At 37.9% G+C, this 115,343-nt stretch carries 121 protein-coding genes, 1 tRNA gene, 2 pseudogenes and 2 riboswitches (2 of these 126 cut by a window edge); of the genes and pseudogenes, 92 read left to right on the forward strand and 32 right to left on the reverse strand.

The genetic code is table 11. The features are described 5' to 3' along the window. Nucleotides 1-14, forward strand: the 3' portion of a protein-coding gene (locus tag BMZ31_RS09610) for a hypothetical protein (RefSeq protein ID WP_090831531.1). It extends 178 nt beyond the left edge of the window; only the last 14 of its 192 coding nucleotides appear in the window; the start codon falls outside the window, past its left edge; its stop codon occupies nucleotides 12-14. A 63-nt stretch (nucleotides 15-77) separates the two neighbouring features. Here the strand turns inward: BMZ31_RS09610 and BMZ31_RS09615 are convergent, their stop codons facing one another. Next, nucleotides 78-278 carry a DUF378 domain-containing protein gene (locus BMZ31_RS09615; protein ID WP_090831532.1) on the reverse strand — a complete coding sequence of 67 codons (201 nt, stop codon included), beginning with the start codon at nucleotides 276-278 and terminating at the stop codon, nucleotides 78-80. A 167-nt stretch (nucleotides 279-445) separates the two neighbouring features. Further along, a complete protein-coding gene (locus BMZ31_RS09620; RefSeq protein ID WP_090831533.1) occupies nucleotides 446-736 on the reverse strand; it encodes a hypothetical protein in 291 nt (96 codons plus the stop codon). A 182-nt stretch (nucleotides 737-918) separates the two neighbouring features. Between BMZ31_RS09620 and BMZ31_RS09625 the strand changes: the two genes are divergently transcribed. After that, entirely contained in the window at nucleotides 919-2,838 is a 1,920-nt protein-coding gene (locus BMZ31_RS09625) for a 3'-5' exonuclease (RefSeq protein WP_090831534.1), read from the forward strand. A gap of 318 nt (nucleotides 2,839-3,156) precedes the next feature. On the opposite strand, the gene BMZ31_RS09630 is transcribed toward BMZ31_RS09625, so the two are convergent. Next, a complete protein-coding gene (locus tag BMZ31_RS09630) occupies nucleotides 3,157-3,471 on the reverse strand; it encodes a hypothetical protein (protein ID WP_090831535.1) in 315 nt (104 codons plus the stop codon). Then, nucleotides 3,461-3,913, reverse strand: a complete 453-nt coding sequence (locus BMZ31_RS09635) for a MarR family winged helix-turn-helix transcriptional regulator (RefSeq protein WP_090831536.1) — start codon at nucleotides 3,911-3,913, stop codon at nucleotides 3,461-3,463. Before BMZ31_RS09635 ends, BMZ31_RS09630 begins: the two co-directional genes overlap by 11 nt. A gap of 398 nt (nucleotides 3,914-4,311) precedes the next feature. On the opposite strand from BMZ31_RS09635, the gene BMZ31_RS21030 reads away from it, so the two are divergent. The 5 genes and pseudogenes from BMZ31_RS21030 (at nucleotide 4,312) to BMZ31_RS09650 (ending at nucleotide 6,983) form a co-directional block, all read left to right on the forward strand. After that, nucleotides 4,312-4,395 (forward strand): putative holin-like toxin, encoded by an 84-nt coding sequence (locus BMZ31_RS21030; protein ID WP_368086643.1) that lies wholly within the window; start codon nucleotides 4,312-4,314, stop codon nucleotides 4,393-4,395. A gap of 308 nt (nucleotides 4,396-4,703) precedes the next feature. After that, complete coding sequence (locus BMZ31_RS21035; protein ID WP_368086644.1) at nucleotides 4,704-4,784, forward strand: putative holin-like toxin; 81 nt, start codon at nucleotides 4,704-4,706, stop codon at nucleotides 4,782-4,784. Between the two features lie 315 nt (nucleotides 4,785-5,099). Then, a complete protein-coding gene (locus BMZ31_RS09640; protein ID WP_139205933.1) occupies nucleotides 5,100-5,684 on the forward strand; it encodes an AAA family ATPase in 585 nt (194 codons plus the stop codon). Between the two features lie 231 nt (nucleotides 5,685-5,915). Further along, nucleotides 5,916-6,308, forward strand: a pseudogene (locus tag BMZ31_RS09645) (HIT family protein); the annotation flags it as partial. 126 nt (nucleotides 6,309-6,434) lie between these two features. Further along, nucleotides 6,435-6,983 (forward strand): GNAT family N-acetyltransferase, encoded by a 549-nt coding sequence (locus tag BMZ31_RS09650; protein WP_090831538.1) that lies wholly within the window; start codon nucleotides 6,435-6,437, stop codon nucleotides 6,981-6,983. 230 nt (nucleotides 6,984-7,213) lie between these two features. On the opposite strand, the gene BMZ31_RS09655 is transcribed toward BMZ31_RS09650, so the two are convergent. Further along, nucleotides 7,214-7,489: a hypothetical protein gene (locus BMZ31_RS09655; protein ID WP_090831539.1), complete on the reverse strand. Its 276-nt coding sequence runs from the start codon at nucleotides 7,487-7,489 to the stop codon at nucleotides 7,214-7,216. A gap of 422 nt (nucleotides 7,490-7,911) precedes the next feature. Here BMZ31_RS09655 and BMZ31_RS09660 point away from each other — a divergent pair, with 422 nt between their 5' ends. The 3 genes from BMZ31_RS09660 (at nucleotide 7,912) to BMZ31_RS09670 (ending at nucleotide 10,930) form a co-directional block, all read left to right on the forward strand. Next, complete coding sequence (locus BMZ31_RS09660) at nucleotides 7,912-8,943, forward strand: Delta(5) desaturase DesA (RefSeq protein ID WP_090831540.1); 1,032 nt, start codon at nucleotides 7,912-7,914, stop codon at nucleotides 8,941-8,943. Nucleotides 8,944-9,193: 250 nt separating this feature from the next. After that, nucleotides 9,194-10,330 (forward strand): sensor histidine kinase, encoded by a 1,137-nt coding sequence (locus BMZ31_RS09665; protein WP_090831541.1) that lies wholly within the window; start codon nucleotides 9,194-9,196, stop codon nucleotides 10,328-10,330. Then, on the forward strand, nucleotides 10,331-10,930 hold the full coding sequence (locus BMZ31_RS09670; protein WP_090831542.1) for a response regulator transcription factor: 600 nt from the start codon (nucleotides 10,331-10,333) through the stop codon (nucleotides 10,928-10,930). Nucleotides 10,931-11,036: 106 nt separating this feature from the next. Here the strand turns inward: BMZ31_RS09670 and BMZ31_RS20300 are convergent, their stop codons facing one another. Next, nucleotides 11,037-11,174, reverse strand: a complete 138-nt coding sequence (locus tag BMZ31_RS20300) for a hypothetical protein (RefSeq protein WP_175478061.1) — start codon at nucleotides 11,172-11,174, stop codon at nucleotides 11,037-11,039. Between the two features lie 230 nt (nucleotides 11,175-11,404). Between BMZ31_RS20300 and BMZ31_RS09675 the strand changes: the two genes are divergently transcribed. Next, nucleotides 11,405-11,878 carry a hypothetical protein gene (locus BMZ31_RS09675; RefSeq protein ID WP_090831543.1) on the forward strand — a complete coding sequence of 158 codons (474 nt, stop codon included), beginning with the start codon at nucleotides 11,405-11,407 and terminating at the stop codon, nucleotides 11,876-11,878. Between the two features lie 72 nt (nucleotides 11,879-11,950). Here the strand turns inward: BMZ31_RS09675 and BMZ31_RS09680 are convergent, their stop codons facing one another. Beyond that, nucleotides 11,951-12,781, reverse strand: coding sequence for an SDR family oxidoreductase (locus tag BMZ31_RS09680; protein ID WP_090831544.1), 831 nt, complete (start codon nucleotides 12,779-12,781; stop codon nucleotides 11,951-11,953). 117 nt (nucleotides 12,782-12,898) lie between these two features. On the opposite strand from BMZ31_RS09680, the gene BMZ31_RS09685 reads away from it, so the two are divergent. Beyond that, on the forward strand, nucleotides 12,899-14,248 hold the full coding sequence (locus BMZ31_RS09685) for a replicative DNA helicase (protein WP_254778718.1): 1,350 nt from the start codon (nucleotides 12,899-12,901) through the stop codon (nucleotides 14,246-14,248). Between the two features lie 17 nt (nucleotides 14,249-14,265). Here the strand turns inward: BMZ31_RS09685 and BMZ31_RS09690 are convergent, their stop codons facing one another. Next, on the reverse strand, nucleotides 14,266-14,520 hold the full coding sequence (locus BMZ31_RS09690; RefSeq protein ID WP_090831545.1) for a hypothetical protein: 255 nt from the start codon (nucleotides 14,518-14,520) through the stop codon (nucleotides 14,266-14,268). A 175-nt stretch (nucleotides 14,521-14,695) separates the two neighbouring features. Then, a riboswitch (purine riboswitch) is annotated at nucleotides 14,696-14,795 on the forward strand. 138 nt (nucleotides 14,796-14,933) lie between these two features. On the opposite strand from BMZ31_RS09690, the gene BMZ31_RS09695 reads away from it, so the two are divergent. From BMZ31_RS09695 to BMZ31_RS09720, 6 genes are all read left to right on the forward strand, one after another. Beyond that, the gene (locus tag BMZ31_RS09695; RefSeq protein ID WP_090831546.1) at nucleotides 14,934-16,127 is read left to right on the forward strand and encodes a nucleoside transporter C-terminal domain-containing protein; all 1,194 of its coding nucleotides are present in this window, start codon (nucleotides 14,934-14,936) and stop codon (nucleotides 16,125-16,127) included. 208 nt (nucleotides 16,128-16,335) lie between these two features. After that, entirely contained in the window at nucleotides 16,336-17,088 is a 753-nt protein-coding gene (locus BMZ31_RS09700; RefSeq protein WP_090831547.1) for an MBL fold metallo-hydrolase, read from the forward strand. A 70-nt stretch (nucleotides 17,089-17,158) separates the two neighbouring features. Next, on the forward strand, nucleotides 17,159-18,064 hold the full coding sequence (locus tag BMZ31_RS09705; protein ID WP_090831548.1) for a DMT family transporter: 906 nt from the start codon (nucleotides 17,159-17,161) through the stop codon (nucleotides 18,062-18,064). A gap of 154 nt (nucleotides 18,065-18,218) precedes the next feature. Continuing rightward, nucleotides 18,219-19,082: a LysR family transcriptional regulator gene (locus BMZ31_RS09710; protein WP_175478062.1), complete on the forward strand. Its 864-nt coding sequence runs from the start codon at nucleotides 18,219-18,221 to the stop codon at nucleotides 19,080-19,082. Nucleotides 19,083-19,490: 408 nt separating this feature from the next. After that, nucleotides 19,491-19,928 (forward strand): VOC family protein, encoded by a 438-nt coding sequence (locus BMZ31_RS09715; RefSeq protein WP_090831550.1) that lies wholly within the window; start codon nucleotides 19,491-19,493, stop codon nucleotides 19,926-19,928. 454 nt (nucleotides 19,929-20,382) lie between these two features. Further along, the gene (locus BMZ31_RS09720; RefSeq protein ID WP_090831551.1) at nucleotides 20,383-21,201 is read left to right on the forward strand and encodes an STAS domain-containing protein; all 819 of its coding nucleotides are present in this window, start codon (nucleotides 20,383-20,385) and stop codon (nucleotides 21,199-21,201) included. A gap of 103 nt (nucleotides 21,202-21,304) precedes the next feature. On the opposite strand, the gene BMZ31_RS09725 is transcribed toward BMZ31_RS09720, so the two are convergent. Then, nucleotides 21,305-22,372 carry a DUF2515 family protein gene (locus BMZ31_RS09725; protein WP_254778720.1) on the reverse strand — a complete coding sequence of 356 codons (1,068 nt, stop codon included), beginning with the start codon at nucleotides 22,370-22,372 and terminating at the stop codon, nucleotides 21,305-21,307. Nucleotides 22,373-22,492: 120 nt separating this feature from the next. Here BMZ31_RS09725 and shc point away from each other — a divergent pair, with 120 nt between their 5' ends. The 4 genes from shc to BMZ31_RS09740 all read left to right on the forward strand — a co-directional run bounded on the left by shc (nucleotide 22,493) and on the right by BMZ31_RS09740 (nucleotide 26,246). After that, nucleotides 22,493-24,358, forward strand: a complete 1,866-nt coding sequence (shc, locus tag BMZ31_RS09730; protein ID WP_090831553.1) for a squalene--hopene cyclase — start codon at nucleotides 22,493-22,495, stop codon at nucleotides 24,356-24,358. A 38-nt stretch (nucleotides 24,359-24,396) separates the two neighbouring features. Continuing rightward, on the forward strand, nucleotides 24,397-25,041 hold the full coding sequence (locus BMZ31_RS09735) for a hypothetical protein (protein WP_090831554.1): 645 nt from the start codon (nucleotides 24,397-24,399) through the stop codon (nucleotides 25,039-25,041). Between the two features lie 100 nt (nucleotides 25,042-25,141). Then, nucleotides 25,142-25,225 carry a putative holin-like toxin gene (locus tag BMZ31_RS21040; protein WP_368086645.1) on the forward strand — a complete coding sequence of 28 codons (84 nt, stop codon included), beginning with the start codon at nucleotides 25,142-25,144 and terminating at the stop codon, nucleotides 25,223-25,225. Nucleotides 25,226-25,448: 223 nt separating this feature from the next. Continuing rightward, nucleotides 25,449-26,246, forward strand: coding sequence for a hypothetical protein (locus BMZ31_RS09740; protein WP_090831555.1), 798 nt, complete (start codon nucleotides 25,449-25,451; stop codon nucleotides 26,244-26,246). 178 nt (nucleotides 26,247-26,424) lie between these two features. Here BMZ31_RS09740 and BMZ31_RS09745 read toward each other — a convergent pair whose 3' ends face one another. Together BMZ31_RS09745 and BMZ31_RS09750 are read right to left on the reverse strand one after the other, a co-directional pair. Further along, the gene (locus BMZ31_RS09745; protein WP_090831556.1) at nucleotides 26,425-27,696 is read right to left on the reverse strand and encodes an MFS transporter; all 1,272 of its coding nucleotides are present in this window, start codon (nucleotides 27,694-27,696) and stop codon (nucleotides 26,425-26,427) included. Next, nucleotides 27,683-28,327 (reverse strand): TetR/AcrR family transcriptional regulator, encoded by a 645-nt coding sequence (locus BMZ31_RS09750; RefSeq protein WP_090831557.1) that lies wholly within the window; start codon nucleotides 28,325-28,327, stop codon nucleotides 27,683-27,685. Before BMZ31_RS09750 ends, BMZ31_RS09745 begins: the two co-directional genes overlap by 14 nt. Before the next feature lie 499 nt (nucleotides 28,328-28,826). Here BMZ31_RS09750 and BMZ31_RS09755 point away from each other — a divergent pair, with 499 nt between their 5' ends. Genes BMZ31_RS09755 through BMZ31_RS09770 form a run of 4 tightly spaced genes read left to right on the forward strand, consistent with a single transcriptional unit; the run spans nucleotide 28,827 to nucleotide 32,567 of the window. Next, a complete protein-coding gene (locus tag BMZ31_RS09755) occupies nucleotides 28,827-30,203 on the forward strand; it encodes an acyclic terpene utilization AtuA family protein (protein WP_254778722.1) in 1,377 nt (458 codons plus the stop codon). Further along, nucleotides 30,187-30,498, forward strand: coding sequence for a DUF4387 domain-containing protein (locus BMZ31_RS09760; RefSeq protein ID WP_090831558.1), 312 nt, complete (start codon nucleotides 30,187-30,189; stop codon nucleotides 30,496-30,498). The genes BMZ31_RS09755 and BMZ31_RS09760 overlap by 17 nt, the downstream gene beginning before the upstream one ends. Before the next feature lie 12 nt (nucleotides 30,499-30,510). Beyond that, nucleotides 30,511-31,401: a ribokinase gene (gene rbsK / locus BMZ31_RS09765; protein WP_090831995.1), complete on the forward strand. Its 891-nt coding sequence runs from the start codon at nucleotides 30,511-30,513 to the stop codon at nucleotides 31,399-31,401. Nucleotides 31,402-31,418: 17 nt separating this feature from the next. Continuing rightward, nucleotides 31,419-32,567, forward strand: coding sequence for an ADP-ribosylglycohydrolase family protein (locus BMZ31_RS09770; protein WP_090831559.1), 1,149 nt, complete (start codon nucleotides 31,419-31,421; stop codon nucleotides 32,565-32,567). Here BMZ31_RS09770 and BMZ31_RS09775 read toward each other — a convergent pair. Further along, nucleotides 32,564-32,794, reverse strand: a complete 231-nt coding sequence (locus BMZ31_RS09775; RefSeq protein WP_090831560.1) for a hypothetical protein — start codon at nucleotides 32,792-32,794, stop codon at nucleotides 32,564-32,566. The genes BMZ31_RS09770 and BMZ31_RS09775 overlap by 4 nt on opposite strands. Before the next feature lie 13 nt (nucleotides 32,795-32,807). On the opposite strand from BMZ31_RS09775, the gene BMZ31_RS09780 reads away from it, so the two are divergent. Further along, nucleotides 32,808-34,982, forward strand: coding sequence for an ADP-ribosylglycohydrolase family protein (locus BMZ31_RS09780; protein WP_368086639.1), 2,175 nt, complete (start codon nucleotides 32,808-32,810; stop codon nucleotides 34,980-34,982). A gap of 66 nt (nucleotides 34,983-35,048) precedes the next feature. Here BMZ31_RS09780 and BMZ31_RS09785 read toward each other — a convergent pair whose 3' ends face one another. Further along, on the reverse strand, nucleotides 35,049-35,555 hold the full coding sequence (locus BMZ31_RS09785) for a GNAT family N-acetyltransferase (RefSeq protein ID WP_090831562.1): 507 nt from the start codon (nucleotides 35,553-35,555) through the stop codon (nucleotides 35,049-35,051). Nucleotides 35,556-35,964: 409 nt separating this feature from the next. On the opposite strand from BMZ31_RS09785, the gene BMZ31_RS09790 reads away from it, so the two are divergent. The 11 genes from BMZ31_RS09790 to BMZ31_RS09835 all read left to right on the forward strand — a co-directional run bounded on the left by BMZ31_RS09790 (nucleotide 35,965) and on the right by BMZ31_RS09835 (nucleotide 43,289). Further along, nucleotides 35,965-36,168, forward strand: a complete 204-nt coding sequence (locus BMZ31_RS09790; RefSeq protein WP_090831563.1) for a hypothetical protein — start codon at nucleotides 35,965-35,967, stop codon at nucleotides 36,166-36,168. 364 nt (nucleotides 36,169-36,532) lie between these two features. Further along, nucleotides 36,533-36,940 carry an SdpI family protein gene (locus BMZ31_RS09795; RefSeq protein WP_090831564.1) on the forward strand — a complete coding sequence of 136 codons (408 nt, stop codon included), beginning with the start codon at nucleotides 36,533-36,535 and terminating at the stop codon, nucleotides 36,938-36,940. A 276-nt stretch (nucleotides 36,941-37,216) separates the two neighbouring features. Then, nucleotides 37,217-37,807, forward strand: a complete 591-nt coding sequence (locus BMZ31_RS09800) for a molybdopterin-dependent oxidoreductase (RefSeq protein ID WP_090831565.1) — start codon at nucleotides 37,217-37,219, stop codon at nucleotides 37,805-37,807. Between the two features lie 237 nt (nucleotides 37,808-38,044). Next, nucleotides 38,045-38,476: a VOC family protein gene (locus BMZ31_RS09805; RefSeq protein WP_090831566.1), complete on the forward strand. Its 432-nt coding sequence runs from the start codon at nucleotides 38,045-38,047 to the stop codon at nucleotides 38,474-38,476. A gap of 129 nt (nucleotides 38,477-38,605) precedes the next feature. Further along, entirely contained in the window at nucleotides 38,606-38,995 is a 390-nt protein-coding gene (locus BMZ31_RS09810; RefSeq protein ID WP_090831567.1) for a cytochrome-c oxidase, read from the forward strand. A 697-nt stretch (nucleotides 38,996-39,692) separates the two neighbouring features. Beyond that, nucleotides 39,693-39,992: a CPBP family intramembrane glutamic endopeptidase gene (locus BMZ31_RS20725; RefSeq protein ID WP_254778724.1), complete on the forward strand. Its 300-nt coding sequence runs from the start codon at nucleotides 39,693-39,695 to the stop codon at nucleotides 39,990-39,992. Nucleotides 39,993-40,035: 43 nt separating this feature from the next. After that, nucleotides 40,036-40,206: a hypothetical protein gene (locus tag BMZ31_RS20305; RefSeq protein WP_175478063.1), complete on the forward strand. Its 171-nt coding sequence runs from the start codon at nucleotides 40,036-40,038 to the stop codon at nucleotides 40,204-40,206. Nucleotides 40,207-40,300: 94 nt separating this feature from the next. Further along, nucleotides 40,301-41,422: an IS200/IS605 family element RNA-guided endonuclease TnpB gene (gene tnpB / locus BMZ31_RS09820; protein WP_090831568.1), complete on the forward strand. Its 1,122-nt coding sequence runs from the start codon at nucleotides 40,301-40,303 to the stop codon at nucleotides 41,420-41,422. Nucleotides 41,423-41,487: 65 nt separating this feature from the next. Beyond that, a complete protein-coding gene (locus tag BMZ31_RS09825) occupies nucleotides 41,488-41,877 on the forward strand; it encodes an NUDIX hydrolase (RefSeq protein ID WP_090831569.1) in 390 nt (129 codons plus the stop codon). 129 nt (nucleotides 41,878-42,006) lie between these two features. Continuing rightward, nucleotides 42,007-42,663 carry a M50 family metallopeptidase gene (locus BMZ31_RS09830; protein ID WP_175478064.1) on the forward strand — a complete coding sequence of 219 codons (657 nt, stop codon included), beginning with the start codon at nucleotides 42,007-42,009 and terminating at the stop codon, nucleotides 42,661-42,663. A gap of 20 nt (nucleotides 42,664-42,683) precedes the next feature. Continuing rightward, complete coding sequence (locus tag BMZ31_RS09835) at nucleotides 42,684-43,289, forward strand: hypothetical protein (RefSeq protein WP_090831571.1); 606 nt, start codon at nucleotides 42,684-42,686, stop codon at nucleotides 43,287-43,289. A gap of 56 nt (nucleotides 43,290-43,345) precedes the next feature. Here BMZ31_RS09835 and BMZ31_RS09840 read toward each other — a convergent pair whose 3' ends face one another. Then, nucleotides 43,346-44,167, reverse strand: a complete 822-nt coding sequence (locus tag BMZ31_RS09840) for an STAS domain-containing protein (protein WP_090831572.1) — start codon at nucleotides 44,165-44,167, stop codon at nucleotides 43,346-43,348. Between the two features lie 250 nt (nucleotides 44,168-44,417). On the opposite strand from BMZ31_RS09840, the gene BMZ31_RS09845 reads away from it, so the two are divergent. Continuing rightward, entirely contained in the window at nucleotides 44,418-44,741 is a 324-nt protein-coding gene (locus tag BMZ31_RS09845) for an SCP2 sterol-binding domain-containing protein (RefSeq protein WP_090831573.1), read from the forward strand. A 57-nt stretch (nucleotides 44,742-44,798) separates the two neighbouring features. Here BMZ31_RS09845 and BMZ31_RS09850 read toward each other — a convergent pair whose 3' ends face one another. Beyond that, complete coding sequence (locus BMZ31_RS09850) at nucleotides 44,799-45,761, reverse strand: S8 family peptidase (RefSeq protein ID WP_090831574.1); 963 nt, start codon at nucleotides 45,759-45,761, stop codon at nucleotides 44,799-44,801. Between the two features lie 234 nt (nucleotides 45,762-45,995). Here BMZ31_RS09850 and BMZ31_RS09855 point away from each other — a divergent pair, with 234 nt between their 5' ends. The 4 genes from BMZ31_RS09855 (at nucleotide 45,996) to BMZ31_RS09870 (ending at nucleotide 47,888) form a co-directional block, all read left to right on the forward strand. Then, on the forward strand, nucleotides 45,996-46,460 hold the full coding sequence (locus tag BMZ31_RS09855) for an SAM-dependent methyltransferase (protein WP_139205935.1): 465 nt from the start codon (nucleotides 45,996-45,998) through the stop codon (nucleotides 46,458-46,460). Nucleotides 46,461-46,684: 224 nt separating this feature from the next. Continuing rightward, nucleotides 46,685-46,933 carry an ArsR/SmtB family transcription factor gene (locus BMZ31_RS21045; RefSeq protein ID WP_175478065.1) on the forward strand — a complete coding sequence of 83 codons (249 nt, stop codon included), beginning with the start codon at nucleotides 46,685-46,687 and terminating at the stop codon, nucleotides 46,931-46,933. Between the two features lie 59 nt (nucleotides 46,934-46,992). Further along, a complete protein-coding gene (locus tag BMZ31_RS09865) occupies nucleotides 46,993-47,445 on the forward strand; it encodes an SRPBCC family protein (protein ID WP_139205937.1) in 453 nt (150 codons plus the stop codon). A gap of 2 nt (nucleotides 47,446-47,447) precedes the next feature. Next, nucleotides 47,448-47,888 carry an SRPBCC family protein gene (locus BMZ31_RS09870; RefSeq protein ID WP_090831578.1) on the forward strand — a complete coding sequence of 147 codons (441 nt, stop codon included), beginning with the start codon at nucleotides 47,448-47,450 and terminating at the stop codon, nucleotides 47,886-47,888. 241 nt (nucleotides 47,889-48,129) lie between these two features. Here the strand turns inward: BMZ31_RS09870 and BMZ31_RS09875 are convergent, their stop codons facing one another. Continuing rightward, complete coding sequence (locus BMZ31_RS09875) at nucleotides 48,130-49,134, reverse strand: LLM class flavin-dependent oxidoreductase (RefSeq protein WP_090831579.1); 1,005 nt, start codon at nucleotides 49,132-49,134, stop codon at nucleotides 48,130-48,132. 263 nt (nucleotides 49,135-49,397) lie between these two features. On the opposite strand from BMZ31_RS09875, the gene BMZ31_RS09880 reads away from it, so the two are divergent. The 4 genes from BMZ31_RS09880 to BMZ31_RS09895 all read left to right on the forward strand — a co-directional run bounded on the left by BMZ31_RS09880 (nucleotide 49,398) and on the right by BMZ31_RS09895 (nucleotide 52,377). Beyond that, nucleotides 49,398-50,144 (forward strand): SDR family NAD(P)-dependent oxidoreductase, encoded by a 747-nt coding sequence (locus tag BMZ31_RS09880; RefSeq protein WP_090831580.1) that lies wholly within the window; start codon nucleotides 49,398-49,400, stop codon nucleotides 50,142-50,144. 148 nt (nucleotides 50,145-50,292) lie between these two features. Then, on the forward strand, nucleotides 50,293-50,760 hold the full coding sequence (locus BMZ31_RS09885; RefSeq protein WP_090831581.1) for an SRPBCC family protein: 468 nt from the start codon (nucleotides 50,293-50,295) through the stop codon (nucleotides 50,758-50,760). Between the two features lie 14 nt (nucleotides 50,761-50,774). Continuing rightward, nucleotides 50,775-51,776 (forward strand): S66 family peptidase, encoded by a 1,002-nt coding sequence (locus BMZ31_RS09890; RefSeq protein WP_090831582.1) that lies wholly within the window; start codon nucleotides 50,775-50,777, stop codon nucleotides 51,774-51,776. After that, nucleotides 51,769-52,377 (forward strand): cysteine hydrolase family protein, encoded by a 609-nt coding sequence (locus BMZ31_RS09895; RefSeq protein WP_175478066.1) that lies wholly within the window; start codon nucleotides 51,769-51,771, stop codon nucleotides 52,375-52,377. The genes BMZ31_RS09890 and BMZ31_RS09895 overlap by 8 nt, the downstream gene beginning before the upstream one ends. A 36-nt stretch (nucleotides 52,378-52,413) precedes the next feature. Here BMZ31_RS09895 and BMZ31_RS09900 read toward each other — a convergent pair whose 3' ends face one another. After that, nucleotides 52,414-54,180 carry a SulP family inorganic anion transporter gene (locus BMZ31_RS09900; RefSeq protein ID WP_090831997.1) on the reverse strand — a complete coding sequence of 589 codons (1,767 nt, stop codon included), beginning with the start codon at nucleotides 54,178-54,180 and terminating at the stop codon, nucleotides 52,414-52,416. Between the two features lie 156 nt (nucleotides 54,181-54,336). On the opposite strand from BMZ31_RS09900, the gene BMZ31_RS09905 reads away from it, so the two are divergent. Continuing rightward, on the forward strand, nucleotides 54,337-54,918 hold the full coding sequence (locus tag BMZ31_RS09905) for a bacterial transcriptional activator domain-containing protein (RefSeq protein ID WP_090831584.1): 582 nt from the start codon (nucleotides 54,337-54,339) through the stop codon (nucleotides 54,916-54,918). Here BMZ31_RS09905 and BMZ31_RS09910 read toward each other — a convergent pair whose 3' ends face one another. Together BMZ31_RS09910 and BMZ31_RS09915 are read right to left on the reverse strand one after the other, a co-directional pair. Further along, a complete protein-coding gene (locus BMZ31_RS09910; RefSeq protein ID WP_090831585.1) occupies nucleotides 54,919-55,464 on the reverse strand; it encodes a CBO0543 family protein in 546 nt (181 codons plus the stop codon). Between the two features lie 35 nt (nucleotides 55,465-55,499). Then, nucleotides 55,500-56,009, reverse strand: a complete 510-nt coding sequence (locus BMZ31_RS09915) for a hypothetical protein (RefSeq protein ID WP_090831586.1) — start codon at nucleotides 56,007-56,009, stop codon at nucleotides 55,500-55,502. A 121-nt stretch (nucleotides 56,010-56,130) separates the two neighbouring features. On the opposite strand from BMZ31_RS09915, the gene BMZ31_RS09920 reads away from it, so the two are divergent. Beyond that, complete coding sequence (locus BMZ31_RS09920; RefSeq protein ID WP_090831587.1) at nucleotides 56,131-56,598, forward strand: GNAT family N-acetyltransferase; 468 nt, start codon at nucleotides 56,131-56,133, stop codon at nucleotides 56,596-56,598. 410 nt (nucleotides 56,599-57,008) lie between these two features. Here BMZ31_RS09920 and BMZ31_RS09925 read toward each other — a convergent pair whose 3' ends face one another. Next, nucleotides 57,009-58,115, reverse strand: a complete 1,107-nt coding sequence (locus BMZ31_RS09925) for a GerAB/ArcD/ProY family transporter (RefSeq protein ID WP_175478067.1) — start codon at nucleotides 58,113-58,115, stop codon at nucleotides 57,009-57,011. 215 nt (nucleotides 58,116-58,330) lie between these two features. After that, the gene (locus tag BMZ31_RS09930; protein ID WP_090831589.1) at nucleotides 58,331-59,047 is read right to left on the reverse strand and encodes a 3-ketoacyl-ACP reductase; all 717 of its coding nucleotides are present in this window, start codon (nucleotides 59,045-59,047) and stop codon (nucleotides 58,331-58,333) included. 451 nt (nucleotides 59,048-59,498) lie between these two features. On the opposite strand from BMZ31_RS09930, the gene BMZ31_RS09935 reads away from it, so the two are divergent. After that, nucleotides 59,499-60,191 carry a hypothetical protein gene (locus BMZ31_RS09935; protein WP_090831590.1) on the forward strand — a complete coding sequence of 231 codons (693 nt, stop codon included), beginning with the start codon at nucleotides 59,499-59,501 and terminating at the stop codon, nucleotides 60,189-60,191. 29 nt (nucleotides 60,192-60,220) lie between these two features. Further along, a complete protein-coding gene (locus BMZ31_RS09940; RefSeq protein ID WP_090831591.1) occupies nucleotides 60,221-60,781 on the forward strand; it encodes a GNAT family N-acetyltransferase in 561 nt (186 codons plus the stop codon). 84 nt (nucleotides 60,782-60,865) lie between these two features. Here the strand turns inward: BMZ31_RS09940 and BMZ31_RS09945 are convergent, their stop codons facing one another. The 4 genes from BMZ31_RS09945 to BMZ31_RS09960 form a co-directional block, all read right to left on the reverse strand. After that, the gene (locus tag BMZ31_RS09945) at nucleotides 60,866-62,245 is read right to left on the reverse strand and encodes a sensor histidine kinase (protein ID WP_090831592.1); all 1,380 of its coding nucleotides are present in this window, start codon (nucleotides 62,243-62,245) and stop codon (nucleotides 60,866-60,868) included. Then, nucleotides 62,242-62,922 carry a response regulator transcription factor gene (locus BMZ31_RS09950; RefSeq protein ID WP_090831593.1) on the reverse strand — a complete coding sequence of 227 codons (681 nt, stop codon included), beginning with the start codon at nucleotides 62,920-62,922 and terminating at the stop codon, nucleotides 62,242-62,244. Before BMZ31_RS09950 ends, BMZ31_RS09945 begins: the two co-directional genes overlap by 4 nt. Nucleotides 62,923-63,079: 157 nt before the next feature. After that, nucleotides 63,080-63,754, reverse strand: coding sequence for an ABC transporter ATP-binding protein (locus tag BMZ31_RS09955; RefSeq protein WP_090831594.1), 675 nt, complete (start codon nucleotides 63,752-63,754; stop codon nucleotides 63,080-63,082). Nucleotide 63,755: 1 nt separating this feature from the next. Further along, on the reverse strand, nucleotides 63,756-64,790 hold the full coding sequence (locus tag BMZ31_RS09960; RefSeq protein ID WP_090831595.1) for an ABC transporter permease: 1,035 nt from the start codon (nucleotides 64,788-64,790) through the stop codon (nucleotides 63,756-63,758). A gap of 173 nt (nucleotides 64,791-64,963) precedes the next feature. Here BMZ31_RS09960 and BMZ31_RS09965 point away from each other — a divergent pair, with 173 nt between their 5' ends. Continuing rightward, complete coding sequence (locus tag BMZ31_RS09965) at nucleotides 64,964-65,230, forward strand: hypothetical protein (RefSeq protein WP_090831596.1); 267 nt, start codon at nucleotides 64,964-64,966, stop codon at nucleotides 65,228-65,230. A 240-nt stretch (nucleotides 65,231-65,470) separates the two neighbouring features. Here the strand turns inward: BMZ31_RS09965 and BMZ31_RS09970 are convergent, their stop codons facing one another. Further along, nucleotides 65,471-66,244 carry an alpha/beta hydrolase gene (locus BMZ31_RS09970; RefSeq protein ID WP_254778726.1) on the reverse strand — a complete coding sequence of 258 codons (774 nt, stop codon included), beginning with the start codon at nucleotides 66,242-66,244 and terminating at the stop codon, nucleotides 65,471-65,473. A 127-nt stretch (nucleotides 66,245-66,371) separates the two neighbouring features. Here BMZ31_RS09970 and BMZ31_RS09975 point away from each other — a divergent pair, with 127 nt between their 5' ends. The 6 genes from BMZ31_RS09975 to BMZ31_RS20315 all read left to right on the forward strand — a co-directional run bounded on the left by BMZ31_RS09975 (nucleotide 66,372) and on the right by BMZ31_RS20315 (nucleotide 69,126). Continuing rightward, nucleotides 66,372-67,148 (forward strand): alpha/beta hydrolase, encoded by a 777-nt coding sequence (locus BMZ31_RS09975; protein ID WP_090831597.1) that lies wholly within the window; start codon nucleotides 66,372-66,374, stop codon nucleotides 67,146-67,148. A gap of 1 nt (nucleotide 67,149) precedes the next feature. Then, nucleotides 67,150-67,491 (forward strand): GNAT family N-acetyltransferase, encoded by a 342-nt coding sequence (locus BMZ31_RS09980; RefSeq protein ID WP_090831598.1) that lies wholly within the window; start codon nucleotides 67,150-67,152, stop codon nucleotides 67,489-67,491. 27 nt (nucleotides 67,492-67,518) lie between these two features. Beyond that, complete coding sequence (locus BMZ31_RS09985) at nucleotides 67,519-67,956, forward strand: GNAT family N-acetyltransferase (RefSeq protein WP_090831599.1); 438 nt, start codon at nucleotides 67,519-67,521, stop codon at nucleotides 67,954-67,956. A gap of 272 nt (nucleotides 67,957-68,228) precedes the next feature. Then, nucleotides 68,229-68,414, forward strand: coding sequence for a hypothetical protein (locus BMZ31_RS20310; RefSeq protein ID WP_139206604.1), 186 nt, complete (start codon nucleotides 68,229-68,231; stop codon nucleotides 68,412-68,414). Nucleotides 68,415-68,487: 73 nt separating this feature from the next. Continuing rightward, nucleotides 68,488-68,715, forward strand: a complete 228-nt coding sequence (locus BMZ31_RS09990) for a hypothetical protein (protein WP_090831600.1) — start codon at nucleotides 68,488-68,490, stop codon at nucleotides 68,713-68,715. Between the two features lie 267 nt (nucleotides 68,716-68,982). Beyond that, on the forward strand, nucleotides 68,983-69,126 hold the full coding sequence (locus tag BMZ31_RS20315; protein ID WP_175478068.1) for a hypothetical protein: 144 nt from the start codon (nucleotides 68,983-68,985) through the stop codon (nucleotides 69,124-69,126). 36 nt (nucleotides 69,127-69,162) lie between these two features. On the opposite strand, the gene BMZ31_RS09995 is transcribed toward BMZ31_RS20315, so the two are convergent. The 3 genes from BMZ31_RS09995 to BMZ31_RS10005 form a co-directional block, all read right to left on the reverse strand. Continuing rightward, nucleotides 69,163-69,687, reverse strand: coding sequence for a MerR family transcriptional regulator (locus BMZ31_RS09995; RefSeq protein ID WP_090831601.1), 525 nt, complete (start codon nucleotides 69,685-69,687; stop codon nucleotides 69,163-69,165). Nucleotides 69,688-69,788: 101 nt separating this feature from the next. After that, nucleotides 69,789-70,712, reverse strand: coding sequence for a MerR family transcriptional regulator (locus BMZ31_RS10000; protein ID WP_090831602.1), 924 nt, complete (start codon nucleotides 70,710-70,712; stop codon nucleotides 69,789-69,791). 273 nt (nucleotides 70,713-70,985) lie between these two features. Next, on the reverse strand, nucleotides 70,986-71,588 hold the full coding sequence (locus BMZ31_RS10005; RefSeq protein WP_175478069.1) for a biotin transporter BioY: 603 nt from the start codon (nucleotides 71,586-71,588) through the stop codon (nucleotides 70,986-70,988). 210 nt (nucleotides 71,589-71,798) lie between these two features. On the opposite strand from BMZ31_RS10005, the gene BMZ31_RS10015 reads away from it, so the two are divergent. The 4 genes from BMZ31_RS10015 (at nucleotide 71,799) to aspA (ending at nucleotide 77,220) form a co-directional block, all read left to right on the forward strand. Further along, nucleotides 71,799-73,319, forward strand: a complete 1,521-nt coding sequence (locus tag BMZ31_RS10015; RefSeq protein ID WP_090831605.1) for a carboxypeptidase M32 — start codon at nucleotides 71,799-71,801, stop codon at nucleotides 73,317-73,319. A 26-nt stretch (nucleotides 73,320-73,345) separates the two neighbouring features. Then, nucleotides 73,346-73,963 carry a TetR/AcrR family transcriptional regulator gene (locus BMZ31_RS10020; RefSeq protein ID WP_090831606.1) on the forward strand — a complete coding sequence of 206 codons (618 nt, stop codon included), beginning with the start codon at nucleotides 73,346-73,348 and terminating at the stop codon, nucleotides 73,961-73,963. Between the two features lie 347 nt (nucleotides 73,964-74,310). Beyond that, the gene (locus BMZ31_RS10025) at nucleotides 74,311-75,594 is read left to right on the forward strand and encodes a nuclease-related domain-containing protein (RefSeq protein ID WP_090831607.1); all 1,284 of its coding nucleotides are present in this window, start codon (nucleotides 74,311-74,313) and stop codon (nucleotides 75,592-75,594) included. Nucleotides 75,595-75,795: 201 nt separating this feature from the next. Continuing rightward, on the forward strand, nucleotides 75,796-77,220 hold the full coding sequence (gene aspA / locus BMZ31_RS10030) for an aspartate ammonia-lyase (RefSeq protein WP_090831608.1): 1,425 nt from the start codon (nucleotides 75,796-75,798) through the stop codon (nucleotides 77,218-77,220). 212 nt (nucleotides 77,221-77,432) lie between these two features. Here the strand turns inward: aspA and BMZ31_RS10035 are convergent, their stop codons facing one another. Further along, nucleotides 77,433-79,724, reverse strand: a complete 2,292-nt coding sequence (locus BMZ31_RS10035) for a bifunctional diguanylate cyclase/phosphodiesterase (RefSeq protein WP_090831609.1) — start codon at nucleotides 79,722-79,724, stop codon at nucleotides 77,433-77,435. A 177-nt stretch (nucleotides 79,725-79,901) separates the two neighbouring features. Further along, nucleotides 79,902-80,008: riboswitch (SAM riboswitch) on the forward strand. Between the two features lie 188 nt (nucleotides 80,009-80,196). On the opposite strand from BMZ31_RS10035, the gene BMZ31_RS10040 reads away from it, so the two are divergent. The 20 genes and pseudogenes from BMZ31_RS10040 (at nucleotide 80,197) to BMZ31_RS10130 (ending at nucleotide 101,915) form a co-directional block, all read left to right on the forward strand. Then, nucleotides 80,197-81,213 (forward strand): BMP family protein, encoded by a 1,017-nt coding sequence (locus BMZ31_RS10040; RefSeq protein ID WP_090831610.1) that lies wholly within the window; start codon nucleotides 80,197-80,199, stop codon nucleotides 81,211-81,213. A 61-nt stretch (nucleotides 81,214-81,274) separates the two neighbouring features. Beyond that, on the forward strand, nucleotides 81,275-82,813 hold the full coding sequence (locus BMZ31_RS10045) for an ABC transporter ATP-binding protein (RefSeq protein ID WP_090831611.1): 1,539 nt from the start codon (nucleotides 81,275-81,277) through the stop codon (nucleotides 82,811-82,813). Beyond that, nucleotides 82,779-83,855, forward strand: coding sequence for an ABC transporter permease (locus BMZ31_RS10050; protein ID WP_090831612.1), 1,077 nt, complete (start codon nucleotides 82,779-82,781; stop codon nucleotides 83,853-83,855). The genes BMZ31_RS10045 and BMZ31_RS10050 overlap by 35 nt, the downstream gene beginning before the upstream one ends. After that, the gene (locus BMZ31_RS10055) at nucleotides 83,842-84,759 is read left to right on the forward strand and encodes an ABC transporter permease (protein ID WP_090831613.1); all 918 of its coding nucleotides are present in this window, start codon (nucleotides 83,842-83,844) and stop codon (nucleotides 84,757-84,759) included. The genes BMZ31_RS10050 and BMZ31_RS10055 overlap by 14 nt, the downstream gene beginning before the upstream one ends. 87 nt (nucleotides 84,760-84,846) lie before the next feature. Continuing rightward, nucleotides 84,847-85,518 (forward strand): sulfite oxidase-like oxidoreductase, encoded by a 672-nt coding sequence (locus tag BMZ31_RS10060; protein WP_090831614.1) that lies wholly within the window; start codon nucleotides 84,847-84,849, stop codon nucleotides 85,516-85,518. Then, the gene (locus tag BMZ31_RS10065) at nucleotides 85,511-86,260 is read left to right on the forward strand and encodes a nucleoside phosphorylase (protein WP_090831615.1); all 750 of its coding nucleotides are present in this window, start codon (nucleotides 85,511-85,513) and stop codon (nucleotides 86,258-86,260) included. Before BMZ31_RS10060 ends, BMZ31_RS10065 begins: the two co-directional genes overlap by 8 nt. Before the next feature lie 462 nt (nucleotides 86,261-86,722). Beyond that, nucleotides 86,723-87,547 carry a M55 family metallopeptidase gene (locus tag BMZ31_RS10070; protein WP_090831616.1) on the forward strand — a complete coding sequence of 275 codons (825 nt, stop codon included), beginning with the start codon at nucleotides 86,723-86,725 and terminating at the stop codon, nucleotides 87,545-87,547. Nucleotides 87,548-87,578: 31 nt separating this feature from the next. Further along, on the forward strand, nucleotides 87,579-88,511 hold the full coding sequence (locus tag BMZ31_RS10075; protein ID WP_090831617.1) for an ABC transporter permease: 933 nt from the start codon (nucleotides 87,579-87,581) through the stop codon (nucleotides 88,509-88,511). Beyond that, entirely contained in the window at nucleotides 88,511-89,464 is a 954-nt protein-coding gene (locus BMZ31_RS10080) for an ABC transporter permease (RefSeq protein WP_090831618.1), read from the forward strand. The genes BMZ31_RS10075 and BMZ31_RS10080 overlap by 1 nt, the downstream gene beginning before the upstream one ends. 5 nt (nucleotides 89,465-89,469) lie before the next feature. Next, nucleotides 89,470-90,468, forward strand: a complete 999-nt coding sequence (locus BMZ31_RS10085) for an ABC transporter ATP-binding protein (protein ID WP_090831619.1) — start codon at nucleotides 89,470-89,472, stop codon at nucleotides 90,466-90,468. Between the two features lie 31 nt (nucleotides 90,469-90,499). Continuing rightward, on the forward strand, nucleotides 90,500-92,128 hold the full coding sequence (locus BMZ31_RS10090; protein ID WP_090831620.1) for a peptide ABC transporter substrate-binding protein: 1,629 nt from the start codon (nucleotides 90,500-90,502) through the stop codon (nucleotides 92,126-92,128). 87 nt (nucleotides 92,129-92,215) lie between these two features. Further along, nucleotides 92,216-93,139 (forward strand): S66 peptidase family protein, encoded by a 924-nt coding sequence (locus BMZ31_RS10095; RefSeq protein WP_090831621.1) that lies wholly within the window; start codon nucleotides 92,216-92,218, stop codon nucleotides 93,137-93,139. A 10-nt stretch (nucleotides 93,140-93,149) separates the two neighbouring features. After that, complete coding sequence (locus BMZ31_RS10100; protein ID WP_090831622.1) at nucleotides 93,150-94,253, forward strand: dipeptide epimerase; 1,104 nt, start codon at nucleotides 93,150-93,152, stop codon at nucleotides 94,251-94,253. Then, nucleotides 94,243-95,169, forward strand: a complete 927-nt coding sequence (locus tag BMZ31_RS10105; RefSeq protein WP_090831623.1) for a C40 family peptidase — start codon at nucleotides 94,243-94,245, stop codon at nucleotides 95,167-95,169. Before BMZ31_RS10100 ends, BMZ31_RS10105 begins: the two co-directional genes overlap by 11 nt. A 2-nt stretch (nucleotides 95,170-95,171) precedes the next feature. Continuing rightward, nucleotides 95,172-96,182 (forward strand): ABC transporter ATP-binding protein, encoded by a 1,011-nt coding sequence (locus BMZ31_RS10110; RefSeq protein WP_090831624.1) that lies wholly within the window; start codon nucleotides 95,172-95,174, stop codon nucleotides 96,180-96,182. Further along, nucleotides 96,182-96,964: a serine hydrolase gene (locus BMZ31_RS10115; RefSeq protein WP_090831625.1), complete on the forward strand. Its 783-nt coding sequence runs from the start codon at nucleotides 96,182-96,184 to the stop codon at nucleotides 96,962-96,964. The genes BMZ31_RS10110 and BMZ31_RS10115 overlap by 1 nt, the downstream gene beginning before the upstream one ends. 366 nt (nucleotides 96,965-97,330) lie before the next feature. Then, nucleotides 97,331-97,453: pseudogene (locus tag BMZ31_RS20040) on the forward strand (aldehyde dehydrogenase family protein); the annotation flags it as partial. Nucleotides 97,454-97,731: 278 nt separating this feature from the next. Then, entirely contained in the window at nucleotides 97,732-97,959 is a 228-nt protein-coding gene (locus tag BMZ31_RS10120; RefSeq protein WP_090831626.1) for a hypothetical protein, read from the forward strand. Between the two features lie 62 nt (nucleotides 97,960-98,021). Continuing rightward, nucleotides 98,022-100,640, forward strand: coding sequence for a bifunctional acetaldehyde-CoA/alcohol dehydrogenase (gene adhE / locus BMZ31_RS10125; protein WP_090831627.1), 2,619 nt, complete (start codon nucleotides 98,022-98,024; stop codon nucleotides 100,638-100,640). Between the two features lie 363 nt (nucleotides 100,641-101,003). Beyond that, nucleotides 101,004-101,915 carry a nuclease-related domain-containing protein gene (locus BMZ31_RS10130; protein ID WP_175478070.1) on the forward strand — a complete coding sequence of 304 codons (912 nt, stop codon included), beginning with the start codon at nucleotides 101,004-101,006 and terminating at the stop codon, nucleotides 101,913-101,915. A gap of 19 nt (nucleotides 101,916-101,934) precedes the next feature. Here the strand turns inward: BMZ31_RS10130 and BMZ31_RS10135 are convergent, their stop codons facing one another. Then, entirely contained in the window at nucleotides 101,935-103,179 is a 1,245-nt protein-coding gene (locus BMZ31_RS10135) for an MFS transporter (RefSeq protein WP_175478071.1), read from the reverse strand. Between the two features lie 154 nt (nucleotides 103,180-103,333). On the opposite strand from BMZ31_RS10135, the gene BMZ31_RS10140 reads away from it, so the two are divergent. From BMZ31_RS10140 to BMZ31_RS10155, 4 genes are all read left to right on the forward strand, one after another. After that, the gene (locus tag BMZ31_RS10140; protein WP_175478091.1) at nucleotides 103,334-103,834 is read left to right on the forward strand and encodes a L,D-transpeptidase family protein; all 501 of its coding nucleotides are present in this window, start codon (nucleotides 103,334-103,336) and stop codon (nucleotides 103,832-103,834) included. 69 nt (nucleotides 103,835-103,903) lie between these two features. After that, nucleotides 103,904-104,224 carry a DUF2834 domain-containing protein gene (locus BMZ31_RS10145; RefSeq protein WP_090831631.1) on the forward strand — a complete coding sequence of 107 codons (321 nt, stop codon included), beginning with the start codon at nucleotides 103,904-103,906 and terminating at the stop codon, nucleotides 104,222-104,224. A gap of 38 nt (nucleotides 104,225-104,262) precedes the next feature. After that, nucleotides 104,263-106,401 (forward strand): DNA helicase RecQ, encoded by a 2,139-nt coding sequence (gene recQ, locus BMZ31_RS10150; protein ID WP_090831632.1) that lies wholly within the window; start codon nucleotides 104,263-104,265, stop codon nucleotides 106,399-106,401. A 521-nt stretch (nucleotides 106,402-106,922) separates the two neighbouring features. Continuing rightward, nucleotides 106,923-107,426: a hypothetical protein gene (locus BMZ31_RS10155; RefSeq protein ID WP_090831633.1), complete on the forward strand. Its 504-nt coding sequence runs from the start codon at nucleotides 106,923-106,925 to the stop codon at nucleotides 107,424-107,426. A 193-nt stretch (nucleotides 107,427-107,619) separates the two neighbouring features. Here the strand turns inward: BMZ31_RS10155 and cls are convergent, their stop codons facing one another. Next, nucleotides 107,620-109,128 carry a cardiolipin synthase gene (gene cls, locus BMZ31_RS10160; RefSeq protein ID WP_090831634.1) on the reverse strand — a complete coding sequence of 503 codons (1,509 nt, stop codon included), beginning with the start codon at nucleotides 109,126-109,128 and terminating at the stop codon, nucleotides 107,620-107,622. A 115-nt stretch (nucleotides 109,129-109,243) separates the two neighbouring features. On the opposite strand from cls, the gene BMZ31_RS10165 reads away from it, so the two are divergent. The 6 genes from BMZ31_RS10165 to BMZ31_RS10185 form a co-directional block, all read left to right on the forward strand. Then, nucleotides 109,244-109,329 (forward strand) — tRNA-Ser (locus BMZ31_RS10165). Nucleotides 109,330-109,357: 28 nt separating this feature from the next. Next, nucleotides 109,358-109,498 (forward strand): hypothetical protein, encoded by a 141-nt coding sequence (locus BMZ31_RS20320; RefSeq protein WP_175478072.1) that lies wholly within the window; start codon nucleotides 109,358-109,360, stop codon nucleotides 109,496-109,498. A 327-nt stretch (nucleotides 109,499-109,825) separates the two neighbouring features. After that, nucleotides 109,826-110,710 (forward strand): permease, encoded by an 885-nt coding sequence (locus BMZ31_RS10170; protein ID WP_090831999.1) that lies wholly within the window; start codon nucleotides 109,826-109,828, stop codon nucleotides 110,708-110,710. Nucleotides 110,711-110,721: 11 nt separating this feature from the next. Continuing rightward, nucleotides 110,722-111,573 carry a TIGR03943 family putative permease subunit gene (locus BMZ31_RS10175; protein ID WP_090831635.1) on the forward strand — a complete coding sequence of 284 codons (852 nt, stop codon included), beginning with the start codon at nucleotides 110,722-110,724 and terminating at the stop codon, nucleotides 111,571-111,573. 433 nt (nucleotides 111,574-112,006) lie between these two features. Further along, nucleotides 112,007-114,826 carry a response regulator gene (locus BMZ31_RS10180; protein WP_090831636.1) on the forward strand — a complete coding sequence of 940 codons (2,820 nt, stop codon included), beginning with the start codon at nucleotides 112,007-112,009 and terminating at the stop codon, nucleotides 114,824-114,826. A 23-nt stretch (nucleotides 114,827-114,849) separates the two neighbouring features. Further along, on the forward strand, nucleotides 114,850-115,343 hold the 5' portion of the coding sequence (locus tag BMZ31_RS10185; RefSeq protein ID WP_090831637.1) for a CheR family methyltransferase. Its footprint extends 340 nt past the window's final position; only the first 494 of its 834 coding nucleotides appear in the window; the start codon lies at nucleotides 114,850-114,852; its stop codon lies beyond the right edge, outside the window.

A 115,343-nucleotide genomic window follows, 5' to 3' on the forward strand; every position in this document is an offset into this window, starting at 1 on the left:
AGCCAAAAGGGTAGCCCTTCATATAGCATTTAACCCCTCTTCAATTTAAGAAGAGGGGTTTTGAATGTGGGAATAATCTATTCTTGCTTCACTTTTGGAATCAATCTTAGTGCATAGATGGCTGCCAAACCAACTAGGATATAAACGATTTTTGAAATGACACTGTCCATACCTCCAAATAGTCCACCCACTAAATCCTTTTCAAACAGTCCAACCAATAGCCAATTCAAGCCACCAACAATTAATAATACCAAAGAAAGCACGTTTAACGTTTTCAAGATTATCACTCCTTTGTATATACTTTGTATAGGTTATGTTTAACTTTACACATGTATGCAAGTCCTTAAACACCAATTTGTATATTTTTTGTAGAAGTTTTGTTCACTGTATATGCGCAACGCGAAAAAAATCCCTAACTCCTTTCTGGAATTAGGGATTCTTATCATTACTGCGCTTTTCTTAAAACACCTTTTTTAGCTAGGTTAACCAGTGTGCCTTTGTTCTTGAATCGATTGTGGGCAATTAGTCTATTGAGATCTTTCACTTTTAATTCAGAAGGATCGACGGCAAGTTCATATTCACCTTCTAAGCGCTTGATTAATTTGAGTGCGTACTCTGTTTGTTTTTTTGTTAGTGAATATTCATCATCGGAAGCAACAGTTTGTACAGTTTGGCTTATGGAGACATCTTGTACAGGTTTTGAACCAAAAAGAAATTCTAATAATCTCTTAAACAAGTGTTAACACCGCTTTCTCTACTAGTTACATATCCTTTATTATAGCAGAAGAATGGTGAATGTTGGTGGAATCTGTAAAAAGAATAGGTTTTATATCCTAGTGTGAGTTTTCCTGTAACTTTTTGGGATTCCTTAGAAAATTGTAGTATAATGGAGAAAATGAAAGAATTTGGAGCGTTTTTATGGCAATCACAATTCCAGATAGTATTAGGTCTTCCGCAACAGCTGGTGAACGATTGTTGTTCAGAACACTTAAAAACTATCTTCCAGATGACTATATCGTATATTATGAGCCCGAGATCCAAGGGAGGAGGCCAGACTTTGTCATTATTGGTCCAGACCTTGGAATTGTTATTCTCGAAGTAAAGGACTACACAAAAAATACACTGCTACAACTGAATCATGAAGAATGGCATTTAGTGACATCTACTGGTGAAACAGCGATCGTAAAGAGTCCAATGAAACAGGCACGGGAAAATATGTTTCATGTGGTAGATGTATTGAAGAAAGATAAGTTACTTGTGCAGCTTGATGGTAAATATAAATTTCAACTAAAATTTCCTTATGGACATGGTGTCGTGTTTACAAGGTTATTATCAAGGGACATGGTTCAAGATGGCCTCTATTCTGTCATTGAACCAAGTCTTAGTTTAACAAGGGATGAGATTGATCCGGAAAAAGAGGAATTCTCCGAAGAAGTCCTGATGGAGAAAATTCTAAATATGTTTATCGTTCCTTACCGCCTGAAGGAACCATTAACGCATGAAGATATAAATTCCATCCGTTATCATTTGTTTCCTGAAGTGCGGATCAGTGCTGAGTTTAAGGCACCGGTTCCGTATCAGGACCAACTCCTATTATCACTGCATGATGTAAAAACGATGGACATTCATCAGGAGAATCTCGCCAAGCAAATTGGAGATAAAAATCGGTTAATTCGTGGTGTGGCAGGAAGCGGAAAGACGATCATTTTGGCTAGCCGTGCGAAGATGCTTCTCAAACAAAATCCTGATTGGAAAATTCTTATCCTTTGTTATAATATTTCACTGGCTAATGCGATTCATCAAATGGTGACACATATGTTGAATGAACCAGAGGATTTGTTCGATTTTGATTTTAGCGGTAATACCGCAGATAAAGTTGTTCAGAATCAAAACATTCAAGTGCGTAATTTTCATTCTTGGTTAAAGAATGATTTGAAAATTAGGGAACAACAAATCCCTGACATGATCGGGAAACTTGAAAGCAATGAAGCGATTTTGCCGACATACGATGCCATCCTCATTGATGAAGGGCAGGACTTTGAAGCGGATTGGCTTAAGTTGGTGAGTCTTTTAATAGATGAAAAAACACAATCATTGTTGTTGGTAGAGGACCGCGCACAATCGATCTATAAACGGAAAAGGTCTTATCTTCAAGATACGGGGTTAAGCTTTCAAGGACGCTCAAAAGTTTTGTCAATCAATTACCGAAATACGGCGCAAATCGTCAAGTTTGCATGGGATTTTTACCGGAAACATTCACTGTTTAAGAATAAGGTGGTTAACCGTGAAATTGAAGGGGAGATCATTGCTCCACAAAGTACGAAAAGAAAAGGTCCTGAACCTGCCATTGTAAAAGCCAAAAGTTTTTATGATGAAATGCGTCTAGTCTCAAGACAAATCAAAAATCTTCATGAAGAGAAGAAAGTTCCGCTGCATGAAATGTTAATCTTATATCGCGTCAAACGCACCCATAAGCAACCCATTATTGATGTAATTCAGCGGTCATTAAAGGATCAAAATATCCCTTATTTCTGGATTACTGAAAATGATGGATCTAAACGGACTTTTGAAAAAGAAGATGGTCGCGTGAAGATTAGTACGATTGATAGTAGTAAGGGACTCGATTTCCAAGCTGTTTTTATCGTGAATGTTGATTCCATGCCGTTTCCACTCGAAGAGGACAAAGAAAGGGAAGTGTCATTGCTTTATATTGGCATGACGCGTGCGAAACAATATCTTTGTTTATCGTATTCAGGAGAATCTGAGTATACACGATACCTGGATGGGATTGTAGCTGAAAGGAAAGAAGAGAAACAAGGTGTGAATCAAGTGAATTAAATAGGATTTTCCATTTTATGTAAGGGTATTTGGGTTTTTGCAAGATAGATGGCATTTTTCGCAAGATTTCAGGTTGTTTTTGCAAGAATCCGTTCGAGTTTCGCAAGATTGATTTAACTTTTTGCAAGATAGAAATATTCCGTCCAAAAAATGGAAAAGTAAAACCTGGAAAAAGTAAATTTTGGTAATTGGTGCACAGTAAATAGGGTTTATCACTTCCATTCAGATTAAGAGACAAGTTCGATAGATGAAATAACACTGAAATTGAGTAAACAACATAAGAAAACGACCAGTTTTGTCTGGTCGTTTTCATATGTTTTACCAGCCAAAATTCATCAGCGTATATGAAACAAAAAATAATGATATTGCTACGGATAAAACAGTTAAAGCATTTATCCAAAATTCCTTGCAGCGATGTTTAAACAAGCGATAAATAGAGAAAATCATTGTTGCTAAGGTCATGATAATCATGATTCGACGAACCCAAATGACTCCGGACATTGTAGTCATCGCATTTGTACTTCCACCTAATAATAAGAGAATTCCTATGTGAATCCAGTGATGAGATGACGCAAGAAAAGATAATAGGATTGAGGATATGGAGGTGGTGGCTTGCTTGATATTAGAGTTCATTAGTATTGCTTCCTTTCTTTGATAAGGCATTAGTAAATAAATTAAATCCACACAATATTTGCTGTTGTTCAACTTCCGAAACCTCATTCAATATAGAGCGGTAATATTCAATTGACCTTTCTTTTACTTGTTGTACTGATCTCATTCCTTTTTCAGTCAATGACAATAATACCTCTCGGCGGTTTTCTTCATTCAATGATCTGTTGACAAAACCACCTTTCACCAAAGCATCAACCAAACGGCTTACGGAACTACGTTCTAAAAGCAATTTGTCTGCCAAATCACCAATTGTTAATGTGTTATCTTCTAATTCTTGTAATGCGAATACTTGAGAAGGAGATAATTTAAATCCACAGGGAGTAACGGTTTGCTCTAGCAAGCCAAATAAACGAATAAATTTTTGAACTTTGCTACGTAGCTCTAAAATATCTGTTTGATTCATTTTGTTCACCGTCCTAAAATAAACTAAAATAAATACGTGCACTATACATATGTTGTGTCTTACACATATTATATAATAACTATATTTTTCCAGTCAACTGTCTTTTATTCTAAGACCACATTTATTTTTAAAGCAACAATAAAAAGGGCTTACTCTAAAGTAAAGCCTCTGACTGCTAAATTAGAATTACTGAGTCTAAAAAATAGATTTGAGATATTTTTAATCGATTTGATCACATTAAAAACAAGCCACATGATTTTCATGAAGTTAGCAATAACATTGAAAAGGCTATCACTTTCCGGTGATAACCTTTCATTCTTTAGAAGGATTTTTCTTGAAAATATCTAATAATAATATATAAAAGGGAGAGTTAACATTCAGTAGGGGGATGTTGCTATTTGACGATTTCTGAAGTTCTTACTTCTATGCTTGCATTTGGCAGTCTCGTTGTGGCTATTCTAGCATTTAGGCAAAAAAAATAACCCCTTATAATTGGGAAATTCTTAAAAGGATTTTTGAAGGTGTTGACACTTCTGACTTATTATAAAGAGAAATGTTCAAAATTAATCCAACTTTAGCTTGATTGACATTTTTGATACTAGAATAATATACCTTCATAACCAGTAATCAAGGGTCGTTTTTATCCCAAATGGTTTTCCCAACTTATTTAAGAGATAAATGAAGCGTATGTTCTACTTTTTCTTTCCTAATAATGGTATAATTGTTATACAATAGGACGAGTTTCTCAAGGGTGGTCGGCACATTCCCAATTGAAAGGGCGTGATGCTGGATGACAGTTTTCGAAGCCTTAATGATTATGGTTGCGTTCGCAAGCTTAGTTATTTCTTTGCTGTCATTTCAAAAAAAATAATCCACCCTTGAGTTAGACGCTCAGGTGGATTATTGTTCACCGAATTACCGATCACCCAAAAGGAAACCGACTATTCTTTGGCCTTACATGTTACCAGCATGTTTGGCCCTTTTTATTGTATGCACCGCTTCGGCTATATTATACCCTTTTCACTTTATATTTTAAACTTGGTTCAGAAGTTTTTGTTTGGTTTATTTTTACAATTGTGTGAACTTAAGCAGATAGCACTTATCTTTTTATAGAAGAAAAAGGAAAACTTGTTTACCCTGTAGAAATAGATGGAAAAGTAATTGATTGGTAAGATGGAGGATTTGCTTGAAGAAAAATGTTCCAAACAAAATACATATTATTGGCTCGGTAGGCAGCGGGAAAACAACACTGGCAAGAAAATTATCCACGGAGTTAAATATTCCATTTTTTGAATTAGATAATGTTATGTGGATAAGGAATAAGTCAGGTGATATTAGGAGAACTGAAGAAGAAAGAAAAGAATATTTGAATTCTATTCTACATTCTAATGCTTGGATTATTGAAGGGGTTCATAATGATGAATGGGTACTTGATTGCTTTCATCATGCGGAATTGATTGTTTTCCTTGACAAAGATTACTCAATTCGAATATACCGAATTATAAAGAGATTTATTTTACAGAGACTTAGGATAGAGAAATCAAATTATAGACCAACATTTCAAATTTTTATCAAGATGTTCAAGTGGAATAGATTATTTGAAGAAGTGGAAAAACCAAGTTTTTATAAAAAGTCTCGAATATATAGTGACAAAATCTTACTAGTAAAGAACAGTGATGATATCCGTAACCACCTTATGAGATATTCCTTAATGACCTGCTTTCCACTTTTTGTATTCTTCCTTAATCTCGGTCAGGGTGTAATCTTTTGATGCTTTCCATTGGACAAATGAACCTGATTCTATCAACTGTCTTAAGTAATCATCCCGTTTTTTTTCGACCATTTTCCTTAGTATCGCCATGCTTCATTCAATCCCTTCTGTCGTTTATTAATCAGAGTATATGGGATTTACAAACAAGAATCATTAGGTTTGTTAGGTTTACTAACACAGGTTTAAAGTTATGAGACAGTGTAAATCTGTTGTGTCTTAAACGAAAGGAGCATGGCTTTTGATGTAAATTGCCCTTTTTGTAATCCAAATTCAGACATTTATCAAAATATCGTTTTTGAAAATGAGAATGGCTATTTTCTACAGCATGATAAGCAACAAGATGTATTAGAAGGCTGCGGTGTTATTGTGCCAAAGAAACATCATGTAAATGTGTTTGAACTAACAAAAGAAGAATGGAACGATACGTATGACCTATTACATGATGCTAAAGAATACCTTGATGAGAAGTATTCTCCGGATGGTTATACACTAGGTTGGAATGTCGGAGAAGTTTCTAACCAATCAATTTTTCATTGCCATCTGCATGTCATTCCCCGCTACAACGATGAACCTTTAGCTGGCAAAGGAGTTCGTTATTGGTTGAAACAACCTGAAAATAAAAGACAAAATTTTGCAACTGATAAACAGGGGATTCTAGTTGAGTCCAAACCATCCAATCAGGGAAATTTCTTATTGGAGTGTGTGTCAAGCAAGCACAACTCTTGATAAAGGAGTAAGGGGAGAGCGAATTTGGTATTCCAAATAGGTCCATTAAGAATACGCAAATTAGAAGAAAAAGATAATGTTGTACTAGCACGTTGGCTTTCTGACCCAGCTGTTCTTGAGTATTATGAAGGTAGAGACAATCCTTTTAATCTAGAGAAGGTTAACGAAATATTTTATTCTGCGGACGATGATGAAGTAAGATGCATGGTGGAGTTTGACGGAGTAATGATAGGATATATTCAATTTTACTTAATAGATGACGAAACGAAAAAAGTATATGGTTATGCCGATGACAATATATATGGGACAGACCAGTTCATTGGTGAAGTCGATTATTGGAATAAAGGGATAGGGACCTTACTTGTTACATTAATGGTTAACTATTTGACGGATCATAAGAACGCGGATCGAGTGGTGTTGGATCCCCAGATCAGAAATAAGAGAGCCATAAGGTGTTATGAAAAGTGTGGATTTAAAAAGGTGAAAATTCTTTCTAAACGTGAACTGCATGAAGGAGAATATCAAGATTGTTGGTTGATGGAGTATAAAAATGATTTAGTACTTGGTCACTAAAAAGACTTGAAATAAGAATGAAATATACCCAAGGGCCTTAGTTGGCCCTTTTTTGTGGGAATTTTTCTTCAAGAAACAGAAATTGATTAATTTTTACAACTCTGTCATATACTATTTTTCGGTAAATCCTATTTCATATATGACAATTCCTAACTGCATTTGACATTTTTCGTATGGGAGATAATTGAGTTTATTGTTTGTTTTTGTTTTACGATTTTGTTTTGCTTCATTTATTTCTTATTTCGATAAGTAATAAGAGTCGTTTTTAATGAGGCATAGGAGCCAACGGCTGCATAACCATAAAGCCATCCCATCAAAATACCTGCTGCCAATTTGCCTGGATGACTGATGAATATTGAAATAAGAAGACCAATGATAAGAGCAATTGAAGGGATAAATACTTTCTTCACTTTGAAAAAGACTTTCACCATTTGAGTCAACAACATGACAACAGGGACAGCAATCACAGCATCCCAAATATTCGTATGGATTATTGGTAAGTTCATTTTTGGCATCACCTTTTTAACCAATAGTATTTCTTCCAATTATGGCCCTTAGTCAACATTCCTTTCATCATCGTTATGAAATTCTCTTGTTTTTTTAAATAGAGGATTTGTTAATGTTTAGTATTGTTTTCTTATTAGTAAGCGTGGGGGAATCCACTCCCTTTCCGCGGACGAACTGGCAAGCCTCCTCGCTCGTTCCTCGCTGTGGGGTCTTTCCAGCTCGTTTTTCCGCAGGAGTCTCGCGGATTCCCTCCTATAGAATTATCAACAGTGTGTTTAACAGAGCCCCAATAAAAGTCCCATTTTCCAACACAATATGACATTTGTCATATGAAAGATATGATACCTGCTACTAGGAAGAGGTTTTTGATTAACCTATAATTCAAATTAATAACTCCATGGAAGGGGAATTTAATCTTATTATGATTGAACAAAACACAAAAACATTGAAGAAACAGGTAGCCCCTTATGAACAAGCATCCTTGAAGGCGAGTATTTGGCAAATTGTTAATACATTAGGGCCATTCTTTGTACTTTGGTTCCTTGCTTATAAGAGCTTAGAGGTTTCTTACTTACTGACATTAGCGATTTCTGTTGTTGCAGGTGGATTCTTGATCCGTACTTTCATCATTTTCCATGACTGCTGCCACCATTCTTTCTTTAAAAATCGTAAAGCTAACAAAGTTCTTGGTATGATCACTGGTGTTCTAACCGTATTCCCATATGAGCAATGGGCTCATGATCATTCCGTTCACCATGCAACGAGTGGTAATTTAGACAAGCGTGGTACAGGTGATATTTGGACGCTAACAGTTGATGAGTATTTAGCATTATCGTCAATGCAAAAGCTTGGTTACCGTTTGTACCGCAATCCAATCGTAATGTTTGTTTTAGGTCCAATTTGGGTTTTCTTGATCCTTAATCGCTTTAATCGTAAAGGTGCACGTAAGAGTGAACGCCTTAACACTTATTTAGCAAATGCATTAATCGTTGGTGTCATCGCATTGATGAGTGCACTAATTGGTTGGCAGAATTTCTTGCTTGTACAAGGTCCAATTTTCTGGATTTCTGGTGCAGCTGGTATCTGGATGTTCTATGTACAACATACATTTGAAGATTCTTATTTCGAAGAAGATAAGAATTGGGAATACGTGAAAGCGGCTGTTGAGGGAAGTTCTTTTTACAAGTTGCCGAAACTGCTTCAATGGTTGACAGGAAATATCGGTTTCCACCATGTACACCATTTGAGCCCGCGTGTACCGAACTATATGCTTGAAGCAGCGCATAAGAACACAGCTCCATTGCAAAATGTACCAACCATTACTTTGCTTTCGAGTTTAACTTCTCTTAAATTCCGCCTATGGGATGAAGAGAGCAAAAACTTTGTTGGCTTCAAACACGTAAAGACACTTTCTAGAAATAATGTAACAAGTAGTGTTAACACTGAACATTAATTTGAAACTCCCCTTATTGCCTAGCCATAAGGGGAGTATTTGATTCTTATGTAATATTGTATGAAACATTCAACAGAGATAACTGTCTAGCTCCAGCGCCCAGCCCCTCGGGGTCATAAGCCAAATCGCTCCAGAAATCAGGATTTCCTGCGCGCTTCGTCTTATGCCTGTCGGGGCTATGCAGGGCGCTTGCGCTTTTCTATTCCTTCTTATGGTAAAATAAAGTCAATAACTTGAATGAGGTATTGTGATGTTTAGAAGCTACTGGATTCATTTAAAAAGTACAGGGATTTCTCCTTACATATGGACAATTCTTGTCATGTTGCCGTTTTATTTTATTTTTCAACAGTCGGCTACGACCATTGAAATCTTCGTGGGCATATTCCTGACGCTTATATTCTTCCTCATCTATTGGTTGGCTTTTGTATCTAAAGGGTGGACGGTCTATTTATGGACATGTATTTTAATAGGAATCTCTATTGCGACCACCATTCAGTTTAGCTATGTATATTTTGCATTTTTCCTTGCCTACCTGATTGGAAATGTGAAAGATCGAGTTGCCTTTTTAACTCTCTATTTCATTCATCTTTTCGGTACTTCAGCTGCAATCAATTTGAATATCGTCTGGAAAGAAGAACTTTTTTTGAGACAATTGCCAATGGTCGTTGTCATTTGGATCAGCATCATTTTGCTACCGTTCAGTATCCGTCATAAAACAGAACGTGGTCAGCTCCAAGAAAAGCTCGAGGACGCGAATAAGCGAATCTCTGAACTAGTCAAACTTGAGGAGCGGCAAAGAATCGCTAGAGATCTTCATGATACTTTGGGACAAAAGCTTTCCTTAATTGGCTTAAAAAGTGATTTAGCAAGAAAGCTTATTCATAAAGATCCAGAACGGGCTCGTGATGAACTATATGATGTACAGCAAACGGCAAGAACCGCACTAAATGAAGTGCGAAAAATGGTTGCCCACATGCGCGGGATTCGTCTGGTGGAGGAATTGGTTCATGTTAAGCAAATTTTAAAGGCTGCACAGATCGAATTGGTTACTGAGCCTGATTTTAATCTCACCAATGTTTCACTATTAACGGAAAATATCCTTAGTATGTGTTTAAAAGAAGCGGTGACGAATATCGTCAAACATAGTGGGGCCACAGAGTGTTCTATTTATTATGATCAGTCAGATAGCGAAAGCGTGCTGACTGTAAAAGATAATGGCAATAAGGCTGTTGCAGGGATTGATTTTAACAAGGGAAGCGGTTTGTTAGGAATGAAAGAAAGGCTTGAATTCGTCAATGGCAGTCTAGAGATATTGGTGAAGGATGGCACGATGTTAGTGATAAAAGTACCGAATGTGGTAAGGCTGTCTGATAGGGGAGGAGCTTAGATGATTCGAATCGTAATTGCAGAAGATCAGCGAATGTTGCTTGGAGCATTGGGGTCTCTGCTTAGTCTTGAAGATGATATGGAAGTAGTGGGGCAGGCAAGCGATGGTCAAGAGGCAATTGAACTTGTACACAAGCTACAGCCAGATATTTGCATTATGGATATTGAGATGCCAGGTAAGACGGGACTTGAAGCAGCAGAAGAATTAAAAGACATGGACTGCAAGGTCATCATCTTAACTACCTTTGCCCGATCAGGATACTTTCAGCGAGCATTAAAGGCTGGGGTCCGCGGATATTTATTGAAGGATAGTCCGAGTGAAGAGTTAGCCAGCTCGATTCGAAGCGTCATCGCAGGGAAACGAATTTATGCTCCTGAATTGATGGATGATATGTACAGCGAGGAAAATCCGCTAACTGAACGTGAAATGGATGTGCTCGAGCTCGTGGCAGATGGGCGAAACACGAAGGAAATCGCTAGTCAGCTTAGTTTAACCACAGGTACTGTGCGCAATTATATTTCTACAATCTTAGATAAATTAGAAGTCACCAACCGAATTGAAGCGATCCGCCAATCGAAGGAAAAAGGCTGGTTCAAATAGGATGGTGGCGAACACCATCCATATTGATTTTGGAATCCCAAAGCAAATAGCTTTGGGATTTTTTTCGTCCGCGCTTGCCAGTGTTCAAATAAAATGAATGTCGTGGCTATTTACCTTGCCCATTTTTCTTTTTTGCAGCTAAGTCTTTTTGTGTTATTTCGCTGCGGATGTTGATTTCGCTTGAGTGTTCTGTTTCAGTAGTTTGCTTTTTGATTTCTGGGCGATTGTTTCTTTTGTTTGACATGATTTTCCCTCCTTTCGATTTGCTTCGACCATATTTTGTGCAAGGAAAGATAAATTACTCATAGAAATTTTTTTAGGTTGGATAGACTTTTGGCTGTAAAGAGAATATAATATAAACAAGAACAAATGTTCTTGTTTTTAGGTGAGAATTTGATTTAGGAGGTGATAAAAAGGGAATGATAATTTAATGATGAAGGTAGGTAAGATTAAATTGAAACGGAGGACATTTTCATGGATTCTACAATCAATCAAGTCTTAAGCGAAATGGAAAAAATGAATGAAAAATTTGATCAGCGTTTTGATCAAATGGAAGGCCGCTTTGAAAAGATAGATACGCGCTTTGATCATGTGGACGCTCGCTTTGAAAAGGTAGATGCGCGGTTTGATCAAGTGGATGCTCGCTTTGAAAAAATGGATGAACGGTTTGACCAGATGGATGCTCGATTCGAACATTTAGAAGAAGGAGTGAAGTACTTAAAAATAGGTCAGGACGAAGCAAAAATGATGTTGAAGGCTTCGCTTGAGGCCGTTGAAAAAACAAACGCAGAATTAGTGAACTTGCGAAATGAATCGGACCACAAATTTGAGCAAAACGATAAAGAACATCGTTTTTTCGAGCAAGAACTTAGAGACACCAATTTGAAATTGGCGGATCATAGTCGTGAGTTAAGAAAGTTAAAGTTCGAAAAAAACCACCTAATATAACGCTTATATTTAGGAGCTTTGAAACATGCTTTTATACACTAGCATCGCGCTAAATTCCAAAGCTCCAGACACTTATTTGAACTTCTTGAGTACAGCTTTTTCAATTGTCTCCCATGGGACGAATTTCTTCATCAAGAGAGTTTGAATAACGCCTTTACCGATGGGATATCTCAATTTAGGCCTTTTCTTTTGTGATGCGATTTTTGCCACGAGCTTCGCCACATCAAGCGGATCGCCATGTTTGTTTTTACTACCATTGATTTCATTGAGGATTCCTGACATATATTTGTGATATGGTGAGTTTTCATTGATTTCAGTCGTATCGATACTTGACCAAATATTGGTGCGATATGATCCCGGCTCTATTAGCGTAACATCAATACCAAATGGCTTTACTTCAAGCCTTAGGCTTTCACTAAAACCTTCGATTGCATGTTTTGAAGACGTATAGGCAGATAAACCTGGAAACCCAAACTTTCCGCTGATGCTACTCATGTTAATGATTCGTCCAAAATTGTTTTTACGCATCAATGGTAGTACGCATTGAGTCACACTGATTAGCCCAAACACATTGGTTTCAAACTGTGATCGGTAATCTTGAACTGTAATTTCTTCACAAAACCCACCGTGTGCATAACCAGCATTGTTTACGAGTACATCTACTGAATCTAACTCTTGTAATTTCCTTCTCAAACTGACTATTGAGTCTTCAGATCTAACATCTAATGGAAAGACTTCTATGTTCTTTTCACATCCAAATTCGGAAGCTTTCTGAAGCAACAATGGTGATTTTTCCATATTCCTCATACAGGCGATCACTCGGAAATTTAATTTTGCTAACTCGATTGCAATAAGTAAACCAAACCCACTCGACGCCCCCGTGACGATTGCCGTTTTTCTCATCCTTAGCCCTCATTTTAAGTGTTTTCATTCATTTTAACTCTTTTAATACGAAAATGGATATATGTTGAACTGATTTTTAGTCTAGGCATTCTTTCAAGAAAGGAAGGTGATATAGCTATGAATGGTGGTATGGAAGATATGGAACATGATTTAAACAATTTTACGGTCCTATATCAAGAGGATCCACTATTTGAAGCAGAGTGTATGTTGCTTGGTGCTATCTTTCTTGATCCAAACATCATTCATGAAATGATTCTGGAGCCATTCCATTTTACACAAAAACGTAACCAATTGATTTATAAGAATATGAAGGAACTGCAACTAGCAGGGAAACCCATTGATTTTGTAATGTTAACCAAAAAGCTTGGAAATCATATCGAATCCATTGGTGGGGTGAAATTTCTCACTGATATTGCAGGAGCATGCCCTACTACCCAAAATATTGAACACTATCAAAACATTGTTTTGGAAGATTACAAACTGAGGGTGCTTCGGACGGCAGCAGTAAATTTCCTAAATGACCAGACTATTGAAAAAGCCGAGGATTTTTATCAATCCTATATTTACACACAAGAAATAGGAAAGGTCAAAAGAGAAGGAAAAAGAGATGTTTTGTTCCAAATGTTTGACGAAATGTACGAGGATCATGGCAGTATGTCTGGAATCAATTGTGGGTTTAAGGATCTAAATAGCATGATGAATGGTTGGCAACGAAGTGATCTCATCGTTATTGCAGCAAGACCTTCCGTTGGGAAAACCGCATTAGCTCTAAATTTTGCGATGACTTGTTGTAAAGAACAAGGTGTCGTTGATTTCTTTTCTTTAGAAATGCCTGAAAAACAACTTGCTAAAAGAATGCTCAGTGACCTTACCAATATCGATAGTTTCAAATGGAAGAACCCGTATCGCTTTTTTAGTGAAACAGACCAAAAAAGGGCGACTAACGCTCTTGGTATATACGATAAGTGGAACATGCTCGTTCATGATGAACCTCGACAGACTCTGTCAGATATTCGTGCTCGAATTCAAAAGACTAAACGTGAGTATCCAACAAAAAGTCATTTAGTAATCATTGATTACCTTCAATTATTAACAATCACAAAAAGGTATGAACGACATGACCTCGCCATTGGTAGCGTAACTCGTGAGTTAAAACAGATTGCTCGCCAATATGAAGTGCCTATTGTTTTGCTTTCTCAACTTTCAAGAGGGGTGGAGCAAAGAGCAGATAAGCAACCCAAAATGTCCGACTTGAGGGATTCTGGTAGTATCGAACAAGATGCCGATGTTATTTTGTTGTTAAGCCGCGAAGAGAATGAAATGAAGTCGAACTACAAAAGTGAAGTAATCATTGTTGACATTGCTAAACAACGAAATGGTCCCACTGGTATGGTGAAATTGGTATTTGATAAGAGGTACAGCAGATTTCGAGATTTAGCGGCCACAAACAAAAATACCCCACATTAAGGTGGGGTATATAAACATTAGCGCTTGCAAACCGAATCAATTTCATAGTCTTCGGAATCATCTGTTTCACCAGTCGTACATTTAAAACATAAATGGGAGCCGCTGATGGCAGAACCAATCGCCCAAATCGGCTTCTTACATTGAATGCATTTCACTCCATTTTTCTTATCAGTGACACATGCTTTCAGCTCTTCCATAAACAAATCTTTGTTTTCGCCTTTGTTGCTTTTCATATACATTTGTACAAATTTTTCAATCGTAATCGGGATCATGATGTACTCCTTGCATTTTTTTAAAATTATACCATAGATGAACTTTGATGAGATATTTGCTAAAAATAAACGGACTTCCCAATTTTCAAATATCCCATAAAAATGAAAAGATTAGAACATTTAGCATAGGGATTGTACAGAAGATAATTGTCATATAGAATGTTTTTTATTCCGAAAATTACATCGCTATTATCCTTGTATAATATCAGTGAAAATGGTCTGATTGTTTCTACCTGGCAGCCGGATGCCAGACTACAGGGAAGTATGATTGAAAATATTTGTGTTTATTTTGATTGATTTTTTCATCTCTTTAAATGCCCTTATTCTTCATACTTTCTGTCCTGTGGCCGAAGGTTTGAAAGAATAGGGGCTTTTATTTTAGGAAAGATTACATATCAACAGGAGATGAGACCATGCAATTTTTGTTAAATTTACTTGGCGTTTTCGTTGTTATCGGCGGAGTATTCCTGCTTTCTCCAACGAAAAAGAAAATAAAGTGGAAATCGATTGCCATCTTGCTAATTGTGGAAGTATTAATCACCTGGTTCATGCTTGGAACAAAGTTTGGTTCATGGACAATCAATCAAATCGCCGCATTCTTCACGTGGCTCATTGCGTGTGCTAACGAAGGGATTTCATTCGTTTTTCCATCTGCAATGGCAAATGAACACGTTGATTTCTTCTTTAGTGCGTTGTTGCCAATCATCTTTATCATCACATTCTTCGATATCTTATCGTATTTCGGAATCCTTACTTGGATTATCGATAAGGTTGGATGGGTGATTTCGAAGATTTCTGGTCTGCCGAAACTTGAAAGTTTTTTCTCGATTCAGATGATGTTCCTTGGTAATACAGAAGCACTTGCTGTAATTCGCCAACAGATGGTCGTGTTGCAACAACATCGTTTGCTAACATTTGGTTTAATGAGTATGAGCAGTATCAGTGGATCCATCATTGGAGCCTATCTCACGATGGTTCCTGCTGAATATGTATTTGCAGCCATCCCACTTAACTGTTTGAATGCTTTGCTATTAGCTAGCATGCTTAACCCGATAGACGTAAGCAAAGAGGAAGACATTGTTTACGTTCCTCCTAAAGAAGAACGCAAGGACTTCTTTTCAACCATTTCAAACAGTATGATGGTTGGAATGAATATGGTCATTGTTATCTTAGCAATGGTCATTGGTTATGTAGCTGTTACGGCTTGCTTAAACGGAATCTTAGGGTTCTTTGTGGATGGTCTGACTGTTCAAAAAATCTTCTCTGTCATCTTTAGTCCATTTGCCTTCTTGCTTGGTTTGACAGGATCAGATGCTATGTATGTAGCTCAATTAATGGGTATTAAGCTTGCAACAAACGAATTCGTAGCCATGATGGACTTAAAGGACAAGCTAAATGATTTAGATCCTCATACGATTGCTGTTGCGACAACTTTCTTAACATCATTTGCGAACTTCAGTACAGTAGGTATGATTTACGGTACCTTTAATAGCATCCTCGGTGAAGAGAATTCATCGATCATCGGTAAAAATGTTTGGAAATTGCTTGTCAGCGGTATTGGTGTATCATTACTGAGCGCCATGCTTGTTGGATTATTTGTTTGGTAATCTTAATTAAGATATGTAAAGAGCAGTGCCATTTAACGATGTGCACTGCTCTTTTACGTTCCGAGGTACTATTTGAACTTGGCAGGATTTCTTACCGAAAGATTTCTTCATAACTTTTGGTTATACATATATATCTTAATGGTATTTCCACAATCAATGAAAGGTTGATATGATGAATTTAGATAGGTAGATCAAGGGAGTGAATGAGATGAAGGTACAACTGATTAGACATGCAACTTTAAAAATCAATTACAAAAATAGAACATTCTTGGTAGACCCGATGTTCAGCATAAAAAGCACATTGCCGGCTGTTGCCAATTCTGCAAATGAGTTTAGGAATCCATTGGTTGATCTGCCAGTTTCAGTGGAATCGATCCTTGAGGGAATAGACGCAGTTATAATCTCGCATTTACATCGAGATCATTTTGATGATGCAGCTATTATTCATTTACCAAAGGAAATTCAAATCATTTGTCAGCCTGAAGATGAAGGTAAAATACGCGAGCTTCAATTTACTCAAGTTACACCTATTGAGAAGAGCTTAAAATGGAATGGAATAAGGATAAGCAGGACGAAGGGAGAACATGGCACAGGGAAAATTGGTGAAAAGATGGGGCCAGTTTCAGGCTTTGTTCTAGAAGGTGAAGGTGAGAAGACTCTTTATCTTGCAGGTGATACGATTTGGTGTAATGATGTAAATGAAGCTATTCTTGAATACCATCCATCTGTTATAATTCTTAATGGAGGAGAGGCACAATTCTTACAAGGTGACCCCATAACAATGGGCCCGAAAGATATATCGCTTGTAAGAGAATCTTATTCAGAAGCGTCCATTGTTGTGGTACACATGGAATCGTGGAACCATTGCCTTCTCACAAGGAAACAATTGAATGAATACATTGAAAATAAAGAGTTATCTCACATAGTCGTCCCTATGGATGGAGAAATTCTAGATTACTAGATGAATATTATTTTATTAAAAAAACAGTCTTTGAACACACAAAATTATAGGGTTAAATAAGGTGAGAAAATTGAACAGCCAGATTAAAGGAACATTATTCGTTTTAATATCAGCACTTGGGTTCGGAGCAATGGGAATGATCGCGACCATTGCATCTTCACAAGGAATAAACACTGACACACTCTTGTCATTTCGTTTCCTGATAGCGGCGTTGATATTTGCCGCTTTTTTATTCGTTCGTAAGATTTCTTTTAAAGTAAATGTAAAGCAAACCCTGCTATTTGTACTGCTTGGTATGATTGGATATGCTGCGATGTCAACTCTCTTATATGAGTCATTTAAATTGGTTTCAGTACCAGTAGCTGTCCTAGTTTTATATACATATCCAGCTATTGTCATGCTTTTATCGATCTTGCTCGGTAAAGAAGTATTAACCTTTCAAAAGGGCTTCTCCTTAGTGGCCGCTGGAATAGGGCTCATACTGGTCATGCAAATCAGTGATGGTTTTAACATGAGAGGTACATTGTACGCTTTCTCATCAGCCATCCTGTATGCTTTTTTCGTCTTAATCAGTAATAAATATACAGCAAATGATGATTCATTACTTAAATCGATGTATATCAGTTTGTTCGCATCAGTTGGTCTATTTGCAATGGGTTTTCAATCTTCAGCGATTTCTTTACCGGAAACGGTATCAGGATGGGGAATTATTCTGTCCCTAGCCTTAATATCTACTGTATTACCATTCTTCTTTTTCTTTGAAGGGCTTCAAATGGTAGGTGCAACGAAAGCTTCCATTTTGAGCATGCTCGAACCAGTGTTTGCTGTCGTTCTATCAGCTATTTTCTTAGGTGAACATCTAAGTCTTTTACAATGGTTTGGAATGGTGATCGTTATCTTTTCTTCCTTATTGGTAAGCGTCAATCCTGCAGAGTTATTCCCAAAAAGGTATGCACCAGTTAATAAAAGAGCATAGTTATGAATTCTAACGAGATAAGGCAATTCGCTTTATCTCGTTTTTTCTATTAACTTCTGTCATTTTAGACTTAAACTTATGATTCTCCTTGAAAGTTTGTGGTAGAATTTACTAATAATATGGAAAAGGGATTGAATCCTTTATGCTAAAGCTCATGCATTTAAAGTATTTTGTTAGTGTGATCGATGCAGGCAGCATGACTTCAGCTGCTAAGAAACTGTATATTTCCCAACCCGCCTTGTCAAAACAGCTTGGTCAACTAGAAAAGGACCTGAATTGTGAGTTGTTGCTTAGAAAAACCACTGGCAATGAATTAACAGAAGCAGGCCGACACCTCTATCACAAGGCAACCCAATTATTGAAGTCTGCAGAAGAATTATCAGCTGAAATGGACCGTTTTTCGGAAAAAAATACTCTAAAGCTTGGTGCTTTACCAAGTATAGGCAGTTTTTTTCTGCCAGCCATTGTAAATGAATTGAACAATAAATACAAAGTTGAATTATTCATTAGAGATACGACGGAAGACCTTGTCCAACTTATAGAAAATAATCATGCTGATTTTGTGTTCGTTCAAGATGCATCCCCAAATCGGAATATAATTTTGGAAAATTTGTTTTGGGAACCGTATGATGCGCTTATAGGCGCTTCCGTTGATGGGGAAGAAGGCTCAGAGGTTTGCATGGAGGAATTTATCAAGAAAAACTTGATTCTCCATAAGCACCCATGTGATATCAGGACATTTTTTGAAGATTATTGTAAAACTCATGATTTGAATTATAAGCTTGCGATCGAGTTGGAGACAAATGAATCCATCGTTTCTTTCGTTTCAAGTGGGCTCGGTTCATCGATCCTGCCAAGAATGGTTTCAAAAAATATTCGTAATGAAGCTGTAATGATCAAACCATTTTACCAGGGAAAAATAGGACGAAGCGTGGATATATTGTTCAAACCATCTCTTAAAAAGATTGCAAGAGAACTCATTGGAATTTCGAAAGAGCGATTTGAACAAAATTTCTAAGACTAGATTTCTAATTGAGGATTACATGAATGGGAAATTGGAAGAACAGTATTAAATATGTATTAAATGTTTAGTCATTGGAAGTAGGAGATCATTCAGGTAAAGTATCTCATAAAGAGTTGCTTTCCTAGTCTTCATTTATTACGAAGCTGTATCTTAATTTTTCATGAATACATTCATCTTGTTTCTTTTTTTTTGGCTGTGTTAAAGCTAAATGTTGATAATTGAAACCTCCCGGATTCCTTTATATATTAATATGGGAACGAGGTTGAAATGACAGATACTTACGATAGTTTATGCTTATCAAAATTCGCTGTATAGTGCTTATTTAAAAATCGTGACAGGAATTTGCAATAAGTTTGTTGAATAATTCTGGGATGAGCACTTGATCTCAAGGAGGTATGAGATATGAAGATCAATAGAATAGATCATGTGAGTATAAACGTAAATGATCTTTCAGAGGCTAAAGCGTTTTTTCTTGATTTAGGACTTGAAGTGCAAGCGGAATGGGAATTGGATGGAGAACAGTTGGACCGAATAGTTGGGCTTAATAATGTTAAAACGGCATGTGTAGGATTGGGGATGCCAGATGGTCAGGCATGGATAGAGCTAGTCAAATTTTATACGCCGTCAGATGAAACAGATATTCAGAAACCTTTGGCAAATACGCTGGGTATCCGACATATTTGCTTTGCTGTTGAAAATATTGAAGCTATTGTTGCAAAATTGAAAAAGAAAGGCACGGAAATCTTTAGTGAAATACAGCAATATGAAGAAAGTTATAAGTTATGCTACGTTCGTGGTCCTGAGGGAATTATTTTAGAGTTGGCTGAGAAAATCAAATAAACAAACGATATGCTGACATATATATAGAAACACTTTCGCTTAACTAAACATACTGATATTTCACTGGACGGCTGTCTTTTTAATGGGCTTACGTTCTTTCGCCTTTGGGACAAACGGGGGCATTAGCTAAAAAAAATTATTAATGAAATGGATACTGATTTCATATACATCCTCATATTCAATATGTAACAAGCATTAATCAATCATAAAAAAAACCCCTGTAATCTAACAGGGGTTTTATTATGGAAGGGTGTGCAGCTCCAGCTGGATAATAATAAGAAAAATCAGGATTTATAAAACTTTTTGGCGAAGTAAAATATTTGCGTCTAAAAAGATGGTATAATTTAGAATGAGAGAGTTTACAAACTAGTTTGTTGTCATTCTATTGATATGTTATTCAACTTATATAGCTTCATATATGATTTCATAGATATACGACTTAGGAGCTGAAACAGTGAATCCAATTGAAAGCTATGCCCAATTTTTGGTTCAAAATGCTGAATCAATTAGTAAAGAAATTGTTGATTATAATTTAGGGAAACTAGAGATTGAGTTGCCAATTGAAATTGTAGAAAAATCAATAAACACCAATAAAGAATTTTTAGTGTTCTTAGGGAATTCGTTGTATCTATCTAATGAGACAGTAAGAGAGAAATTTATTGAGTGGCATAAGAAAAATACAGATCAAACGGAATATGATTTTAGTTTCGATGATATCTCGAGGCTCATAAAACCTTATGCAGATACTCGACTTCACTTAACTGAGATGCTTACCAAAATTTCTAAGAATGAAGGTCTTTCTCTCGAGGAAGTTGTTCAAGTGAATAACCGTCTCAGTTATCTGCTTGATTTAAGTATTACGGAAACGATGATTGATCGTGAAAGACTAGCTAATGAAAATAATAAGAAAAATCAAAAGATTATTACTGAGTTGTCTTCACCCATTGTACCTCTTCAAAATGGTCTGGCTATACTTCCTTTAATTGGGGAAATTGACTTGGATAGGTATGAACATATTATGAACAGTGTCATTCCTAAGGTTAACGAATTAAATACGAATTGTCTCATTATCGATTTTTCGGGAATAGCAAAGATTGATAGTGATGTAGCAAGGAGAATATTTACCATTAATGATGTTTTGGGCCTTATTGGAGTAAATACAATGTTTACTGGTATTAGACCTGAATTGGCTGTAAGCATTATAAGTGCAGGTATTGATTTTTCTTCCTTCCAAACCTTTGGAACTGTACAACAAGCTATATTAAATATGTAATAGATAAGTCCTGTTACCGCAAAAAAAGCGTTTGAATCCAAACGCTTTTTTTGTGTGTTATTGTACATACTGACTACTTGTGCAAGGTGGGGAAATTCGGACTTTATGCCAGTAAACCGATCGCTTTCTTAGCGAGGGTAGCCAGCTCGAGTTGATGAAGTGTTTTACAATAATCACTCTGAATGTTGCCATCTATTTTATCCTCACATTTCTTCAAAAGGTGTACAACGCGCCAATCCACGTACCAATCACCACTCTCTGCATCTGAATGCTTTTGATTTTTCCAAGCAAATTCTAGCATAGGACTATAAAATCTAGCTGCACCGGTCCGTATTTGGCATTCGTGTAGTCGAGGCAAATAATAGCTGAAAGGCAGAAGTTCTTTTACCGAATTAAATAGATGTGGCGAGTAATCTTTTCGTGAACCTGTGTGAGGGTGGTCTATCGCCCACTTATAAACTCTATTCAACACCCCAACATTTTCAAATAGCAGAAGATATAATTTTTTTCCGATATTGATTCTTTCGTTCAAATTTTCAAAGTGATGTACCGTCATACCTAATAATTGTTCATAGGTGGGGAATATCACATGATTGAGTGACAGCACATCCTGCATCATAAAAGCAAGTGAATCCGAGATATTGCTAAATGAATCAGAATGAATCAATCGTTTTTCGATATAGTTTTGCTCATTCACAATCAAAGAGGCCGTTAATATTGCAGAATCGGGATAATCCCATGTATAGTTCCAAACGGCCTCCATAAATACCGAAACTCCAAGATGTGGAAGGAGATGAAAGAGATTCTTTTGCTTATTTAAGGAGTGTTCGTAAAGGAGTAGTTGTGGATAGGCGTCTTGAAAAATAAGCCAGTTTGCCCGCTCTAAGAAGGTAAAAAAAGTCACACGCTCTTTTTCACTCATCAACCTTTCTAAAAATTCTCCGCGCAAATCTGTCATGTTCCAGCCACCGTTTCGAGAGACCATATGAGCAAGAAATGCCCAATGGATTTCTGGGTGACTTTTATAATAATCAAGGTAAGCCCTTGTGCGGGTCACATTATTTAGGTTCCATTCAGCTGTCTTTTCGCGGATTTCACAAACTAATTGTTGTTCCTCGTTGGTGAGCTGTAAAGGTACCTTTTTGCCTATTAAAAATTTCTTGATTTCCAAAAGTGGTTTCGGTAACGGATCTTTATTTTTCCAGAAGATTGTGACCCCCTCCTTGATGAATGCTCTGGGTAACCTGAGAATATGAATGTTTAGTAAAGAAATTGGGAGAGGGTGGACGGGGTGAAGGAGAATATAGAAGGTGCTATCAATAGGATTAGAGAAAAATTAAGGCAGGATCAGTCTCCCAATGGTTCCTGGAATTATGCTTTTGAAACGGGAATATCAACGGACGCGTATATGATTATCTTATTGAGGACACTGGAGATAAATGATGAAATTTTGGTGCGCGAGCTTTCTGATCGCATGATCTCCAAGCAAGAGAAAAACGGAGCGTGGAAACTTTTCCACGACGAAGGTGATGGGAATCTGACTGCCACAATTGACGCTTATTACGCACTTCGCTATTCCGGGTATTTTGATAAAAATGATCTTCGGCTTGTGGCTGCAAGAAAGTTCATTTTAGCAAACGGCGGTTTGGACAAAGCGAATATGTTTACTAAAATGCTATTAAGCCTGACTGGTCAATTGTCATGGCCGACTTTGTTTCCTATTCCCATCGAAATGATATTGTTGCCACAGTCATTCCCGCTGAACTTTTACAGTTTTTCTGTGTATGGACGTGTGAACCTTTGTCCCATGATGATTCTTGCAGATCGGAAACCTCGCTTCGTGACGGAAAAAAGTCCTAATCTAGCCGAATTGTCCTTGCATCAAGTAAGGGAAGAGCATTTTGATGAATGGCGCTCCATCACTTCTTTTATAAAAAAAGGAATCCAGAGTTTGGTGGGATTACCCGAACAGCTTAACGAGCTTGCGACCGCACGCGCAAAGCAATATATAATAGAGCGTATTGAGCCTGATGGGACTTTATATAGTTATTTCAGTTCGACATTCTTGATGATCTTCGCGTTGCTTTCGCTAGGGTTTAAAAAGAATGACCCTTTGATCTTACATGCGATAAAAGGGTTAATACCAATGAAAACAACGATTAAAGGGAGAACTCATCTTCAATTTACAACTGCATCCGTGTGGAATACGGGTCTGATAAGCACAGCTCTTCAATCTGCGGGGGTATCCCCGAAAGATCGGATGATTAAGAGCGCGAATCGTTATCTTTTGCAACATCAACACGTGAAGTATGGAGATTGGGTCGAAGATAACCGTGATGGTGTGCCAGGTGGATGGGGTTTTTCGGACGTGAATACAATGAATCCCGATGTGGATGACACGACTGCGGCATTAAGAGCCCTCGCGAAAAGAGTGCATGAAAAGCCAAGTTATAAGATTGCCTGGGACCGCGGGTTAAAATGGTTGTTTTCCATGCAAAATGCGGATGGTGGCTGGCCAGCCTTTGAGAGAAATAAAAATAGTAAACTGCTGCAATTTATTCCCGTAGAAAAGGGAGAATTCCTCCTTTCAGATCCAACATGTGCAGATCTAACGGGAAGGACACTTGAGTTTCTTGGAACTTATACGAATCTTTCAAAAACCCATTCTTCTATTAAGAAGGCAGTTCAATGGTTAATCGATCATCAAGAAGAGGATGGATCCTGGTATGGCCGGTGGGGGATTTGTTATCTTTACGGTACATGGGCGGCTTTGACCGGACTGAGGGCAGTCGGTGTTTCATCTACTAATAGTAGTGTTATGAAGGCGGTTGAATGGATAAAGAAAGTTCAGAATCCGGACGGGGGCTGGGGTGAATCGTGTCATAGCGATATTCAGAAAAAATATGTCCCACTCGGTGCTAGTAATCTAACTCATACTGCATGGGCACTTGATAGCTTAATGGCAGTTTCCGATCATCCCACAAAAGAAATTCAAGCGGGGATGGAGTATTTATTGCTTAATCTTTCTAAGAACGATTGGACGGCAGAATATCCAGTTGGTCAAGGGATGGCTGGCGGATTATATATCCACTATCATAGTTATCGTTACCTTTTCCCGCTCATGACTTTAGGACATTACAAAAGGAAATATTTGTGAGATAATTGTAAAAATGGTAAAAAGAGGGTGTCTGTGCTGTGCGCGTAGAAAAGGGTAGTGTTATAGGTTATCAGGATATGAGTATCTCGTATGTCCTTCTAAAGAAATCAGAGGAATCTAGGAAACTTGGTATCATTATGCCGGGGGCGGGATACACCGTTCAGGCACCATTACTTCACTATACGACAGGCATTTTACTAAATAAATCGTATGATGTCCTTCATATCAATTATCAATATAACTCTCAGGCATATGATACCTTTACTTATGAGGATATCGTGGAAGCCATCCAATTTGATGTTAAGACGGTAATTGATAAGGTATTAAGTGAAACGAATTACGAAGAATATGGTTTGGTGGCAAAATCGATTGGAACGATTGGATTGGGCTCGGAGTTGCAACGACCAGAATTTCGTGAAGCGAAGGCGGTATGGATGACTCCATTATTAAGTAGAGATATTGTGTATGAAAGCATGGTACAAAGCCATCAATCTGCACTCTGTTTAATCGGTGATCAAGATCCTTATTTTATAAAAGAGAGATTTGAGAAGGTGTCTGAAAAAGATAATATTGAAGCGCTGCTTATCGCTGATGTGAATCATAGTATGGAGTATGAAGATGATTCTCTCAAGTCTGTGGAAGTATTAAAAGATGTGATGGCAAAGATGAATCACTACTTTTGATAGAGGAAAGAAATGTATGTTCGTGATATAATGGAAGAACAATAGAATCGGTTTTCTCAAGGGTGGTCGGCTCATCCCGCTTGAAAGGGGGTGATGCCGTATGACAGTTTTCGAATCTTTGATGGCAATGTTTGCGTTTACAAGCCTCATCGTTGCAGTCCTGTCGTTTAACCAAAAAAAATAATCCACCCTTGAGTTAACGGCTCAGGTGGATTATCCCCTAAAAATAGCCGATCCCCTTAGAGGGACCATCTATTGTATGGCCGAACATGCAGCAACATGTTCGGCTTTTTTTAATTTATGCCTTATTATGATTTTATTATACCATTTTTCAACAAAAAGGAAACACATAATCCATTGGCACCCATTTCAGTTTCTCAAATAAACTGAAAAATGGGGTGATGAACGTGGAAACAAGAGAAAAACATTTTCGACCTTCCTGTCTGCCTGCATTGAACACCAGACTAAGAACATCTGAATTTTTCTTGCCATTTTATGAGAAGGTTCCTAATGAAATCGTGCTTCCACTTGAATTGACTGCAACACCTGAAGAAACTGTGTTGAACTATTTTAGCATTTTGCGGGAAGCTGAGAATTTCGATTTGCGTGCTTGTGGTTCCATTGGCGAGGCACGTTTGCCCTTTCCGATTGCGTATAACTTTTTATCAGAGGAGTATAAACAGAGATTAAGCTATAATGAATATTTGGCTTCGTTTTCGGGGATTGGTCACACAAGTCTGATTAAGCTAAAGCGCATTCCAGACGGTAGGCGTGGGATTAAATATTTTTATGAAATCGAAACCATCGAAGGCATGTCAGGTAAGCAAGCTGAGTATTTTGGGTATTACTATGGGTTTATTAAACTTGCAAAGACTCCCTTAGGTTATCGAATTACAAATATAGAGAAGTTTCCAGAAGATTTTCTTTGTGCACCGTATCATGGTTGGGATCATGATGCGGAAGCAGTTGTCGGTGTGAAGTACGGTTGGTGGCGCAAATTAATTAAGAAGAATTATGCTATGGTTCAGAACGGATATGTTAAAAATATTTACTTTCACGGTACAGATGGCGCGGATTATACTTTCATTTTCTTTGAATTGACGAATGGAACCGATGTGGAAATCGCTCAATTTCGAAAGGGAAGTGATGGCAGTTGGAAACAAATAAGAATGACGCCGGAAATACAGTGTTTGGATAAGAAATAACGCGCTGATGGCCAGCGCGTTATTTCTTGTGGGAATGGCAACATAACTTTACTCGTGTGAATGTACGGTTTACTCTTGTAACTGCACGGTTTACTTGTGTAAATTGACATTTTACTCGCGCAAATCTCGAGTCTACTCGCGCCTGACACGCCAATGTCACAAAGCCATGAAACAAAACCTATGCTTCTTCTGCAACAGGCGCATTCACAGGTGAAATTGAAGCCTGTTGATTCACAAACTGCGGAAGTACAAGTAAATAATATGCACCAACACCAACCATGAGTGCTCCAATACCATAATACATGGCGTCAACCGTAAAGAAGGCAGGGAACAAAACAGCAATCAAGCCTAGTGCCAATGACTGAGCGAACATCATGAGTGGGTCGACCCAACCAGAGACGCGGCCCATGAATTTTGGATCGACCAGCTCGGTCATCCACCCTGATAAAGCGACGTTTACGGGAGCAATTACAATACCCATGAACAAAATGATTGCGAAATAGATCCACGGATTGCTAATCATTCCAAGCAGAACGGTGAAACCTCCTGTTAAAATCAGACCCCAAATGATGACGCGATGCTTTTTGATTTTTTGAATAAGTGTATTGGCAATCGCACTACCGGCAATAAATCCAATACCTAAGAAAACTGAAAATAAACTCGCATATTTTTCGTAATCGTTTGGTGCCAATTTATATTTCATTGTAAAGAGTGGCAATACCGCAAAGCCGCCGTTAATGAGTCCAAAAACGAGAAAACCTAAAACGATTGAACGTAATAATTTGAAGTTGAAGATATATTTGAAGCCTTGGGCAAAATCAGAGAGGACAAATTTAACGTTTAATTTTTTCAATCTGGTTTTTCCGTTCGGAAGTCTTACTTCTAGTGGAATGTTACAGCTACGAATGAGGATTCCTGAGATGATAAAGCTGAGAAGATCTACGGTGATGGAGCCAAGAATTCCTACATAATGATAAGATAGTGCGCCTAGCCCGACACCAAAGAGCATGAATATACCCATGACAGCCTGGTTGATACCTGATGCTTGCATGTATTGTTCCTTATCAAGGACTCCCTGGAGGATGCTCATTTCTGCTGGTGCAAAGAATTTCGAAACAGCGCTTCTGATAAACAAGATGAAAAATGTGAGAAACAATAAATCTGCATATATCGCTCCGATTAAACCTAAAGTTAGGCCAGCGCGAATCCAGTCTGAGTTTTCAGCAATTTTCTTGCGGTCAAAACGGTCTGCGGCCACACCTACAAGAAAGAAAACACAAAGTATTGGTAGTGAATACATCATTTCAGCAATCGTAGCGTATGATGGTTGATTGCTAAAACGGTCTAACAAGTAAAAGGCAAATGCCATATTTCCGACGGTGGAACCAAGTTGTGATGCAAAGGCTGCCGCAAATAGCTTCGAAAATATTTCGTTTTTAAAAATCCCCATTATCATTTCCTCCCCGAACTTCTTCAAATACTACACTTGCCAACATCTTTTTCATAAGGGCGAACTGCTCTTTCACATACAAGTTTTCCACTCCAACTCCTGTACTATGAAGAATTAAACCTTCCCAGAAGCTCATAAGCAATTTCTCGAGTACCAAAATCGGTGTGTCCGACCTGAATTCTCCGTTGTTCACGCCTTTTTCTAAAAGCTTCATGAGAATTCGATTCTGACGGTTGTATCTCGCTTTAAGAAAATCACGTCGCTTTGGCTCTCGGTAACCACCTATGAAATACTCATAAATCGCGACGTATAGGGTATTTTCTTCTTCATACAACTGCTTTTCAAGCATTTCAAACAGCGTGCCAATCGATTCCCAGACAGGAATATCCAAAGTAATGAAATGGCCTAGTTCGTCAATGGTTTCATTGTCTATGTCATTGATCATAGCTTCAAAAATTTCTTCTACACTGGAAAAATAAAGGTAGACCCATCCACGGCTGTTTCCAGTTTGATCGACAATATCCTTCATGGTTGCAGCTTCAAAACCTTTGAGTTTAAATACTTCAATAGCTGAGTCGATAATATGCTTCCGACGTTTTTCTTTTTCAGATTGAGAAAGCTTTGGTGACATACGCTGTACCTCCAAAATAAAACTGACATCCTTGTCACTTTTATTATAATGACACCAGTGTCAGTTTTGCAACTATATTTTGGGGAAAATTTATAAAACAAACATGAAAAAAAGCGTAAACCTATAGGTTCACGCTTTTCTTCATTCCTTAAATAGGAATTGGGGGGGAGTGCTTATTGCTTCTGGGGTCTTATCGATCTTGAGTCCATCGGTTGAACACCAGTGTCGCTTTCGCCCTGAGAGCAAAAGTACCTTCCCTTGAACTGCCAAATTCCGAAGTCGCTGCTGTTCGAATCATCGCTTCCCAGTCCCTTCAATTGGTATTGGCGTTACATTCTTTATATACCACCATAAAACAAGGACAAACTCAAATCTTGGTGTTGGATAAAATTACCTTTCCTATTTATTAGAATAAAGTAGGAACTGTAGCTGTCCATTACAAAAAGAATAGCTATGAAACGGTGTATTCATACATAAATTGTAGAAAGGAGGTGAGCGGGTGGGTCAACCAATCAAAATCTTGGCACCATGTGGCATGCTAGGTTATGGATTTCCCGAGAGTTCTTTTTTAGAGGGAATGGCTCATGAACCACATGCGATCGTAGTAGACGCTGGCTCGACTGATGCGGGACCACATAAACTCGGAGCCGGTGTGGGTATTGTAAGTAGGAGGGCAACCAAGAAGGACTTACAGCATATTTTGGTGAACGGACTGAGGAATAAGATCCCTATTATCATAGGTTCGGCAGGTGGAGCTGGAGCTCGCCCACACGTAAAGTGGACTTTAGAAATAATCCAAGAAATACTAAAGGAGCAACATCTTTCTGCAAAAATGGCGGTTATATGGGCAGACATCCCCAATGAAATGGTGTTGAATGCTAATAAGCGAGGAAAAGTAATTCCGCTTAGCCCAAATGTTCCACATCTTAATGAACTGACAATTACTCAAACAAATGGTGTTGTAGCGCAAATGGGACATGAACCAATCGTCAAAGCTTTAGAAAATGGAGCTGAAATTATCATTTGCGGGCGTGCTTATGATCCATCTCCTTTTGCAGCAATTGGAATTTTTCACGGCAAGGATCCTGCACTTGCCTATCACCTTGGTAAAATATTAGAATGTGGAGCCCTCTGTGCGGAACCTGGAACGACCAAGGATTGTATGCTAGGAATCATCGAAGACCAATCATTCATAGTGAGAGCACTCAATCCAGAGCGGAAATGTACAGCTGTTAGTGTGGCTGCACATACTTTTTATGAAAAAGAACATCCGTTTCTGCTTAGAGGACCAGGGTTTACCCTTGATCTCGAAAACTGTGAATTTATTGAAAAAGAAAATGGTGTAGTAGAAGTAACAAAGAGCAGATTCATCAAAAATGAAGTTTATCAGATTAAGTTAGAAGGCGCTCGGCGTGTCGCTTATCGAACGTTTACGATCGCTGGAATTCGTGATCCGATACTTCTAGATTCTCTAACAGTGGTAGAAAATGAAGTAATCGTGCAAGTCCATAAATACTATCCAGAAATTCATAAGGAAGATTACAAGATAAATTTTATTAATTATGGCATGAACGGAGTCCTTGGGGAACGTGAACCGGCTTCCTTTTCAGGTCATGAAGTAGGTGTTGTACTTGAAGTGGTTGCCAAAACTCAGGAGCTTGCTTCGAGCATCTGTGCAACAGCAAGATCGACACTCCTGCATTTTGGATATGAAAATAGAAAATCTACCGCAGGTAATCTAGCCTTTCCGTTTGCGCCGAGTGATATTGATTTTGGACCAGTTTATGAATTTTCGGTTTATCATTTAATGGAGATTCAAGATTCTCCTTTTCAAATTGAGTATTTGACTGGAGGGAAAGATGACCAGATTATTTGAACTGGCAAAAGTATTACGAAGCAAAAATTCAGGTCCTTTTGAGCTGACGATGGATATTCTGTTTGATCACGAAGATAATTATCAGCGGGTGAAGAAATCGGATAAAATAAATTTCGAAACCATTTGTAATCTATATAGAGTTTCACGAGAAGAAGTTCGGCATCTTGTGTTTTTTGACCAGGCGCTTGGAATAAAGATTACTATTCTGAGAAATGTTTCTTCTGGAACTGTAGGAGACCGTGATGTTTATGGAGCGCAACAGCATGCGCCATTAATGAATATTGAAGTGGATTAGGTGATGAATGACATGAAGAAAATCGCGGTTATTGGAAGTATCAATATGGATTATTTCATTGAAACTGACGTGTTCCCGAATGTGGGTGAAACTGTTCTCGCTAAGAAGTCATTTACTGCTCTTGGAGGCAAAGGAGCCAATCAAGCGGTTGCGGCAGGGAGGCTCGGGGCAGACGTCACATTGTTTGGGAGCATTGGAGATGATGATGCAGGCGATATTTTTAAAAAGAAAATGGAAAAAGAGTTTGTCGACATTTCATTTGTACAAAGTGTGAAGAACATCGCGACCGGTTCCGCTTTTATCGAATTGAGTAAGTCTGAAAATCGGATACTTGTAGTCCCAGGCGCAAATCAATGTACTGACAGGGAATATGTTGAAAGAATGTTTAATGAAATGATTAAGCATGATATTTTCGTTTTCCAGCTAGAGACACCCGTCAGTATGCTTGAATATTTGGTTCCGAAGCTTGCTGATCATGGAAAAATAATCGTACTGAATCCGGCACCAGCACAAACCATTCAGGCAGAATTACTTGAGAAAATCACTTATGTGACGCCTAATGAGCACGAATTTAAAGTTGTCATGAATTCGGTTGATAAAATGGAAGATTTGCTTTTTACTCATCCCAATCAGTTGTTGATTACAAAAGGTACGGCAGGTGTTTTCTATTCAGACGGCCAGAAAATTGTTTGTGTTCCAGCTTTAAAAGTTGAAGCGGTAGATACGACAGGTGCAGGTGATACTTTTTCCGGAGCCTTTGCGGCTGCACTTGCCGAGGGAAAAGAATTGCGGGAAAGTATTCAATTTGCAAATATTGCGGCAGGACTTTCGGTAAAGAAGAAAGGTGCACAAGCGGGGATGCCGACAAGAGAAGAGGTTCTTCAGTTCTATGCTAGTTCTTGAAAGAGGGGGCGTTTTGAATCGTTACTTTTTCAGAAAAAGTAAAAGGTGTCTTGATTTCAGTAGCGCTTGGAGATGCACTTGGAGCACCCGTAGAAAAGCTAAGTTATGATGAGATTAAAAAAAGCTATGAGAGAGTTGAATCATTACGAACGGAATGGTATAAAGCAGGATTAGGAGAAGATGTGACCCTTGGGAAAAGACGGGGACATGGAATTGTCACGGACGATACGCTCATGACAAATGCGCTTGTGAATGTTTATTTACGCCTAAGACGTCATTTGGATGCATATGATATGAGTAAAGATTTTGTAAAAGAAATAGCATTTAAGAAAACTTACATTCCCGAATTGGATAAGGAAACATTTCTGATTGACCGGCTTTTTTACCCTGAAAAATATATTTATATTCGTCATGTCCTCGCCAATTGCGAACCAAGGGAAGGCGGTTTAGGCAATATGGTCAACTGTGGAGCCGCCATGTATATGGCTCCCGTGGGTATTGTCAATGCAGGTGATGCGAGATCGGCGTATAACGAGGCCATCCTGTTTGCCTCTGGACATCAGTGCAGCTATGGTTTAGAAGCGGCTGGTGTCTTTGCGGCCTGTGTGGCAAAGGCGTTAGAGCCAGGGGCTACGATTGAAGAAATTGTGAAAACGGCTATTTTACATGCCAAGGATGGAACAAAAGAAGCCATAAAAGACCTGACTAGAGCTGCAATTGAACTTCGCACAAAAAAAGCTGAAATGGATGAAGTGATACATGTTCTCCACTCAGCCATTTCAACCTATTCTCCCATGAAAAATGATGTCCATCGTCATATCCAAAAAGTTGGCGTTGCTTCCAATCACTATACTCCCAACCGATTATTCTCTATAGAAGAACTCCCGCTCGCACTCGCGTTTATCGTGTTCAATGATGGAGATTACTATCAGTCCCTATACGATGGCATCAATTCTGGCCGCGATACCGATTCGATTGGCGTGATGATCGGTGCTATTTTGGGTGCCATGTACGGCGATAAAGTCATTAAAGCTGAAGATATACTTATTCTTGAGAATCACAACCGCATGGATTTTTCAAAAATTGCTACGGATTTTACAAACCTCGCAGAGGAAATGATGATAAAGGATATTCTCCTTCACGAAAAAAGAAGGACGATACTCTAGTTTTTAGCGAGCTTATGTGAATAAAATTTTTCAGCGAAGAAACTTACAATTAGCCCTATGATTAAAGGTAAGAAGGAACCGGCTGTCATATCGAAACCTGCTGTGCTATTACTTGATTCATAGCTAAACATCAAAGCTGGAATAGTAAAGGTGTGTCCTATTAAGTATAAAGTTCCAGTTGTGAGCACGAGGGCACTTAAGGTAACTAATAAACTCTTAAAAGTCATTATCTCCCTCCTTATGGTATTTTTTACCTATATTATACAGTTGATCTTTGGTAAAGAACAGCATTTTCCAAGTCAAATGATTGGAGGTGATCAGTTGATTGTCGAAAACTATTTGGATAAAGTATATGCCGGTTTTCTTGGAATGAATGCGGGCATTAGACTAGGTGCCCCGGTAGAGCCCACGGAATGGACGGCAGATAGAATTCAACGGATTTTTGGAGATGTGAAAGGGTATTTGAAAGAGTATAAAACATTTTCAGCTGATGATGATGTTAACGGACCTGTCTTCTTTATGAGAGCTCTCTATGACGATGCAGTCGATCGTGAGCTCGAGCCAAGTGATGTGGCAAAAGCATGGCTCAATTATTGCCGGGAAGGCATTGGTATGATTTGGTGGGGTGGTGCAGATATCAGCACAGAGCATCGTGCCTATACTAATCTTGTAAAAGGCATCCCTGCTCCGAAATCGGGATCCATTGTAACGAATGGCGAAATCATGGCCGAACAAATTGGTGGGCAAATCTTTATTGACACATGGGGATGGCTGTTCCCAAATCGTATTGATAAAGCGGCGGAATATGCTGGAAAAGCAGCCTCTGTATCCCATGACAGAAACGGGGTATACGGGGCTCGATTTATCGCAGCGTGTATTTCTAAAGCTTTTCAAGCAACATCCATTAGTGAGATTTTACAAACAGGGTTATCTGTGATTCCAAAAGATTCAACTTATGCGCAAGTTGTTCATGCAGTAAGGGGGTTTCATCAGAAGAATCCTCATGAATTTCGGGCATGTCTAACTTTTTTGCACGAGAATTGGGGTTATGACAAATACACTGGCGTTTGTCACATCATTCCCAATGCTGGAGTTTGTGTATTGGCACTTCTATACGGAGAAGGTGATTTTGCGAGAACTATTGAAATCGCAACGATGTGTGGTTGGGATACCGATTGTAACGCAGGAAGTGTAGGTTCCATCGTTGGGGTTTTAAATGGGATTGAAAAGATTCCTGAACATTATAGGAAGCCGATCAATGATTGCGTGATTACCTCAAGTGTGGCTGGCTATTTGAATATCGTCGATCTTCCTACTTTTTCAAAAGAAGTGGTACTTCTTGGGTACCGACTTGCTGGAGAAAAAACTCCAAAAAAGCTGCAGGAGTCAGTGAAGCGTGGAGAAATTTACTTCAATTTCGATTTACCAGGTTCGACCCATGGGTTTCGTACAAATAATGCATTTAAAACGCTGATTCGTCATTGTGACACAATCGGGGAAGGGTCACTTGAAGTGATTTTTGACCGAATGGTAGAAGGGAATAGAAGTAAAATCTTCTATAAGCCGTTTTATCGCTCGTCAGACTTCAGTGATGAGAAGTACAAACCTGTTTTTTCACCGCAAGCGTATAGTGGACAGATTGTCGAGGCGACGATTTATTTGGATAAATGGCAAGGAGCAGATATATTAATCACTCCCTATGTCAGAAATACTTTTACTAAAAAGGACATGATGCTGCATACGATTAAGCTTGCAGATCGAACCTGGAATGATATCACGTTTGTGATTCCGGATACGAAAGGAGCTGTTATCGATGAAATTGGTTATATGGTCGAAAGTCCATCTCGCCTAAACAGTCGAGCCTTAGGAACGCTCTATATAGATAATTTTCACATCTATGGTCAAGCGAAATACACGATTGATTTTTCAAAGCAATTTCAGGAGTTCCTTAGTGTTACGCCCTTTTCACATCATAAGGGAAAGTGGATGTTACAAGGAAACTCTTTAAGGTGTATTTGTGAAGATGAGTGTTATTCGTTTACGGGAAATTACTATACAAAAGATGTGAGGCTTGACGTTCTTATTGAGCCAACATCAGGTCATAGCCATCTTTTAATTGTGCGTGCTCCGGGCATCCAACGCCAATATCTAGTCGGTTTTGATGGCAAAGACAAAGTATCGTTAATAATGAATGACTTTGGATTTCGCAGACTGAAAAGTATTCCTTTTCTGTGGGATCACCATAAGTCATACGAGTTTCAGGTTAATTGCAAAGGTGTAGAGATTGAGTTCTGTATTAATGGGGAAAGGATATTGAATTTTGAAGATAATACGTTTTCTTATGGTATGTATGGTTTCGCTTGTTTGGAAAAAGGTGAAACAGTGATTCATAGTTTTAGAGTTAAGGAGTTGTGAATGTAAAGGTCAATTAAGTCTGTATGAAAAAAATGTGCCTGTCAGCAGACAGACACGATGTAAAATCTATTTCTTCAAAAATAAAACCATTAATTCAAGGTCAAAAAATTGGTCTTCAATTTTCAAAGAGTTTATTTCTCGACCATAAATCGTAAATCCTAATGAGGTATATAGTTTCTTTGCCGTTTCATTGGATGAAGTAACGCCAAGATGAATTTGTTTGATACCAACGAGTGATTGAGCTTTCGAAATCGCGGCTTCCACGAGTCTCCTGCCAAAAGAGAGGCCACGCTTTTCAGGTGATACGTACATGGCCACGAGGTTGACCCGATGTTCTAGTTTTTTCTTCTGTTCAGGCACGAGTGTTACCACACCAAATAGTTCAGTGCCATCAAAAGCTCCAAAAGTATAAACGTTTTCTGAAGACAGTCTACTCTCAAAAACTTCTAAACTGAATTCATTTTCTTCTTCAAAGCTTGCTGCGAAGGCTTCTGGATGATTTTTTAAGGCTTCAAGCCTAAGCTTCTGGTAGGCAGCTGCATCGTCAGCCCTTAATAATCTAATCACGTTCATAACCCCCTCTTATTCTTCTTGTTAATTAATTATGAGAGTTTGTCAGTAATATTACAAGTTCATTTCATTCCATAGAATCCCGTTTAAATCTATTAGGAGCGGAAATAGAAAGAGGTAACATGAGAGTCATTCGATTTTTAAAAATAGCTATGTAAAAATTGTCTGTTGATTTCCGCTCCCGTCGCTTGCTTTCCGGTACGAATTTTTGAAAAACCCTAATGCCGGCTTTTTCAAGAGCAAATTCGTCTTGGGGGCGTTCGCCGAGCCTCCTCGTTGCTATCGCTCCTGCGGGGTCTCGTCTGTAACGCTAATCCCCCAGGAGTCAAGCGCCTTCCACTCCAATCAACGAACTGCAGAAAATCAACAATGTACTTTATCATAGTCTGAAAAATAGAAAGGAGAAGGCAGCATGTATAAACAACCCAATGAACTTACAAAAGTCACTTTTTATCAGGAAGATACAGAAATCAAACTCAGAAGATCAACGCTTAGCGGCTTCCAACAACCTATTTTTCTTGGGGGGCACGGAAGTGTGAAACAATATTGCAGTGCGGAGCCTGAATTGGAATTGCCATCCACCATTGATTATATTGTCGCTACTGCTGGAGGGTGAAAAATCTAGAATTGATCGAAGTGTAATCATTTGAAACCACTGACATATGTCGTAACGGGTTTACTTCAGAGATGCAAACAAGTAAATATCAAATCAAAACGCACTGGATTTCACAGTGCGTTTTTTAGTGTTATATCAACGATAATCTAAATTTTTGTTGCTAAATCTTATATTCATTTACATATATGTTAACAAGGGCAGAAATAATTATTGGAGGGTATGGGAATTATGTGTGATTAGGGAAATGTATTAATCCTGAATATGATGGATTTTTTTAAGGTAATCAGTACTTTTATGATAAGCTAAAAATAAAGATTTTGAAAATTTGTTATTCAACAAAGGTAGTAGGAGTGTTTAATAATATTTGAATTTAAGCTATCCAAACATTGAATATAAAAGATATAGTAACAATTCTAGAGGGAGTGATGGGGTGGAAATTGTTATTTCATATTTCACCATTTATTTAATTCCAATCCTAATGATTATTATTGGAGTATTTATTAAATTGAAAGCTCCAAAACAAATTAATTTTTTTTATGGCTATCGTACTCAACGTTCTATGTCTTCTCAAGAAGCTTGGGATTATGCACAACAATTGTTAGGGAAGTATTCCCTCCGAATAGGTATCAGTTTAATTCCAATCGGGAATCTGTTTCTATTGATTTTGCCTTTTTCTTTGGATGTTATTACGTTGATAAATTTAGGGGTAGGAGTGATTTGTTTGTTAATTCCTATTTTGTTTATCGAAAAAGAATTAAAAAAGAAATTTTGAAATTATTTTCAACAATCGGGTGTATAAATAAAAAAGTAAATGAAGAAGAAATGGGCTTAGAGGAAAATTTCCACTATGCCGGAATCTATGTGAAAGTTGGTTATTGAAAACAGTCCATTGAGAGAATAATTTTCTATTAGCTGATCTCTATCTGGGGGAATTGAGTTTCCTCTTGGCACATTCCATCAATATATTGTTTGTTTTAGAATATTCTGGCTTGCCTCTTCGGCTTTTTATCATTAAGATAATTTTAAAAGTTGAGAGTGGGTGGAGGGAATGACAAAAATATTGCCACCTGGACAATTTGAAACGGAAAAGTGGCCGATTCTTCATAAAGGTGATGTTTATTCATTTAATAGAACATATTGGACCTTTCTCTTATTTGGTGAAGTCGAGGAAGAAGTAACACTCTCATACGACCAATTCATGGAACTTCCTAAAAGTGTTTCGACGATCAATATGCATTGTGTAACGACTTGGTCAAAATTTGGAACCACGTTTGAGGGGATTGCGCTAAGTGAGTTATTGAAGCTTGTGAAGCTCAAAGATGATGTAAAGTATGTGAAGATTTATGGATATTATAATGGTGATCGTTTCGGTTATTCAGCCAATCTTCCGCTTGAGCCACTTATGGGAGACGATTCATTATTTGTTTTTCGTTGGAAAGATGCCAAAAACGATTGGCAAAATATTGATCCAAAGCATGGCTATCCAGTGCGTTACATACCACCGGAAACCTTTTATCTATGGAAAGGGAGCAAGTGGGTTTCAGGTATCAAATTCATGAAGGAAGATGAAGAAGGATTTTGGGAGGAGTTTGGTTATTCAATGGCTGCCAACCCTTTTAAAGAAGAAAGATTTCGTTAATATTACGTGGAAAAGTAGTATGGTCTCGCATTGAAACCATACTACTTTTTTGTTCAATAGACAGGTATGAAGTAATTAGTGACCGTTAATAATTGGAGAAGTGAGGAAATTATGTTCTGGTGTGAAAGTTCAGAAAATTTATTCTTAAGATTCTTGCAAAAATTCGAATGGCATGGTAAAATAAAAACGAACATAAGTTCTCTTTTTGTTCGAAAAATAAAATGAAGAGGTGTTCTCATGGTATTAGCTATTTATCCTTATTTGGTTACAAATGGTAACGGACAGGAAGCAGTAAAGTTTTATGAAAACGCATTAAATGCAGAAGTAATTGGTATTCAAACTTTTGGTGAAATGCCTGAGAGTCCTGAATATCCGATTCCAACAGAGGCAAAAGACCGCATTATGCATGCAAACTTAAAAGTGGGTAGTACATATTTAATGATATCTGATACATTTCCAGGTCAACCACACCAAGTTGGAACAAATGTAACGATTGCTATTATGATTTCAAACGTTGAAAAAGCTAGAGAAGTCTTCGGTAAATTAGAAGATGGCGGACAAGTAACAATGCCACTTCAGGAAACTTTCTGGAGTCCATTATACGGTCAACTAACCGACAAATTTGGGGTATCTTGGCAAATCTCAACTGAAACTAATGAAAATAAATAGGCGATATTAAATAAAGTCTAATCCCTGTTTCCCCTATCCTTCTTCCAACTAAATCAGGTCTTATTTACTAATTTTTCACATATTTATTAGTGAAAGGACTTATTTCCTAAGATGAAGGAGGAGGAAACAATGGGCGTGAAGTTTATTAAGATTTCCGTCGTGTATTTTGTCGTTGGTGTGTGTCTAGGGATGTACATGTCGATGAATGAAGTTTTCACTTTCACTCCGGTCCATGTCCATATCAATTTACTTGGGTGGACGGCTATGACCCTTTTCGGACTTATTTATGTTGTATTTCCTAAAGCAGCTGAAACCACATTAGCGAAAGTGCATTTCTGGATTCACAACATTTGTTTACCAATCATGATGGTCGGGCTAGCACTACTTGTTTCTGGAAATGAAAACGGTCACATTCCAGTAGCAGTTGGATCTACAGTACTAATCATTGGTATTATCCTGTTTGCGATCAATGTCTTGAAGAATGTGAAGGCTGGAGAAGAGAGTAAGCAAGCAGGCTAAACTAATCGTGAATAGATGTATGGATATATGCCATTCCAACCGAGAATACAAAACCTAAGGGTTTATTCTCGGTTTTTTTGTATTTAGAAACCAAACCGCACTAGAGTGGCCCCAAAAATGACAAATAGAAAACTCTTTTAACTTAATCTAATGAAGAGTTATGTTAAAATAAGGAAAAGATATTATGTTCAAAATATCTAATGGGAGGAGAGGATTTCTCATACGCATACAAGAAAAGATTTTTTTATCATTAGTCTCACTGACCTTTCTCATCGGTATTATAGTGACTTCATTAGAAATGTGGATTTTTGCTCTTTTCACTATTTTAATGAACTCCATTTACTATATTTTTCATAAAGAATATCGATTATTGTCTTCATTACTGAACTCTTTTCTCGTGGGTTTCCTATTCTTTCAGATTGCTAGCAACCAATTAGGAGACTTGGAAATCACAAAAGAGTTAATAATCCTGCTTAATCGCTGTCTGCTTATTATCATTATTTTGGCTATGATCTTTTCTCAAATCTTGAACAAGCGGAGAATCACATTTTTCACAAAAATACCAGAATGGTCTAGAAGAATTTCATTGCCTTTCCATTCTATTAGGCTATCGTATTTTTTATTAATTTCTTTTTTATTTTCCTTCACTATTCTAATACCTCCATTTTTCTTAAAAGAGACCGATATAGATTCAGTATTGCTTTTTGCATTATTCTTTTCTTTCATAAATGCTACTCTTGAAGAGTTCATTTGGAGAGGAATCTTACTTTCTGGTCTAAGAGAATATGTTTCTTCTTTTTATGCAATCATCATAACGAGTCTTGGTTTTGGTCTTTACCATATTTCCATCGGAATTCCTCTTATATTTAGTTTGCTTTTTGCTTTTGGGGGACTTTTTTACTCCATAGTAGTGTTAAAATCCAACAGTATTTATCCAGCAATCCTTCTTCATATTGTCATCAATATCGGGATGGTATTGAATGGATGGATTATTTAAGCTCTTTACCAGGTAAGTTCATTTTTTGAGGTGTATAGATAATATGAAAACTATATTTGTAGACTGGGGACAATCAAGGGTGATGTTAACATGGAAAGCTAGTACTCAGCTTCCAGATAGAGTTAAGATTACAAGTGTTCACGGCATTTGTTTTTATCATTTTCCGACAGAAGACTCCCTCTTCAATCGTGTGAAGGGCTATGCCCAACGATAAGGGGGAGATAAATGTCGGTTGGCGTTAGCCAAAATATTCCCCTTATGATATAATGAGAACATACATTCGTATTAAAGCGAGGGGGTGAGTACCAGTGTTAGTGAACAAAGCATATAAATTTCGTATCTATCCAAATAAAGAACAAGAAGTTTTAATTGCGAAAACGATTGGGTGTAGTCGGTTTGTATTCAATCGCTTTTTAGCACGGTGGAATGACACTTACAATGAAACAGGTAAAGGTTTGACTTACAACTCATGTTCAGCAGAATTAACACATCTAAAGAAGGAGTTAACATGGTTGCAAGAAGTAGATAGTATCTCGTTACAATCCACGCTGAAACATCTCGCAGATGCGTTTTCTCGATTTTTCAAAGGGCAGAACGCTGTCCCACGTTACAAGTCAAAGAAGAACAGAGTGCAATCCTACACAACCAAGCAGACAAACGGAAATATTGCCATCAAAGGCAACAAAATCAAATTACCTAAACTCGGTATGGTTCGCTTTGCGAAAAGTCGTGAAGCAGAAGGTCGTATTCTCTCTGCTACGGTAAGACGAAATTCCAGTGGTAAATACTTTGTTTCCCTTCTTGCAGAAGTTGAAATTCAACCATTTGCAAAGACAGGTTCTTCTGTTGGAGTAGATCTTGGGCTGAAAGATTTTGCAATTCTAAGCACAGGTGAAGTATTTTCTAATCCAAAGTGGTTTCGCACTTTAGAAGAAAAGTTAGCAAAAACACAACGTATTCTTTCCAGACGTACAAAAGGTTCATCTAATTGGCATAAACAACGTGTCAAAGTGGCAAGGATCCACGAACGCATTACGAATGCAAGAGCCGACTACTTGCAAAAAATCTCCACCTACATCATCAAAAATCACGATGTTGTAGGAATCGAAGATTTGCAAGTAACGAATTTGTTGAAAAATCACAAACTCGCTAAAGCAATTAGCGAAGTATCATGGTCACAATTCAGAACGATGGTAGAGTACAAGGCAAAATGGTACGGCAAACAAGTGGTGGTCGTATCAAAAACATTTGCCAGCTCCCAACTATGTTCGTGTTGTGGATACCAAAATAAAGACGTTAAGAACCTCAATTTGCGTGAGTGGGAATGTCCTTCTTGTGACTCACATCACCAAAGAGATATTAACGCAGGACAAAATCTAAAGAACGAAGCCATAAGACTTCTAACTGTCGGAACGACAGGGATAGCCTAATGAATTAAGGTACGATAGAACCCTGTACTTAGGAATCCCCCACTTCAAGGAACGTTAGTGAGTAAGTGGGGGTAGTTCAAGAAGATAAGTTGGTATTGGTCGATTTAAAGGATAGAGGTTGGGATTTTCCAGGAGGTCATATTGAATTAGGAGAAGAACCAGAAGCATGCTTCAAACGAGAAACTTTAGAAGAAGCGTATGTAGAGGGTCATTGTGAACTTTTAGGTTATATCATTGTGGACCACAGTGATAATAATGATTGGATAGAAGATGGTAAATATCCTAAGGTGGGATATCAGGTGTTTTATAAAATGTCGGTTGATCAATTACATGGATTTGATGCACAATATGAATCTACACAACGAATTCTAATAGATCCAAATCTAGTCTCTCAGTATCACCACAAATGGAATACTCTTTATCAAGAAATATTTGATGCATGTACTGCATCATAATAAAGATAGAAGAAAATCAGCTTTATATTATTTTGAAACTTCTTAACCTGTAAAACGTATGAAGGGGATAAGTTATTTGTTAGGAAGGAAGAGGGGAAGTACTTGAAACTACTAAGGACCAACACAAGTATGAAATTTTTTCTATTTGTTTCGCTGGCGGTGATACTCGTTAACATTCCGATACTCGGCAATTATGTCGGTGTTATTAATACGTTGATTCATGAGTCAGGACATGCCCTTATTGCCTTAATTGGAGGAGATGTACAAAAGATTGGGTTATTTGTGAATACTGAAGGGGTAACATATACCACGCATACTTCGTGGTTCGGGGGGTTCTTCACAGGAATTGCCGGTTATGTTTTTTCCTCCTTTTTTGCTTTCATTTGTTTCTGGTTGATTGGTAAACGGAAATACAAGCTTCTTATGTTTATTTTACTCGGATTTATTTTTATGAATTTAGTGTTTTGGGTACGGAATTTTTATGGGATATTCTGGTTGATTACATTTGGTGCTGGTTTTTTACTGATGGTATGGAAAGCACCACAGAACTTTAATCAATCCGTTTTACTTTTGATTGCTGCAGTCCTACTTGTTGAGTCCCTTACTTCATCTTTTGAAATTTTACTTCTAAGCTTCATCCAACCTGCTTCTGCGGGGGATGCAACAGGTTTGGCACACTCTACCATTTTCATACCAGCTCAAGTCTGGGGAATTTTTTTCATGCTTCAGTCACTTTGGTTTTGTTGGTTTGGCTTGAAAAAGGGCATATTTAGATTAGAAAGATAAAAGAGAATAGAGGACATGGGATGATTTTTCTTTATTATGTATTATTATTTTTAGTAGCATTTGTTTTAGGGTTTTTTAACATTTCACCCTGGATCACGGGAATCATCTTGTTTTGTGGATTTTATATTCTACTTTTACAAAGAAATCCACTGTTATTTGGAAAAGATACAGAAAAGATGGTCCTTTATCTAAAAAATTCCAAACAAGCTTATCTTCAGTTTTTATATCATATTTTTCACGATGATCTGGAAAGCGCAGAAAGACCGTTGATGAAAGTGAAATCAAAAGTACATCGCCGAATTGGTGAAGTGATGATATTTTCTAAACAAAAGCGCTATGATGAAGCAAAACAAGCCATCTCTGAGATGAAAGACAATTATGTGAAATGGTATTATCGTGCAGCCATTGCCCTTGAAGAAAGAGACTATGATACATATCGAGAGTGCTTACCAAAAATCAATAATGAAACATATCGGATTTTGATAGAAGCTGAAGAAAAACGAACATATGGGCATATAGAGGAAGCTCTAAAGATCGTGAAATTGCAGATACCTAAGCTGAGAGGAATCAAATTACTTTCCGCTGTCCATTATCTGGATGAATTGGAAAAGGAAAAGATTCATTGAGCAATCCTATAATAAATGTAAAACCCCCTCAAAATAAGGGGGTTTTGCTCATTCTTTTAACTTAATAAATTCTTCAATGACTCTTGTAAAGTTCCTTTAACCGCTGCTTTTTCAAAAGCGATACCTGTATGAATCATGGTTCTGACAAGTTCTGGACGTAAGCCGGTGATTATAGGTTTTGCTCCCATCATAGCTACGCCTCTTAATACTTTTTGGAAGTGGTCAATATCGTTCATTTCCATCTCTGCAATACCTGATAAGTCAAAAATCAAAGTTTGCACCTTGAGTTTTGCAATATCCATTAGTACTTTTTCTTCGATGATTCTCATACGGTAAGAGTCCATAATCCCTATCAATGGAAGGACTGCGACAGAAGGGCTTATAGGGATGATTGGAACGGAAAGATGCTCAACCATTTGTCTTTGGGTATTAAGTAATTCATCTTTATAACTCGAAAAACTAATGAAGAAAGTGTTTAAAAATTGATCGATTCTATCATTAATTTTCTTTTCTAATGCGAAGAACTCCTCACGCTTTGTATTGGCGTTATTCAATTTATCAAATTGATAAAGGAAATGCCAAAGCGTTCTTCTAATGGCTTGAACCCACTCCAATTTAAAAGAGAGTGATAATGAATGATGAGCCCATGCAATCCCTTCAATTTCTGCAAAAGCGACAAGTTCTTCTTCTTTTTGATTAATGACGTATTGGGATAATTTCCCTGCGTTCTTCAACAAATCTATATTTCCTTTTAGTAAAATCTCTTGAATTTTTGAGGCCACATTAACGGCTTCTGATAAAAGCTTTTTCTCAAATTGTTCTTTGTTTTCAGTAATGAATGCAGTCACGTCAGCTGCTTTGTAATATTCTGTTTCCATCAATGACACTCTCCTCTTGGGTTTGAAAAAGTAATGATATATGGTATTTCTCCATAAAAGATATGTCTTTTAAAAGGAAAACAATTCCTATAAACATTATCGACATAGTAAAAACAAAAATCAACTAAAATGAATTTTGCTTTATTTGTTCATCATCAGATGATATTGGGAAAATTTCTAGAATGCTTTAAAAGGGTTTTTATGGGAGGGGATGGAATTAACTACTCTAGTACTAACTAGGGGGGAATTTATGTCGGTAACATCAGAACTTCAAAATCTTGCAGAAAAAATGAATGCTTATCCCGTCCATATTGAACATGAAAAGGATCGCGTTTTTCAAGTCGATTTACCAAATTGTTCATTGCAAATTAAGCTTCAAGCTGGGAGAGTTGAAATCGATGAATCGATTTCTGCTGAACCAAATGTAACTTTGAAGCTTACAGAAGAAAACTTTTCAAAGCTTCTCAAAGGTGAACTTAATACAACGATTGCATTCATGACTGGTGGACTGAAAGTGGAGGGGAGCATGGGACTCGCCTTAAAGCTTCAGGAAATCCTTCGAAATTACCAATAAGCAACATGAGGAACCGAAAAAGCATCAGCAAGATGCCGATGCTTTCTCGGTTTAATTTTATGAGTTAACCAATGCTCGCACAACGTCCTGGTCGAATACTTTTTTTACGTGTTCTGGTAGTGTTAAGTAAACGAGGCCATTACCCTCGATTTTAGGCGAATTTCCTAGTGGTACGGTCCTTTTGATTAACTGAGCGTACAATTCAGGCTCAGTTAGTTCACGTTGAAAGTTTGAATTAGACAGTACCTTTAACAAAGCTAAGGATCCGGCCACATGGGGTGTTGCCATAGATGTTCCGCTCAGTGTCGCATACTTCCCATTTAGGTAGGTTGAGGTTACTTTTTCTCCAGGTGCAACAACATCTACTTGGTTGTTGGAGTTCGTAAAGTCTGAAGAATGTCGTTCAAGGTCGATAGCACCAACGCAGATGACTTCATTATAACAACCAGGATAGCCCAACTCATCTGTTGAATCATTGCCGTCGCCTTCATTCCCTGCAGCACATACAACAAGGATTTGTGCATTCACAGCCTCTATGATCACATCATGTAGTTCTTTGACGTCGGAAGGTCCTCCTAACGACATACTGATGATATCTACTTTTTGTTCAATGGCGAAGCGAATGGCTTTGATGATCCAGTCATACTTTCCAGAACCATTCTTACCCAAAACCTTTAAGATTAAGAGACTCGCCTCTGGCGCTACTCCCGCAACACCTGTAAGGTTCATACTTGCAGCAATTGTTCCTGCGACATGAGTTCCATGCCCGTTATAATCCTCAAATTTTTCAGGATCTCCGTCGTCATCCGTTGTAAAATTTCTTCCGGCGATGATGCGATCCTTTAAATCGGGATGGTCCGTGTCGCATCCAGTATCCAGAACCGCTACTGTAATCCCTTTACCTCTTGTTTCGTTCCAGATTTCTGGAGCTTGAATGATTTCAACTCCTTGTGGTATTTCATTCACCATTTCCAGCTGCTCTACCAATTCGTACGGGATCAAATGTACATAGTTTTCCATATTTCTCCCTCCTAGAATAAAAGATAGTTAGCAAGCTCTTGATGTTAATAGGTATGATAGCATTATTCTGAATTTTTAGATATATTAAAAAGATACTATTTTTAATAGAGTGATTGGGAAAAAAATATTGATGTTTGCTTTTCGTCTATAAGAATTTCTTATATTGTTCAATAAAAAGTTGATTATATGAACTTTAGATATATGGTGCTAAAATTTTCTTATAAGATAGGGGGAATGATCATGTTTACTCTTAAACCAATTGCAACCGTGAAAAATGACCGTAAAGAAATTGCTGATGATTTTTGGGGAGAGGTAATCTCAGTTATCGAACTAGATTCGGATATTGATGAGCGTAGTTTGGATGGAATTGAGAGCTTCTCACATGTAGAAGTATTTTATGTTTTTGATCGGGTTTCGGATGATAAAGTTGAATACGGTGCACGACACCCGAGAAATAATCAAGACTGGCCTGAGATAGGGATTTTCGCACAAAGAGGAAAGAACCGTCCAAATAAATTAGGTGCGACAATTGTGAAAGTTTTAAAACATGAAGGAAGACTTCTGACTGTAGTAGGACTTGATGCCATTGATGGGACACCAGTCGTTGATTTAAAGCCAGTCATGAAAGAATTTTTGCCAAGAGAAGAAGTCTTTCAGCCAAATTGGTCATCAGAATTGATGGCGGATTATTGGAAGTAGAGAGCCAAAAGCAAAGATGGTAACTATGAACTAAAGGCTCATGAAACAACAGATAAAGAATGATTTTGGAAGGAGCATATCAAAAGTGATAAGCTTCTTTTTTTTTCATAAAAATAGAAGCAGCATTTATATTAAGTACATGGTTCATACAATGGATTGACCAAACTGTTCACGATTTGTTACCTTTAGGTCACATATTAAAATTATACAAAGAGATGGTGAGAATGAATAGTGTAGTTCTGGCTGACATATTTAAAGCATTGTCTCATCCTTCACGGGTTGAGATATTGGATTTCCTAAAAACAGGGCCTTTGACCACAGGAGACTTAAGTAATAAGTTTAATGTTTCTAGGTATGCCGTCATGAAACATTTACAAATACTCGAGGACTGTGGTCTAGTGATTGTTCGAAGGAAAGGAAGAACGCGTCTAAATTACCTGAATGCTGGGTTTCTAAATATCAGTCAAATTTAGCCGCATCATTACTAAATTTAAGAGATGAGGCTGAGAAATTGGAAAAGGGAGAGAGGGATATGAAAAAAATGAAAATTGATTCATTTCAAATTGAACAAGAAATTACAATTGAGGCTTCAAGAGAAACTGTGTATAAAGCTTTGACCGCAGAAATTGATAAATGGTGGACTTTCCGTTTAGGAGAGAATGAATCGAAACTCAGTATTGATCCAAAAATAAACGGACTTTTCTTTGAAGATTGGGGTAATGGGGAAGGTGCTGTTTGGGGGACAATTACTTATCTAAAGGAAAACGAAGAAATTCGACTAAATGGTATTTTAGGAATGAAAGGTGCTGTAAACAGCTATTACTCTTATAGATTGGAAACAGTCGGGAATGCTACTGTCTTAAAATTGTCGCATGAAGCTATTGGCTTTCTAGAGCCGCATTGGGAGGAAGCACACAAACATGGTTGGAACGAACTGCTACAACAAAATCTAAAAACTTATATTGAAAAAAGTGAGGGACTTTAATTTTGGTAGACGTTCTAACTGAAATCATCATTGATTGTCCAAAATCGAAGGTATCAGATTACGCTGCAAATCCTGATACAGCGCCTGAATGGTATGTCAATATTAAATCCTCAGAATGGAAAACGCCTAAACCGTTAACTGTCGGTTCGAAAATTGCTTTTAAGGCGGAATATCTAGGTAAAGAGCTTGCCTATATTTATGAGATTGTTGATTATTTACCTGGAGTAAGGCTGACTATGCAAACAGCTCAAGGACCTTTTCCGATGGAAACAACATATACCTGGGAATCTGTCGATGTAAATCGTACAAAAATGACTTTACGCAATAAAGGAATTCCTAGTGGTTTCTCAATATTTTTCTCTCCAGTTATGTCTCTAATGATGAAAAAGACAAATCAAAAGGATCTAAAGAAAATTAAAGCGATTCTTGAAAGTGAGAAATAATTAGCGAACTAGGCGAACTTATCTGTTATAAGTTCGATTATTTTTTCTAATGGGAATGTGGTTAATTTTTGGAAAATTCAGTTCCAAGCATATTTAGGCAAAATCCCGTCAAATATCTAAAAAACCCGTCATATATTCAAAAATTCACGTCAAAAATGTAAGAAATCCCGTCAAATCATTTTGAACACATTTTTGAGGTGATACAAAAAGGAGCTCATCCCATTGGATAAGCTCCTTTTATCTAATTTTGAAAGGCATCGGCAACAATCTTAAATGAATTCAATCGTTCTTGGTGGTCAAAAATACTAGAATTGATGATCATTTCATCAGCTTGCGTTTCATCTAAGAAATTTTGCAGCTTTTCCTTAACGGTTTCTGGACTTCCTACGATTGAAGATCCGAGACGACCATCTAGAAGAGACAATTCGTATTCGCTAGCAATTTCTCTTATGTTTTCTACAGGTGGCTGCAACTGTCCAGGCGTATTTCTCAACAGTTGCAGGAATTGTTGCTGCATGGAAGTGGAAAGCCACTTCGCTTTTTCATCTGTATCGGCTGCAATTACATTCACACCGACCATTACATACGGCTCCTCGAGTAATTCAGATGGACGGAAGTTTTGACGGTATAATTTTAAAGCAGGTAACGTATTTTCTGGTGAAAAATGACTTGCAAAAGAGAATGGCAATCCCAGTTGTCCAGCTAACTGTGCACTGAACCCACTTGAACCTAACAACCAAATCGGAACGTTAAGTCCTTCTCCAGGAATAGCACGAACTGGAGAGTTACCAGTTGGATTAAAGTATTCGCGAAGTTCATCTAGTTGTTCAGGGAAATCATGGCCATCACTTCGACGATCCCGTCGCAATGCTTGCGCAGTGATATGATCGGTTCCTGGTGCACGACCTAAACCAAGGTCGATTCGACCAGGGAAAAGAGACTCAAGAGTACCGAATTGCTCGGCGATGACTAATGGTGCATGGTTTGGAAGCATAATGCCACCTGAACCCACACGAATGGTGTTTGTGCCTGCAGCGACATGGCCAATCACAACAGACGTAGCGGAACTTGCAATCCCCGGCATTCCGTGATGCTCAGCCAGCCAGAAGCGATTGTATCCCCATTTTTCTGTATGTTGAGCCACATCTAATGTATTTTTTAAAGCATCAGCTGCCGTAAATCCTTGCTTAATTGGTGAGAGATCAAGGACCGAATACTTTATATCATGTAATTGTTTTTTTGACATATTTGTCTCTTCTTTCTCATTTGAATTCTAAAGGGTAGATATTATCAGGTTCCCCAATGAAATGATTTTAACAAGAATTCTTCGTGTATCAAAATAAAAAGTCTTGAAGTTAAGATAATTTATCAAAGGAAATCTAGAATAAGCTAAATACTTTTATGATTGTTCCTACTTATATACACTATGAGCATCTTCTTGTCTGGTGGATTAAGGATTTATAAACAAAGGTAAAACATAATAAGGCAAAAAAGAAAGGATGAATCTCAGTGTCAGGAAAGTTTAACAATCAAACGGTTATTGTTACTGGAGCGTCACAAGGAATCGGCGAAGGCATTGCTAAATCGTTTGCTAAACAGGGTGCCATCGTTGTTATAGCTGATGTTAATGAAGAAAGAGGCATAAAAGTTCAAATGAACATTGCTCAAGATGGTGGGAAAGCTTACTTTTTTCAGACAGATGTTAAAGAAGAAAAGGAAATCATTTCTCTTATGGATATGGTAATTCAGCAGTTCGGAAAAATTGATATCTTAGTGAATAATGCAGGGAAAGTACTTTTTAAGTCCCTTTTGGAACTGTCTGTTGATGAATGGGATGACGTGATTTCTACGAATCTGCGTAGTGTATTCATTGCTTCGAGGGAAGCGGGTAAGAGGATGACAGAAGGTGGAAGAATCATCAATATGGCTTCAACCAGGGCATTTATGTCCGAACCAAATTCCGAATCCTACTCAGCGTCCAAAGGTGGGATTGTGGCTCTTACTCACTCTTTAGCCGCCTCATTGCATACTAAAGGTATTACCGTGAATTGTGTTAGTCCTGGCTGGATTCAAACTGAAAATTACGATGAATTGACAGAGAAAGACCATTCCCAGCATTGGTCGAACCGAGTTGGCAAACCTGAAGATATCGCTAAGGCTTGCCTCTATCTAGCGGATCCAGAGAATAATTTCATCAATGGGCAAAATATTATCATAGACGGTGGCATGACGAAAAAAATGATTTATGAGGAATAATTCTCGATGTGCTGTATACCGTGGGGCTCTCTAGTTATAGAGGGCCTCCTTTATGTTTTGGGAAATTTCTACCACAAGTATTTATTTCAATTCCATATTCATACTGGTAAAATATGTTTGATAGAAGTCAATAGTAAGGAGAATATCGATGCCAATGATAGAGCACAGACAATACATCAATGCTCCAATAGAGTTGTGCTTCGATTTAGCTAGAGATGTCGATTTACATACACAAACTACTTCTAAAACAAAGGAAAAAGCGGTTGGCGGTGTGACTTCTGGATTGCTTGAAGAAGGGGATTCTGTCACCTGGGAAGCAGTTCATTTAGGAGTTAGAAAAAAATTGACTGCTAAGGTTATTCTGATGGAGAAACCCTATAGATTCGTAGATGTAATGGTAAAAGGTGCATTTCAATCCTTCGATCACACGCGTCTTTTTATAGAAGAAGCTGATGGAACGATTATGATTGATCAATTTAACTATAAGTCCCCATTTGGGCCAATTGGGGTTTTGGTAGACAAATTATTTTTAGAAAAATATATGAAATGCTTCATAGTATCTCGCGCAGAAAAATTGAAAGAGATTGCTGAAAAAATCAATTCTGAGAGTAATTAAAGGAGATTTATAATATGAAACCCAACAAACTGAGGATTGGCGATAAAATAGGTATCATCACGCCTTCAACGCCTGCACCCGTAATGTTTCAAGAAAGATACCAAAGAGGCTTAGTGTATCTTAGAAAACTAGGTTTTGATGTGGTAGAAGGGAAATGCTCAAAACTTAGTGAAGGATACCGTTCAGCTACCATCATGGAGCGGGTGGAAGAAATCAATGATTTCTTTCGGAATGATGAAATAAAGGCCATCATTAGTACGATCGGTGGAAACAATTCTAACTCTCTATTGCCTTATCTGGATTATGAATATTTTAAGAGAAATCCCAAAATCGTTATGGGTTATAGTGATGTCACCGCTTTATTATTAGGATTATATACGAAGACGGGTATGACGACTTTTTATGGTCCTGCGATTGTTCCTTCTTTTGGTGAGTTTCCAGAAATGCTGCCTAAAGGCAGGGAGTACTTTGAGAATATCGTTCTGCTTAAGAAAAGAGCACCATATGCCCTTGAGATTCCCCATGAATGGACAGAAGAAATGATAGATTGGAAGAATCCAACCAGAGCAAAACATATGCAAGAAAATGATGGCTGGAAATGCGTTAGGGAAGGTAAAACAACAGGTAAACTCATTGGTGGGAATATGAATACCATGTCTGGATTTATGAGTTCTGAATTCTTCCCTGATTTGACAGACTGCATCCTGTTCATTGAGGACTCATTTAAAGACATGGCGAATCAGGAGCGTTACCTAAGCATGCTTAAACTTGCGGGAGTTTTCGATAAAATAAAAGGTCTGATTGTTGGTAAACATGAACATTTTAAATGTTTGGATGCGCCGTTTTCGTTTGAGGAGCTACTGCTAGAAGTAATTGGAGAAAAGAACTTTCCTATTTTAACGAATGTGGATATCGGACATACGTTTCCATCTCATGTTTTCCCTATTGGAATAAAAGTTGAGCTGGATGCCACAAAAGGATGTATCACATTCTTAGAGGATGCAGTTGTTGAATAATTCATTGCGAGGAGAGTTGGTCAACATAGAAACCGCATTGCTTGTACTTGATATGCAAAAAGATTTTATAAGTGAAAATGGAAAGTTTCTTGTAGCCAAACACCAAATCGAACCAATGCTAGAAAAGGTTAATAGTTTGATTAAGCATGCTAAAAGTCACCATACACCTGTGGTATATGTAGGAAATGAATTTAGAAAAAGTCAATTCATTTCGAATTTTTTTAGAAGCCATGCGGCTACAAAAGGTGAACAGGGTGCGGAATTAGATCAACGGCTCAACGTCATAAACAATATCTATTTTTCAAAACATAAAGGAGACGCATTAAGTAATAAAAAGCTAGTTTCCTATTTGCATAGTCTACAAATTCGAGAGGTCATTATTGTTGGTGTTTATGCGGAGGGATGTGTACTCGCGACTGCAAAAGGATGCTTAAGGAATGATTTTTCAGTCGTTGTCATCTCGGATGCAGTAGCAGGAGCCAGTGATCAGAAGAAGAAAGCTTCATTGCTAAAGTTGAGCTCGTTGGGGGTTAATGTGAAAGAATCATCACAATGGCTTGAATCAGTGTTTCAAACAAAGGATAATGCTCGTAAAAACTAATAACTAAAAAAGGAGCAAATGTTTGCTCCTTTTCCGTTACACCGTATGAGTGGTAAGAGGTTTCTTACTCATTTCGATTTCATTACAAGTCTCTCCAGATAAAATCGAACATTCCTCAAAAGCAAAATGTTTACAGCCCATGCATTTGTGTTGATCTAGATGGGACAAAGCATAATCTATAGCGTCACCGGTATGGTCAAAGAAATGATTCTGACCAATCGTTTCAAACAAATCTGTCTTTTTCAGAATCCTTTCTGGTTGGTGCTGAAGACCTGAAATCAGAAGTGTTCCTCCTTGCTTCTGGAAATGGTGAACAATCTTTGTTAAATACGATTCCCCCGTTGTATCCATATATGGAACTTTACCCATACGTAATATTAATGTCTTTGGTCGATGATTAATGGTATCCATTATCCTTTGTTCAAACATGTTCGCAACTCCAAAGAAAAGGGGACCTTCAACGGTGAAGATGCTTATTTGCGGACAATCGTGACCTTGATTTACAACATGTGAACGTACTTTATGATGTCTGTCTGAAGGGTCAGGCAAAACCTTTGAAACCGTATGGTTGTCACCCATTCTTTTCACAAATAGAAGGATGGATAATACTAATCCTGCTTCCACAGCCGTTGTCAAATCTGTAAAGACTGTTAACAGAAAGGTAACGCTTAACACGATTGACTCACTTGATTTCATTTTTAAAATATGGGTAAATTCTTGTCTTTCACTCATATTCCAGGCTACTAGCATCAAAACTGGAGCCATACTCGCTAAAGGAATATGGGAAGCTAATGGTGCCAAGAGCAATAAGACAATGAGTACGACGACGCCATGAATAATTCCAGACATTGGAGAAGTTGCACCATTTTTAATATTGGTTGCTGTCCGTGCTATTGCCCCTGTTGCAGGGATTCCTCCAAATAGAGGGGTTATGATATTGGCAATTCCTTGACCTACCAGTTCTCGGTTGCTGTTATGTCTGCTTCCAGTCATGCCATCTGCGACAACTGCCGATAATAAAGATTCAATTCCACCTAGCATCGCAATGACAAAAGCAGGCGCAAGTAATTGCTGTATTTTTTCTAAAGTGATATCAGGAAAAGCGAAATTCGGCAAGCTGCTTGGAATACTCCCGAAAGTGGATTGAATGGTTGCAACTTCGCCTGGGTAAAACAAAGCTGTGATCAGGCTTGATGCAATGAGCCCCATTAATGGACCAGGTATTTTAGGTAGAAACTTAGCTGTTAGGAAGATAAAGGTGAAACAAATAGCTGCTGTCATTATGCTGTAGAGACTTAGGGTATCTATGTGGACAAATAGTTCTTTCATGTTTGATAGAAAATCCTCGTGTTTTTCAATTCCCGTTAAACCTAAAAAGTTGGCGATTTGTCCGCTGAAAATAATGACTGCAATGCCTGACGTAAATCCTATGGTCACTGGACGCGGAATAAATTTAATCAAATTACCGAGTTTAAAAATCCCCATCAGTACGAGCATGAAACCCGCCAACATACCTGCGATCAAAAGGTTCTCATAACCGTATGTCATGACAATACCTAATAAGATTGGCACGAAAGCTCCCGTAGGACCGCCTATCTGATACTTAGAACCTCCCAATAGAGAGGTTAAAATACCTGCAATAATCGTTGTGTAAATGCCGTATTCTGGTTTCACACCCGAGGCAATGGCAAAAGCCATCCCAAGTGGAATTGCGATAATCCCCACTATTAAACCGGAGAGTAAATCTTTACGAAAATTCTGGAAGCTGTATGCTTCAAATCTGCCTAAACTACGCGTATAAATCCCTTCTTTTTCTTCAGTTTTCAATATGATTTTCTATATTATAAGACCGCATTTTTTTAGTGTCTATTCGAATTGGTCCACTTTCAAAAAAATAATTGATTTAGTCAATGCTTGTTCACAATTAAGTAAAATAGATTTAGAAGAAAACCTCTAGTATTGAACGCTTTAAATAGTGTATTGGAGCCTGGAAGAAAAGCAAGATCTCAGTCTTTTTTCATTAAAAGACTGGGCACTGGTTATGGGTTGAATCCTGATTCTGTTTATTTATTAGATACAAAGGATTTTGAGCATTGGGTACAAGCAGGATTAGATGAGTTGAATCCGCAAAACGCAAAAGCATTTCTAGAACGAGGGATGAAGCTCTACTCCGGTGACTATCTACCTGAAAGACGCTTTGAGGATTGGTGTATAAATGAAAGGGAACGACTTCTTGTCATTTATTTAAGAGGAGCTGAAAAGCTGGCACAAGTAAGTATTCGCTCTAGAGATTACAACAATGCTATTTATTGGTGTGAAAGAATTCTAGAGAAAGATAACACATGGGAAGAAGCCTATCGATTACTCATGTATTGCTATTACATGAAAAACAATAGACCACAAAGTGTTAAATGGTACCGAAAATGTTGCCAAGTCCTAATGGACGAAATGGGTGTGAAACCACTTGATGCAACAAAAGAAATGCATCGGATGGTTCTAGAAGCAGGTCCACTTGAAATGTTTGAAGAATTGGAAATGTAGTTATTCTTTTTCAGATGGATCGAGTTTCTTAATTGTCCAATAGATGATGCCTGAAAGAATAGAGAAGCCAATGAACGAGAACATGTGATGCCAATAATGTACCGCGAACATATCCCATTTGATGAAAATCGTTTCAATTAGAAAAGAGAAAATTGCTGAGACTAATAAAGAGCAAATAATGTAGCTTTTCCAATGTTTGGTGTACTGATAAACAAACATGAAAGAAACAGGGATGACAGCTAAATCAGCAGGAATTAAAGGTGGGGCCATCGGGAACAGTTTATCTGGATAGGACCACAATATTAAATTGGATCCAATGATATCACAAAGGGCTGCAATTGAGGCCCATAGTAATCCATAGCTAAGGATTTCATATGTTCTTTTCTTATCCCTAAATAAGACCCATAAAACCCACGGCAATATTGAAAAAGCGAGTAAAAACCACCATTTCCAGGTTAGAAACTCATCCGAAATCCAATGCTGATAAGCAAGATCTCTATGGAGTTCACGAGCTCTTAGCACATCATCAAAAGTGGGAACATTCATATTGGAGCTCCTTCATCAATGTATCGTTTTGCACATTATTCTACAGGGACCTTAAATACCATCATTAGAAAAACAATTGCCAAAAGTGAAATCCCATAAGTAGCAATTGGACGAGTGAAGTGTAGACGAATCATGCAATACATTAATGTATAGAAAAGAAAATCCATCCAATATTCGTAACCGTGATGAAGGTCAAGTCTTCCAAACCAGTAGAAGGGAAAACCCACAATAAAGGAGCCGACAACCCATTTGCTAAAATAGATGAAGCGTTCGGAACGGGCTGCAGAAAAAGGATAAAATGTTAAAAATAATAATGTAATGGCTGGTAGATTAATGAATGTATAAGTTAAATCAATGATGACATGTGATTTTGGGAAAAAGGAATCAGGCCTATATTGCCAAAGATAATAATCATGGCATAAAACGTTATAAAGTAAATTGCTGATGACAACATAATGTATTGTCAGAATGTATTTGTTCCATTCTTTCCAATTTCCTTTTTTGATCACAATAAAAACAAGAATAAAAGTTAGTATTAAATGCATGATGTACTCCTTCGATCAATGAACTTTTATGGAGGAAATAAGTATTAGCTAGTGTTTCTATTTTTCCCAAAGTTTATGAAAAAACTTTCGATAAAAATCTTTATGAAAATGGAGAAAAGTTTTGATCTTAAGAATAGTTATTTCAAATCCCGTTTCGGCTAAAGAAGTCTTAGCCTTGCAAATCCCTTCCTATACTGTCGAAGCGAAGTTAATTGATTGTTATGATATCCCAGCTTTAAAAGATTCTGTTGAAACGTTGCAAAAATGCGGAGAGACATTCTTTGGTTATTATGAGAAGGAAATGTTGGTAGGCGCGCTATCTTTAAAAATCCAAGAAGGTGTAATAGACATACATCGATTGATTGTGCATCCTGATCATTTTAGAAAAGGAATCGCAAAGCAACTAATGAATTTTGTAGAAGCTGAGATAGAAGATGTTCATACCATCATCGTGTCAACAGGAAGTAAAAATGAACCTGCCGTTCGTTTTTATTTAAACAATGGTTTTAGGAACATTGGGGAACTACAAATTACTGAGACTTTATTCATTACAAAATTTATGAAAAATGTTGGTTCCCTTCACCATTAGCTGTTTAACCATATTGGTTTTGCAGCTTTATTATTTGTGTTTAAAAGATGAGGATTCCTTGGTCACCCAACGATTAATGCCTAATTGATATATTGTAACTTCTCTGTAAGTTCCTTTTTTTAAGATAAGGTCAAAGCTGTAAACGATTTAAAAGTGAATGAGGGGGTAACAGAGGTGAAGAAAAAACGCAGGTTTTTGCCATTTATGTTCGTACTTAGTTTCATGATCGTTTTTGCCTCAGCTTGTAGTTTCTACATCATCGACAACTAAAGAAAAAGGTGGAGGGAAGAATAAAGAGCAGAAGAATCCTATTATGATTGGTCTACTGGTTGATTTCCGCTACACTAATTGAGGTTATTGAACATTAAACCGACGCACTTCAAATTTGAAGAACGTCGGTTTTTTGATATTTATTGAGACGGATTACGTTTGAGTTTGTTTTTACACATGTGTACGGCTAATAAGAACACTGGTAATAGGATGCCCATGGTAAATGCGAAGGGTATCCATGTCTCCACATCCCATTTGGCTGCATATACCGTATCCCGATAGATTCCTGGCGATAGGGCTCCCATAATCATACCAAGTGGTATAGAAAGAAATTTATCATTCCGTAATTCTAATATCTTCGAGAGTCCTTTTACAGAAGCATAAAAGTATATGGTGCATTTGTAATATATCGTGATGATCCAAATGATTGCCATGATGATTTCAATCCTCGAAAGGAATTGTCCTACAGTAATTCTCTTTGCTAGAGCATAACTTGGGTAGGATTGCATGGCTGTAAAACCTGCACCAAAAACCAATATGGTCACGATTGTAGTAATTATTAGTAGTATACCCCCAATAGAATGACCAATTAGGAAGGCTTTTTTAGATGATGAAGGGTTAGAGATATTAGGGAAAATCATTAACATCACCACTAATGGCATAGAAGATACACTCATAAAAGATAAAGTGGTACGAGTCAAAGGCTTTATTTCTACTTCGAAAACGGGAAGCAGATTTTTTATGTGAAAATCCTTAAATGAAAATATGATTAGAAATAAAAAGAGAAGGAATATCCACGGTAAATAAATTTCTGCACATCTAGACATTGCTTGAATTCCAATACGCGCTCCATAAATCACGCATATCACAAAGGGAATATTGATAGCTAAAATGGGCGTTTCTGCAAATACTTGTGTAACCATAAAATTTCCTACAACCCAGGATAACGTGGTTGCACCACCGATAAATGTGAAGAACACAAAAGCAAGTGCAATTATTTTTCCTGTCCATTTCCCTAGGATCTGCTCGCACATTTGCACAAAATCCAACTTCGGAAATTGTTTTCCTAAATAATCAAGAAAAAATATCATGAAGAGCCCTATCCCTAATCCAAGACATGCAGGTAGCCATGCGCTTTGTTTCGCACCAGCTGCTAAGCCCGCTGGTGTTATTAAGATCGAAGTTCCAATTGTATAAATGATGACCAATACTCCAAACTGACTAGAGGTTATGGGTTTATCTTGCATTTCTATTTCAACAACTTTCCATGTTGAAGAATTTTTTATGGAATCTCTTTCCATACATCTGTCCTTATATTCCCATAAAAGGTTATGAACTATACTCAAAGAAAGTGAAGATGACTAAATTTACGAGGGGAAATAATTGAGGATAAGGCTAATGAAACAAGAAGTGCCAATACCCACAAATATCTTTTGTGATGACGGGTATTGGCGGAATTATTCTATGGATTTGTGGACCACAATCCAGCAGTCTTCATCACAACTCTTGGATTAAGTTTTAATCCTGCAACGACAAGATCAGCTAAATCCTCTGGTTGCATGACATTTTCAGGATTGCCAGAGATTAAATTGGTTTCAATCGCTAAATCAGTCGCCACGGTGCTCGGAGTTAGTGCCATAACTCGAATATTATGTTTCCTCACCTCAAGCATGAGCGACTCTGAAAGACCAAGAACAGCAAATTTGGATGCGCTATATGCACTGGTGACAGGTGCTCCTTTTTGACCTGCGGAAGAAGAAACATTCACAATATCCCCAGATTTTTGTGCAATCATGTCAGGTAATACAGCTCTCGTTACGTTATATACGCCCATCAAGTTTACGCGAATGATTTTTTCCCATTCTTCAGGTTCCAAATCAAGAAAGCCACCAAATTTGGCGATTCCTGCGTTATTAATAAGAATCTCAATCGAACCTAAATCGGATTTGATATGTTCTACAGCATGTTTAACCGATTCTAAATCGGAAACATCAGCTACTGCAGCCGAAACATTCACATCAAATTCTGCTAGTTCGCTAATCACTTTCTCAAGATTGGACATGTTAAGACCAAGTAATCCAAGGTTTACACCTTCTTTTGCTAAAGCAATCGCAGTAGCACGTCCGATTCCGCGACCAGCTCCCGTTATTACCGCAGTCTTTCCATTAAGTGAAATCACTCTATCACTCCTTTAAATCTTAATAAGTATGAACAGAAAGACCTCAACAACCCTGCGGTCTTTCTGTTCAATTCGGACATTCGTATATTATGGCTGTTAACTTCAAATTTTACTCAAGATTTACATGTTTCTATTTTCAGCATCATTGGTACAGAAATAAGTGTAATTCCTGGAATGAATATCGTGAAGTACGCACTTTAATTTTAGATAGTGTCAAAAAATATACCGTTGGTTCTAATTAGAGTGTGGATGTGTTTCATATGTCACGAAAAGAAGAAAAATCGTTTAAGTTTTCCAAAAAATTTACATATTGACTAAATTAGTAAAATATTCTATTTTTAAGTTCAATATAGCATTATTGAAAGGAGTTTGTGGCTTATGGGCCAGCAAAGAGTGAGATTGTAAACTTTGGACTTATTTAATTATTTAATTAGTTTTTTAGGAGAATTATATGAAAAAAACAAAACTAGGTGGAATTTCTTCGGTTATTGTAGGATTATTGTACTTTTTAACGGTTATTATTGTTCTCCTTTCTCCACCTGGAGCTAATCCAGTCGTTGATCATGTGACATATATGAATCAACTGATCGCGGTCCATTACATACTCGCTATATTGGGTGTACTTGGAATCATGGTTGTACTTGCAGTTTCAAATAGTTTAGAAGCATTCACCTCTAAAAGCGAGTGGTATTCCTATTCAAAGATTATGGCCATCATCGGATTTTCGGTCCTTGCCTTGAACAATTTCCGCCAAATTGGCATCGATCATGAACTTAGTCATGAGGCAATGGCCAAGGGTGGAGAGACGCTTGATACAATTGTCATGTCGTGGGTAGGACTAGTTGAATTAAGCCCACAAGGTTGGTTAGATTTTGGGTTTGTAGGATTATGGGTTCTAACTGTTGGTATCATCACATACAAACACAGTTCTAAAAAAATCTTATCCGGTTTAGGAGTCGTAGCTGGGGCTTGTTTTATTTTGACCGTTATTGGCAATGTAACAGGTATATCTCTGCTTGTCATGATTGGAATGGGATTAGGGGGACTAGTGGTTATGCCTATCTGGTTTATTGCTAATGGAATTGGTCTATTAAAGAGAAATAAACAAGTTGTAAGCCAGCAATCTAGTAATGTTACAGTTTAAATTCTTAACTCAAAAAGGGTGATTTTAAAATGGTGAACTTAGTTCCTCACAGCCTGGATTTTGCAGAAAGAATCTTTCAATTGTCTTCGGATGAGGAAGTTAATCATCACTTAAGCTTTAAGGACGATTCCGTAGAAGAAACGAAATGGTTTATCACTCATATTATAAACGAAGAAAAAGAGGGCAGAGCTGTCAGCAGGGTAATCCTTGACGATAGGCTTGAACCAATAGGTTTAACGACACTCATGAGTATTAATCATGACAAACGTAGCTGTCACTTAGGTAGTTGGTTAGGGAAGGACTACTGGGGTAAGGGGTATAACCAAGAAGCAAAGGAGCAAATTCTCGAGATTGCTTTTGAACAACTTGGTTTAGAAAGGGTGTTTGCAGGTGCCCGCGCCGAAAACATCCGTTCACAGAAAGCCCAAGAAAAACTCCCATACATTACATTAAACGTCCAAGACCTTTATCCACAAGAATTAGAAACGCTCGAGAAAAAGGAAAAGGTTCCTTGTGTGTTGCACGCTTTTTTCAAGGAGGATTTCTTGAAATATAAAGCTAAAGCTAGAATATCTGCACTCAATAAGTGATTATTCAATTGCAAAAAAAAACATTAGAAGCAGTGTTTTCGCTATAGAAATCACTGCTTTTAGTTTCTATGATCCAATATCAAATTATCTAACAGGCAATTCAACAACAAAAGTAGTTCCTTCTTCTGCTTTACTATGAACGATGATGTTTCCATCATGCAATTTGACAATGGTATCTACAATGGAAAGACCGAGTCCTGTCCCCTCGATTGTCCGTGTACGCGCTCTATCAGCCCGATAAAAGCGTTCAAAAATCCTTCCTAATTCTGTTTTATCTAGTCCAATTCCTGTATCCTTAAAAGTCACTTTGATCGATTCTTTGCTTTCTACAATGGAAATGTCTATATTTCCTTGAGGTTTATTATACTTGATGGCATTCGATAATAAGTTATCCCAAATGGTATTTAGTAAAGATGGATCACCCAGGATGCTAGTCTCAGGCAGGGTGTAGGAAATCATTATTTCCTTTTCACTTATTAGCCATTGATAATTTCTGATTAACTCTTTTATTTGCTGATCGACATTGAATCGCTTTTTTACCATCAACTCATTATTTCGATCTAATGAGGCAAGAAGTAATAATTGTTTCGTTAATGTTGAAAGTCTTTTAATTTCACCATTAATGATGGAGACGTACTGAGATCTTTCTTCAAGACTCATTGATTCATTATCCAGTAGGTTCGTGTATCCTTTTATGTTGGAAAGAGGTGACTGTATATCATGTGAAATGTTTGAGATGAATTCCTTCCTCATCTCATCCATCTGTTCCAATTTCTTCGCCATTTGTAAGAAACTATGTGACAGTTCCCCCAATTCGTCACGACGATTTATATCCAGTACTACATTAAAGTTTCCGTTCGCAAGTGATTTGGTTGCGTTGGTTAGTCTTGATATTGGTTTTACTAAGTATTTCGTACTGAATACAACCATCACAATACTCAAAGTAATAGCTAATGTGAGAAGCCACCCGAATAATAGATGCATTTCATTAAATAGAAGCTTAATATCCGGTCTAAGAAATAGTGCGAAATCTTTTCCGTTATGTGTCAATGGGATACCTATCGAATTCTTCAATTCATTTGCAAAGAAACCTGTTACAAATGTGTGTTCCGGAAAATGAAGAATGCCATGATAAATATCACCATTCAAAACATACTGTTTAGTAGAAGAAGGGAGAGAATTGTCCCTGAATGGTGCGCCAAAATAAGATTCTTTCCCTAAAGGGTCTACTAAGTAAATTTGATATCCGATGGCTGAAATGTTTTCTAAATACTCATTTAAGTTGACATCAGGATGATTTTCAACAAAAACGGCAATATCTAATGCAATTTTTGTATTTTTTTGATCATTAAAAGGCTTCAATTTTTGTTGGTAATAGGTGTTGGAGATAAAAAAAGCTAAGATACCACTTAGAAACATAATTCCTATCGTAACTACTACAAATTTTACATAAAGAGATTTCAACGGCGTTTAACCTCCAATAGATATCCCACTCCACGTACTGTCTTGATTTGAAAATCATCTGATAATTTAGAAAAACGTTCTCTTAATCTTTTGATATGAACATCTACTGTTCGGTCATCGCCTTCATAGTCTAACCCCCAAATTTGCCCGATTAATTGATCTCTAGAAAACACTTGCGCAGGATTTGAAAATAACAGATTCAAAAGTTCAAATTCCTTCAAAGGTAAAAGGATGGTTCGGTCGCCAATTTTTACTTCATAGCTTTTTTTGTTTATGATTGTATCTCCTATGCGGATTGTGCTTTCATCAGATTGGCTATCGTATCTCCGGAGCAAAGCTTTGATTCGGAAGATTAATTCTTTCGGTTCAAATGGTTTAATAAGATAATCATCCGTCCCAGATTGAAAACCTTCCTCTTTATCCTCGATTTGATTCTTAGCCGTTAAAAGGATTACTGGTATGTCATATTGCTTCCGAATCTCTCTCGTCAAAGCATACCCATCTATATAAGGCATCATGACATCTACAACCGCTAAATTACATCGTTCCTTTTTTAGGATCTTCAAGGCTTCGATACCGTCTTTTGCACCGAATACTTGATAACCTGCGTCGGTTAATTGAATACCTAGTAATTTAAGAATATTGATATCGTCATCTACAATAAGAATGTTTGTCATCGTATTTACTCCTGTATATTGATCATTTGCCTACAAACCAATTAAACATGTCTATTAAATATTAATACAAAAAAATAGCCCTGCACAATCTATCAGGGCATGTAGTAAAAATGTTTTCATGAGCTTTAAGAAGTTCCTGAAAGGTTAAAATTTCTACTCATGAAACAAGTCCATCATTCATGTTAATAATATGATCTGCATAAGCAAGCATTTCTAGGTCATGGGTAACCATTAAGGTAGTTATGTTCAAAGTTTTAGTAAGGCTACTAATTAGTGACATTACGTCTTTAGATCTTTTTGAATCCAAGCTTGCAGTCGGTTCATCTGCAAAGAGAATTTTTGGTTTATGGATGATTGCGCGAGCAATTGCGACACGCTGTTTTTCCCCGCCTGACAATGAAGCTGGGTAGGCGTTCCTCTTATGTTCCATTTCGACTAATTTTAAAACTCTCTCAATTTCTTTCTTTGGTTCATTTTTCTTTAATTTTATTCCTGAAACATCCAGCATGAGCATCAATTGTTCCTCTACTGTGAGAAAAGGAACGAGATGTGCAAATTGAAATACGAAGCCAAATTTTCGTGCACGTATTTTACGAATTTGCTCTTGACTTAAGATACTCATATTTTCTCCTTCAAATACTATTTGACCTTCTGTTGCAGATTGAAGTCCCGCTGCAATCGTAAGGAGGGTACTTTTGCCAGATCCTGAGGCACCAACCAATGCTGTAATTTCGCCTTCTCTAAGAGTAAGATTTATTCCTTTTAAGATTTCTTCCTTTACTTCACCATTTGTAAATGTTTTTGTTACTTCATTCATTGAAAAAAAGGTCATTTTAAATCTCTCCTTGTTGAATGGCTTGTAAAGGCTCAACTTTTTTAATTTGAACACCCGAAAGGGTAGATCCTATAAAACCGATAATCACAAAGACGATCGACAATTCTATGGTTGTTTCAAGGGTTAGACTGAAGGGCATTCCTTTAGGTGCAAGAATATTAAAAATTTGACTTAATGCAACAGATAAGACAAGTGCGAAGGTTGTAATCAAAAGCATTTGTGTCCACATCATCTTGAACAACGCACTTGTTTTCACACCAATCGCTTTTAAGATGCCGAACAACGCTATCTTTTGAACATTCATCATATAAAAGAAGATGGCGAATAACATTCCGCTAATGACGACTAGAAACCAAACAATCATATTAAGGGATAACTGTTCTGCGCTATAACTAGGAATAGTTTGGAGAAACTCTTTCTTTGTATATGATTGTAATTCGGGGAAAACTTGTGTTTTCTTTCCTCCTGGTATAAAAAGCAGCTGCATTTCATCATCGCGGTAAATTTCTTTGTAATTCTCTATGTTAATATAAGCGACGGGTGAATGACTGTATTTCTTTTGATCAACGAAACCTCTTACTATAAATTGACCACTAAATTGATTGTTGGTTAAGATATCTCCGACTTTTATGCCTGCATCTTCCATTGATCGATCTAGTATGATTTCTCCGTCTTTAACGTTTTCAAACAAATTGGAATCAGTTGAAGTTACAAAAGCGACGCTTCTTTGTTTCTCATTCCTATCATTCAAAAAGCCCAACTGAATTGAAAAAGCTACCGCATCTTTTTGTTCATTTAACATTTCCTCTTGGGTACTGTTATCGATTCTCGATAGATTATGGGTGTCGTCTGCATTTGCATTCATGAAAAATTGACCGTTTGGCAGATCTTTAATTAATGCTGCATTATCTTGAGATAATCCATTCGCTAATCCAGAGATGATAAACGTCAATAAGCTAACCAGAATTATGATTGAAGCTAAAATCAGGAACCTTACTTTATTTTTCTTCATTTCTTTCCAGGCAATGTTCATATTAACTCCTCCAAACATCTTTGTTATACATAGATTAAACGTTATATATGAACAGAAGATGAACAGATAATAGCTTGGATTCGTGATTAGCACTAGAACATGTACTTTTGTAGACGTGCAACGAATTTCCATAAGCCTCATAACATATCGTAATTGTTCTAGGAGGTATATTTATGTTCAACTATCCAAATGGAGGTCATCCTTCACAACCAAATCCATCAATACCCGATCAATGGGTGCAGTATATCCAACCACTATTGGACGAAGCATTGAAAGAAGTCAATGAAGGAATAAATTTGACTCACTTGTTCCAAGAGTACATTTTAGCAGGTGTACTAGTGGGCAAAGGGTTTTCGCCTCAACAAGCCATCGCACAGGTTGAAAAATGGGAAAAGAGTGGGGAATCGAAGCTATTAGTACAAAGCAAAATGAAGAAATAAACATTGGGCAATGAATGGGTTCATTTGAAATGAACTGCAGAAAAAGACCGTTCAGGATTCATACCAGAACGGTTTTTTTTCTGTTTATGATTGGTTCAATTCATACTCGGATTATTTAACAAGATTAGGAACATTGAACAGATATAAGAAGATGAATATTGTATGTTCAAAGACTTTTGATTTTTCAATTCATCTAAAGGAAGTTGAATCTGAATAAAGAGCCTTTTTCATCTGATATCGCTAATTTGATAGGAAATGAAACAGTGCTGGGACTCGCTCTCTAAAAGCGTCATAGTTGTGTTCACCATCTGTGATGATACTAAAGTTTGTCTGAGGGAGTTTCTGATTGATAATTTCATATATAGCTTGATTAGATGCTAAAAATCCATTACTGATTTCCTCATTATTTGCAGATTCTTTCGTCCCGCAGTCCATGTAAAAACTTTCAATGGAAGACAAATCACTTTCCCTCAATAGTACCTCAATTTCTTCTTGATTACGGAAGAATGCCGATGAGAAGACGGAAATGTTTTTAAATAGGTTTGGATATGTGCAAGCCGCGTACGTAGCGATAAGACCACCTAACGATATTCCAGCCATTGCTGAATATGCTTTATTCGTCCGGTATTGTTGTTCTATATATGGTATAAGCTCAGATACAATAAATTCTATATACTGTTTTCCTTTTCCACCAAGTGAACTTGGTTCTCCAGTTAACCTTTCGCTATATTCTCCGATCACCCAAGGGCAATATTCATTCATTCGCTCCTCTAGGTTCAAGTCGATTGCGACGACAATCACCTTTAATGCATTTTGATTCAGATAGTCTTCCAATCTTAATGAGTTCCCCTTGATAGCTTCCTCATCATTAAAGACATTCTGACCATCGTGCATATATAGAACAGGATATTCTTCATTTGCTTGCTCATAGTTATTTGGAAGATAAATGCGAATTATTCTTTCTTGTTTTAATATCGAGGAATAAAAGGATATCTTCTTTAACAGTTGAACCACAACCTTTCAGATTCTATTTGTTTACTTATTTTAACAAATAAAGAATATTATAGCTGAAATTTCTAAGGAAATAGTATAATTAGTTTAATTATTAAAGAGGCTTTGATTGAATTGGAGATGAAAAAACATGCAGGAACTATTTAAGGTAGTGATTACACCATTTAATCGTGAACGTACGATAAGGGTATACTTACCGCTCGATTACAAAACATCTGATAAGAAGTATCCTGTCCTTTATATGCATGACGGACAAAATCTATTTCGAGATGAAGATGCTTCTTTCGGCACCTGTTGGGGTATTCAACACTACCTCGACAAGAGCGGATTAGATTTGATTGTCGTTGGTATCGATTGTGATGGAGAAGTACGTCTGGATGAATATGCTCCATGGCCAAATGTAACGGTTGGCAAAGAAATGTTGAATGTAGACAGGGTTTTTGGCGGAGAAGGGAAGCAATATATCGACTATATCGTTTCAGAGCTTAAGCCCCTCATTGATCGTACTTACAGAACAATTCCAGAAGATACATCAATGGCCGGGAGTTCAATGGGTGGCTTGATTTCAACCTATGCAGCTTGTGAATACCCTCATATATTTAAAAAAATTGCTTCCATTTCATCTGCTTATTGGTTTAATCAAGATGAGATTGAAAAGTTAATTGAAGAGAGTGACTTATCAGCTATCAATAAATTTTATCTTGATATTGGGACGAAAGAAATTGCTGATGAATCACGGAATCAAAGATTTATAGAGTCTAGTAGAACAGTTTATGATTTGTTTAAAGACAAAGTAGGCGATTCCCGTTTCGTCATTGCAGAAGGTGCGGAACATAATGAAAAGGCATGGCGTGAGCGTGTGCCGGAGATTTTTGCATATTTATTTGAGCCATTAAAGGAGAAGTAAGATGGAATTACTTACTGATAGGTTGAGATTAATCCCATTCACAGAAGAAACAGTGAATGAATATTTGCATGGTGAAGAGATTGGTCCGCACATCCAGATGTTTGTAAAAGAACTGAAGTATGATCCTAGCCTTTTAGGTTGGGGTGTATGGCTTGTCCTAGATAAAAAGACTAAAACTGTTCTTGGAGATATTGGATTTAAAGGGAAACCCGATGCAGAAAATCAGGTGGAAGTCGGATATGGAATTAGGTCTTTTGCTCAAAATAATGGCATTACGGATCGTATAGTTTACGTCTATCTAAGTTCAGTGCTAAGAAAAGTCATTAACGCGCAATCGGCTTAAAAATATTGGGAGAGGAGAACTCCATTTATGGAAATAAGGAAACCAAACGATTCGGAATATAAAAAGGTTTTATCACTTTCACCACAAGCATTATTCGATGGTACATTAGGCGAGGTAAAACCGTCAGATGAAAAAGTCAAACAAGTTATTGAACCATTATTGCAGAAAGGAAGCTATTATTTAATAGCAACTGAAGGCGATAATCTAATGGGTTGGATTCTTATAGGAACAAGTAAAGATCAATTTACTGAAAAGATATATGGATTTATTTATGAATTGTTTGTGTTAGCAGAATTTAGAGGGAATGGAATTTCAAAACGATTGATGAAGACTGGTATCGAACATCTTAAACAAGATGGATTTTCAGAGGTTCGTTTAAGCGTATATTGTGGAAATCAAGCTATTAGACTGTATGAAAAATTGGGATTCAAAAATAGAACCATTACAATGAGTATGCCCATTTAAAACGACTATCTTTATTAAATAAATAAAAGGCTGGTTTATTGAGAATTGGGGAACCAAAAAAATGGTTTCCTAACATTTTATCGAAAAATTAACATTAAACATTAACAGAGCCTTCCATTAAGTAATGTTATCTTTTATGAGAAAATTTCCCATTAGATTACCGAGAGCTGAATAGCTGTACATAAATTATTAAAGGATTTCCTGGAAAAAAAGGAAGTCCTTCTTCTTTATAATTAACCACCTTCGAGGGAGACTACAATGGTATCGACTCCGTGAAGGACGGGATCTATTTTGAAAAATCAATGGAGGACAAGAGTCTAATGACCGAAACTAAAGAAGAACTAAAGCAACAGCTAGGTGTACTTACGGCTCGCAGGGATCGGATGCAAAAAAATCTCTATGAGGTCGAGAAGGAAATCACAGTAGTCAACAAGAAGTTAGCGATGCTCAAGAAATAACCAACAGAGCCTATGTAAAAATTAGGAATAAACTTCATCATAAGGTCCACCCTATATAAAAAGGGGTGTAACTGTGAAGCCATTTGAAATTAATAGCATGATTATTGATGACGATTTTCATAATGAAGAATTTGTAACGGCAGACTTTACTCATCAAAATCAAGATTATAGCATTACCTTTAAGAAAGCTGATCTAGAGATGGTGAATAGCTGGGTTTTTAAGGATGGGAAGACTCTTCCGGCAAACTTATCCGAACGGATGATTGAATTGTTAAGGGAAGATGTTAAGAAGAGAATCTAGTCACCTCAACTAGATTCTTTTTTATCTAAGGCTCTTTTCATTAACGTTGTTTTCACAAGCAAAAGTAAAAATCGGCTTCTTGAATTTTTTTACGACTTATTTTGAATTCTTAGTTCAGAAACTTCACGAAAAGAGCCAGAAGCCATAAAGAATGCGAGATGAATGTAGCATCCGAAAAGAACAATCAATGCGAAAACAGCCTTATCTAAAACATACTTAGCAATAGCTTTGAAAAAGATAAAGGTAAAGATGGTAGGAGGGTATTGGATGAAAAGAGAAAAAGACCAAACTAGTGAAGGATTAAATCAAATATTTGAAATCATTAATGCAAAGGGGGACACGGGAGAATTAGAAGAGATAGTAGAAAGAACAAACGCTGATTTTGATAAGGATAAGGAGGACGTTAGGTAAAGTGAGAGGCCCAAGCGATGGGCCTCTTATCAATGGTTAGAATCCAAACAACATACTGAAAATATGTTTTCTTCGTTTTCTTTTAGTAAGTGGAATCACGCTATCCTTAACTAGAAGAGAATCCTCGGAAGCTGCTGCTACATTCATGTGCGCTTCTAAGATTTCAAGTTTTGCTGTTAACATTTCCACTTGTGCCTGTAACTCTTCGATATCGCTTCTGTGTTGGAGAAGCTGATAGGAGGCGACTGAATCGGCCTTTTGGTTGATCCTCGTTTCAAGTTCATTTAGCTTGCCGATTATCGTTGTATCTATCATAGGAACTGAGGAAGATCTTTTTACTACCGCTACTCGTTTCTTCTTTACAGGAATTTCAGTAATTTCTTGAAGAATAGCACCATTCTGTATTTGTTCATGAATTTTCTTTAGTGTTTCTAAATCATCATTCGTAAAAGAATAATGACCCCGCTCGTTTCGCTCCATCTGCAGTCCTAATTGTTTCACCCAGCGTTTGACAGTACTAGAGGAAACACCTAACAACTCAGCAACCTGGTTCGTATTCATTCCAATTCCTCCTTTTCGGAAGTGCCCATTGTCTTTTTACCTTGGCGAGAGTGATTGGCAGTATTGGCTGATTAAACATAAAAACATTCAAGGAAGCCTAATTAGGACCAGAATTTCCATCCTTTAGATTTCTTGGCAGCTGCCGCTTCTCTGAAATTTGCGACAAGGTCCTGGAAAGCTTTTTCTCTTTGTAAAATTTCTTTTCGATGCGCTTCACGTTCCTGATTAATGGTTTCTAAATAGAATTCTCTGTCCTTGTGAAGTGTCTCTGCTAGAACATTTACTTCCTGTCCTTTAACGGATAAATAGTTGGCCATTTCTTTTAACTCTGTGTTGGTGCTTTCAGCAGCAAGATCAACTTGCTGAGATATCAATGAAATCTGTTCGGAACTTATCTTTGAACTGTTCGCTACCCGGTTTGCCAAGGTTACGAGCGTTTCGGAAGTTCGTTCCGAAGCTTTCACAACTGTGTTAGTAAATCCTCGCATTTCTGCTTTAGTCTTTTCTGAGGACTTGTAAAGGGAATCAGAAAGGTACTTCACGGTGTTCAGTGATCCTTTTGAAATTTCCTTTTTCACTTCCTCGGTAATCTCTTTGCGTAAAATCGTACGCATTTCTTGACTCATCGTAGCAACAAGTTTTTGTGTAAATATCTCCATCATTTCTGTTAATTCCTCAGCACTCAACACATTTTTTGCTGGTGTTGCTTCGACGGCTTTTTCTTGTGGAATCACTGAAAGAGAGGTTCCGAAGGATTCAGAAGTAGCTTGCGAACCTTGTTCAAGATGTTTTTGAATCAATTCCCGAATCATTGTCTTACCCAGGTTTTTTTCACGCATTTGTTTAATGGCTTCAAGTAAATGAATTTCCACTTCTGTATAATATCGAGTTCCTTGTTTCGTTCTAGGGATATGAAGGACACCTTTCAAATCTTTTTCCCATTGGCGGATAGTGCCATCAGGTACCTTGATTCTCTTTGAAACCTCTTGAATGGTGTAAGTCAGCATAAATGATTCTGTCTTCATTGTTCCAACCCTTTCTAATTTGGATATAGTTGCGAATCTTTCGGAAGATGGTTACGAATTCTTCGGAAGTCAGCTGCATGATCTGTTCCTATAAATCTATTAATTCAACTTGTGGTTAGGCGATTTCCTGCCTCCTGACAAAAGCTATCAAAACAAGTAGTATTGTCCGAAAAACCGCCAAACTTTACGGGAGGAATCGTCATTTTCAGAGGGTAGGGGAGAAAGGGGAATAAAAAAACACAGTTCCGAATAGGAACTGTGTCAAAGATTCTATTAAGCTGTTTTTCTTAGGTGCTTGAACTGTCCCTTAGATAGGACTGTCTTATCCATTCGGTGTGCAAATACTCCGGCAAGCACTGATAAAATAACGTCTTTTGGTAACGGAACGACCATCCACGCCCATGCCATTTTGTAAGTAAAGCCTTCTGGAGCTGCTGACCAAAATTTATAGGCAAAATACATCCAGTTTGTACCAACAACATAGTTGATCACAAATCCCACTAAAGCTGCAATGATAAAGTTTGTTAAGCTTCTATTTTTTTCTACCATTTTACCACAGATATAAGCCATTAAGATAAATGAAAGAATAAATCCAAAAGTTGGCTTAAGAATAATAGAAAAACCACCACTAAATTGAGCGAATACAGGTACTCCTACTAAACCTACTAGAGCATAAACAATCATAGAAATTGCGCCCAAGCGGCTACCAAGAATAAGCCCTGCAAGGATGGCAAAGAAAGTTTGAAGTGTGATCGGCACACCGCCAACGACTAAAAATGGAACGATGCTCGTGATGTTAGAGCCAATAGCCATCAAGGCGACAAACATTGCAGCAAGAGTTAAATCAAGCGGTTTCAGTTTTCTGTTCAATTTCATTTCCCCCAGTTGTGTATTTATACTTTTTTAGAATAGTATGGAATATTATTGGTGTCAACTTAAATTTTAAAGAGGTTAACAATAGCTTCCCTATTTCCATATTAATATTATGGTAAACTTGATTATAGTTATTTGAAAATTGTTGCATTTTAAAAATCATCCATATAAAATAAACTTACTAGTCGTTTTATAAAAAAGGGGGATTCATTCATGGTAGCGATTTCGTTGCAAAAAGCTTTAGAACAGTTTAAAGCATTGGATGAAAAAATTTCACATTTTGGTTCAATCGGTGGATTGCTTGATTGGGATCAGAAAGTGATGGCACCTAAAAAAGGTCGTGCAGCATTTGCAAAGGCAATGGGAACACTTCGCACTGAAGAATTCAAACTAATGGTGTCGGAAGAAATGGGGCAATTGCTGGCTGAGTTGGGTACTGAGGAAGCATTATCAACTCTTGATGATGTGACAAAAGCTCAAATTCGTGAACGTAAAGAGTTTTATGATAAATCAAAAAGCATTCCGACAGACCTTTATAAGGAATATTCTGTTCTTACTTCGGATGCAAATGAAGCATGGGAATCTGCTCGTGAAAAAAATGATTTCCAAGTTTTTCTGCCCTATCTTGAAAAAATTGTGGCGATTAAGAAACAGTTTGCTGAGTATTATGGTTATGAGAACCATCCATACGATGCGATGCTGGCTGAGTATGAGCCAGGTTTAAGAGTGGCGACTTTGGATCCGTTATTTGCAAATTTACGAGAATCCAGTGTAAATCTTTTAGAAAAGATTAGAAATTCTGGTTATAAGCCTGCAGTGGAAATATTTGAAAACTCATATGCTATTGAAAAACAAAAAGAGTTTAACCGTTACATCCTTCCGATCATTGGTTTTGATATGGAGGCAGGACGCTTGGATGAAACGGTACATCCATTTGCACAAACGGTAAATCCTGGAGATGTTCGAATCACTACTAGATACTTGGAGCATAATGTCCGTTCTGCTTTATTCGGTACCATTCATGAGGCAGGACATGGGATCTATGAGCAAAATATTTCTGCTGATTATGAAGGAACGGTGCTTCAAACAGGTACATCATTTGGGATTCATGAATCGCAATCAAGATTCTTGGAAAATATGGTCGGACGCAGTCTTGAATTTTGGAAGTACTTTTACCCGCCGTTGCAAAAAACTTTCCCTGAGCATTTAGAGGCTGTAACTGTGGAAGAATTCTATCGGGCAGTAAACGCGGTTCAACCTTCTTACATTCGTGTGGAAGCAGATGAACTTACTTACAATTTGCATATTATGCTTCGTTATGAAATTGAAAAAGCGTTAATGGCTGGAGAAATAGAACCTAAGGATTTGCCAAATGTATGGAACGATAAAATGGAAGAATACCTCGGAGTCCGTCCTGAAACTGACCGTGAAGGTGTATTACAAGACGTTCACTGGTCGTTTGGGGGAATCGGATACTTCCCATCGTATTCACTCGGAAATCTTTATGCCGCGCAAATTCTGAATACGATATTAAAAGAGATTCCAGACTTTTATGAACAGCTTGAAAAAGGTGATTTTACAAAGATTCAAGGCTGGCTACGCGAAAAAATTCACCAATTCGGTAAGTTATATTCACCGAATGAACTTATTGTTAAAGTGACAGGTGAGGACTTGAATGCGTCTTATTTAGTAGATTATCTGGAAAATAAATATAGCAACGTTTATAATTTATAAGAATAATAGACGCAGGGGGTCACCAAATGGCGCCAATTGTTTCAGATGAGTACAAAGAAAAGAAAAAGAGGGAAATCCTTGATAGTGCTTTGGCTTGTTTCGCCAAAAAAGGTTTCCAAGCAGCAACGATTGACGATATCGTCGCTCATTCCGGAATTAGCAAAGGCTCCATTTACAACTACTTTAAAAGCAAAGATGAAATATATTTGTCTTTAATGGTGGATAATACGACTGAGACTAATCAACGTTTGCTCGAGGAAATCTCTAAGTATTCGACTGCGGTGGAGAAAATTAGGTATCTTTTTGGCACTTATTTAGACTTTGAGCCTTTTGCTGAAAAGAATAAGGCAAATGTGCTGGTTCATTATGAATTTAAACTTCATTCTTCTAGAAGTGAAGAGCTTCTCGCTTATTTGAAAAAACGTCGCCAACAATACTTTATTGATTTGGTTGCAGACATCATTGAGGATGGTCAATCAAAAGGTGATGTGAAAAAAGAACTCAATGCGCGATTGTATGCAGAAATGTTTTGGTCGATACTCGATGGAGTTACACTTCAAACTGTTTATGACGATTACCCATATCACGAAGCACTAAAAGAAATGCAAGAGTTGTTCATTGAGAAATTGTCTGCTCCTTTATAGGGGCAGGCTTTTTTTGTGGTCTAGGAGAGTATAAAATAAATTAATGTGGATAACTTTCTACGTTTGTCTAATAATCCAGCTCCAGCGCCCAGCCCCTCGGGGTTGTTTCCTAAAGCCGAAACAACTTTAATTGTTTTCTAAAGCCAAAACAATTTTGGTCATAAGCCAAATCACTTCAGAAATCAGGACAAGGAACGCTTCGGCAGCATCATCATCGCACGAAGAAAAGGCGATAGCCTTTTCGAGGATGAACTGCGTGATTCGTCTTATGCCTGTCGGGGCTAAACAGGGCGCTTGCGCCTTTTGTTCTTTTAGGCGCTAGGAGTTGGTAGGTAGGCGTATTTTGATTGCTTGGAGTCAGTTTGTTTGTCTTTGGCGTGACAAACGAGTTAAGATTTTTGAAAATGGCAGAAAGGCTGAAAAATCGAGCGATTAGGCCTGTGAAAATGGCAGAAACGGTCAAAAAACAGGCTGAAATTTTCAGCGCAACTGCTACTAAGTTACCAAAATGGAAATTTATGTTTATCAATGGGCTCGTTTTGTCAAACAACGTTCACATACGGCCAAAATTTTTGCAGGATAAGGACTGTAGAATATTGAATCCTTCCATAAATAAGAAAGGAGTGATCAAATTGATAGAAAAACCTCTTGAAGTACCCATCATTATCCGTAAATTATCCTCACTGGCAAGGCGAATCCCTGAAGATCATCCTAAAAGAAAAGATATTCTAAAAGAACTCAACATGAGAATGGCAGGATATCACGGTGAAGAATCACTGTACTATTTTCTTAATCGAATCGATGAAGAAAAATACATGATTTTTCATGACTTGAGACTTCGAAACGGCTCAGATTATTTTCAGTTAGATTTTCTTCTACTTACATCTTCTTTTGCCATCATTCTTGAAACAAAAAACTACGCTGGAAGCTTACTTTTTGATCCACGAACAAATCAATTTTCTCGCAAACTAGACAATCAGGAAATAACGTTTAGAGACCCTCTCACACAAGCATTCTCTCAAGTAACCCAATTTCAAAAGTGGGTTAAATCAAAGAAACTTCCTCCTCTGACTATTGAAAGCCTTGTAGTAATTAGCAACCATCGAACCATATATAAGGTAACGCCTGGAAATGAAGAGGTATATAAGAAAATATGTCATTCCTTTGCGATTGAATCAAGGTTGGATGAGATTTTTCAAAAATATCCTAAAGAAGTTTTATCACTACAAGATATGAAGAAATTAACCAAAAAGCTTTTAAGCTGTCATGAACCTTTTTCCCCGGATGTACTTGAAAGATTTAAAATTGATCGGGAAGAAATAACTACGGGAATTTTTTGTCCCAAGTGTGATATTGCACCAATGCATTATCAGCGAGGTAAATGGTATTTCGGGAAGTGCAGAAAGATGTCAACTGAGCGATACCTCGAGGCGCTCGAAGACTATTTCTTGATCTTTGGGCCTACCATAACAAATGCAGAATATCGCCGTTTCTTTCATTTTCCGACTGGAAATATATCATCAAAACACATCGTTGCTCTGAATCTGCCGTATGAAGGCAATAAGAAAGGGCGTCGTTATTACTTTCCTGAAAAGAATTTATTTGCAAATCCTAAAGGAATTCTTTTATGATGGTATGGGACAACTATTATTAAAAGCTGTTTTCGCATTGATTGTTGCTTGTACGGAATAATGTAACGACACGTTTAGATTCTTATTTCGCGCTCTTTTCCTCAATATGAAATTCTAAACGCTAATTTTCTAGTAGCATTAATCCAATAACAAGAAAGTTTACGAAAAGAGCCTAATTAAAAGAACACTCGGGGGATTTTTATGGAAAACGCAAACGTTAGAATCGAGAAAGACTTCCTTGGATCGAAGGAAGTGGCAGCGAACGCATACTACGGGATTCAGACGCTTAGAGCAGTGGAAAACTTTCCAATCACAGGTTATCGCATTCATGGCGAATTGATTCGCGCGATGGCAATGGTTAAAAAAGCTGCAGCACTTGCGAATGTTGAAGTGGGCAGATTATATGAAGGTTTAGGGGATGCCATTGTAAAGGCTGCTGATGAAATAATTGAAGGCATGTGGCATGAATATTTTATTGTCGATCCCATCCAAGGTGGGGCAGGAACGTCAATTAATATGAATACAAATGAAGTAATCGCTAACCGTGGCCTTGAAATCATGGGAAAAGAAAAAGGGGACTATTATCACTTAAGCCCTAACTCACACGTCAATATGGCGCAGTCTACCAACGATGCGTTTCCGACAGCTATACATATTTCAACACTCACTTTGCTGGAAACATTGCTTGGTACGATGGAACATATGCATGATATTTTTGCAGAAAAAGCGAAGGAATTCGATCATATCATCAAGATGGGACGCACGCATTTACAGGATGCTGTTCCGATCAGGCTTGGTCAGGAATTTGAGGCGTACCGTCGTGTATTGCAACGTGACATAAAAAGAATAAAGAATACAAGAGAGCATTTATATGAAGTAAATATGGGAGCAACGGCTGTTGGTACAGGCTTGAATGCCAATCCAAAGTATATCAAACGCGTTGTCGACCATCTTCGCGAGATTACAGGGTTCCCACTTGTTAACGCTGAACATCTTGTAGACGCAACTCAAAACACGGATGCCTACACTGAAGTTTCAGCTGCTCTTAAGGTGTGTATGATGAATATGTCTAAGATCGCAAATGATCTTCGTCTGATGGCATCCGGCCCTCGCGTTGGATTCAACGAGATCTCATTGCCAGCGCGTCAGCCTGGTTCTTCAATTATGCCTGGTAAAGTAAATCCTGTTATGCCTGAATTGATCAACCAAGTGGCCTTTCAGGTAATCGGTAACGACCATACAATCTGTCTTGCATCAGAAGCTGGACAACTTGAATTGAATGTCATGGAACCGGTTCTTGTATTCAATTTGATTCAATCTATCAGCATCATGAATAATGCATTCCGAGTCTTCACTGACAATTGCCTCAAGGGTATCGAAGCAAATCAAGAGAAATTAAGACAGGATGTCGAGCGCAGTGTTGGTATCATTACAGCGGTTAATCCGCATCTTGGATATGAGCCTGTAGCACGTATTGCACGTGAAGCGATTCTTACGGGTAAATCTGTTCGTGAACTTTGCTTGAAATACGATGTTCTCTCAGAAAAAGAATTAGACTTGATTCTCGATCCATATGAAATGACGAATCCTGGTATAGCAGGGGAGTCACTCTTGAATAAAGATTAACCAAAGGCTGTTCTCGCCTACATTGTTGCTTTTACGATTAGAGCAAAAACACGAATAGAGTCTTTTTTCGTGCTCTTTTCCTCAAAATTAAATTCTAAACGCAAAATATCGTCTGGTTTTAGTATAGAAAAAACCCTACTGCCGGCTTTTTCTTGTTCCAATAACAACAAAGTTTACAAAAGAGCCTAAGCAAAAGAAAAGCCTGCCTCATTTTAAATGGAGACAGGCTTTTCTTTTTTTACTTGTAAGCTATTGATTAAATCGCTTATTGGCAGTGGTTTGTAATATAGGAAACCTTGAAGGTGATAACAGTCGTAGTCGCTCAAGATCTGAACTTCCTCAGTCGTTTCGACTCCTTCTGCAATTGTATCAATTCCCAAGTCTCTTGCCACATTAATGATGGCCCTTAGTATTGCTAAGTTACGGTCATCCTCCTTAATACCTCTAATAAAGGAACGATCAATTTTCACCTTATTTATTGGGAATCGTTTCAGATAACTGAGTGACGAATAATGAGTTCCAAAATCATCGATAGAAATATTGATGCCAAGTTGCTTGATCTCATCAAGAATGACAAGTTGTTCATCTTTCATGGCTGTGCTCTCTGTAATTTCAAATTCCAGCAGATGAGGAGGGAATTTTGTCTCAAACAAGATTTGTTTCATTTTTTCAACAAGACCCTCGTCTTGAAATTGCTTTGCCGATAAGTTGATCGCAAGCGGTATAAGTGGCAGACCGCTGTCGATCATCGCGCCGATATCTGTACAAGCTTTTCGTAAAACCCATTCTCCCAATTCAATGATCAATCCTGTTTCTTCTGCTACATCAATGAATCCGGCAGGGGATAGGAGCCCTTTAGTAGGATGGTTCCATCTGACAAGCGCCTCAACCCCAATAATATTTCCTGAACGGCTATCCACTTGAGGCTGGTAGTGAAGGATGAGCTCATCATTTTTTATCGCTTGCCTTAAATCGTTACTTAACTCGATTTTCATATTCGCATCTTTATTCATGTCTGGATGGAACACACGAATCTTATTTCCACCAGAACGTTTAGCGTTATACATCGTAATATCCGCATGTTTAAGCAAAGTTTTGAAATCACGATTTTGCCCATCAAATAAGCTTATTCCGATACTTGTATTCATATAATGAAGCTTTTCCGGCAATTGAAAAGGGGAGTGGAACAAACGTAAAATGTCCTTTGCGATATTCTTCGCCCCAGTTTTGTCGGTATCATTTACAACGATGCCGAATTCATCACCACCAAGTCTTGCAAATATGGTCACAGGCAGATTTGCATCAGAAATTCGGGTTGAGACGCTTTTAAGAAGAATGTCGCCAGTTTCATGACCATATGTGTCATTAACCATCTTGAAATTATCCAAATCGAAATAAATAATCGCTCCATCTCTATCGTCTTCGTTTAAACACTCATCCAACACTTTTGTAAAATACATTCTATTGGCAATTCCCGTCAACTGATCATAAAATGCGAGGTGAGTAAGTTTCTTTTCAGAATCTTCCAATGCCACAGCATGTTTCGCGAGTTGTTGATTCCTTTCAACTAGTTCATTTTCACTAGCCTTCATTTCTTCAATAACCTCTGATAATTGATGGTGTGCCTTGTTTAAATCCTTGGTTCGTGAGACTACTAATTTATTTAATCTTTCTCTTTCTGTAAAAAGAATGATGAAAATAGTAACCACCAATAGGGAAATAAAATATCCAATCATGCGATAGGCCATTAACTGTTTATTTAATTCATCCATTTTACTCGGAATAGGAGAGGCTGCAATTTCCCATACTCCATCAAGTAAGCGGATTTCTTGCATAATTTTATTATCCTTGTAAAAAAGTTCCTTATTTCCCCAAAACGGCTCTTGACCAGGTAGGCGTATCGTGACATTTAGGCTTGAATTTTCAGCCGAGATACCTGCTTGAGAGAGAATATGGGACAAACTGAGTCCAATATTGACATAACCCCATAGTGAACCATCTTGAAAAATAGCCTTGCGGGCAACTATTCCAGTTTTCCCTTGTAAGAGTTCATAAGGCTGACTTATGATAATTTCTTTGGTTTTGTTAGCTCTTTTTAGCTCGTCGATGATAATAGGCCGTTTATCTTGAAGAATATTATGATTAATCAACTTTTCATTTCCTTTAAAAGGATAGACGTACTCATAAACCCCTTTAGGAGCAATAACGATACTTTGAACTCTTTGGTTTGTTCCATCATAGATTTTTGAAAGAAACTGATTTACCTGTTCAGGTGTTTCATTTTTCAAAAAGTCATTTGTGATATAGGCTTCCATTCCATTAATGAGAATGAAATCTTGATAGATTTCCGATTGAAGGGTTTGTGCTTTCTCCTTCAGTTCTAGCCTTGTTTGCGTTTCGATTTGATCCATCATAGTTTTCTTATATTTATTTAACGCAATTTCTATCCCTAATAAAAACAATATAAGCATAACGATGACAAAAGTTAAGTTGAGGCGTTTCATAGTGCAGTTCTCCTATTTCGTCACTTTTCGAGCATTTTCGTAGTTCGATTATACCATTTTTACAGTTTATATAATCAGATTATTTCTAAATAATTAATTAAATTTTATCGGAAAGGCTTGCAAAATTTAAAATATTCGCTAAAATTACTTTAACCTTATAAATTTAATAATTTTTTATCCTTATCGAGAGAGGCAGAGGGACTGGCCCTATGACGCCCGGCAACCGCTATTTTTTATAGTATGGTGCCAATTCCAGCAGAACATATTGTTCTGAAAGATAAGGAAGAGTCGAACTCATATTTTAAACTCTTCCTTAATTTCAGGAAGAGTTTTTTTGTTGCAAAAGAACAAAAAACACGAACGTTAAAATAAAAATAATTATTAATGTTCTGTTTTATGTTGAATTATCCGTATTTATTTAGTAATTTAATGAGTATAAGTCAAAAAAACAAAAACAGGGGGTTTTGATTTAATGAAAAAATTTGTTTGGATTTTTGCGATTATTTCAATTTTATTGGTAGGTTGTTCTGCAGAAAAAACAGAGAAAGTTGCTAAAAATGGTTCTAAGAAAGATTCAAAGAAGATTGCCTTAATTTTGCCAGAGAAAATAGGGGTGAATCCATTTTTTCAACAGATGGATGAGGGAGCAAAAAAAGCTGCGAATGAATTTGGAGTAGAGTTGAAAACAATCGAATCCACTGACCATGCCGCGATTGAGCAAAATTTGAGAGTTGCGGTTGCTGAACAGTACGATCTGATTATCACTTCTTCATTTGAGTCTGAAGATGCACTGAAAAAAGTGGCAACAGAAAATCCAAATCAACAATTTGCCATCATAGATACTGTCATTGATCTACCTAACGTACAAAGTGTAACTTTCCGAGAATACGAAGCGGCGTATTTACTTGGTGCGGCAGCAGGATTGTCAACAAAAACGGATAAAGTTGGAATGGTCGCTGCGATGGATATTCCTCTATTAAAAAAATGGACAGTTGCTTTTGAACAAGGGTTAAAAGATACAAATCCTGATGCTGAATTCTTGTTAAATTTCGTAGGCGGTTTTACAGATCCAGCAAAGGCGAAGGAATTGGCTTTGCTTCAATCATCAAAAGGGGCTGATTTTATCGCTGGAGCAGCAGCAGTTGGAGATTTGGGTGTTTTTGAAGCAGCAAAGGAAAAGGGCTTTTACACAGCTGGTCAAGATGTAGATCGTACAACAATTGATCCTGAACATATTGTTTTATCACAGCTAAAAGGTACAGACACTGCTGCCTATGAAACCATTAAGTCATTTACAAACGGGAATTTTAAAACTGGCGTTGTGGAATATGGGTTAAAAGAAGATGGTGTTGGTTTAACACATGTGACAAGAGACAGTGAAACGCCTCTAAACGCTTTTATTGGGCAAGGAGTAGTTGATCAAGTAAAAGCCATTGCTGAAGAAATAAAATCTGGAAAAAGAGAAGTGAAGAATCCACTTGCAAACTAAAAATTTGAATGCCGACTGTTTTTGCAGTCGGTTTCCATCTTTTTAAGGGGAGGCGAAATGAATGGACATACGTATGGAAATGAAAAGCATGTCGAAAAAATACGGCAATTTTTATGCAAATGAAGATGTATCGATTGCATTAAAAAAGGGTGAAGTTCATGCCATCGTTGGAGAAAATGGAGCTGGAAAGACTACCCTTATGCGAATGCTTTACGGTATGGAAGTGCCTAGTTCAGGAGAAATATTGGTTAATGGACAAAACGTTTCATTTGATGGGCCAGATGATGCGATAAAACATGGAATTGGTATGGTCCATCAACATTTTATGCTATTTCCTGACTTTACGGTAAGTGAAAACATTGTAATTGGCCATGAACCTAAAAAATTTGGGTTCTTTAGAAGAAAAGAAGCGATAGAAACTGTCAATAAATTAAGCAACAAATACGGTATAAAAGTCAATCCAGAATTAAAAACTGTCAAATGTTCGGTTGGTGAACAACAGAGGATAGAAATACTAAAAGTTCTTCATCAAGGTGCGGAAATCATTATATTAGATGAACCCACTGCTGTTTTAACTCCACTTGAGGTGAATGGGCTACTCGAAACCATACGCCATTTGGCTCAACAAGGTAAAAGTATAATCTTGATTACCCACAAATTGAATGAAGTGATGTCTGTAGCAGACCGCATTACGGTTTTAAGAAATGGAAAGGTAACCGGGGTCTTCAACAAGGATCAAACGAATGTGGAAGAACTAGCACGATGTATGGTTGGCAGGGAACTCAGTAAAACTGGCGTCCGGGAAAAAACGAAAGGTAAAGAACTGCTACAGGTCAAAAATCTCACACTCGAAAAAATTGGAAGTAATCCCAAATTAAATAGTGTCAATTTAACTGTCCATCATGGAGAAATTTTGGGTATTGCAGGTGTATCAGGGAACGGGCAATCTGAATTACTGCAAATCATTTCTGGAGTACTGTCGGCAACAAGCGGTTCAGTTTTACTTAGTGGTAAGGAACAATTGAACTTATCGGTCGAAAATGTCAGAGAGAGCGGATTGGCACATATTCCTGAAGACCGCTATTTGTGGGGGGCAGCCAAAGAGGCAACAGTCGAGGAAGTAGCAATAATGGGTCACTATCGAAAAAGGCCTTATCACCGTTTTTCATTTATTCAAAATAAAGTTTTTCGTTCTGTAGTACAAGACTGGATTGATTTCTTTGAGGTAAAGACCTCTTCTTTAAAAGAGAAATCTGGGAATTTGTCTGGAGGTAATTTACAAAAATTAATTGTTGCACGTGAACTGGCACAGGAATCGCCACTTTTGTTGGCAGCTGAACCTACTCGAGGGGTTGATATCGGTGCCATGGAGAAGATACATTCCACACTGCTTGATAAAAGGAACCGAGGGGATGGAGTACTTCTTGTATCGTCTGAGTTATCGGAAATTCTCAGTCTAAGTGATCGGATATTGGTCATGTATGAGGGTGAAATAGTGGGAGAGTTCCCTAGGCATGAAGCAACTGAAGAACGCTTGAGTGTTTTAATGGCGGGAGGAAAATCAAATGACAGTTCAACTAAAACTGCAGCAACTATTTAGTTCATTAGCGCAGCCGATTATTGCGGTATTCGTCGGGCTTCTTACAGGTGCAATCGCAATTACTATTGTAGGAGAATCCGTGATTTCCACGTATATGGAAATGTGGAAGGGGGCTTTCGGTAATTTCTACTTTATAACTTCAACTTTTGCGCGTGCCACTCCTATTATTCTTATTTCACTTGGAGTTGCCCTAGCTTTTCGAGCAGGCGTTTTTAACTTAGGTGCAGAAGGACAAATGGTCCTTGGTGCTGTAGGTGCCGCACTAGCTGCTCTTTATATGCCTGGTCCGGCACTTGTGAAAATCATCGCTGCCCTTATTGGTGGATTTTTGGCAGGAGGATTCTGGTCATTATTAGCAGGATGGCTGGAAGTAAAATTTAAAGTACAACTATTGATTTCTACGCTTCTATTTAACTACATAGCTATTTTACTTGCAAGTTACCTTGTAGGTGGACCTTTTCAAGATAAGACAGGTTCAGCCGCTCTCGCGCAGACACCTATGATTGAACAAGATGTATGGCTGCCTAAGCTATTTCCAGGTATGACTTTGCATGTTGGTTTTATCATTGCGATTGTGGCAGCTTTGCTTATGTTTGTGATCTTTCGCTTTACGATTATGGGATATGAGGTAAAAATGCTAGGCTATAATTCTTTTTTTGCTACTTATGGGGGAATACATAAAACCAAAGTACTGTTGTACAGCATGCTTTGGAGTGGCGGGTTCGCAGGGTTAGCTGGTACGGTTGAAGTGTTGGGAAGTCAATATCGTTTTGTAGATGGTGCACTTACAGGACCAGGCTTCGCCTGGACGGGTGTTATGGCTACTTTACTTGCAAACTCCAATCCGATTGGGATTATTGTTACATCTATTATGCTTGCAGCACTCCAGACTGGAGCCATGGGTATGGAGCGAAACACTGAAGTTCCTCTTGAGATTGCTGGGGTTATACAAGCCGTTCTTATCCTATTTGTTTCTATGAAATTCACTTATAAATGGTGGAAAGCAAAAGAGAAAGGAGTGAAGGCAGATGGAACTGTTTGATGTTTCACTTTTTAGTTCCATGCTTAGAATGGTTGCTCCGATAATGCTTGCAGCCCTTGGAGGTGCCATTTGTACACGTGTAGGAATTTTCAATGTAGGATTGGAAGGATTTATCATTGTGGGTGCGTTTTCCGCAATTGCAGGAACTCATTTTACAGGAAGTACAACCTTGGGAGTATTATTAGCAGCCTTGATGTCTGCCTTGCTCGGATTATTATTTGGTTTTACAACCATTCGGTTAAAAGCTAATCAAATTGTTGCGGGTATTGCCATTAATTTTCTAGGCATCGGTTTAACAACATTTGCCTTAAGAACGGTGTTCAACGTTAAGGGTGCATTTTATGATAAGGAAATGCAAGGTTTGCAAAAATGGGAAATTCCTTTCATAAAAGACATCTCTTTTGTTGGAGAGGTTCTTTCCGGGCAATCCCCACTCGTATATATTTCATTTTTAGTTGCAATTCTACTATACATATTTTTATACCATTCAGTACTTGGATTCAGGTTTTTAGCTGTCGGTATGAACGCGGTTGCGAGCCGAAGCATAGCCTTGAAAACAACAGCCATTCAGTATAGTGCTGTCATTCTTTGCGGTATCCTTTGTGGACTTGCTGGTGCTCAATTGTCACTAGGTCAGGTGACGATGTTTTCGGAAGGCATGACGGCAGGAAGAGGATTTATCGCATTAGTTGCCATGATGCTAGGTCAGTCCCATCCTATTGGGATAGTAGGATCAAGTCTATTGTTCGGTTTTATGGATGCCGTGTCGATTCGAATGCAGGGATTTTCGATGCCAACTCAATTCACGGCCATGCTTCCATATGTCATTACAATCATTGCGATGTTCTTTCTGCGTGACCGTGGCATGTCTTCACTGCACAGCGGCCAACAAAGTGCAAGATAGTCAATGAAAAGTGAATATTCAATTGATACTTATTTAAAAACGTAAATATTTTTATTAAATAGTCATACCAAACTAAGGGAGGATGCTATGGGTAATAAAGCAGAACGTATAAAAAAAACAAAGGTACCTACTAATAATCTGCCAGAGGAATTGGCAAAACGTTTGCCGCCTGGACAGGTTCTAACTGAAAGGTTCCCTATTTTACACGAAGGTGATGTACCTTCATATGAGATGAATCAGTGGAATCTAAGGATTTTTGGTGCTGTTAGCGAGAATATCACTCTTACTTATGACGATATTTTAAAAATGCCGCAATCAACCGTAACTTGTGATATTCACTGCGTGACGAGATGGTCACGGTTTGATAACACTTTTACAGGTGTGAAATTCGTGGATTTTCTTAAAGAAATAGGAGTCACACCTAAAAGTGAATTTGTAATGATTCATGCTGACCACAACTATACAGCCAACGTAAAATTAAGTGACTTAAACAGAGACGATGTGCTTCTTGCCCATTCATTCGAAGGTAAGCCCTTAACAGATAAGCACGGCTGGCCACTTCGACTTGTTGTACCGCATCTCTATTTTTGGAAAAGTGTAAAGTGGCTTCGCGGTTTTGAGTTTGTGAACAAAAATCATCCTGGCTTTTGGGAACAAAATGGTTTCCACCTAAATGCGGATCCTTTTCTTGAAGAGCGATTTTCGGGCGAAGAACTTCCGATTCCCGAGGATGAATGGGAGAGGAAAGACTATGACTAATACACTACCTAATCTAAAAGTAGAATCAATATTATTGCCAAAAGGATGTATTGTTTGTGGGGATCCAGCAAGGGCGAAATCAATCGCCTCTCAACTTGAGAATCATAAACAAATAGCTCAAAATCGAGAATATCATACCTATTCTGGAACTTGGAACGGTGTTGAAATAGGCGTTGTGAGCCACGGGGTTGGTGCACCTGGTGCTGCTGTATGTTTCGAAGAACTGATACAGGGCGGTGTAGAAACATTAATAAGAGTCGGTACTGCCGGTTCTTATCAGGATAAAATAATACCTGGGAGTTTAGTGATTAGTACAGCTTCAGCAAGATGTGATGGACTAACAAGTCAGCTTGTACCACAAGGCTTTCCTGCGGTGGCTGATCGGTGCATCATCGAGGCACTTTCAAAAGCTGGGAGTGAATTCAGTAAGGAGATGCTTATACATGAAGGCATTACACTTACTCTGGACGCTTTTTATTCTGGAGTTTTGGAATTCCCACATGAAATTTACAAAAGAGCGGGAATCTTAGCAGTTGAAATGGAAAATGCGGCCCTGTTTGTGATTGCGGCATTAAGGGGTGTAAGAGCAGGTGCAATCTTAGCTATTGATGGTTATGCCGATAGCAATTTAAGGGAAAATTATAATCCGCATACCGAGATAGTTAACAAAGCGGTGATTGCTGAAACAAAGATTGCCCTAAACGCTCTTGCACAGATCATAAAGGACGCTAATGTAACTTAAACAATTAATGCTGACTCCGTTTTCTTTTAATAAAAATTCATTTTCCTTAAAAGGGACCTAAATTAAAAGAGTTATACAGTTTAATAAAGAAGAACAAATGATTCTCTTTTAACATAGGTTATTGGAAAAGATGTGGAGAGGGCATAAATGGTTTACTATCCTAAATATCCATTTAAAGTTCAAGTAGGAGGTTATCAGGTACCGCCTATATATATCCAAACATACTACGATCATTTTATTCGTCCACAGTACTATTCTCCCTTTTTCGCTTGGCAATATGCTAACTATAGACCCGACATCCGATGAGGATGTTGGGTCTTTTTTGGTGATAAAGTATGAGAGTTTACTAATTTTTCATGCTCTTATTCTACTAAATAACTATTTCGAATAAGGAAATATTTGATAATCTAATTTTCATAACTTATAATATTAAGATAATTATAAATTTTAGGAGGACAGTTGATGAAGTTATACATGTCTGTTGATATGGAAGGCATCACGGGGTTGGCTGATTATACCCACGTCGATTCCAATCAGCATAATTATGAAAGAAGCCGTATTATTATGACCGATGAAGCGAACTATGTAATCACGTCGGCATTTGATGAAGGTTGTAAAGAAGTGGTCGTCAATGACAGTCATTCAAAAATGAATAATCTTCTAATTGAACGACTTCACCCAGAAACACAACTGATTACCGGAGATGTGAAACCGTTCTCCATGGTGCAAGGTTTGGATACTTCATTTACTGGAGCAATATTTGTTGGATATCATGCACGTGCCTCTCAGAAAGGTGTTATGTCACACACGATGATCTGGGGAGCAAGAAAGATGTACATAAACGATGTGGAAGTAGGAGAATTAGGCTTTAATGCTTATGTAGCTGGTTATTATGGAGTACCAGTCATCATGGTTGCAGGAGATGATAAAGCCGCACAAGAGGCAGAAGCACTTATTCCCAACGTCACGACGGCTATTGTAAAAGAAACGATTTCACGATCTGCCGTAAAATCACTGACACCTATAAAAGCTGGCCAGCTACTCCGTGAAAAAACGGCTTTAGCTCTACAAAACTACCAAAATGTGAAACCGCTTACGCCACCAGATCATCCAATTCTTCGCATTGAATTCACCAATTATGGTGAGGCAGAGTGGGCAAATTTAATGCCAGGCACTGAAATCGAAGAAGGAACGACAATCGTCCGTTATCAAGCAAAGAACATTTTAGAAGCTTATCAAGCTATGCTTGTCATGACGGAATTGGCAATGCGGACAACATTCTGCTAAACATAAGATAACTTTGTAGGGAGTGCCAAACATGAATACATATTTCTTAAAACGTTTCCTCGCCATGGTTGTGACACTATGGTTGATTGTAACGCTTACTTTTGTTCTAATGCACACGATTCCCGGCTCTCCATTTAATCAGGAAAGAAATACGAACGAAACGGTTCAGAAAAATCTTGAAGCCTATTATCAACTTGATAAGCCGCTTCCCGTTCAATATTTCAATTATTTAAAGGGTGTCGTGACACTTGATTTTGGTCCATCGATTAAAAAGCCATCACAGACAGTAAATGACATGCTTGGAAGAGGATTCCCCGTTTCATTTGAATTAGGGATGATTACTTTGATTGTGGCCGTTTTATCAGGGATTGCCCTCGGAATTATCGCAGCATTACGTCATAACGGGATTATCGATTATTTAGCGATGTCGATCGCCGTAATTGGAATTTCAGTTCCGAGCTTTGTCATGGCAACATTGCTGATTCAACAGTTGGCCGTTAACTGGCAGATATTTCCGGCAGCTACTTGGACAAGTCCAATGCATATGGTGTTGCCAACACTGGCGCTTGCAACGGGACCGATGGCGATTATCGCCCGACTCACTCGCTCGAGCATGCTCGAAGTACTGACGCAGGATTATATCCGGACAGCAAAAGCAAAAGGTCTTTCTCCAGTCAAAATTGTATTTAAGCACGCTCTAAAAAATGCATTGCTGCCAGTTGTGACAGTATTAGGAACACTCGCGGCGAGCATTTTGACAGGTACCTTTGTGATCGAAAAGATCTTTGCGATTCCTGGGATGGGCAAATACTTCGTTGACAGTATCAGTAATCGTGATTACCCAGTCATCATGGGAACGACTGTTTTCTATAGTACCGTATTGATCATCATGTTATTTTTGGTGGACATTGCTTACGGGATTCTTGATCCACGTATTAAGATCCATAAGAAGGAGGGGAGATAATGGAGCTGCACAAACATCACGAACCCAATATTGCACCTGATATTCCCGACGAATGGTTTGCACCTAAAGCAAAAGATAGCAAAGCGGCTGAAGCAGTCGTTAGACCGAGTTTGTCTTATTGGCAAGATTCCTGGAGACGGCTTGTAAAAAATAAATTGGCGATGTCAGGGTTAGTCTTCTTAATTTTCCTTGTGGTCATGGCCATCATTGGACCAATCATCTCACCTCATAGCGTGGGACATCAGTCATTGATGAAACAGAACTTACCTCCATCCTCTACATACTGGTTTGGCACGGATGATTTAGGGAGAGACGTATTCACTCGAACTTGGTATGGTGCGCGCGTTTCTTTATTTGTAGGGGTTACGGCTGCACTCATTGATTTTCTTGTAGGAGTCATCTACGGCGGAATTGCCGGCTATAAGGGTGGACGCACTGACAATGTCATGATGAGGGTAGTTGAAATTCTTTATGGAATTCCGTACTTGCTTATTGTTATCTTACTTGCAGTTGTTATGGGACCAGGGTTGTCAACGATCATCGTTGCATTATCCATAACTGGTTGGATTGGAATGGCCCGAATTGTGCGTGGGCAAGTCATGCAGATTAAAAATTACGAGTTTATTTTAGCATCCAAAACATTTGGTACAAAAACAGCACGAATCATCAGAAAGAACTTGCTACCGAATACGATGGGACCGATTATTGTCCAAATCACGTTAACCGTTCCAGCTGCTATTTTTGCTGAAGCTTTTCTTAGCTTTCTGGGTCTGGGAATTCAAGCACCTCACGCAAGTTGGGGAAGCATGGCTTCAGACTCCTTATCGGTTATCTTATCTGGTTATTGGTGGAGATTGTTCTTCCCGGCATTTTTCATTTCTATGACCATGTTCGCATTTAACGTATTAGGTGATGGCTTGCAGGATGCGCTTGATCCGAAGCTAAGGAGGTAATCATCATGGAAAAAGTACTACAGGTGAAAGACCTCCACGTTTCATTTTCTACGTATGGAGGCGAAGTTCAAGCAGTGCGCGGTGTCACTTTCGATCTATTTAAAGGAGAAACACTGGCGATTGTTGGTGAATCCGGCTGTGGTAAAAGTGTTACATCACAAAGTATCATGCGCCTAATTCCAAATCCTCCTGGAAAAATTAAAACAGGAGAAATCCTTTTTAAAGGTAAAGACCTCACAAAATTGAAAGAACCTGAGCTTCGTAAAATACGAGGTGCCGATATTTCTATGATATTTCAGGATCCAATGACTGCGCTTAATCCCACTTTGACGATTGGCGATCAGATCATGGAAGGTATTATGCAGCATGAGAAAGTTTCTAAAACGGAAGCGCAAAAAGTGGCGATTGAAATGCTTACATTAGTAGGCATTCCTAGTCCCGAAGCTCGTTTAAAGCAATTCCCGCATCAGTTCAGTGGTGGGATGAGACAAAGGATTGTCATCGCAATGGCGCTTGTCTGTCAGCCAGAAGTGTTGATCGCTGATGAACCGACAACAGCACTGGACGTGACCATTCAGGCGCAGATTTTAGAGCTTTTCAAAGATATTCAAAAGAAAACGAATGTATCGATTATCTTAATCACACATGACTTGGGTGTCGTGGCACAAGTTGCAGACCGTATCGCTGTCATGTATGCAGGAAAGATTGTCGAGTCAGGTACACGTCGTGAAATTTTTTATCAACCACAGCATCCATATACGAGGGGATTATTAAATTCGGTTCCACGTTTGGATGTGGAAGAGGCAGAGTTGATACCCATTCCAGGTTCACCGCCTGACTTATTCGCTCCTCCTACTGGTTGTCCTTTCGCAGCAAGGTGCAGTTATGCGATGGAAGTTTGCGACCGTGTTTACCCGTTTAAAACTCACTTAAGCAAGGAACACCACGTCGACTGCTGGTTGCAGGATGAACGTGCTAAACATATGGTTTCAACTATTTCATAGATGAAAACAAAACGAACAAGGGGGAAAAAACATGAAAAAGTTTTTAACAGTATTCATGTCAGCATTGCTTGTTTTTGTAATGGCAGCATGTACAGCCAACAAAGATGCTGGCAAAGAAGAACCAGGTGACAAGAAAAAAGAAGGTAAAACAGAAGAAAAAGTCCTTTACCTGAACAATGGCCAAGAGCCAACTTCATTCGATCCTTCTATCGGTTTCGATGCCGTTTCTTGGAATGCATTGAACAACTTAATGGAAGGTTTGACTCGTTTAGGGAAAAACCACGAGCCAGAAGCAGCTACAGCTGAAAAATGGGATGTATCTGAAGATGGAAAGACATATACTTTCCATATCCGTAATGACGCAAAATGGTCTAACGGTGACGATGTAACTGCAAATGATTTCGTTTTTGGATGGAAGAGAATGTTAGATCCTGCAGTGGGTTCTAGCGCTGCATTCCTTGCCTATTTCATTGAAGGAGCTGAAGCGTACAACTCAGGTACTGGTTCGGCTGATGATGTGAAAATCAAAGCAGTTGATGCAAAAACACTTGAAGTAACATTAACAAGTCCTCAAGCATTTTTCTTAAGTGTTATTACTAACCCTTCATTCTTCCCAGTGAATGAAAAGGTTGCAAAAGAAAACCCAACTTGGTTTGCTGAAGCAGCAACATTTGTTGGTAATGGTCCTTTCAACTTAACGAAATGGGAACATGACAGCAGCATGGTCATGGAGAAAAACGATAAGTATTGGGATGCTAAAAACGTTAAGCTTGATAAAATCGATTGGGCTATGATCGACGACACAAATACTGAGTATCAAATGTACCAAACTGGTAAACTCGATCAATCCGATGTGCCTGCTGATTTAAGTGAAAAGCTGTTTGGCGAAGGTGCTGTTAAAGTAGAAGACCAAGCAGGTGAATACTTCTATCGCTTAAACGTAACAATGGAACCTTTCCAAAACACAAATATCCGAAAAGCATTTGCAATGGCAGTAGACCAAAAGCAAATGGTTGACTTCGTCACAAAGAATCAAGAAAAACCAGCTTATGGTTTCGTATCTTATGGATTAAATGATGCAAATGGCAAGGATTTCCGTAAAACAAATGGCGACTTAGTTAAGACTGACGCTTCTAAGGCGAAAGAATTATTGAAAAAAGGTATGGAAGAAGAAGGTTATGACAAACTTCCGGAAGTAACTTTAACTTATAGCACTGACGATACGCACAAGAAAATCGCTGAAGCACTTCAACAAATGTTCAAGGAAAACCTTGGTGTTGATGTAAAGCTTGCTAATTTAGAATCATCTGCTTTCTTAGCAGAACAAAAAGGTCTTAAGCTTCAAATGTCTCGTAGTTCATTCCTTGCTGACTATGCAGATCCAATCAACTTCCTTGAAAACTTCCAAACAGGACATTCTATGAACCGTACTGGATGGGGAAATAAGGAATATGATGACATGATCAAGGCAGCGAAAAATGAATCAGACGAAAAGAAACGCTTCGATATCATGTACAACGCTGAAAAACTATTATTTGAAGAATCGCCAATTATCCCAATTCACTTCTATAACCAAGTGTACTTACTAAATGACGCAGTTAGCGGCATTGTACGTCACCCAGTTGGTTACTTAGAATTGAAATGGGCAGATAAGAAGTAACGTTATTAAAAGAAAAGGGGTGTTCGCTCGAACATCCCTTTTTCTCTAGATATATATAGATGCCTTATAGAATGGGGAGGTTTACCTATGCTCACAAAACCGCAACGGTTAAAAAAGGGAGATACAGTTGGAGTGATTGCCCCTGCAAGTCCTCCTAATCAAGAAAATTTACTGCGTGGGATTGCTTTTTTAGAAAATGAACTTGGCTTAAAAGTTAAACTAGGAAAATACATAAAGAATCAATATGGATATTTGGCAGGATCAGACGAAGAAAGATTAGCAGACTTGCATGAAATGTTTCTTGATAAGGAAGTTAAAGCTATCTTTTCTGCTTGTGGTGGTTATGGTACTGGACGTCTGGCTACTTCTATTAACTATGAAATCATTAAAGAAAATCCTAAAATCCTTTGGGGATACAGCGATATCACTTTTTTACATACAGCCATTAGGCAAACTACAGGTTTAGTCACTTTTCACGGACCCATGCTAGCATCGGATATCGGTAAAGCAGACGTAGACCCACTATCAAAGCAATATTTTAGCCAGTTATTTGAACCTATGAATATCGTATATAGCGAACAACATGCGCCACTAGTCAGCATGCAAGATGGAGTTGTAACGGGGGAGTTAGTCGGTGGCAATCTTTGTTTGCTGGCTACAACCATTGGGACGCCTTTTGAGATTGATACAAAAGGAAAGCTTTTGTTGATCGAAGACATTAATGAAGAACCTCGTTCCATCGACCGCATGCTCAACCAATTACATATGGCAGGAAAACTAGAAGATGCTGCAGGGCTGATTATTGGGGATTTTCATGCGTGTGAACCTCAACGAGAACTGACACTCTCACTTGATGAAGTCTTAGAGTATTATGTGAAAGTCGCTAATAAACCTGCATTAAGCGGATTTAAGATGGGGCATTGTAACCCACACTTCTCCGTTCCTTTCGGTGTCAAAGCTTCTTTGGACACTTATGCAAAAACGATTACGATTGAAAGTGGCATCAGATAGGGAGGGCATTATGAATATTATCAATTTAGAAACGTTCCGTGTTGCTGTACCGCTTACGAAACCATTTAAGACAGCTTTAAGAACGGTATATACTGCTGAATCGATTTTTGTGAAGATCAGTTGCGATAATGGAATTGTTGGTTGGGGAGAAGCACCACCCACTCATGTTATTACTGGTGACAGCCTGGGATCCATTGAGTCATCGATTCATCAGGTAATAAAGCCCTTTTTGATAAAAAAAGAACTGTTAAGCTATGAAGCTATTTTTCAAGGGTTAAAAACAATTCTTGTCGGTAATTCGAGCGCCAAGGCCGCAGTTGACATGGCCTTATATGATTGCCTTTCACAGCAGACAAAGTTGCCACTTTATCAATTCCTTGGTGGCTATCGAAATGAAATTGAAACCGATTTTACCGTAAGTGTGAATGATCCCGAGGAGATGGGAGAAGACGCCACTGAATATGTGAAAAATGGCTTCAACGTGCTGAAAATAAAAGTAGGTATTGGTGAAGTGAAGGACGACATTGCTAGAATCCATGAGATTAGAAGGCGAGTTGGATATGACGTCAAGTTAAGGCTGGATGCTAATCAAGGCTGGAGTCCGAAAGATGCGATTAGAGCAATCAGTAAAATGGAAGATAGTGGACTGGACATTGAACTGATTGAACAACCAGTAAAAGCAGATGATATTGAGGGTTTAAAAGCCGTTACTGATGCAGTTGAAACTTTGATTATGGCAGATGAAAGTGTTTTTACCCCTAAACAGGCTTTTCAGGTATTAAAGACTAGAAGTGCCGATTTGATTAACATTAAGTTGATGAAAGCAGGTGGAATCTATAACGCTCAAGCCATTAATACAATGGCTGAATTATGTGGCGTTGAATGTATGGTAGGCAGCATGATTGAGACAAAACTGGGCATCACTGCAGCTGCTCATTTCGCAGCGAGCAAAAAGAATGTGACACGTTTCGATTTCGACGCACCCCTGATGCTGGCGAAAGACATCATTGATGGCGGTATTCAATATAATGGATGTGACATTTCTTTCCCTAAATCACCCGGCTTAGGTATTCAAGCTGTCCACTTTGAAGGAGGAGTTACGCATGCCCAATAAAAAAATGATTGTGAATGTCCCAGTAGCGACTGTTTGGACTAAACAAGATTCTGCTCGTGAAATAGACGAAGCTGCTATTTCTAATCCTTCCAAAGTCGACGTTTGGTTAAAAGGATTAAACTATGATACTTTACTTGATTTGTGCGATGGAAACAGAGTACAGACACAAGTTTTATACGGTCAAGAAGTTCTTTTACTAGAGGAAAATGAAGGCTGGTCACATGTCATTGTTCTTGAACAACCTTCATCTAAAGACGAACGCGGCTATCCAGGTTGGATTCCTTCTGTTCAACTCTTTGAACAGCCCGACTGGGATCTTGCAACTGTACCTGTTGCAGCGATCACGAGCAAACAGGCGATTCTATTTTCAGAGAATATGGAAGCTTTACTTGAATTAAGCTATGAAACGGTATTACCAGTATTGGAGATTGAGAAAGAAAGGGTGTTAGTAAAAACACCTGAAGGTAAAGGCATTTTACAGCTACATGATGTAAGAATCTCTCAATCTCTTGAATTACGAGCGAAAGGAAATGGAGACGATATCGTAGCTGCAGGTGAGCAATTTCTTGGATTAGCTTATTTGTGGGGTGGAATGAGCAGCTACGGTTTTGATTGCTCTGGTTTCAGTTACACCATGTGCAAAGCCAATGGTTATATTATTCCGCGAGATGCCCACGATCAGGCAAAGGCCGGTGTGGCAGTTAAATTGGATGAATTAGAACCTGGAGATCTTTTATTTTTCGCATATGAAGAAGGAAAAGGAAATGTACATCATGTCGGAATCTATTATGGTGATGGCAAACTGCTGCATTCTCCAAAAACAGGTAAGGACATCGAAATCACGCCGATTATAGGCATGGATTATGAGAAGGAATTATGCGCAGCAAGACGCTACTGGCAAAAGACGGGGGACTGAAAATGGAAAAAAAGGCATTATTAGAAGTCAAAAATTTAAAGAAGCATTTCTTTCTTGGGAAAAATGAAATACTACAAGCTGTAGACGGAATTTCTTTTAACATATATAAGGGTGAAACGTTTGGACTTGTTGGTGAATCCGGTTGTGGAAAATCCACAGCCGGCAGAACCATCATCGGTTTGTATGACCGCACTGACGGTGAAGTCATCTTTGATGGCAAAAACGTTCATGAGCTTTCAGAAAAAGAAAAAGCAAAATTTCATCAGAAGATGCAAATGATTTTCCAAGATCCATATGCGTCTTTAAATCCGCGTGCAACGGTAAGAGAAATCATTGCAGAACCTATGGAAGTGAACGGATTATATCCAGATAAAAATGAGCGACTTGAACGCGTATATCAACTTTTGGAAGACGTAGGCTTAAATCGTGATCACGCTAATCGTTATCCGCATGAATTCAGCGGTGGACAGCGTCAGCGCATTGGAATTGCTCGCGCGCTAGCACTCGACCCAGATTTTATCATCGCGGATGAGCCTATTTCTGCATTAGATGTATCCGTGCAGGCACAGGTCGTGAATTTGATGAAACGTTTACAAAAGGAAAAAGGCTTAACATACCTATTCGTCGCTCATGACCTTTCAATGGTAAAGCAAATCAGCGACCGGATTGGCGTTATGTATTTAGGGCATCTTGTTGAGTTAACAGTAAGCCATCAACTTTATAAAAAACCTTTGCATCCGTACACAGAAGCACTCCTGTCAGCAATACCAATCCCTGATCCGGATGTAGAAGACAAGCGCGAACGTATTATTTTAAAAGGGGAATTACCAAGTCCAATCAATCCTCCGAGCGGTTGCGTATTCAGAACGCGCTGTCCATATGCCATGGATGTCTGCGCGACACATAAGCCAGAGTGGCAAGAAGTAGAGAAAGAGCACTATGTTGCTTGCCATTTATATAATAAAGAGTTAAATGGCAATCGTGAATTGATGCTTACTGGTGGAGTAAGATAATGAATCAGTTGCAGGTGGAGTTGCTAGAGATTGTCAACAATTGTCCAGGAAGAGCTAGCTTAAGCATTGATATCTGTGGGACAAGTTGGGAACTGGGCGGCCGTGAGGTTTATAAGTCTGCGAGTTTGATAAAAGTGATAATCTTAATAGAAGCTTTGAGACAAGTTGAGCAGGGAATCTATTCTTTAAATGATAAGTTTGTCATCACTAATGACAGTAAAGTCGGAGGGGCCGGGGTCATTCAAGCACTTTCTGATTCTATTGAATTTACATATTCTGATTTACTGACGCTTATGATTATCATCTCTGACAATACCGCAACCAACCAGGTGATCGAACTTCTTGGTTTTGATTCGATTAATCGATGCTGCAAGGATCTTGGTTTAGTGGATACTGCATTAAATCGTAAAATGATGGACTTTGGAGCTGCTCAACAAGGACGTGAAAACGTTACGACTTCCGGCGATATGGTTTCTTGTCTCAAGAAGGTGAATGAAGAGAGTTTCCTTTCAGAAGTGGGGCGAGCGGAGTTTCTCAGAATTATGTCCCTGCAACAATTTCAGAATAAACTTCCCGCACGGATCGATTTAGAAAAGGTAAAAGTCGCAAACAAAACAGGCGAACTGCCTGGAGTATCACATGATTGTGCTTTGATTGAGTTTGACGGGAAAATTGCTTATGTTGCCGTCTTGATTGATGAATTAGTTGTGACGGATGATGGCCGCACGGCGCTCAATTTGATTGGCGAGAAAGTAGCGACGTATTTGGTAGAGGGATTGTAGCTGTTAAGTAGGTGGTTTCTTATACTAGGAGAGGTAATGGGAGTCTCGATTGATGTCGACATATGGATATATGAGAGTATGATATCGATAAAAAGCAAAATCGTATCGATATATGCTGATTTCTTATTGATATATCTCAAAATCGTATTGATATAACTACAACCAAACCAATCTCATAGAAAAATACCCTCTGAAAACCTCTACAGACATCCATGACCTACATGATCATCTAAGAATCCGGGCATATTTATTGCCCGGTTTTTTTATCAGTATGTATATTGATAGAAAAACAACATAAGAGTGCTTGAATTTCCAAAAAAAGACTACCAAAAACTACGGAGGTGGCATGAAATGAGAAACGTAGTGCAAGCTCCTTTTGGCGGATACAAAGAAAGTGGATTAGGTCGTGTAGCTGGGCATTATGGGATTGAAGAACACCTTAAAGTGAAATATAATTCAATGGCAATGAATCTTGGGGAAAAGGCTTGAGCAGGGTGTAATAGGGAAGATGTCGCACATTGCTATCGTTTAATATCAATGTGCTAGCAAATCAATAGCAAAGATATTTTTATTATTTCAATATAATATTATATTTGAAAACGCTTTCATAAAATTTTGTCTTTTGGTACTTTTTGTCGTGATAAATCAACAATGATTAAAGGGTTTTAATGAATTTAAAAATCGTCAAAGATTGTTCAATATTTCACAAACTATTATTCATTTTGTGTGATATTCTTAAATCAGAAAGACACAAGGGAGTGATCAAAATGATGGTATGTGAATGGAGGCCTTTCTCAACAGATGCCGAAACTTACTCTTTACAAACATTTGAAGAAACGGTCGGTGACGAATTTGAATCAATGATGTTTACAGGTGATGATCTAATTCCTACTTACATCTGGACTGTAAATTTTGTGATCAAGGTGAAGCGTTGTTCCAATAAGTTTACTGACATTTCCTTTGAAAAAATCCCTCGAAACCCTGTTTGTGAGTAATGCAAAAAGCTATTAATTTTTATGATATTATGTGAAATGTTTCACAATATATGAGTAGGAAGATGGAGGTAATAAAGATGGCTGTTGTTGAAAAGGTATCAAAAGATAAACAAACTGAAGAGGTTATGATTGAACTTTTAGTTGAAAACGGACTTAAGGCATTAAAAGAATTTCAAGGTTTTACGCAAGAAATGATCGATGAAATTGTGAAAGAAATGGCTCTTGCAGGATTGGACCAACATATGCCGCTTGCGAAGCTTGCAATTGAAGAAACAAAGCGTGGTGTATATGAAGACAAGATCATCAAGAACATGTTTGCTACGGAATATGTTTACCACAACATTAAGTATGATAAAACAGTAGGCATCATTGATGAAAATGAACAGGAAGGAATCGTGCATATCTCGGAACCTGTAGGAGTTATTGCAGGTGTAACACCAGTTACGAATCCTACTTCAACAACCATGTTCAAATCACTGATTTCCATTAAAACTCGTAATCCTATCATCTTTGCTTTTCATCCATCTGCTCAAAAATGTAGCAGTGAAGCAGCAAGAATTTTACGCGATGCAGCTGTAAGAGCCGGTGCTCCTGAAAACTGTATCCAATGGATTGAAAAACCATCGCTTGCAGCTACTCAGCTCTTGATGAATCATCCGAAAATATCACTCATTCTTGCTACAGGCGGTGCTGGAATGGTGAAATCAGCTTACAGTTCCGGTAAGCCAGCACTCGGCGTTGGACCAGGTAACGTACCGTGCTATATTGAAAAATCCGCAAATATTAAGCGTTCAGTGAACGATCTTATTTTATCAAAAACCTTTGACAACGGTATGATTTGTGCTTCAGAACAAGCCGTCATCATCGATAAAGAAGTTTACGATGAAGTAAAAGCAACGATGATTGCTCAAGGCTGTTATTTCTTAAGTGAAGAAGAGAGAGCAAAAGTTGAAAAGCTTGTAATCAATGAACATTCCTGTGCAGTAAACGCGGATATCGTAGGGATGCCAGCATATAAGATAGCTGCAATGGCTGGAGTTATTGTACCAGAAGAAAGTAAAATACTGGTTGCCGAATTGAAGGGCGTTGGACCGCAATATCCACTTTCACGTGAAAAATTAAGCCCAGTTCTTGCTTGTTACAAAGTTAAGAGTTTAGAAGAAGGCTTAACACGTGCTGAACAAATGCTAGACTTCGGTGGACTTGGACACTCTGCCGTCTTACATTCTACCAATGAAGAAGTGATGAATGCTTTCGGAAAAAGAATGAAAGCTGGACGAATTATCGTTAATGCACCATCTTCTCAGGGAGCTATCGGGGATATATATAATGCTTTCATGCCTTCATTAACACTGGGCTGTGGTACTTTCGGAGGTAACTCTGTATCTACAAACGTTGGTGCCATCCACCTTGTGAACATCAAGAAAATGGCGAAAAGAGCTGTAAATATGCAATGGTTTAAGGTGCCACCTAAAGTTTATTTTGAAAAGAATTCTACGCAATACTTAACAAAAATGCCGAACATTTCAAAAGCTCTTATCGTTACCGATCCAGGTATGGTGAAACTTGGGTACGTCGACAAAGTTCTATATTACTTACGCAAACGACCAGACTATGTACATTGTGAAATCTTCTCCAATGTTGAGCCAGATCCATCTATCGAAACGGTTATGAAGGGTGCAGAAATGATGGCAAACTTCCAACCGGATGTGATCATCGCATTGGGTGGGGGATCTGCGATGGATGCGGCAAAAGGTATGTGGTTGTTTTATGAACATCCAGATGCTGAATTCTTTGGACTGAAACAAAAGTTTCTTGATATCCGTAAACGTATCGTTAAGTATCCAAAACTCGGAGACAGAGCGAAGTTCGTGGCTATACCGACTACATCAGGCACTGGTTCTGAAGTTACGTCATTCGCAGTAATTACAGACAAGGAAGCGAACATCAAGTATCCTTTGGCTGACTATGAATTGACGCCAGATGTAGCAATCATTGACCCGCAATTTGTCATGACTGTACCAAAAGTCGTAACTGCTGATACGGGAATGGATGTTCTGACACATGCGATTGAAGCGTATGTGAGCATTATGGCCAACGATTATACGGATGGATTAGCCATCAAGGCGATCCAGCTCGTATTTGAATACTTGCCACGAGCATACCGAAACGGAAGCGACGAGCTTGCACGCGAGAAAATGCATAACGCATCTACGATTGCTGGTATGGCATTTGCTAATGCATTCCTTGGAATCAATCATAGCTTGGCACATAAATTGGGAGCAGAATTCCATATTGCACATGGTCGCGCTAATACGATTTTGATGCCACATGTGATTCGCTACAATGCGACTAAGCCGAAGAAATTTGCAGCATTCCCTAAATACGAACACTTTATCGCGGATCGCCGTTATGCAGAAATTGCTATCGCACTTGGACTCCCTGCTAATACAGTTGAAGAAGGAGTAGAAAGCCTCATCAAAGCGGTAGTGAAACTTGCAAAAGAGTTGGATATCCCGATGAGCATCGAAGCGAACGGCGTCGACAAAGCGACCTTCGAAAGCCGCGTTGATTTCTTGGCTGAACGTGCGTTTGAAGATCAATGTACAACTGCCAATCCGAAGCTACCACTCGTAACAGAACTTGCTAATGTGTACCGCGCTGCGTTTAAAGGAGTTTAGTTGTAATTAGTAGATGGAGTAGGCCCCTTTACGGGGGGCCTACTCTTTAGATTTGTGTAGAATTGGTGAACTTTAGGGGCAAATTGGGTGTAGGGTGGTAGAATAATTGGTGAGGAAGTAGGAGGTTCTGAGGAAGAGGTGTCGATTGTTGTCGACATATCGATATATGCTCATTTCATATCGATATAATGAAAAATCATATAGATAAACCGTGGTTTCATATTGATATATTGCAAAATCATATTGATAAAGATTATCATTACCTGGAATTCTAGAAATTTATTTAGGGGGTGTAATATTTTGATAGTAAAACATCGTGATTTTCCTATCCATTTGAGGGCAACGGAAGCATTATTTCGAAGATTGCCACAATCTCATCCTAAAAAAGCCAAAATTGAACGTGATTTTTTAAAAAGAAAGGCAGGTTTCGAAGGGGAACTTAAACTTGATTATCCATTTAGCTTACTTGATGAAGAAAAATATGATATTTTGCTAGATTTAAGGTTACCTTTTAAAGAACACTTCTTTCAAATAGATGCCCTCATCCTCACAAAGAGTTACTTCCTTAACGTTGAAGTTAAGAACATTTCTGGAATCCTCACTTTTGATCCATACTTCAAACAATTTCTTCGCAATTATAGGGGTGACGAAGATGCTTTTCGTAATGCAGTGTCACAGGCTGCCCAACAAACACTTCAGTTAAGAAAATATATCCCTCAGCTTAATTATCCAGGTGAATTTGTTGTCGTTAATGCAAATTCTAATTCAATTTTCCGAACTACAAAAGAAACCAAATCGTTAGATAAAAAGGTTTGTCCAATTGGATCATTACTTGATCTCATTTATGAAATGGATACGCAATTCACTGAAGTAATGGATAAAAAAGAAATTAAAAAAATCACAAAAAGACTATTGAAGGCTCATACTCCAAGAGAAAACAAAATCTTAGATTCTTACGGAATAAAGCCTGATGAAATCATTACTGGAGTACAATGTTCCAAGTGCAAGAAAATTCCAATGAAATATATAAAAGGGTTCTGGGTTTGCTACCAATGTGCTAACCAAAACAGAGATGGTCATGTACAAGCGGTCATTGATTACTTTCTTTTGATGGGAAATAGTATCAATAACTCTCAATTTCGTAACTTTATGCAATTACCATCCGCAATTATTGCGACTAACCTACTTCAAAAATTATCACTTAAAAGTACCGGAGTAAATAAAGGTCGTACTTATACGTATTGTTTTGAAACAAAAAAAGGTGTGACATATTGATTCATCACACCACACCGTATCACCCAACCGCGCGCTCCGCCAAATTCTCTCGTTCTTTCCCGACATTCATCCTCATTGCCCAAAAAAAGAATACCGCTCCACAACCGATGTAAAGTAATCCACCTGCTAAGCCCATTTGTCTTGGGGTGAAGAATTCGAGCAAGACCCCGGTCATGAACATGGATAAACCGATACATGTATTGGCAATGGTTGCTGAGAAGCTGAAATAAGCTCCGTGAAGTTTTGAAGGAATGGTTTCCATTGCAACCGTGTCAAGTAGGGTGTTTCCAACACCTCCGAAGATCGTCAGTGTCCCGAATAGCACAACTACTATCGCAAATGAACCGGTCTGGCTGATGATGCTCAAGAAGACTCCTTCCAAGGCAATGCAAACAAAGGCAATTGCAAGGAAGTGGCGATTGATATATTTTGTGATTAAAGGGCTAATAACAAACCCTGTTCCTAAAACACTGTACAAGATACCCACACCAAGGTCACCGGCTTTGAAGGTTTCGACAGCATAGACGCTAAGTAAAACATTTTCTATTCCGTTGATAGATGCTACAACCATTTCAAAAGAAATGAGCATGAGTAAGAAAGAAGATATTAGTACGGTAGGGAAGAACTTTGTTTTTAATGGTTTTAAAGAAGCAACCGATTGTTCCTTACCAGAATCATGAACATTTCCCTTACTTTCAAGTGAATCTATTCCCGAAATAATCCATCCTGCCAAAATAAACGATGCGACATTAACAAGGAAGGCAGCTTGTGCGCCAAAGATATACGAAACTACTCCTCCGGTGAAAGCCCCTATAATTAAGACAAAGCCTAACATTACTTGTTCCCAAGAGTTAACTTGTTTCAAATGAATTCTTTCCACGATGGCTGGAATACTTGATTTTCTGGCAGGTGAATAGAGAGCTTCGCCACTCGCTAACAAAAATGAACCGACGTAGGCAATCCATAAATCTGCTTCAGAATCAATAAAAAGGAAGGAAAGTGCGACTAGTGCCCTTGCAAAGTCAGTGATGATCATTAATTTCTTCCTTGAGATTTTTTCTGCCACTACACTGCTGAATGGTCCAAAAAACAGGAAAGGTAATAATCTTAATGCCATCGTAATTCCAACCGACAAACCAGAACCAGTCATTTGAAGGATTAAGGCCAACAAGGCAACTTGACTGAATCGATCACCAACTCCATTAATTAAACCCGCTGTTAGAAGTCTTCGATAAGATTTTTCTAATTTTAGTACTTGAAACATACAATCACCCATCTAATTTGATTTGCGTCTAATTAGATAATAATCGAATCGATATTAAGAAGACAATAGTTTTTTGAAAAATAAAATAATGATATCCATGATAAAGTCGCCATATCAATTGAACGGCATAATCTAGAAGAAAAAAGGTGTGATTATCTTGATGCATTATGTGAAACCCGGTGAAACGCTTGCGCTCATTAGCACAAACTATCGTATACCTTTTGGGAAGCTTCTTGCAGCTAATCCTCAAATAACTAACCCAAATTATATTTTAATCGGTCAGCAAATCGTCATACCCGGGTTGAGGGAACCTTCTAGCATTCCCTATAAAATAATCGTTTCCCTTGGAGCACGACGACTTACACTAACAAAGAATAATCAAGTCATGAAAAGCTATCCGATTGCGATAGGGAAGATGCTGACTGTCACACCACTTGGAGAATATGTCATTGTAAATCGTGAACCGAATCCTGGTGGACCTTTTGGTGCAATGTGGCTTTCGCTCTCAAGGGCAGGTTACGGTATTCACGGAACAAACAATCCTTCCTCGATAGGAAAAGCTGTATCAAAGGGATGTATTCGTCTATATAACAAGGATGTACTAGAACTTGCAAGCCTTGTACCAAACGGAACTTCAGTAACAATAAGAGCCTAACATTCTTATATTCTCAAAAAGAAATATATTGTGATAGGATAAAATATCCAATAGAACCAGGAGGCAAATATGAAAAGAGTATATATACTACTTACAGTAATTGGAGCAATCTTGCCTTATTATTTTTTTATCAACTTCATTATGGTAAACGGTTTAAATTTAAAATTACTAGGTGATTACTTGTTTGCCAACACCATTTCTTCTTTCTTCGCGACCGATTTCTTTATTTCATGTATTGTTTTTTGGCTTTTCATGTACAACGAAGTGAAAAAGTATAAAATAAAGGAATGGTGGATTTGTTTGATTCTTAATCTTACAATTGGTCTGTCATGTGCATTGCCACTGTTTTTGTATTTTAGACATGCGTATGAAGATAGAAAAATGAACTAAAAGGTGGCAGTGTTTTTATAAAAAGGCAGGTGTAACAAATGTTCGGACAAGCAAAAGAAGTATTGAAAAATTACTTTGGATATGAAGAATTCCGCGAAGGGCAAAAAAAGACCATTGAGCGTGTATTAGATGGGGAAAATACTCTTTGCGTCATGCCGACAGGTGGTGGTAAATCACTATGTTATCAGGTGCCAGCGTTAGTGTTTTCAGGTACGACCATTGTTATTTCTCCGCTAATCTCACTCATGAAGGATCAGGTTGATACGCTAACACAACTGGGAATTTCGGCAGCCTATATCAATAGTTCGTTAAGTGGAACTGAATTACAGGAAAGAATGCAGGCGGCGCGTGAAGGTAAGTACAAGTTATTATATATTTCGCCAGAACGTCTTGAGTCCGGATCGTTTTTAGCACAATTGGGCAATCTCGAAATTCCGCTCATCGCTGTAGATGAAGCGCATTGTATTTCACAATGGGGACACGATTTCCGCCCAAGTTATCGATATATATCCGATATTCTTAATCATATACATACGAAACCAATCATATTGGCTTTAACTGCCACGGCAACTCCAATTGTAAGGCGCGACATTTCAGAAGCACTTCATATTGATGATCAAAATGAAGTAGTTACGAGTTTTGAGAGAAAGAACCTTTCTTTTTCCGTCATTAAGGGCCAAGACCGTGACCAGTTCTTAATGGATTATGTTAAAAAGAACATTCATGAATCTGGCATTATCTATGCAGCGACTCGTAAACAGGTTGATCAGCTGCACCTTCAACTGAAAAAAGCAGGACTTAAGGTGGCCCGTTATCACGCAGGGATGAGCGATGGCGATCGATTAGGTGAGCAGAACGATTTTCTTCTGGATGAAACACCCTTGATGGTAGCAACATCCGCATTCGGGATGGGTATCGACAAGTCTAATGTTCGTTACGTAATCCATTATCAAATGCCGCGTAATATGGAGAGCTATTATCAAGAAGCGGGGAGAGCAGGGAGAGATGGTTTAGATAGTGCTTGTTTACTTCTGTATGCATCCCACGATACGCAAATTCATCGCTTCCTTATTGACCAAGGTACTGACCCATCCCGCATGCCGATGGAAATTGAAAAACTTCACCAAATGGTTGGTTACTGTCACACTGAAAATTGCTTGCAAAGCTGGATTGTAGAGTATTTCAACGAAGCTTCGCCAGGCCCATGCGGACGTTGCAGCAACTGTACTGACCAACGTGAAACGGTAGATGTCACAAGAGATGCGCAAATGGTACTTTCTTGCATCATTAGGATGGGACAAAGGTATGGAAAAGCGGCTGTTGCCAAAGTATTGACTGGTTCAAAAAGCAAAACAATCACTCAATTCAATTTTCACACTTTAAGTACGTATGGCATTATGAAAGAGCGTAGCGCAAAAGATGTGAGCGATTTTATCGATTACTTGGTGACAAAAGATTTAATTGGGATTGAACACGGTCAATTCCCAACGATTTATCTCACTCCGGAAGGTAAAGCGGTCTTAATGGGGAATGGCACCGTCACGAGAAAAGAAGAAATGAAAGCAAAAGCAATATCTAAAAGCGATCCTCTATTCGAAGAATTACGTGCACTAAGAAAACAAATGGCTGACCAGAAGAAGGTTCCTCCGTTTGTTATTTTTTCAGATACGAGCTTACAGGACATGTGTGCGCAAAGACCTTCGACAAGAGAAGAAATGTTAAAGGTCAAGGGTGTAGGTAAGCATAAACAAGAATTATACGGGGACAGATTCTTAGAGGTAATTCAAACTTTCCTTCAACTTCATCCTGATGTCAATGAAGAGAAATTGGTGGTTAGGGAAGTGATCAAACAGGATCAGAATTCTTTAGAAACTGAAAAAATCCCGTCTCACATTACAACTTACGAACTATATTCAGAGGGTAAACTATTACAAGAGATTGCAGACGAAAGGGACTTGTCATTGGTCACAGTCGAAAATCATCTTTTCAAATGTTCAGATGAAGGAATGACTGTTGATTGGAAATCATTCTTGTCTGAAGAGGAAACTCAATTAATTGAAAAAGCAGTGGAAGAAGCGAAATCCGATAAACTTAAAGCCATAAAGGAACTTTTACCGGAAGATTTTTCGTATTTCATGATTAAAGCTTATTTTTATTTGAAAAATATTAATGAATAATCACTTACACTAAAGCCTCCACGCTTCATAAACTAACAGGTGTTTTTGAGTAAAAATAAATTCGCAGATCCATTAGCAGTTCAATTCGCAAATGAATTGGACTGCTTCTTCTTATTTAAGTTTCTGTATCATTCGTTAATGATCTGAAAGTTTTTGACAGATTTAATAAAGAGAAAGCTTGAAAAAGTTTTATCGGTTGATGCTATATCAGAAAGTCAGCGTGCTACTTTATTAAAACAATTTCTATCCAAAACTACAAAAGGATGGGAATAGTTGTTTGAAATTTACGGGTGATTCCTCAATTTGATGGTTACCCTTTTTTCTATTCCACAAGAAAGATTGTGAAGTGTTTCACTTAAATTAACGTCGGCTTTAGGTAGTTTGCATAGATCGTCAAAAGACGGTCTATTTTTTGTAACTAAGGGTGGAGTTCTATACATAAAAAATATAAATTAAAGGAATTCACGGAGGGCCAATGGAATATTTTTGTAATTAAAAGTGTGTTTTGTGGGGTGGAGATTTTGAAAAAGAAATTGAGCATCATATCTTTGATTCTAATATTTTCAGTTTTGGTTTTTATTACATTCGCTAAATTTAGTAATCCTATTTGTATTGATGGTGTTTCTATTTCAATAAAGGAAGATGGAAAAAATGATGTTGTTTTTCACATTTATAACAAAGGTCTTAAGAGCGTAACCATAGAGGAATTCACTTTAAATAATAAGAATCATCCTAAAGGATTAGCATTGGGGATTAGTTATGATACACAACAATTAGTACAAAGTGGGACTAATAATCCCTTGATTAAATTTATGAAGATCGACTCAGAACTCATTGAACCAAGGTTAACGAATCAGGAAATGAAAGAAGCAATTAAAAGAAAAGAAATGACACCTATTCATTATGGAATTAGAGTTGAGTATGATGAAGAACCAATAGAAAGTATGACCATTAAATATCAGTATTTCGGGTTTGCAGTCACCAAAAAATATTCATTGGAAAGATGGAATCTAGGAACTAACTAGTAGTTTAGTTACACTAATAAACAAAGTTAGAAAAAAGGCTGTCTTTGTTTCCTTATTTACGATTAAAACGTGCAAAAATCATTCTTTATATAACGGCTTTAGTTGAATAAGACATTAATAAGAAACGCTCTGAGCTTTTTCAAGTTCGGAGCGTTTTTCTGTTCTAAGTATAATGCAATTTTTGGGTCAATTGTTACAATACACCAGAAAACAAGCGGGCAAATGATTCTTTCGTGCGCATCCAAAAACTTCTTTTGTAATATTCGACAGGACGTATCCTTACGCTATCCTTTAGATCTTCTTCAAATTGTGCTACAAGATCTCGAATGGAAGTTGTCCCATATAAGAACACGTTCACTTCAAAGTTTAAATGGAAACTTCTCATATCCATGTTGGCCGTTCCAATCGAGGCTAGATTTCCATCAACAATGATTATCTTCTGATGCAAAAATCCTTTTTGATACATGTAGATTTCAGCACCGCATCTCAACAATTCTGGAAAATAAGATCTGGTCGCATACTCTGTTAAGATGCTATCATTTTTTTCAGGTACGAGGATTCTGACCTCAATACCTTTTGTAGCTGCAACCCTCAAGGCAGTTCGAATGGCTTCGTCAGGTACAAAATAGGGCGTAGCAATCCAAATAGATTGTTTGGCGTTCATCATCATGGAAAAATAATAATCCCCCATGATTCCTTGCTGAGTGTCAGGGCCACTTGCCACAACTTGAACTGCACCATTAGTACCTTCTTCGAACGGAGAAGAAACAGTTTCATAACGACCGATGACATCCTCGCCACTGACATATTCCCAGTCGAGCAAGAATACGTGATGAAGAGTGTTTACGGCTTCACCCTCTAACATGACATGGGTATCTCTCCAAAATCCAAAATTTTCGTCTTCGCCGAGATATTCGATTCCAACGTTTAAGCCGCCAACAAATCCAACTTTCCCATCTATGACAACGATTTTTCGGTGGTTTCTAAAATTGAATTTTTGATTAACAAAACCGAGTTTAAGTGGAGAAAATGGATAAGCTTTTATTCCTGCATCAATCATTTTCTTGATCAATGCACTTCCCAATTTAAGACTGCCGGCTGCGTCAAACATGAAAAGAACTTCTACACCAGCTTTTGCTTTTTCAATAAGGATCTCGACAATTTCTTCACCGAGTCGATCAGAACGGAAAATATAATATTCCATATGAATAAAAGATTCTGCTTCCTGCAGTTGTTTCTTTATTTGATCAAATGTTTCTTTCCCATTTTTTAAAATGGTCGATTGAGATGCAGTGTTTGGTGTAGTAAAAGATGCACGACTCGCGTACGTAGCAAATTCCTGTTGATTGTCCTGTAGAAATGTCAGATCTGTTGATGAATCCTTGCGGAGCAATTTTTGCCATTCTTCACGGTCATAACTCCTTTTGCTTTTAAAAAGGTAACCTTTTAAATAGAGTTGACCTGAATAGAGATAGAATAAATAACCAATTAGCGGAAAACAGAGCAACACGTACATCCATAACAATGTGTGATGGGATGATCTGTTCTCTAATATCAGGGAATACATACTGATGAGGATAATGATTGCATAAATACCGATAGAAATGCCTTTAACAACATAATTGTAATCAGTAAAAAATACGATATATAGAGCTGCTGCTAAGACGATGACAAATAAAAATTCAATTCTTTGTTTTTTCATGATTAACTCCCTAATTATTGAATGTAGTAGCAAGAACTATATACCCAAACATGCATCCTATAGAAACCATCACCACCAGTAATATTTTGCACCAACTTGGGAACGTTATGAATAGAGGTCTGTAGCTCAATGGTCAGAGCAGCCGATAGAGAAAATCGTTCTCTGTTGTGCAGTTTACGGGTTCGAGTCCCGTCAGACCTTTTTAATAGTTAAAAGTGTGGTGATTTAAATGAAGGATGGACAAAATTTGCCTACAAGAGAAGTATTGGATGAAAGTTTTCATTTTCTCCATGATCAAATCACGAGAATTACCGTAGCTGAAGAGGCGGAAATGATTAAAGCAGAGAGAGAATCTGAAACAAACGAATAATCAAAGCGTTTATCAGACTGCTTATGCGGTCTTTTTTATTTACTGTATATGTAATCTGTGTTGATGACATTAAACAAATAGAAATTAGTGAATGATTCCGCTCCAGGATGCTCGCTTTCCCTAGGGGCTTATCCGTGTCGCTGCTGCCGCTGGAGTCTCGCACCTTACGCTACAATCAACTGTCTTATTGATGCTATGTTTTGCTTTCACATTTAAGAGAAGTGCCTTTATTTTTTCGTAAATAGACGATTTGTATCAAAGTGGACGAAGTGAAATCAATATCGTATATTATTTTCTATGGACATTGTCCAAAGTCAAAGGAAAGTGATGATTTTTTTGCCTAATTCTTTTTATCAAATGAACACAGTGTTTATCTCTATTCTTATTGAATCACTACCTTTTGTTATTATCGGAGTATTTATTGCCGGTATTATTCAAATGTTTGTCACAGAAGAAAAAATTGCGAAAATCATGCCAAAAAACCCTATTTTGGCTGTACTTTTCGGAACATTTTTAGGAGCACTTTTTCCCGCATGTGAATGTGGAATCGTTCCAATAGTAAAACGACTAGTAGGTAAAGGTGTACCTATTTCAGCCGGAATTGCTTTTATGCTGACGGGGCCGATCATAAATCCAGTGGTGCTTTTTTCGACATATGTTGCTTTTGGAAGTGACTGGAGAATGGCGTTGTATCGTGCACTGGGAGCAGTAATTGTTTCCGTTTTAGTTGGATTGATTATTGCTTACTTTTTTAAAGGAAATCCTCTCAAAACGAAAGAAGTCCATCATCATCATCACCATCATCCGGTTTTATCCATAAGGAAAAAAATATGGCAAACATTGCAACATGCCATTGATGAGTTTTTTTCTATGGGCAAGTATTTGATTATTGGTGCCTTGATTGCTGCAGCCGCACAGACTTATTTAAAAACGGCCACCCTTGTGGCAATTGGACAAGGGGAAGCATCCTCCTCAGTAGTCATGATGACCTTGGCGTTTGTATTATCACTATGTTCTGAAGCAGATGCATTTATCGCATCCTCATTTAGAAGTACTTTTTCAACTGGGTCTCTTGTAGCATTCTTAGTTTTTGGTCCTATGATTGATATTAAGAACGTTTTGATGATGTTAGGGACATTCCAAACTAAACTGGTGCTGATGATTATTTCATTAACGGCCATACTGGTCTTTGTATATTCTTTATTGATATAGGTGGTGGGTAAATGTTTCGAGGTCTCATATTAATTGGCTTTACATATTTTATCATGCATTTACACACGAGCGGGGATATAAGCAAGTACATCAATATGAAGTATGCTTATCTTTCTTTTAGTGCCATGATTGCCTTAGGTTTGCTCGCCATCGTGCAAATCATTATTGTTGCCAAGGAAGATCACGCAGTAACAGAATGTGGTGTAGATTGTTGTGATCATAGCCATGATGATGAACAAAAATGGTACAAAAAACTTTATGTTTATCCTCTTTTTGTTTTCCCCATCATTAGTGGCTTGTTTTTCCCTGTAGCAACTTTGGATTCGAATATTGTGAAAGCAAAAGGCTTTCATTTCCCTATTTATGAAGAAGGAGAAGCTGATCCGTACGCTCAGCAACAATTCTTGCGCCCTGATACAAGTGTTTATTATGGGGCAGAGGCTTACGATAAGCTGATGAAAAAAGAAAAAAATAAGTATTTGAGCAAAGAGAAGATTGAAATAACGGACGGCAATTACATGAATACGATGGAAACCATCTACAATTTTCCTGGTGAATTCCTTGGAAAAGAAATTGAAATGAAAGGTTTTGTGTTCAATGATGCTGAAACCGTCGAGAAAAATCAGTTATTCATTTTTCGTTTCGGTATTATACATTGTATCGCTGATTCAGGAGTATTTGGGATGCTTGTTGATATGCCCGAAGGAGTAAAGCTTAAAAATGACAACTGGATTGAAGTAAAAGGTGAGATTTCCAATGTTTATTATCAACCTTTTAAAGCTACGATTCCAATGATTAAGGTCAAGGAATGGAAAACAGTAGGAGCACCTGAGGATGAATATGTTTATCGAAAGAGTATATAAATTGAGTTGGGACTATGGACATAAATTTAGACTTTGCTAATCCCATTATTTTGATTCTTGTTTAATTTATAAGATTTGTGTTACGATTTTCCTTTCATAAAAAGACTTGAGAAATGTAAGGTGTCTCAAGTCTTTCTTTTTGTCTTTAGCTGTTTTTTGCATTGAATGTTGCTTTTACGAATAATGCAACAACACGTATAGATACTTATTTCGGGATCTTTACCTCAAAATGAGGCTTTTCTTTTGATGTAAATTGAATAGATAAAAGATGATGAGGAAAAAATCTTAAATTTAGTGTAAAATTATAAGGAGACATATACCCTCCTACGCATTTAAAACACTCAAAAATAGCACTATGAGATGGCACATGATAGAATAATAGGAAGAAACAAGAAATCGAGATAATTTGTTTTATATGAAAGAAGGAATGAGAATGGGATTTAAGCAGAAACAGCTCACTGGTTTTGGGCTCATTTTTGTGTTTATGATTGTTTTGGTCGCCAGCACATTATTTATGGTTGGCAATATGAAAGAGAAAATGCTCGAAATGGTTGAGGACCGCTATGCTAAAGTGAACATGGCTACGGAAATCAGACAGTTATTCTATCAAATTGATCAAAATAATACGCTCGCTTTCGGAGAGGGTGTATCTGACCAAACTCAAATCCAAAATTTATATGATAAATCACAAGATTATCATCAAGAAATCATTCAAAAGTCACAATCACTTTATGCAATTCTGAATAAACCAAAATCAAAAGTCTTTTTAAATGATGTCATTGAACAACATCGAAATTATATGACAATCGAAAAGGAAATCTTTCGTCTTTCACAGGATGCTTCTAATAATCTAGAACGAGCTAAATTATTAGAAGAACAAAACGAGACAAAAGCAAAACTGTTAAAAAATATTAATTCGTTCAAGTCTTATCAAGAATCTCTAATGGTTGACGCCTTTAAAGATGCAAACGAGACATATGAAGAAATGAACTTTTTTATTGCTCTAGCAGTCTTTGTTTCTATTTTTGGGATAGTTGTTACTGGTTATTGGGTGGTTAGAAGTACCACTACACAACTCAAAGGGATTTCAAGCGTGATGAAATCAGTTGATTACGAGCAACTATCTTCCATTCCAAGAGCATCTGTCAATTCAAAAGATGAAATTGGTGAAATCGCAGTCGCTTTCAACGAAATGGCACACTCGCTTGAAACTTATAATGAAAAAGAAAAGAACTATACTTCAGAGATTGAAAGTCAAACTTGGATTCAAACGAGATTAGCAGAATTAGCAACGATGTATCAACGTATAGAGGATATAGATATTCTCACTACTCGTTTTGTTTCTAAAATAGCGCCGATGGTTGACGCGTCATCAGCTGCCTTTTACTTGAAGCAAACTGATGGGAATAAAGTGGTATACAGAAAGCACGCAACATACGCCGATGATAACACAGACCTAGGCAGACTCGAATTCAGAGTCGGTGAAGGCCTCATTGGACAAGCCGTCTTGGAAAAGAAACAACTTCTGATTGAAGAAGTTCCAAATCAGTACAAATTAATCAAAACAGGACTAGGAGAGGTAAAGCCGAATAGTATCCTGATTGCACCTGTTCTTTTTGAAAATGATGTAGTTGGAGTCATTGAACTTGCGACATTGACTGAATTTTGTCCTAAACAAGAACAACTCCTCACTTTATCACTTGATACATTAGGATTAACGATTAATAGTGTTCAAGGTCGTATGGAAATTGAAAGATTACTACGCGAGACCCAAGTTCAAGCAGAGGAATTGCAAACTCAATCTGAAGAATTGCAAACCCAATCTGAAGAACTTCAAGCACAATCAGAAGAGCTTCAGTCACAATCTGAAGAAATGCGCATGATTAATGAGCAGCTTGAGGAAAGAAATCGTGATGCTGAAGCGAAAACAGCGGAACTTGAAAAAACAAAGGCATTTTTAGAAAAGCAGGCTGTTCAGCTTAAACTAGCATCCAAGTATAAATCCGAGTTCTTAGCTAACATGTCACATGAACTGAGAACGCCTTTAAATAGTATTCTCATCTTATCCGATATGATGGCTGATGAGGATATGAACGAAGAACAGAAAGAGTTTGCTCGTGTCATCAATACTTCTGGTAAAGATTTATTATCGTTGATCAATGATATTTTAGACTTATCAAAGGTAGAAGTAGGAAAGCTTGATGTTGTATTTGGAGAAATGAACTTAAGCGAACTACCGGGTTTACTACACAGGAATTTCCAACACATAGCTGATAGTAAAGGTATACAGCTAAATATCAAGAAATCAGAAAATGTACCAGAAATTTTTTATACAGATGAACAAAGGCTGCAACAAATTATTAAAAACTTGTTATCAAATGCCTTTAAGTTTACTGAAAAAGGTGCAGTAGAAGTTTCTATCAGTCAACCATCATTGGATGTGGTAAAGCAAAAGTGGCCATCCGCTAAAGAAGGTAGTTGGATAGAAATTGCCGTAACCGATTCAGGTATCGGAATTGCAGAAGATCAGCAAGAATTAATTTTTGAAGCGTTCCAGCAAGTTGATGGGGCGACTATGAGAAAATATGGCGGTACTGGATTGGGATTATCTATTTGTAGAGAGTTTGCTAAACTTCTAGGCGGGTATATCTTTGCTGAGAGTGTAGAAGGAAAAGGCAGTACCTTTACATTGAGAATTCCAAACCTCCCTGATGGAATGGAAAAGAACGAAGATACAATCATTGCTAATCAAGAGGTAGCAGTGACAGTTATTGAAAATGAAGTAGAGTTGGACGAAACAAATTTCTCTCCTGTAAAGGCAGAAATGACTCCTACTGTCGACTTACCAGCTTTACCATCCAATCTATTAAGAAATAAGAAAGTCTTAGTGGTAGATGATGATAATCGAAACATTTTCGCTCTTCAGCATGCGCTTGAAAAAGAGGGCATGGATATCATTGCGGTACAAGATGGTAAAAGCTGTTTAGATATTCTTCAAAAGACAGAAGATATTGATGTAGTGTTAATGGATATTATGATGCCAGGTATGGATGGTTACGAGACAATGAGACGCATTCGTGTGATGCCACATTTTGTTGAATTACCAATCATTGCTTTGACAGCAAAAGCGATGAAAGGCGACCGTGAAAAGTGTCTAGAAGCAGGAGCATCAGATTACATCAGTAAACCACTGCAGCTCGAACAACTTCTTTCTGTGCTAAGAGTATGGCTGGCACACCCAACTAAAGAATAACGAGCAAGAAAGGGTGTGAGATCATGAGACGGTTTTTGAATCAACATGAAATAGAAGAATTGGAAACAGACTTATTACTGCAAGCTTTGTATCGGATCACAGGTTTCGATTTTCAAGAGTATATGCGCTCTTCGATCTCACGGAGAATCCAATTTCGAATGCAGCAGGAACGTCTTCCATCTATTAGTTCTTTGATTGTAAAAACATTACATGAAGAAGGATTTGCTGATAAATTATTGAATGATTTTTCAATAAATGTTACTGAAATGTTTAGAGATCCATTGTTTTTTGCATCATTCCGAGAAAATGTGGTGCCGTATCTTAAATCTTTGCCGGAAGTTAGGATATGGCACGCAGGTTGTTCGACTGGAGAAGAAGTGTTTTCAATGGCTATTCTGTTAAAAGAGGAAGGGCTCTACGAAAAGACGAATATCTACGCAACAGACATGAATGAACATGTTCTTAACAAGGCCAAAACAGGTTCAATCGATTTGAAGAAAATGCAATCCTATACAAA

This window comes from Bacillus sp. cl95 (genome assembly GCF_900115925.1).
Classification (GTDB): domain Bacteria; phylum Bacillota; class Bacilli; order Bacillales; family Cytobacillaceae; genus Neobacillus_A.

Excerpts from the sequence above, each read along its gene's own strand:
- BMZ31_RS09625 (WP_090831534.1), top strand. The coding sequence starts at position 919 with ATGGCAATCACAATTCCAGATAGTATTAGGTCTTCCGCAACAGCTGGT.
- BMZ31_RS09630 (WP_090831535.1), bottom strand. The coding sequence starts at position 3,471 with ATGAACTCTAATATCAAGCAAGCCACCACCTCCATATCCTCAATCCTA.
- BMZ31_RS09635 (WP_090831536.1), bottom strand. The coding sequence starts at position 3,913 with ATGAATCAAACAGATATTTTAGAGCTACGTAGCAAAGTTCAAAAATTT.
- BMZ31_RS21035 (WP_368086644.1), top strand. The coding sequence starts at position 4,704 with ATGACAGTTTTCGAAGCCTTAATGATTATGGTTGCGTTCGCAAGCTTA.
- BMZ31_RS09655 (WP_090831539.1), bottom strand. The coding sequence starts at position 7,489 with ATGAACTTACCAATAATCCATACGAATATTTGGGATGCTGTGATTGCT.
- BMZ31_RS09660 (WP_090831540.1), top strand. The coding sequence starts at position 7,912 with ATGATTGAACAAAACACAAAAACATTGAAGAAACAGGTAGCCCCTTAT.
- BMZ31_RS09665 (WP_090831541.1), top strand. The coding sequence starts at position 9,194 with ATGTTTAGAAGCTACTGGATTCATTTAAAAAGTACAGGGATTTCTCCT.
- BMZ31_RS09670 (WP_090831542.1), top strand. The coding sequence starts at position 10,331 with ATGATTCGAATCGTAATTGCAGAAGATCAGCGAATGTTGCTTGGAGCA.
- BMZ31_RS20300 (WP_175478061.1), bottom strand. The coding sequence starts at position 11,174 with ATGTCAAACAAAAGAAACAATCGCCCAGAAATCAAAAAGCAAACTACT.
- BMZ31_RS09675 (WP_090831543.1), top strand. The coding sequence starts at position 11,405 with ATGGATTCTACAATCAATCAAGTCTTAAGCGAAATGGAAAAAATGAAT.
- BMZ31_RS09680 (WP_090831544.1), bottom strand. The coding sequence starts at position 12,781 with ATGAGAAAAACGGCAATCGTCACGGGGGCGTCGAGTGGGTTTGGTTTA.
- BMZ31_RS09685 (WP_254778718.1), top strand. The coding sequence starts at position 12,899 with ATGAATGGTGGTATGGAAGATATGGAACATGATTTAAACAATTTTACG.
- BMZ31_RS09690 (WP_090831545.1), bottom strand. The coding sequence starts at position 14,520 with ATGATCCCGATTACGATTGAAAAATTTGTACAAATGTATATGAAAAGC.
- BMZ31_RS09695 (WP_090831546.1), top strand. The coding sequence starts at position 14,934 with ATGCAATTTTTGTTAAATTTACTTGGCGTTTTCGTTGTTATCGGCGGA.
- BMZ31_RS09700 (WP_090831547.1), top strand. The coding sequence starts at position 16,336 with ATGAAGGTACAACTGATTAGACATGCAACTTTAAAAATCAATTACAAA.
- BMZ31_RS09710 (WP_175478062.1), top strand. The coding sequence starts at position 18,219 with ATGCATTTAAAGTATTTTGTTAGTGTGATCGATGCAGGCAGCATGACT.
- BMZ31_RS09715 (WP_090831550.1), top strand. The coding sequence starts at position 19,491 with ATGAAGATCAATAGAATAGATCATGTGAGTATAAACGTAAATGATCTT.
- BMZ31_RS21040 (WP_368086645.1), top strand. The coding sequence starts at position 25,142 with ATGACAGTTTTCGAATCTTTGATGGCAATGTTTGCGTTTACAAGCCTC.
- BMZ31_RS09745 (WP_090831556.1), bottom strand. The coding sequence starts at position 27,696 with ATGGGGATTTTTAAAAACGAAATATTTTCGAAGCTATTTGCGGCAGCC.
- BMZ31_RS09750 (WP_090831557.1), bottom strand. The coding sequence starts at position 28,327 with ATGTCACCAAAGCTTTCTCAATCTGAAAAAGAAAAACGTCGGAAGCAT.
- BMZ31_RS09760 (WP_090831558.1), top strand. The coding sequence starts at position 30,187 with ATGACCAGATTATTTGAACTGGCAAAAGTATTACGAAGCAAAAATTCA.
- rbsK (WP_090831995.1), top strand. The coding sequence starts at position 30,511 with ATGAAGAAAATCGCGGTTATTGGAAGTATCAATATGGATTATTTCATT.
- BMZ31_RS09775 (WP_090831560.1), bottom strand. The coding sequence starts at position 32,794 with ATGACTTTTAAGAGTTTATTAGTTACCTTAAGTGCCCTCGTGCTCACA.
- BMZ31_RS09780 (WP_368086639.1), top strand. The coding sequence starts at position 32,808 with ATGGTATTTTTTACCTATATTATACAGTTGATCTTTGGTAAAGAACAG.
- BMZ31_RS09785 (WP_090831562.1), bottom strand. The coding sequence starts at position 35,555 with ATGAACGTGATTAGATTATTAAGGGCTGACGATGCAGCTGCCTACCAG.
- BMZ31_RS09790 (WP_090831563.1), top strand. The coding sequence starts at position 35,965 with ATGTATAAACAACCCAATGAACTTACAAAAGTCACTTTTTATCAGGAA.
- BMZ31_RS09800 (WP_090831565.1), top strand. The coding sequence starts at position 37,217 with ATGACAAAAATATTGCCACCTGGACAATTTGAAACGGAAAAGTGGCCG.
- BMZ31_RS09805 (WP_090831566.1), top strand. The coding sequence starts at position 38,045 with ATGGTATTAGCTATTTATCCTTATTTGGTTACAAATGGTAACGGACAG.
- BMZ31_RS09810 (WP_090831567.1), top strand. The coding sequence starts at position 38,606 with ATGGGCGTGAAGTTTATTAAGATTTCCGTCGTGTATTTTGTCGTTGGT.
- BMZ31_RS20305 (WP_175478063.1), top strand. The coding sequence starts at position 40,036 with ATGAAAACTATATTTGTAGACTGGGGACAATCAAGGGTGATGTTAACA.
- BMZ31_RS09830 (WP_175478064.1), top strand. The coding sequence starts at position 42,007 with ATGAAATTTTTTCTATTTGTTTCGCTGGCGGTGATACTCGTTAACATT.
- BMZ31_RS09835 (WP_090831571.1), top strand. The coding sequence starts at position 42,684 with ATGATTTTTCTTTATTATGTATTATTATTTTTAGTAGCATTTGTTTTA.
- BMZ31_RS09840 (WP_090831572.1), bottom strand. The coding sequence starts at position 44,167 with ATGGAAACAGAATATTACAAAGCAGCTGACGTGACTGCATTCATTACT.
- BMZ31_RS09845 (WP_090831573.1), top strand. The coding sequence starts at position 44,418 with ATGTCGGTAACATCAGAACTTCAAAATCTTGCAGAAAAAATGAATGCT.
- BMZ31_RS09850 (WP_090831574.1), bottom strand. The coding sequence starts at position 45,761 with ATGGAAAACTATGTACATTTGATCCCGTACGAATTGGTAGAGCAGCTG.
- BMZ31_RS09855 (WP_139205935.1), top strand. The coding sequence starts at position 45,996 with ATGATCATGTTTACTCTTAAACCAATTGCAACCGTGAAAAATGACCGT.
- BMZ31_RS21045 (WP_175478065.1), top strand. The coding sequence starts at position 46,685 with ATGAATAGTGTAGTTCTGGCTGACATATTTAAAGCATTGTCTCATCCT.
- BMZ31_RS09865 (WP_139205937.1), top strand. The coding sequence starts at position 46,993 with ATGAAAAAAATGAAAATTGATTCATTTCAAATTGAACAAGAAATTACA.
- BMZ31_RS09875 (WP_090831579.1), bottom strand. The coding sequence starts at position 49,134 with ATGTCAAAAAAACAATTACATGATATAAAGTATTCGGTCCTTGATCTC.
- BMZ31_RS09885 (WP_090831581.1), top strand. The coding sequence starts at position 50,293 with ATGCCAATGATAGAGCACAGACAATACATCAATGCTCCAATAGAGTTG.
- BMZ31_RS09890 (WP_090831582.1), top strand. The coding sequence starts at position 50,775 with ATGAAACCCAACAAACTGAGGATTGGCGATAAAATAGGTATCATCACG.
- BMZ31_RS09910 (WP_090831585.1), bottom strand. The coding sequence starts at position 55,464 with ATGAATGTTCCCACTTTTGATGATGTGCTAAGAGCTCGTGAACTCCAT.
- BMZ31_RS09915 (WP_090831586.1), bottom strand. The coding sequence starts at position 56,009 with ATGCATTTAATACTAACTTTTATTCTTGTTTTTATTGTGATCAAAAAA.
- BMZ31_RS09925 (WP_175478067.1), bottom strand. The coding sequence starts at position 58,115 with ATGCAAGATAAACCCATAACCTCTAGTCAGTTTGGAGTATTGGTCATC.
- BMZ31_RS09935 (WP_090831590.1), top strand. The coding sequence starts at position 59,499 with ATGAAAAAAACAAAACTAGGTGGAATTTCTTCGGTTATTGTAGGATTA.
- BMZ31_RS09940 (WP_090831591.1), top strand. The coding sequence starts at position 60,221 with ATGGTGAACTTAGTTCCTCACAGCCTGGATTTTGCAGAAAGAATCTTT.
- BMZ31_RS09950 (WP_090831593.1), bottom strand. The coding sequence starts at position 62,922 with ATGACAAACATTCTTATTGTAGATGACGATATCAATATTCTTAAATTA.
- BMZ31_RS09955 (WP_090831594.1), bottom strand. The coding sequence starts at position 63,754 with ATGACCTTTTTTTCAATGAATGAAGTAACAAAAACATTTACAAATGGT.
- BMZ31_RS09960 (WP_090831595.1), bottom strand. The coding sequence starts at position 64,790 with ATGAACATTGCCTGGAAAGAAATGAAGAAAAATAAAGTAAGGTTCCTG.
- BMZ31_RS09965 (WP_090831596.1), top strand. The coding sequence starts at position 64,964 with ATGTTCAACTATCCAAATGGAGGTCATCCTTCACAACCAAATCCATCA.
- BMZ31_RS09975 (WP_090831597.1), top strand. The coding sequence starts at position 66,372 with ATGCAGGAACTATTTAAGGTAGTGATTACACCATTTAATCGTGAACGT.
- BMZ31_RS09980 (WP_090831598.1), top strand. The coding sequence starts at position 67,150 with ATGGAATTACTTACTGATAGGTTGAGATTAATCCCATTCACAGAAGAA.
- BMZ31_RS09985 (WP_090831599.1), top strand. The coding sequence starts at position 67,519 with ATGGAAATAAGGAAACCAAACGATTCGGAATATAAAAAGGTTTTATCA.
- BMZ31_RS20315 (WP_175478068.1), top strand. The coding sequence starts at position 68,983 with ATGAAAAGAGAAAAAGACCAAACTAGTGAAGGATTAAATCAAATATTT.
- BMZ31_RS09995 (WP_090831601.1), bottom strand. The coding sequence starts at position 69,687 with ATGAATACGAACCAGGTTGCTGAGTTGTTAGGTGTTTCCTCTAGTACT.
- BMZ31_RS10000 (WP_090831602.1), bottom strand. The coding sequence starts at position 70,712 with ATGAAGACAGAATCATTTATGCTGACTTACACCATTCAAGAGGTTTCA.
- BMZ31_RS10005 (WP_175478069.1), bottom strand. The coding sequence starts at position 71,588 with ATGAAATTGAACAGAAAACTGAAACCGCTTGATTTAACTCTTGCTGCA.
- BMZ31_RS10015 (WP_090831605.1), top strand. The coding sequence starts at position 71,799 with ATGGTAGCGATTTCGTTGCAAAAAGCTTTAGAACAGTTTAAAGCATTG.
- BMZ31_RS10020 (WP_090831606.1), top strand. The coding sequence starts at position 73,346 with ATGGCGCCAATTGTTTCAGATGAGTACAAAGAAAAGAAAAAGAGGGAA.
- aspA (WP_090831608.1), top strand. The coding sequence starts at position 75,796 with ATGGAAAACGCAAACGTTAGAATCGAGAAAGACTTCCTTGGATCGAAG.
- BMZ31_RS10035 (WP_090831609.1), bottom strand. The coding sequence starts at position 79,724 with ATGAAACGCCTCAACTTAACTTTTGTCATCGTTATGCTTATATTGTTT.
- BMZ31_RS10040 (WP_090831610.1), top strand. The coding sequence starts at position 80,197 with ATGAAAAAATTTGTTTGGATTTTTGCGATTATTTCAATTTTATTGGTA.
- BMZ31_RS10045 (WP_090831611.1), top strand. The coding sequence starts at position 81,275 with ATGGACATACGTATGGAAATGAAAAGCATGTCGAAAAAATACGGCAAT.
- BMZ31_RS10050 (WP_090831612.1), top strand. The coding sequence starts at position 82,779 with ATGACAGTTCAACTAAAACTGCAGCAACTATTTAGTTCATTAGCGCAG.
- BMZ31_RS10055 (WP_090831613.1), top strand. The coding sequence starts at position 83,842 with ATGGAACTGTTTGATGTTTCACTTTTTAGTTCCATGCTTAGAATGGTT.
- BMZ31_RS10060 (WP_090831614.1), top strand. The coding sequence starts at position 84,847 with ATGGGTAATAAAGCAGAACGTATAAAAAAAACAAAGGTACCTACTAAT.
- BMZ31_RS10065 (WP_090831615.1), top strand. The coding sequence starts at position 85,511 with ATGACTAATACACTACCTAATCTAAAAGTAGAATCAATATTATTGCCA.
- BMZ31_RS10070 (WP_090831616.1), top strand. The coding sequence starts at position 86,723 with ATGAAGTTATACATGTCTGTTGATATGGAAGGCATCACGGGGTTGGCT.
- BMZ31_RS10075 (WP_090831617.1), top strand. The coding sequence starts at position 87,579 with ATGAATACATATTTCTTAAAACGTTTCCTCGCCATGGTTGTGACACTA.
- BMZ31_RS10080 (WP_090831618.1), top strand. The coding sequence starts at position 88,511 with ATGGAGCTGCACAAACATCACGAACCCAATATTGCACCTGATATTCCC.
- BMZ31_RS10085 (WP_090831619.1), top strand. The coding sequence starts at position 89,470 with ATGGAAAAAGTACTACAGGTGAAAGACCTCCACGTTTCATTTTCTACG.
- BMZ31_RS10090 (WP_090831620.1), top strand. The coding sequence starts at position 90,500 with ATGAAAAAGTTTTTAACAGTATTCATGTCAGCATTGCTTGTTTTTGTA.
- BMZ31_RS10095 (WP_090831621.1), top strand. The coding sequence starts at position 92,216 with ATGCTCACAAAACCGCAACGGTTAAAAAAGGGAGATACAGTTGGAGTG.
- BMZ31_RS10100 (WP_090831622.1), top strand. The coding sequence starts at position 93,150 with ATGAATATTATCAATTTAGAAACGTTCCGTGTTGCTGTACCGCTTACG.
- BMZ31_RS10105 (WP_090831623.1), top strand. The coding sequence starts at position 94,243 with ATGCCCAATAAAAAAATGATTGTGAATGTCCCAGTAGCGACTGTTTGG.
- BMZ31_RS10110 (WP_090831624.1), top strand. The coding sequence starts at position 95,172 with ATGGAAAAAAAGGCATTATTAGAAGTCAAAAATTTAAAGAAGCATTTC.
- BMZ31_RS10115 (WP_090831625.1), top strand. The coding sequence starts at position 96,182 with ATGAATCAGTTGCAGGTGGAGTTGCTAGAGATTGTCAACAATTGTCCA.
- BMZ31_RS10120 (WP_090831626.1), top strand. The coding sequence starts at position 97,732 with ATGATGGTATGTGAATGGAGGCCTTTCTCAACAGATGCCGAAACTTAC.
- adhE (WP_090831627.1), top strand. The coding sequence starts at position 98,022 with ATGGAGGTAATAAAGATGGCTGTTGTTGAAAAGGTATCAAAAGATAAA.
- BMZ31_RS10135 (WP_175478071.1), bottom strand. The coding sequence starts at position 103,179 with ATGTTTCAAGTACTAAAATTAGAAAAATCTTATCGAAGACTTCTAACA.
- BMZ31_RS10145 (WP_090831631.1), top strand. The coding sequence starts at position 103,904 with ATGAAAAGAGTATATATACTACTTACAGTAATTGGAGCAATCTTGCCT.
- recQ (WP_090831632.1), top strand. The coding sequence starts at position 104,263 with ATGTTCGGACAAGCAAAAGAAGTATTGAAAAATTACTTTGGATATGAA.
- cls (WP_090831634.1), bottom strand. The coding sequence starts at position 109,128 with ATGAAAAAACAAAGAATTGAATTTTTATTTGTCATCGTCTTAGCAGCA.
- BMZ31_RS20320 (WP_175478072.1), top strand. The coding sequence starts at position 109,358 with ATGAAGGATGGACAAAATTTGCCTACAAGAGAAGTATTGGATGAAAGT.
- BMZ31_RS10170 (WP_090831999.1), top strand. The coding sequence starts at position 109,826 with ATGATTTTTTTGCCTAATTCTTTTTATCAAATGAACACAGTGTTTATC.
- BMZ31_RS10175 (WP_090831635.1), top strand. The coding sequence starts at position 110,722 with ATGTTTCGAGGTCTCATATTAATTGGCTTTACATATTTTATCATGCAT.
- BMZ31_RS10180 (WP_090831636.1), top strand. The coding sequence starts at position 112,007 with ATGGGATTTAAGCAGAAACAGCTCACTGGTTTTGGGCTCATTTTTGTG.